Genomic DNA, 82719 nt, shown 5'->3' with positions numbered 1-82719 from the left:
CCGGCATGGGCATTCTTCAGGCTATAGCCTTACAGGATCAATCACCACCTCCCTAGGAGGTGGTTTAGGGGTGACAATAAAAAAACCCCGCTGCTGCGGGGTCTTTGTCTGGCAGAACTGAGTGTGTCAGCCCTGTCCTTTATTACGCTTAGAGACCGGCTTAGCTGACCCCGGACGACCCGCACCGGGACGCCCCTGGGCCGAACGACGACCACTGCCATTGCTGCTGACCTGGGTATGCCGTTTCACTGCACGACGGATCTGGTTCGCTTTGGTACGGCGACGATCCTTCTCCACGGCCAGCTTGGTTTCTGTCTCATCCGGCATCCCCACCAGCTGGCGAAGATAGTTAACAGAGGTCAGATCCATCTCAGTGTAACCACCGCGGGGTAATCCTTTCGGCAGAGGAATATCGCCGTAACGGACACGGATCAGACGGCTGACCTGCACGCCCACCGCTTCCCACAACCGACGGACTTCACGGTTACGCCCTTCGGTCAGGGTCACATTATACCACTGGTTAAGCCCTTCTCCGCCCCCGAACTTCAGGGTTTTGAAAGCCGCAGGACCATCTTCCAGTTGTACGCCCAGACTTAACTGACGAATTTTATCATCATCGATCTGACCGAAGACACGTACCGCGTATTCACGTTCCACTTCGCGGCTGGGATGCATCAGCCGGTTAGCCAGTTCACCGTCGGTAGTAAACAGCAGCAGACCGCAGGTGTTTACATCCAGACGACCGACCGCAATCCAGCGGGCCCCGTTCAGACGTGGCAGACGATCAAATACCGTCGGACGGCCTTCCGGATCATTACGGGTACAGAGTTCACCTTCAGGTTTGTAGTACGCCAGAACGCGGCAGACCTGAGCCGCGCTTTCAGCCACCCGCACCAGGTGACCGTCAATACGAATTTTAAGCGCTGCCGTTGTATCAACGCGGTCACCCAGAGTGGCGACTTTGCCGTCTACGCTGACGCGACCTGCAGAGATCACAGATTCGATTTCACGCCGGGAACCATGCCCGGCACGTGCTAAAACTTTTTGTAACTTTTCGCTCATTGAGCAGCCTCACTGTCGCCTTCCCAGGCCTCAGGGTTAGGGTATATTTAATATAAAAATCAAATACTTACGTAAAAAATCACTGCCATTATACAGGATGACGGCCCCAATGTAACGTTATTTATCGGGCCGTACCTGTGGCACGGGCGCGGATCTCCCCGCCCGTCACTTAACTGAACGGGGCCGGATCACCACTGCCGACACGCACCACTTCCGGTGCCGGGCCCGTCAGGTCAACCACGGTAGTCGGTTGCTGACCGATAGTGCCTCCGTTCAGGATGAGGTCCACCTGTTTACCGATGCTGTCCTGGATATCTTCCGGGTCGGACTCTGCAAACTCATTACCAGGTAACATCAGTGTGGTCGACATCATCGGTTCGTTCAGGGCTTCAAGCAGAGCCTGCGCCACCGGATGTGCCGTTACCCTCAGGCCGATGGTCTTGCGCTTTTCGTTCATCAGGCGGCGCGGCACTTCTTTGGTGGCTTTCAGTAAAAAGGTGTAACACCCGGGGGTGTTATTTTTGATCAACCGGAAGGCACTGTTATCAACCTGCGCATAGACCGATAACTCAGACAGGTCACGGCACATCAGGGTGAAATGGTGATTGCCGTCCAGCTGACGTAGCCGGCAGATGCGCTCCATCGCCGATTTATCTTCCAGCCGGCAGCCCAGGGCATAACCGGAATCGGTCGGATAGACGATCACACCGCCCTTGTTCAGATAGTCAACCGCCTGGCTTATCAGCCGGGGTTGCGGGTTTTCCGGATGGATATAAAAAAACTGACTCATACTTCACTCCCGGTACCGGCCTGGGCCGGTACGTTATTTTGAATGTGCGGAAAACGCAGCCAGAGGGCTTCAATACCGGCAGGTAACCAGAGGTTTCTGCCCAGCTCTATCCACGCACAGGGCTGATGAAAATCCGAGCCCTGGGAGGCGGCGAGTCCGTATTCCTGTGCATACAGGGCGAGTTGCTGGCGTTCGTTCGGCGGCTGCTGACATTGCGCCACCTCCATCGCATCACCGCCAGCCTCGGCAAAAAATTGCAGCAACCGTTTCAGCCACTTAGTGGATAACTGATAACGTCCGGGGTGGGCAACCACCGCCCTGCCGCCGGAAAGCTGAATGGCTTCAATGGCCTGTTCAATTGTACACCATTGTGCAGGGACGTATCCGGTTTTACCGCGCGCCAGATAACTTTTAAACACTTTGGCAATGGTATCGGCTTTATTGCACTCCACCAGATAGCGGGCAAAATGCCCACGGGTGATCTCACCGTCACCGGCAAGCCTGCGTGCGCCCTCCAGCGCCCCGGGAATGCCGGCCTTCTCCAGCCGTGCGGCAATCTCCTCTGCCCGCTGCTGGCGTTTTTGTCGCTGGCTGTCCAGCAACCCGCAGATGGCCGGATGGTCAATATCCATCCCCAGGCCAACGATATGAATCTCATGGTTCTGCCAGCGGGTCGAGATTTCAACCCCGGTGATCAGTTGCAGAGGTAAACCGTGACGGGCTATGGCCTCTTTCGCCGGCGCAATCCCCTCCGTGGTATCGTGGTCCGTGATCGCCAGAAGATTAACCCCCCGCTCATGGGCACGCAGAACCAGGGCCTCCGGCGTTAACAGGCCATCGGAAGCCGTGGTATGGCTATGCAGGTCATACAAATTAAACGCCGTTCTGTCTGTCAAATTTACTCCATGTGATCTGTTGTCCGGGCACTGAACGGGCATTTTAGCAATAACTGCAAAAGATGTATTGACAATCCGCCGATGAACTAGTTAACTAGTACGCAAGTTCAGATAAGGATACTTCTCATGTGTATGACTGCAATGCTTTCTCTCCGCTGGTGGCGTATGACTCTCCCATAACAGGGCGATGTTTTCGTGCACCCGGCAGTCGACACAGTGCAGATTTCAGGGCCCGCTAACCGCGGGCTTTTTTTTGGATAGAATTCAGAGAAACAACGATGGCTACAGCAAAACCCGATTTAAAACTGATTACCGGTGATGCCCCGTACCGTGATGACCCGGCAGCACTATTCAACCAGCTCTGCGGTGCACGTCCGGCAACTCTGTTGCTGGAATCTGCCGATGTAGACAGTAAAAATAATCTGCAAAGTCTGCTCATCACTGACAGCGCCTTACGCATTACCGCATTCGGTGATACCGTGACCGTACAGGCCCTGTCTGAAAACGGCGCCAGTCTGCTACCTTTACTGGATGCCGCCTTACCGCAAGATGTGGAGATCGGTGTCAGACCCGATGGCCGCGAACTGCGATTCCCGCCGATTGACCCGTTGCAGGACGAAGACTCGCGCCTGAAATCGGTTTCTGTCCTGGATGCTCTGCGCCTGATCCCGACCCTGGTAAACAGTGACCCGAAACAACGCGAAGCGGTGATGCTGGGTGGCTTATTTGCCTATGACCTGGTCGCCGGGTTCGAAACCCTGCCGCAACTGACCAATGAACAACGCTGTCCGGACTATTGTTTTTATCTGGCCGAAACCTTACTGGTCATTGATCACCAGTCGCGGACGTCACGGGTACAGGCCAGTGTGTTTACCCCGTCGGTCAGCGAATTTGAACGTCTGCAACAGCGCGTCCACCAGTTGCATCAGCAAATGTTACAGCCTGCAGTCACCCCGGTGGCACAAAAAGTGGAACGGATGACCCTGAGCTGTAATCAGAGCGACGAAGTCTATTGTGACGTTGTCACTAAACTTCAGCATGCTATCCGCATCGGCGAAATTTTCCAAGTGGTGCCGTCCCGCCGTTTTTCTCTGCCCTGCCCGTCACCGCTGGCCGCGTATGAGACCCTGAAAAACAGTAATCCCAGCCCGTACATGTTCTTTATGCAGGACAGGGAGTTTACGCTGTTCGGGGCTTCGCCGGAAAGCTCACTGAAATACTCCGCCACCACACGGCAGATTGAGATTTACCCGATCGCCGGAACCCGTCCGCGCGGACGGAATGCGGCCGGAGAGCTGGACGCCGACCTGGACAGCCGCATTGAACTTGAAATGCGCACCGACCATAAAGAACTGGCAGAGCATCTGATGCTGGTCGACCTGGCGCGTAATGATCTGGCGCGTATCTGCGTACCGGGCAGCCGGCATGTGGCCGACCTGACGAAAGTTGATCGCTATACGTTTGTGATGCATCTGGTCTCCCGCGTCATCGGTAAACTGCGTGAAGATCTCGATGTGCTGCATGCTTACCGCGCTGTGATGAACATGGGCACCCTGAGTGGCGCGCCGAAAGTCCGTGCGATGCAGCTGATTGCTGAGTCCGAAGGGACCCGCCGGGGTTCCTATGGCGGGGCCGTAGGTTACTTCACCGGCACCGGGGACTTTGATACCTGTATTGTGATCCGCTCAGCTTATGTTGAAGACGGTATCGCCACCGTTCAGGCCGGCGGCGGTGTGGTGCTCGACTCCATACCTCAGGCAGAAGCGGACGAAAGTCGTAATAAAGCACGTGCGGTGTTACGTGCCATCGCGACAGCCCATCACTGCAAGGAGATTTTCTGATGGCTGATATTTTACTGCTGGATAACTTTGATTCCTTTACCTATAACCTGGTCGACCAGCTGCGCACATTCGGCCACCGGGTGATGGTTTACCGCAACAACCTGCCGGTCGACACGCTGACAGAACGTCTGCGTAGCATGGAAAACCCGGTGCTGATGTTATCCCCGGGGCCCGGAGCCCCTGCGGAGGCCGGCAGTATGCCCGCCCTGCTGAAAGCAATGCGCGGCAAGGTTCCGATTATCGGTATCTGTCTGGGCCATCAGGCAATCGTCGAAAGCTATGGCGGCGAAGTGGGTCAGGCCGGGGAGATCCTGCACGGTAAAGCTTCCGCCATCAGCCATGACGGACAGCATATGTTCAGCGGCTTACCGAACCCGCTACCGGTGGCCCGTTACCACTCACTGGTCGGCAGCAACATCCCGGCAGGGGTGACGGTTAATGCCACCTTTAACGGCATGGTGATGGCAGTCCGTCACGATAAGGACAAGGTCTGCGGCTTCCAGTTCCACCCTGAGTCTATTCTGACCACACAGGGGGCAAAACTTCTGGAACAAACCCTGGTATGGGCGCTCAGCGATTAAGGACAAGGATATGCAACAGATTCTGGAACAACTGTATCAGGGCAACATCATCAGCCAGGCCGAGAGCGAGCAACTGTTCTCTGCCATCGTCACCGGCGAAATGGACCCGGTCTCTCTGGGGGCCGCCCTGGTCGCCATGAAAGTCCGCGGGGAAACGCCCCCGGAGATTGCCGGGGCCGCCACCGCCCTGCTGGCCAACGCCCGTGCGTTCCCGCGCCCTGATTACCCCTTTGCTGACATCGTGGGAACCGGCGGCGATGGCAGCAACAGTATTAATATTTCCACCGCCAGTGCGTTTGTGGCGGCGGCCTGTGGCCTGAAAGTCGCCAAGCACGGCAACCGCAGTGTCTCCAGCAAATCCGGGTCGTCTGATTTACTGGCTGCATTTGGTATCGATCTGGACATGAGTCCGGAAACCGCTCGTCAGGCGCTGGATGAAGATAATCTCTGCTTCCTGTTTGCCCCGCAGTATCACAGTGGCTTCCGCTACGCGATGCCGGTGCGTAAACAACTGCAGACGCGCACATTGTTCAATGTCCTCGGACCGTTAATCAACCCGGCCCGTCCGCCGCTGGCTCTGATCGGCGTATACAGCCCGCAGCTGCTGCAGCCGGTGGCTGAAACCCTGCGGATGCTGGGATATCATCGTGCAGCCGTGGTCCATGGCGGCGGAATGGATGAGATTGCCGTCCACAGTACGACTCAGGTCGCCGAACTGCGGGACGGGGAAATCACCCGCTATGAGGTCAGCCCGGCCGATTTTGGTCTGGATTTTCATTCGCAGGAATCTCTGGCCGGCGGAACGCCCGGAGAAAACCGTGACATTTTGCGTCAACTGCTGCAGGGTAAAGGGCAGACAGCGCATGAACATGCCATCGCTATCAATGTTGCCATGCTGATGAAACTGTTTGGTCATGAAGATTTACGCCACAATGCTGAACATGCCATGGCGACCCTGCGTAGCGGGCGGGCTTATGACTGTGTCACCGCATTGGCTGCAAGAGGATAATCATGAAGGGTACCGTTTTAGAAAAAATTGTTGCCGATAAGGCCATCTGGGTTGCCGAACGTAAGCAACAACAGCCGCTGGAAACATTCAGGGAGACACTGACACCTTCTTCCCGCAATTTTTATCAGGCTCTGCAGCGTGACAAAAGCGCGTTTATTCTGGAATGTAAAAAAGCGTCGCCGTCGAAGGGATTGATCCGTGAAGATTTTGACCCGGCCACCATCGCCGGCGTTTACCGTCAGTATGCGTCCGCGGTGTCCGTGCTGACCGACGAGAAATATTTCCAGGGCAGCTTTGATTTCCTGCCGATCGTCAGTCAGGCCATTACCCAGCCGGTATTGTGCAAAGACTTTATTATTGACCCTTATCAGATCTACCTGGCCCGTCACTATCAGGCGGATGCCATATTACTGATGTTATCGGTGCTGGACGACCAGCAGTACCGTGAGCTGGCCGATGTCGCGCACTCCCTGAATATGGGGATCCTGACCGAGGTCAGTAATCAGGAAGAGCTTGAACGCGCACGGGTACTGAAGCCCCGGGTGGCCGGGATCAATAACCGCGACCTGCGCGACCTGTCGATTGACCTGGATAAAACCCGTCAGCTGGCCCCGCAACTGCCTGAAGACGCTATCGTTATCAGTGAGTCCGGTATCTACGACTACGCCCAAATTCGTGAATTACGGCAGTATGCCGGGGGCTTCCTGATCGGGTCGTCACTGATGTCGGAAGATGACCTCGACATGGCGGTACGTCGCGTCCTGACCGGCGATAATAAGGTCTGTGGCCTGACACGGCCTGAAGATGTGCAAGCGGCCTATACTCAGGGCGCCGTTTACGGCGGATTGATTTTTGCGGACGGTTCACCGCGCCAGGTCACCGAAGCCCGGGCTGCAGAGCTGACCCGTGCTGCACCACTGAAATTCGTCGGCGTTTTCCGTGATGATACCCCGGAACAGATCGCCGGGATCGCCCGCCGTCTGGGGCTGAGTGCTGTACAGCTGCACGGTGACGAAGATGCAGACCTGATAGCCCGCCTGCGCCAGCAGCTGCCGGATGACGTAGCCATCTGGAAAGCGTTCAGCATCAGTGATCATTTACCGGCACGCGACCTGCCCTGTGTGGACCGTTATCTGTTTGATCAGGGTAAAGGTGGCAGCGGTCAGTGCTTCGACTGGTCCTTACTGAAAGGCCAGGATCTGCGCAATGTTATGCTGGCCGGCGGCATCTCCCCTGAGAACTGTGCCGCGGCCGCGGATACCGGTTGTGCCGGTCTGGATATGAATTCAGGCGTCGAACGTGCCCCCGGTATCAAAGATACGGATAAACTGGCAGACGTATTCCGGCAATTACGGGCTTACTAAATAAAGACTCGTCATTCTGACGACACAGGAAATTGAGTTATGACGTTACTGAACCCTTATTTTGGCGAATTTGGCGGAATGTATGTTCCGCAGATCCTGATGCCGGCGCTTAGCCAGCTTGAAGAAGCCTTTGTCAGCGCCCAGCGTGACCCGGAATTTCAGGCCGAATTCACCGGATTACTGAAGAATTATGCCGGTCGTCCGACCGCGCTGACGCTGTGTCGTAATCTGACCCGCGGCACACGTACCCGCCTTTACCTGAAACGCGAAGATCTGCTACACGGCGGCGCTCATAAAACTAACCAGGTCCTCGGTCAGGCGCTGCTGGCAAAACGGATGGGTAAAAACGAAATCATCGCCGAAACCGGCGCCGGACAGCATGGTGTCGCCTCGGCACTGGCCTGCGCCCTGCTGGGGATGAAATGCCGTATTTATATGGGGGCGAAAGACGTGGAACGTCAGTCTCCGAACGTTTTCCGTATGCGCCTGATGGGTGCTGAAGTGATCCCGGTTCATAGCGGGTCAGCCACGCTGAAAGATGCCTGTAATGAAGCATTACGTGACTGGTCAGGCAGCTACGAGACGGCTCACTATATGCTGGGTACCGCCGCCGGCCCGCACCCTTACCCGACCATTGTGCGCGAGTTTCAGCGGATGATCGGTGAAGAAACCCGTGTCCAGATCCAGGAGCAGGAAGGACGTCTGCCGGATGCGGTCATTGCCTGTGTCGGCGGCGGTTCTAACGCCATTGGCATGTTTGCCGATTTCATTGATGAAACGTCCGTCGGTCTGATTGGCGTCGAACCCGCCGGTCTTGGAATTGAATCCGGTCAGCATGGCGCCCCGCTGAAGTACGGGAAAACCGGAATTTATTTCGGGATGAAAGCCCCGATGATGCAGACCGACGACGGCCAGATAGAGGAGTCTTATTCTATTTCTGCCGGACTGGACTTTCCATCAGTCGGTCCGCAACACGCCTGGCTGAACAGTATTGGTCGCGCGGAGTATGTGTCTGTTACCGATGATGAAGCTATTGAGGCATTTAAGGAATTATCACGCCACGAAGGGATTATTCCGGCCCTGGAGTCTTCGCACGCACTCGCCCATGCCCTGAAAATGGCCAGAGAAAATCCGGAAAAAGAGCAATTACTGGTGGTGAATCTTTCCGGACGTGGCGACAAAGACATTTTTACTGTGCATGACATTCTGAAGCAGCGTGGAGAATTCTGATGGACCGTTATTCTGAACTTTTTAAGCGACTTTCCGCACAAGGCGAAGGGGCCTTTGTCCCCTTTGTCACTCTGGGTGACCCTTCCTTTGAGTCTTCTCTGGAAATTATCGATGCCCTGGTCGCGGGCGGAGCGGATGCTCTGGAACTGGGCTTTCCGTTTTCTGACCCGCTGGCGGACGGTCCGACTATCCAGGCCGCTAACCTGCGCGCACTCAGTGCCGGCATGAATACCGAAAAATGCTTTGCATTAATCACTCAGGTCCGCAGCAAATACCCGGATCTGCCCATCGGTTTGCTGATTTATGCCAATCTGGTGTTCCGTCCGGGCATCGATGCCTTTTATGCCCGCTGCCGCGAGGCCGGGGTGGATTCTGTGCTGGTTGCCGATGTGCCGGTCGAGGAATCACAGCCCTTCCGTCAGGCGGCTATGCGCCATGACATCGCACCGATCTTTATCTGCCCGCCAAACGCCAGTGATGATTTATTGCGTGAAATCGCTTCTCACGGGCGCGGCTATACCTACCTGCTTTCCCGCGCCGGGGTGACCGGGGCTGAGAACAGTGCATCGGTGCCTTTAGAGCATCTGATCGTAAAACTGAAAGAATACCATGCGGCCCCCCCTATCCAGGGGTTCGGTATTTCCAAAGCAGAACAGGTGCGTGAGGTGATTCAGGCTGGCGCCGCCGGCGCCATTGCCGGTTCCGCCGTGGTGAAAATTATTGAGGCCCACCAGCACGAGTCCTCCGTTATGCTGGAGAAACTCACCGGGTTTGCCAGCTCACTGAAAGCGGGGACCCGACAGAACGTGTCCTGACGTGTAAAAGGCACTCTTGTGCCTTATTACGTTTAAAATTGGTAGTTCCCGGGAATGCGGTTAAACTTACTCATACCGGAAAAACTCCGGCAGATCATCACCATGATACAGGGAGGCATTAAATGAAGTTTGCTAAAGTTTTAGCCAGTGCTGTTATGGCATCCGTGGTCGCATTATCACTCGCGGCCTGTGCGCCAACACCGACGAAAGAAGGTACCGGTGGCTATATTGATGACACAGTGATAACAACTAAAGTTAAAGCCAAACTGCTGGATACTAAAGAACTGAAATCAACTGAGATTAATGTTGAGACGTTCAAAGGCCGTGTACAGCTGAGCGGTTTTGTGTCCTCACCTCAGGTAGCCAGTCGTGCAGTCGATGTCGCACGCAGAATACCGGGTGTAACCTCCGTGGTTAATAATATGCAGATAAAGTAGCGTGTCCCCGCTGCTATAAAAAAAGGCCGTCTGACGGCCTTTTTTTCGTCTGTGTCCCGCCCGGGATCCTCAGAAAGTGTAACCTGCCCCCAGGAAGAAGACCCACGGGTTGATATTGGTATTGATACTTTGCTGCTCGCCTGCGGCTTTAAACCGGACTTTGGTGTCGATATTCATATACCACAGTGAGGCATTCAGCATCCAGTGCTGGTTCAGCTGATAATCCATACCGACCTGCCCTGCAACACCCCATGAATTTTTCAGGCTTAAATCCGTTAAACCGCTATCACGACCGGTATCGTTAAATTTGTTATTGAAGAAGGCGGTGTAGTTTACGCCGACACCCGCGTAAGGCTGGAATTTAGAACTGTTATCCAGGAAGTAATACTGCGCCATCAGCGTTGGCGGGAGCTGATGAACGGTGGCCAGCGTACCGGTAGGTCCCAGAGCGACTTTATGGCGGAAAGGCGTGGCTGCCAGTAACTCCACACCAATATGATCGGTCGCCATATAGGTCAATGTCAGTCCCAGCTGCGTATTATTACTGACATCGAAGCCACCCATGCCTAACACATTATCAGATCCACCGGTCGGACGTACTGTTGCACTGCCTGCCCGGATAAAGAAATCTCCGGCCTGATGTGCCGACGCCACGGCAGGTAACAGTGCAGCAATCAGTAAGCCAATTTTTCCCAGTTTCATAGCCACTCCTCTCATGAACGCGCTTTGCTTTTTTAGTTTTGAAAATATGAACAATGTCTGAATTGTCCTTTGTGGTTTCTATGTTTATCGTGATTCATGGAGAAAATCATTCGTTTCCGTCACAAAAAATCCCTGAAAAAACAAAGCCTTGATTTAGATCAATTTTTAAGGGAGTTCTTAATGACCTTTTTTGAAGAAAAATTGTCCGGGACCGGAAAACCCGCAACGTTTTCCGCAATACTGTGCGGGAGAATTTCAGGGGTTCTCCTGTAATGATTAGATCCGAAAGTTATGTAAGTCAGGGTGCCAGAAAGGAAGCTAAACATGTACAATCAGGCGGTTAATCCATTTGTTTCCAAAGGAGTGTTCATGTCTCTCACGGCCAGCTCGTTATACCGTGATACCGCAAATTTTTTGCGCCACCAGTCAAAAACAATCGTCCTGATTTCACTGGTCAGTGCCTTTGTTACTGTGATCCTGGGCACTGTTTTCGCTCCGGGCCCCGATGAATTGTCGGCACTGACTCAGAACAGTGACAGCACCGGGTCACTGATCAGTCTGCTGCAGGGGATGTCACCCGAACAACAAAAAATATTACTGCATAGCTCTGCCGTCAGCACACTCGCGGCGCTGATTGGCAATACGCTGTTACTGGGAGGAATGTTGATCCTGCTGCCAGCGGTGTCTGCAGGTAAACCCCTCAGTGCCCTGGCGGCCATTGGCGGATCGCTGGGCTTTCTTCCGGCATTGCTGATCCAGACGTTTCTGGTGACGCTGATAGTCCAGATCGGGTTTATGGTCCTGCTGGTGCCGGGGATCATTTTAACCATCCTTTTCGCCTTCTCCCCGGTGCTACTGAGTCAGAAACAGGCCGGTCTTATCGGCAGTATGAAACAGAGTGTCCCTTTAGCCTGGAAGAATTTTAAAGTACTGGCGCCGGCGGTGATCTGCTGGTTACTGGCAAAAGTTATCCTGATTATTCTGTTTTCTTCGATGACCAGTTTGCCTGTCGCCTTCTCTTCCTTAATTGTGACTACGTTAGGCAATTTATTATCAGCAGCACTGGTTATCTATCTCTATCGTGCGTATATGCTATTACGATAATGTCTGTTTCTCATTTCCGGCTTACCCGCTAAGCCGTATTACCGGACCTGCTATGAAACAATTACTCGACTTTCTGCCCCTTGTGGTCTTTTTTGTCTTTTATAAGCTCTATAATATTTTTGTTGCCTCCGGCGCGCTGATTGCAGCAACGGCCGTCGCGTTGGTTGTCAGCTGGCTGCTGTACCGCAAACTGGAAAAAATGACCATTATCACCTTTGTGCTGGTCACCGTCTTCGGGTCCCTGACGCTGATCTTCCATAACGATGATTTTATAAAATGGAAAGTGACGGTTATCTACACCCTGTTTGCAGCGGCACTGCTGTTCAGTCAGTGGTGGATGGAAACCCCGCTTATTCAGTCCATGCTGGGTAAAGAACTGGTGCTACCTTCTGCGGTTTGGCGCCGGTTAAATATTGCCTGGGCTCTGTTTTTCTTTATCTGTGGCCTGATTAATATTTATGTGGCTTTCTGGCTGCCTGAATCGCTGTGGGTGAATTTCAAGGTATTCGGCCTGACAGCACTGACATTACTGTTTACGCTGATTAGCGGGTTGTATATCTGGCGCCACCTGCCTCGTGAAGAAAAATAACCGGGCCTTGCAGGCCACAGGATAAAAGAGAAAAGTATGACCGATACACTTAGACAGCCACAGGGTGAAATGGTATTGCGTACCCTGGCCATGCCTTCAGATACCAATCCTAATGGTGATATTTTTGGTGGCTGGCTGATGTCACAGATGGATATGGGCGGAGCCATACTGGCGAAAGAAATCGCTAATGGCCGGGTAGTCACCGTACGCGTTGACGGAATGACCTTTATGAAACCCGTTGCTATCGGTGATGTGGTGAGTTGTCATGCCCATTGTATTCGCACCGGTAACAGCTCAATCACCATTAACGTCGAAGTCTGGGTAAAGAAAGTTTCTTCAGAGCCTATCGGTAAGAGTTACTGCACCACTGAGGCTGTCTTTATCTATGTCGCGGTCGATGAGAGCGGTAAATCGCGTCCTCTGAATGAAATGATTGCCAATAAGCAGTTTCCGTAGCGCGTTATCCCTTGTCTGACAGAAGCTGTGAAAAACGCCTGATAACTTCATCAGGCGTTTTTTTTGGCTCCCGGTGAGGACACCCCGTGATTTCCGCGGACCCGGTTATTGAACAGAAGAGCTGCCATCAAGCTTAAACAGAATGGTCATCTTCAGACCGGTGCCCGGATTGCCGCTCTTGTAGCGCCAGCGCATCATTGCCATCCTGACCTCACGGTCAAACATCATCTTCGGCTGGGAATCAATAATACGGGCGTTCACGACCCGTCCGTCATTATCGACATCGAACTGTACCTGTACACGGCCTTCGAGATGGAACGCCAGTGCGCGAGCCGGATACGCCGGCAGGGAAATATTCTGTGGCTGAGGCTTACCGTCAGAGATACTGTGCTGATTCGAATTCGATTTCTGCGGGGCCGTCTGTGCTTTGGTCTGTAACGCGTTATCCTGATTCTGTGCCGCAGACGGTGCCGGTTTGGTCTCTTTCACCGGCTCACGCACCGGTTTCACTTCATGGTGAGGTTTAACGACCGGCTTCTTCACTTCATGCGGTTTTCTGACCACCGGCTTAGGTTTCACCACCGGTTTGGGTTTTTCTACCGGCACAGGTTTATCGACCTGAGGCTCTGGCCGTGGCTGTGGCGCGGGCTGTGGCGGTTCCGGCACAGGCTGCGGCGGTGTCTCAGGCTGGGGTTCGGGCTGAGGCTGTGCTTTTGCGGCTTCAGGCTGGACTTCCGGGGCAACCATAGACACATCGATCACCGCCTGTGGCGGTGGCACATTGATAACCTGATGAAATGACGCAAATAAGAGTCCTGCAATCACCGCGCCATGGAGAGCGACAGAAACCAGCATAGACAGCGGTAAACGTTTAGGAAAATCTTCGGTCAAAGTACTCATAGCCATCGCGTCAGTTCTTGAAAGCCCCCATTCTAAATGCAAATAGCAATCAGTTTCAATAAGTAATAACCATCCTGCCCCTGCCATTTTATTTGCACTGACCGCAGAGTTAGCTTAACGTTAAGGCTACAAACTGTTGCCCTGAGAGATTATCAACGTGTTATATGTCATTTATGCAGAGGATACCCCCGATTCACTGGAAAAAAGACAGTCTGTCAGACCTGCGCATCTGGCACGACTGCAGTTACTGAGGGATGAGGGGAAACTGGTTATTGCCGGACCCATGCCGGCGGTCGACAGTAATGATCCCGGGGCTGCCGGATTTACCGGTTCAACGGTGATTGCTGAATTTACTTCACTGGAAGAAGCGGAATCCTGGGCCAATGATGACCCTTATGTTGCTGCGAATGTCTACCAGAAAGTCACCGTAAAACCCTTTAAGCAGGTGTTTTAATCAGCAGTTGATTCACTGAAGTGAATTATTAAAGTCAATGTGGGACAAAATTTAAAGCGTATACCGACAGGTGAACTCCTATTTTTTGCCCACTTTTGAACCGAATTTTCGTGTCTCTCTGTTCTTCCGCCAGCACTCTCCCTCATTTAAGACTCCCGGGTTTCCCTGCCCTCATTAAGTGACAATCTTAACGTCGACATCATCCACAAGGGTCAATACCCTTAAACGGAGAACTCAGGGGAAACCTTTGAAAGCGATATCTGAGTATGGATTCCGTCGTCGATAGCGGGTATTGGTATCTTGCTGCCCGGTATTCAATCTTCAGGGTAACCGTGAATGGTCCGCCAAAGACGTAATACGCACTTGTGGCTAAAACAGCAAACAGTATTCAGGCGCACTTCTTAAGGATCGTTGCACCTGTACCTTTCCCTCCCTATCGGGTCTTTAGGGGGCGTGTTATCGCGGGAGTGTTTAACGCGGTGGTCCGCAGAGATGCAGCGTATCACGCAGGAGAAATAGCGATGTCAGACGTTGGTATGGAATGTCATCATCACGCCCGGAAGATGCAGGCACTGATATCAGATTCACTGATACTGAATACCGCAAATCTGACCAACGGCCCATGGCCGGTTAACCCGGTATCCCCGGCCGTCAGGGTGCCAGAACGTCCCTGCCACCCGGGTAAAACTCAGAAGTAATGTTTATCCGTTGAAGCCGGATGAGTGAGGATAAACAGCAGGGAACTACGCTGCTTTTTGGCTAACTGATGGCGGATAGAAATAATGCGCGTATAGCGCCGTGACTGCGCTTCCAGCCAGCGTATCTTGCGGCGATTCTTCTGCCGGGCCATCCGCCACCGGGCTACTTCATTTCTGCTTCGCTTCATCGTCCCACCCTCTGCCACGTTATCACGGCATTATACGCCAATGGCCCGGCGATCCAATGACCGATTAGAAAAGGTTTCACAATAACGTAACTCAACGTAAACTCATTACACGAAAGCGTGAACCGGACTTCCACTTAATGACGACATTCTATTCCCTGCTCAACGGGTTAATATTATTTGGCTACTGGCTATTGATTGCAGGGGTTACCCTCCGGATCCTGATGAAGAGAAGAACCGTATCCTCTTCGATGGTCTGGTTGCTGATTATCTATATCCTGCCTCTGGTCGGCATTATCGCTTATCTGAGCTTCGGTGAACTCTATCTGGGTAAACGCCGTGCAGAACGCGCGAGAACGATGTGGCCCTCCACCGCCCGCTGGCTGGCGGAGTTAAGAAAGTCCTCACACATTTTCGCGACCCGGTCCAGTGATGTCGCCAGTGCGCTGTTTAAATTGTGCGAGCATCGCCACGGGATTGCCGGTGTCCGCGGTAATCAGCTTACGTTACTGACACACCCTGATGATGTGATGGCTTCGCTGGTCAAAGATATCCGCCAGGCCAGCCATAATATCGAGATGGTCTTTTATATCTGGCAGCCCGGCGGGCTGGCCGATGAAGTGGCCGAAGCCTTTATGGATGCTGCTCAGCGGGGTGTTCACTGTCGCCTGATGCTGGATTCCGCCGGTAGCCGCCAGTTTTTTAAAAGCCCGTGGCCAAAAAAACTACGCAAGGCCGGTATCGAGGTTGTCGAATCCTTACAGGTTAATCTGTTGAGGGTTTTCCTGCGACGCATGGATCTGCGGCAACACCGGAAAATCGTACTGATCGATAATTATATTGCTTATACCGGCAGTATGAACCTGGTGGACCCGCGCTTTTTCAAGCAGGATGCCGGTGTCGGCCAGTGGGTCGACCTGATGGCCCGCATGGAAGGCCCTGTGGCCATCACGCTGGGCATCGTTTACTCCTGTGACTGGGAGATAGAGACCGGTAAACGGATTTTACCTCCGCAACCGGACCAGGTCGTGATGCCGTTTGAACAAGCCAGCGGCCACATTATTCAGGTCATCGCTTCCGGACCGGGCTTTCCGGAAGATATGATCCACCAGGCGCTGCTCACTGCGATTTACTCGGCACGTGAACAACTGACCATGACCACACCCTACTTTGTCCCCAGTGATGACCTGCTGCACGCTATCTGCACCGCCGCCCTGCGTGGTGTGGATGTTCGCCTGATCGTTCCTCAAAAGAACGATTCCATGCTGGTCGACTGGGCTAGCCGCGCATTCTTTACTGAACTGCTGGAGGCTGGCGTAAAGATTTATCAATTCTCTGACGGTTTGCTGCATACCAAAAGTGTGCTCGTCGACGGCGAACTGAGTCTGGTCGGTACCGTCAACCTGGACATGCGCAGCCTGTGGCTGAATTTTGAAGTCACGCTGGTGGTGGATGATGGCGATTTTGGTAATGATGTCGACCTGGTACAGCAGGATTATATTGAGCGATCAACACGGCTGAGCGGTGCGGAATGGGCGAAACGCTCATACTGGCGGCGGATTCTGGAACGACTGTTTTACTTCTTTAGTCCTTTGCTGTAAAAAAGCCGCATAGACACTTTTGATAAGTACAGGCTAAATATGGATCTGAATAATCGTCTTACTGAAGATGAAACGCTGGAGCAGGCTTACGATATTTTTCTTGAGCTGGCCGGAGATAACCTGGAACCGGCAGATATCATTCTGTTTAACCTGCAGTTCGAAGAGCGTGGCAGCGCTGAATTACTGGACCCGGCTGAAGACTGGCAGGAACATGTCGATTTCGATCTGAATCCTGATTTTTTTGCTGAGGTGGTTATTGGCCTCGGTGAGACTGAAGCAGACCCTGTGACAGATATTTTTGCCCGTGTACTGCTCTGCCGTGAAAAAGATCATAAGCTGTGCCATATTCTGTGGCGTGAGTAATGATTCTCCGGGCTGCCAGCCAATAAGCCCGCTGTCACCGCCGCTCCGCCGGCGGTGTCACCCTCCCGGTGCTCAAAGACACTGCACAATACCCTCCTGTTTATAGCAGTAACACCCTCCCGTCTGTTCCGGCTCTTATCCTTAAAGATTCGTGACACCGCCGATTGAGATATAACCCGGACCGTTAACTACGTATGAAACGGGAGCGGATACGTTTATTTCATGCATCCAACGGATGCGTTCGCTTTCAGGGTGATCAAAAGTACTACGCTACACCATCCTGTTTATTGCCGTAACGCCCTCCCGTCTGCTCCGGCTATTATCCTTAAAGATTCGTGACGCCGCCGATTAAGATATAACCGGGCCGTTAACTACGTACGATACGGGAGCGGATACGTTGTATTTCCTGCCTCCAACGGATGCGTTCGCTTTCAGGGTGATCAAAAATACTGTGCTACACCCTCCTGTTTATTACCGTAACGCCCTCCCGTCTGTTCCGGCTATTATCCTTAAAGATTCGTGACGCCGCCGATTAAGTTATAACGCAGACCGTAAACTACGTACGATACGGGAGCGGATACGTTGTATTTCCTGCATCCAACGGATGCGTTCGCTTTCCCTGAGCCCCCCCGGAGGCACTGCGCTACTGCGCCCTGTTTACCAGTGATTTATTCAGGCTCTGCCTTTGCGGTTATTCTGCGGGTTCCGGACGGGCATGGAGGCTGACAGCCTCCGTCACCAGATTTCCGGCGCCGCAGCACCTTTATCCCGGGGAGCCATCGCTTAGCCCTCCCGAAAATGGCCGCTGGTATCGCCCTTTCGGCTGTCTGACCTGAGAAATGCCAGGGTACACGCTCAGGGAGGTCATGCCCGTCCTCCCGCCATCGCATGGCTTACGCAGAGGTGGGACATGAAATCGGCTGGCAGGGACTGATAACGGCCCACAAAGTCCGGGTCGCGTCAGACCCGCGGTACAGTATATGACAGGGTTTTATTCTTTCAGAATTTGGACGATTCTTCGGGGGGGCGTCGTGCCGGGGATGACAGAACCGACGGTCAGGAGTGGAGTCTTCGGGAGAAAAGAAGCCGGGTAACCCCGGCTTCCTGTGACGTGTGTCGATCACCCACCCGTCATATTAGCTCTCAGAGTGCTTCAGCTTTCAGACAGGCAACCGTATGGGTGGCATCGCCCTGTATCTGAGGCCGCTCATTCCGGCACCGGTCCTCCGCCAGCGGGCAGCGGGTACAGAAGACACAACCCCGGGGCGGATTAATCGGTGAAGGTAACTCACCCTCCAGTAACTGAATAGTTTTGTTCCTTTCCAGTTCCGGGTCCGGCAGCGGGACAGCTGACATCAGTGCCCGGGTATAGGGGTGTGCCGGTGTGGTATAGACTTTGTCATCATCACCCGTTTCAACCGCATGCCCGAGGTACATGACCATAACCTTATCGGAGATGTGTTTTACCACCGCCAGGTCATGGGCGATAAAGATTAACGCCAGCCCCATTTCCCGTTGCAGCTTTTTCAGCAGATTAACGACCTGCGCCTGGATAGACACATCCAGCGCCGACACCGGCTCATCACAGATAATCAGTTTAGGCTCCAGAATCAGCGCCCTGGCGATGCCGATCCTCTGGCACTGGCCGCCAGAGAACTCATGAGGATAGCGGTTAATCATATTCGGCAGCAGACCTACTTTCTGCATCATAGCCTGCACGCGTTCCCTGATTTCTGCGCCGGAAACCCGCGGACGCCGGCTGCGCAGCGGTTCTGCAATGATGTCACCGATGGTCATTCGCGGGTCAAGCGAGGCGAGCGGATCCTGGAAAATCATCTGGATATCCCCGCGGGCCTTTTGCCATTCTTCCGCATTCTGGCCGCTAAGTTCTTTGCCCATCCAGCAGATACTGCCTTCGGTGGCTTTCACCAGACCGATCACCGCCCGTGCCAGCGTCGATTTTCCGCAACCAGACTCCCCGACCACTCCGAGGGTTTCTCCCTGATGCAGCCGGAAACTGACACCGTCCACCGCTTTCAGTCTTTGCGGAGATTGCCAGAACCATTGCTTCTTTTGTCTGACATCAAACCAGACTTTTAACCCTTTGACTTCAAGCAGTAACGGGTTCCGGGATTCATTGGCCGTTATCATTGTACTTCCTCCACACTTCTGTGGCAGGCTCTGATCCTGCCTTCTGCACTCATGACGGCAGCCGGTGAGGTTTCACACACCGGCATCGCAAATTCACATCTCGGACGGAACGGACAGCCGGAAGGTAAATTCAGCAGGTTAGGTGGATTCCCCGGGATGGTGCGCAGTTCACTGTCCTCACGATCCAGCCGCGGCACCGCTTTCAACAGGCCACGGGTATAGGGGTGAGCAGGACGGGCAAACAGCTCATTGGCGGTGGCATACTCCATTGTGCGGCCACCGTACATCACCAGCACTTTGTCACAGCCCCCGGCGACCACACCCAGGTCATGGGTGATCAGAATGATTGAGGTCGAAAACTCCCGCTTAAGCTCATTCAGCAATGTCATGATTTGCGCCTGCACGGTGACATCCAGTGCCGTGGTCGGTTCATCGGCAATCAGCAAACGCGGCTGACACAACAATGCCATCGCAATCATAACCCGCTGACGCATGCCGCCGGAAAATTCATGGGGATACATCTTCATACGCTGTCGTGCAGCCGGTATTTTTACTGCATCCAGCATTTTTACACATTCTTCAAATGCTGTTTTATGACTCAGTCCTTTATGCAGCGTCAGCACTTCAATCAACTGCTCACCGACTTTCATATACGGATTAAGGGAAGTCATCGGGTCCTGGAAGATCATACCAATCTGCCCGGCACGCAACTGATTCAGCTGTTTCTCGGGCAGGTTCAGCAGCTCCTGGCCGCGAAATTGTGCTGACCCGGCGACTTTGCCGTTTCTGGCCAGTAAGCCCATCAGCGCGAACGCGGTCTGGGACTTACCCGAACCGGATTCGCCGACAATCCCCAGTGTTTCGCCTTCGTTCAGATCAAAGCTCAGGTTATTCACCGCGGTAACATCACCATCGTGGGTCGAGAAAGTGACCCGCAGATCTTTTACCGCCAGTAACGGCTGCGGCCGGATGTGTTCAACAGTCATTGCGGTGCTCCTTAGCGATCTTTCGGGTCGAGGGCATCACGCAGGCCATCGCCGATAAAGTTAAAACAAAACAGAGTGACCACCAGAAAGCTGGCCGGAAACAGTAATAACCACGGGGAGACTTCCATGGAGTTTGCCCCGTCACTTAACAGAGCGCCCCAGCTGCTCAGTGGCTCCTGGGTCCCCAGGCCAAGGAAACTCAGGAAGGATTCAAACAGGATCATTCCTGGCACCAGCAATGAGGCATACACCACGACGACCCCCAGCACATTCGGGATAATGTGTCTGATAACAATGCCGCTGGTGGAGACTCCGGCCACCCGTGCCGCTTCGATATACTCTTTGCCTTTCAGAGCCAGCGTTTGCCCGCGGACAATACGCGCCATATCCAGCCAGGACACCATCCCGATAGCGACGAAGATCAGCAGGATATTGCGGCCAAAGAAGGTCACCAGCAGAATGACGAAAAACATGAACGGAAAGGAATTGAGGATTTCCAGCAGACGCATCATGAAGGCATCGGTTTTACCACCGACGTAGCCGGCAATCGAGCCATACAGCGTCCCGACAATCACGGCGATCGCCGCTGACGCGATCCCCACCATCAGAGAGATACGCCCGCCAATCGCCACCCGCACCAGCAGATCGCGGCCTGACGAGTCAGTGCCGAACCAGTGGCCGGAACTTAAATCGGGCGCAGCAGACATCATATTCCAGTCGGTATCATCATAGGCAAATGGCGATAACAGCGGCGCGAAAGCCACGAACAGAACGATCAGCAGCAGCAGAAACAGGCTGACCAGTGCCGCACGGTTATGAATAAAACGGCGACCGGCATCCTGCCACAGGCTGCGTCCTTTAATCGGGCTCTCACCCAGTAAACTTTGCGTAAGCTCTTTATTTCTTTTAAATAAAATCATGGTTAACTCCCGCCATCAGTAGCGAATTTTCGGGTCGATAACGGCATACAGAATATCGACGATGGCGTTAAAAGCAATGGTCAGCACCCCGACCAGGATCGTCAGGCTGAGTACCAGTGAATAATCGCGGTTCAGTGCACCATTCACAAACAACTGCCCGATGCCCGGCAACCCGAAAATCGACTCAATCACCATCGATCCGGTAATGATGCCCACGAAGGCTGGCCCCATATAGGACACCACCGGCAGTAATGCCGGACGCAGGGCGTGACGGAAGACAATCCGGCGCATCGGCATGCCTTTGGCACGTGCCGTACGGATATAGTCAGAATGCATCACTTCAATCATTGAACTGCGCATGATGCGGGCAATACTGGAGATATACGCCAGCGACAGGGCCAGCATGGGCAATAACACGAACTGCCATTGTCCGCCATTCCATCCCCCGCCGGGCAGCCATTTCAGGGTAATAGCGAAGATCAGGACCAGTAGCGGCGCGACAACAAATGAAGGGATCACCACACCGGTCATCGCCACCCCCATCACAGCATAGTCCCAGAAGGTGTTTTGTCGCAGAGCAGCAATAATGCCGGCACCGATACCGCACACCATCGCAAAACAGAAGGCTGCCAGCCCCAGCGACGCAGATACCGGGAAGGCCTGGCCTATCAGATAGTTAACACTGAAATCTTTATATTTAAACGACGGTCCGAAGTCGCCGTGGGCCAGTTTGACCAGATAGTCAACATACTGTTCGCCAATAGGCTCATTCAGGTGATAACTGGCTTCGATATTCGCCATGACTTCCGGGGGGAGATTACGCTCTCCGGTGAAAGGGCTGCCCGGGGCCAGCCGCATCATAAAGAAGGAGATAGTAATTAATATAAACAGCGTCGGGATCGCCTCTGCGACCCGCCGCAAAATAAATTTTAACATGGCATTACCTTAATTCCATTGCTACCGACATTTCTGACCGGAAAACCGGCCTGTGCCACAGACACAGACCGGACCCGTAAAATAAATTAGTGCTTGATTATATATAAGTTTTTATCGTAAACATGGTCAAGCGGGTCTTTACCGGTGTAGCCACCGACATAGGTTTTCACCAGCCGGGTATTGGCATAATAGAATACCGGAACAATAGCGGAATCTTTATCCATGATCTGTTCAGCTTTTTGATAATCCGCCGCACGCTGTGCAGCATCGCCGGCATTGGCAGCATCTTTCAGCGCCTGATCGAAAGCGGTATCTGAATAGAACGCGGTGTTATTACTGTCACCGGTCTGCATCGTGTTCAGGAATGAACTTGGCTCGTTATAATCCGCACACCAGCCGGCACGCGCCATCTGATAGGTTCCCTGATGTCGGGAGTCCAGATAAGTCTTCCATTCCTGGTTTTCCAGTACCACATTCACACCCAGATTTTTCTTCCAGATGGACGCGGCAGCAATGGCCAGCTTTTTATGCAGATCAGACGTGTTATAGAGCAACGTAAAGGTCAGCGGGTGTCCCGGACCGTAACCGGCTTCCTGCAGTAATTTTTTGGCCTCGTCATTACGTTGCGCCTGGGTTTCGGTGAACCAGGCCGGTTTTGTCACATCGATTCCATTGGTGGCAGGATCGGTCAGGCTGTAGGCCGGGGTTTGTCCCTGAGCCAGGACTTTATTCACGATGATATCGCGATCCAGTCCGAGTTTGATGGCGGTACGGACGCGGGCATCATTGAATGGCGCAGACTTATTATTCAGCTCATAGAAATAGGTGCAGAGATAAGGGTCAACATGCAGGTCTTTCGGGTGATCCTGCTTCAGCTTACGGAATAATTCGATAGGCAGGTTGTTATAGCTGACATCACTGCCATCTGCTGAGTAGAAGCGATTGACGTCATTCACTTCAGAATCGATCGGCAGGAAAGTCACTTTATTGATCACCGTATGGGCATTATCCCAGTATTTCGGGTTACGCACGACGACGATTTTTTCGTTCACAATATGGGCCTGCAGGGTATAGGCACCGTTTCCGACCCAATGCTGCGGTAATGTCCACTGATCGCCATATTTTTCGACTACCGGCGGATAAACCGGAGAGAGTGCGGCATACGTCAGTAGCTGATCGAAAAAGGGAACCGATGTGGTCAGTGTCACTTGCAGTGTATGATCATCCAGCGCTTTTACACCCAACTGGTCCGGCGATTTTTTACCGGCAATGATGTCATCCACATTTTCCACATGCCCGTATTGCAGATAACTGGCATACGGCGAGGCTGTTTTTGGGTTGACCAGCCTGCGCCAGCTGTAGACGAAGTCCTGAGCGGTCACCGGAGCACCGTTCGACCAGAGGGCATTTTTACGTAAGTGGAAGGTCCAGACTTTACCGTCTTTATTTTCCCAGCTTTCTGCCACCCCGGGGATCACTTTGCCGTTGGTTCCGACAGTCGCCAGCCCTTCCAGCAAATCATAACTGACATTACTTTCCGGATTACCTTCAATTTTATGCGGATCCAGGGACTGTACTTCCCCGCCATTACCTTTTGTTAATTCCTGTTTCGCGGCCAGTGTGACCCCGGCCGGGACGTCCGCGGCCAGGGCCTGCTGAATAGCCATCTGGCTCATTGCAAGGACAATCCCTGCTGCGAGTAGTTTTTTACCAGGTAATTTGCTCATTTTCCGGCTCCGTTGTTTGCATTTGTTATTGTCTGACGGCCAGGCCCCCCTTACACAGGGAGTGTTTTACTGATTATTTCCTTACCGTCGTTACTGTGTCTGTCTTTTTTTTACTCGTGAATAAATCTGATGTATTGATAGCAGGATAATTTCACAGAGAAATGATTCACCTTCACACAATGAAACATAATCAACATTATGAAACATAATCACTACAAAGCGATAAAGTTCACAATAAAAAACTATTTAATGCATGAAGTATGCCAATAAATGTTATCCGTAATGAAAATTTCTAATCTGTCAGGAAACTGACCGACATTCTGACTTGTGTAAAAAACCAGGCGAACAATCTTTAATCAGAAACGCTGCTAATAACAGCAGGAGAATTATTACCGGCAGGAATGGCGAGGATGCGTCATGGTGCAACCTCACCAAAAGGGTGCCCCATTTTGGTGAGGTGTGAAATTGGCGCGAATTAAGTTAATGCAGGACAGATAAGCCGGGGAACAACGCACGAATACCGGTCACTATAAATTCGATACCCAATGCCATCAGTAACAGCCCCATAATTCGTGTGATCACGTTGATGCCTGTCTGACCCAGAACACGAGCCATCATCGGCGCTGCACGGAACAGTAACCAGCAGCTGGCGGCAAAAAGTGCAATCATCACCGAGAAGCAGAGAATATTGACCCAGGAGTCATAGCGCGTTCCCCAGACAATGGTCGAGCTGATGGCTCCGGGCCCGGCCATCAGAGGCAGGGCTAACGGAACGACCCCCAGATTCTCATGCGGTTCAGAGGTTTGTGCTTTCTCTTGTTTATTTTGCTTATCCTCACCGATTTTTCCGCTGATCATTGACATCGCAATGGTCACCACCAGAATACCGCCGGCGATACGGAACGAGTCGATCGAAATGCCGAACAGGGCCAGAATACTGTTGCCCAGTAACAATGAAATCCACAGGATGATGGCAACCGATAAGTTGGCCGTCATGTTGGTTTTATGGCGCTCGACGGTTCCCTGTGTACTGGTCAGGGTGATAAACACAGGAATGATGCCGACCGGATTCACCAACGCAAATAACCCGATGTAGAATTTGATATAAGTCGGCAGATCGGAAAGAAAAGAAGACAAAGTGTACCTCAGGCTGGGGGGCGAAGATCGATGCGTAAGTATAGACAGGTCGACACTGCAGGAAAAGCACTATTACAGGCGCCAGGCAACCCCTTCTGTTATTTTTTCTGTGACCTCAAACCGGAGTTACGCCTGCTCTGCCCTCCGTGATTTTATCCCCCTGAACCGCCCTCTTCCCGGCCATCGCGAATGTTCACGCTGAATGGTATCAGCCTGGCACTGACTTGATCTGTATCAGTATGCCTCCCTGCAGATGCCGATACTCTATCCCTGACCCGACAGTGCTGAAGTGAAACCTTTTTAGTAAACATTCGTATTACCCCTGAAGCACCCATAGCCCTCGCGTTTGTTTACTAAAAAGTTTAATTTTCCTTCAGGAGATAATCATGACTGTCACAAACGTTGCCGGGTTAAATGCACTGGTCGGGCGGGTTAAAAATGCCCAACGGATCTTTGCCGGATTCAGTCAGGAACAGGTTGACAAGATCTTCCGTGCCGCGGCACTCGCCGCCGCCGATGCCAGAATCCCCTTAGCAAAGATGGCCGTTGCTGAATCAGGGATGGGGATCATTGAAGACAAAGTGATCAAAAATCACTTTGCTTCCGAATATATTTATAACGCGTATAAAGACGAAAAAACCTGCGGTATCCTCGAGACCGATGATACGTTTGGAACCATCACCATCGCTGAACCTATCGGCATTATTTGCGGTATCGTCCCGACCACCAATCCTACCTCAACGGCTATCTTCAAAGCACTGATCAGTCTGAAGACCCGGAATGGTATCATTTTCTCCCCCCACCCGCGAGCCAGAAACGCGACCAATAAAGCCGCAGAGATTGTCTTACAGGCGGCCATTGCCGCGGGTGCTCCTCCGGACATTATTGGCTGGATCGATGAGCCCTCTGTCGAACTGTCGAACCAGTTGATGCATCACCCTGATATTAACCTTATCCTGGCGACCGGCGGGCCGGGTATGGTGAAAGCCGCGTACAGTTCAGGTAAGCCTGCCATTGGCGTCGGGGCGGGGAATACGCCTGTGGTCATCGATGAAACTGCGGATATAAAACGTGCCGTCGCTTCTATTCTGATGTCAAAAACCTTTGATAATGGCGTTATCTGCGCCTCTGAGCAGTCCGTAATTGTCGATACGCAGATTTATGACGCGGTTCGCCAGCGCTTTGCCTCGCATGGCGGTTACCTGCTGCAGGGCGAGGAACTGCAGGCCGTCCGTGGAGTGATTCTGAAGAACGGCGCGCTGAATGCCGCCATCGTGGGCCAGCCAGCACCGAAAATCGCCGAAATGGCGGGTATTATCGTGCCTGCCGATACCAAGATCCTGATCGGCGAAGTGACGGATATCGATGAAAGCGAACCTTTTGCACATGAAAAACTGTCTCCCACCCTCGCCATGTATCGGGCGACCGGTTTTGAAGATGCCCTGACCAAAGCAGAAAAACTGGTAGAGATGGGCGGTATTGGCCATACCTCCTGCCTGTATACGGACCAGGATAACCAGACAGAAAGAGTGAAACTGTTTGGCGAAAAGATGAAGACGGCGCGCATTCTTATCAATACCCCGGCGTCACAGGGCGGGATCGGTGACCTTTATAACTTCAAACTGGCGCCTTCCCTGACTTTGGGCTGTGGATCCTGGGGGGGCAACTCCATTTCTGAAAACGTCGGGCCGAAACACCTGATCAATAAAAAAACCGTCGCTAAACGGGCTGAAAATATGCTATGGCACAAACTTCCTAAATCCATTTATTTCCGTCGCGGCTCATTGCCGGTTGCTCTTGAAGAGATCGCCAGTGACGGGGCCAGGCGTGCTTTTATCGTGACGGATCGCTACCTGTTTAATCATGGTTATGCCGATCAGGTGACCCGGGTTTTAAAAGCGCACGGCGTGGAAACTGAGGTATTCTTTGAAGTGGAGGCGGACCCGACGCTCAGTATTGTGCGCCAGGGCGCTGCACAGATGCATAGTTTCAAACCCGATGTCATAATCGCGCTGGGCGGAGGCTCCCCGATGGATGCCGCCAAGATCATGTGGGTGATGTATGAACATCCGGAAACGCATTTCGAAGAGCTGGCGTTACGCTTTATGGATATCCGTAAACGTATCTATAAGTTCCCGAAAATGGGAGTAAAAGCCAGCCTGGTGGCGATTACCACTACTTCCGGTACCGGTTCAGAAGTGACGCCATTTGCGGTGGTGACCGATGATGCGACCGGATTAAAATATCCGCTGGCTGATTATGCGCTGACCCCGGATATGGCGATTGTGGATGCGAATCTGGTGATGGATATGCCGAAGTCACTGTGTGCCTTCGGCGGGCTGGATGCGGTCACACATGCGCTCGAAGCGTATGTGTCTGTGCTGGCGAACGAGTATTCTGACGGACAGGCATTACAGGCACTGAAACTGCTGAAAGAGAATCTGCCGGCCAGTTATCATGAAGGAGCAAAAAATCCTATTGCCCGTGAACGCGTGCACAATGCCGCCACCATTGCGGGTATTGCCTTTGCGAATGCCTTCTTAGGCGTATGTCACTCCATGGCGCATAAACTGGGATCAGAATTCCATATTCCACACGGCCTCGCCAATGCTCTGCTGATCACGAACGTCATCCGCTATAACGCCAATGATAACCCGACCAAGCAGACCGCCTTCAGCCAGTACGATCGTCCGCAGGCCCGCCGCCGCTATGCCGAAATTGCCGACCATCTGGGCTTAGGTCAGCCCGGTGATCGCACTGCCGGCAAGATCACGGCATTACTGCACTGGCTGGAAGAGATTAAAGCGGACCTGGGTATTCCGAAATCTATCCGCGATGCCGGTGTTCAGGAAGCTGACTTCCTTGCCCGTGTGGATAAGCTGGCCGAAGATGCCTTCGATGATCAGTGTACCGGGGCTAACCCGCGTTATCCGTTAATCAGTGAACTGAGGCAGTTAATGCTGGATAGCTATTACGGACGTGAATTCAGCGAAGTCCCCGACAATCATGACCAAAAAAACGAAGAGAAGCCGGTCACCGCTAAAAGCCGTAAAAAAGTGAAATAACCCTGCTCACAGGCTGCCGGTAAACCGGCAGCCTGGCACAGTACCGGGAAAGTCGTTATACCGGGGGTTGCCCGTTACCATAAATCGCATCCGTGCTGTTCTCATCAATCGCCTGCCAGTAATGTTTACGGCAGACCGAGATATACCGTTCATTCCCGCCAATAACCACCTGCTCCCCTTCTTTAAACGGCTTCCCCTGGCTGTCGAGGCGAAGTACCATGCTCGCCTTTCGGCCGCAGTGACAAATGGTCTTCAGCTCGACCAGTTTGTCTGCCCAGGCCAGCAGGTACTGACTGCCTTCGAACAGTTCTCCGCGAAAATCGGTACGTAACCCGTAGCACAGCACAGGAATATCCAGCGAATCCGTGACAATGGTGAGCTGCCTGACCTGATCCCGGGTCAGAAACTGGCTTTCATCCACCAGCACACAGTGGATTTTATCGCGCTCATGTATTTCTGCGACCTGCTCCGCAATATCTGTCCCCGGACGGTATAACAGCGCCTCTGCCGACAGCCCGATCCGTGAACTGACTTTGCCGTGACCAAACCGGTTATCGATTTCTGCGGTATAAATAACCGTCTTCATTCCCCGTTCATGATAGTTATAAGAGGATTGCAGCAACGATGTCGATTTTCCGGCGTTCATTGCTGAATAATAGAAGTAAAGCTGTGCCATCAGAAAGATCCCGATCAGGAAGGAATAATAGCGGTTATATTAACATAATCGTCAACTGAAAATGTGATGATGCATTTACCGGTAATTAAAAGACAGGTTTACATTACCTGCCTGAGGATAAATGACCCATCCGTCCTCCCCTTCGGTAAAACGTCTTTACGCTTTATTTATAAACGCCGGCATAGTATTCAGTTGCAGTAAATTTTACCGCAGACTATGATTATATCCTTACGCATAATAACCAATTAAATTGTGAGATCCGGACAATGAGCGATGCCATTAAATCGTTGAATAATATTCGTACACTGCGTGCGCAAGCCAGAGAATACAGCATCGAAACGCTGGAAGATATGCTGGAAAAATTTGAAGTTATTGTCAACGAACGCCGTGAAGAAGAATCACATGCTGTCGCTCACAATGCCGAGAAAATTCGTAAGCTGGAACAATACCGTGAAATGTTAATCGCTGACGGGATTGATCCGAGTGAATTGCTGCAATCTGTGGCAGAAGCCAAACCTGCTACCAGGACCCGTCGTGCCGCGCGCCCTGCCAGATACCAGTACACCGATGAGAAAGGTGAAGTCCGTACCTGGACCGGTCAGGGACGCACACCTGCCGTGATCAGAAAAGCGATGGAAGCCGGAAAAACACTGGAAGATTTTGCACTCTGAGTCTGAGCCATGTTTCATCAGGGTTATTTCCTGAACGGTAATAACCCTGTTAACGGGAGGATAAATATCCTCCCTTTTTTTATACCTTATAATAGTCTCTGTACCAGTCGACAAATTTCTTTACGCCGGTGATGACCGGGGTTTCCGGGGTAAAATTGATCAGATCATAGAGTTCCCGGGTATCGGCACTGGTATCCAATACATCCCCGGGTTGTAATGGCAGCATATTTTTTCTGGCGGTCATTCCCAGCGCCTGCTCGAGTGCGGAAATATAATCCATCAGCGGCACCGGTTGACTGTTACCGATATTATAAATACGGTACGGGGCTGAACTCATCGCCGCAGACCCGGACTCAACGTTCCAGTCGCTCTTCGGCGCCGGCACTTTATCCTGTAAGCGGAAAATAGCTTCCACTATATCATCGATATAGGTGAAATCACGCTGCATCTTACCGTAGTTATAAACGTCAATCGCCTCACCGGCCAGCATCGCGCGGGTAAACTTAAATAATGCCATATCAGGGCGGCCCCAGGGACCATAAACCGTGAAAAAGCGCAACCCGCTGACCGGCAACTGATACAGATGCGCGTAACTATGACTCATCAGCTCATTCGATTTTTTAGTCGCGGCATACAGAGAAACCGGATGGTCCACACTGTCCCCGGTGGAAAACGGCAATTTACGGTTCAGTCCGTAGACAGAACTCGAACTGGCGAATAGCAGATGGCCGACTTTTTGCTGGCGACAGCCTTCCAGAATATTCAGATGTCCGACAATATTGGCATCGACATATGCGTGGGGATTCTCTATCGAGTAACGGACACCGGCCTGAGCGGCCAGATGAATCACCCGGTCAAACCGGAAACGGTCAAATAATTGCTCCATTGCGGCACGGTCAGCGATATCGGTGTGCTGAAAAGTGAAATCAGGATAGGCTTCCAGCAACCGGACCCGATCCTTTTTTAACTGCACATCGTAATAGTCGTTCAGATTATCGATACCGACGACCCGGTAACCGGCCTTGAGTAATCTCAGACTCACATGAAACCCAATAAATCCTGCTGCACCGGTGACCAAATAATTCATATCATCCTCAACTCTTACCACTAATAAGGCCTCCCTTTTCAGGGGGACCGTTAATTCCTGTTCTTCAGACGGGCAAATGATACAGCTTTCCGTGGCGAAAGTTCACGGTTTGTTTTCATTCGCGCCCCGGACTGCCGTGAAAAAAACATTTCACGCCCTCCGGGTAAAAAAAAGGCCACACAACATGGTTGTATGGCCTGCAAAACGTATCAGCGCAAGCTTATCAGACGGTCTTTTTCAGCCAGGCTTTAAAGTCTTCACCTAACACCGGATGGCGAACACCGTATTCGACAAAGGCTTCCATATAACCAAGCTTGTTACCGCAATCATGGCTACGCCCTTTCAGGTGGTAGGCTTCCACGGTTTCTTTATCCATCAGCATGGCGATAGAATCGGTTAACTGAATCTCACCACCGGCGCCCGGAGGCGTTTTCGACAGCAGAGGCCAGATATCTGCCGACAGCACATAACGCCCGACAACGGCCAGGTTAGACGGTGCCTCTGGCGCTTTAGGTTTTTCGACCACACCGACCATAGGCGCACTGTCACCGGGTTGCAGTTCTGCACCCTTGCAGTCGACCACACCGTAGGCAGTTACATCTGCAACCGGTTCCACCATGATCTGGCTGCTGCCGGTTTCATCGAAGCGACGCAGCATCTCTGCCAGGTTATCCTGTTGCGGGTTAGATTCGTATTCATCAATGATGACGTCCGGCAGGATCACCGCGAATGGTTCATCGCCGACCAGCGGGTGTGCACACATCACTGCGTGGCCCAGTCCTTTAGCAACACCCTGACGCACCTGCATAATAGTTACGTGTGGCGGGCAGATGCTTTGAATTTCATCGAGCAGCTGACGTTTGACACGTTTCTCAAGCATGGCTTCCAGCTCGAAACTGGTGTCAAAGTGGTTCTCAATCGAGTTTTTCGATGAATGTGTGACCAGAATGATTTCATGGATTCCGGCAGCAATACATTCATTCACGACATACTGAATGAGTGGTTTATCAACCAGTGGCAGCATCTCTTTCGGGATAGCTTTGGTTGCCGGTAGCATTCGGGTTCCCAATCCGGCGACCGGAATTACCGCTTTTTTTACTTTTGATTTATAAGCAGACATCAAATTACCTCACTCGCGGGCCTGAACCCAATAGTTCTATAAATTTATACGTTAAGGAGTATAACAGCTTAAAGCAGCGATTTTACCGTTCTGGTAAAAATCCACTGAAATTAGGAATTATACCAACCGGGGATTTCCGCCCGAACATAAGTAACTTACAACATATTTATTACCTGGAACACTCATCATTATCTGAAAGCATAAGATTAATTCTACCGCCTGCGCCACTGATATTACATTCACAGGCGTTAAGATTAAAACTATGCTGACTGGCATGTATTTTACGGAACGTACCAGGAGGGATCCCTGTTTCCAGAACCTGATGCTGCCCGTTAAAAGAAAGCGTGCTATGCAGACCCGCCGGGATCAGCAATAAGTTATGAAGATGACGGTTGTAATAACCCACCAGTAGCGGGAACTGTCCCTGCATACCGGCATCCTCCAGTAACTGATTAATATCGTTAAGAATTGTGGTTATCTGTGGCAATGGCTGATGCTGATCGGCTATTTTTTTTCTTAGTAATTCGTTAAACAGCACCCGCAACAGTAATGCCGCCATCACTCCGTTATCACCCGCTCTGGTGACATCCAGTATATAGAAGCCGAGCTGATGATCAGAAAGCGCAGCGATATCAAATACCAGTCCGGGTTTTTCTGTCGGTGTCAGTTGGCGATAATTGACTCGCGTCTCTGCCAGCACTTGCCGGATAGGCGGTTGTAACTGCCTGAGCAACTGAACTGCTTTTTCCGGATGACGGATCAGACTGTCCCAGCCATCGAACAATAATTCATCTTCTTTGACTTTAGAGGCAAACATCGACGGATAAAGACACTCAAGAAGAATTTCACGTAACCGTGGAATATCATCCAGAGGTTTCAGAATCACATCCTGAACGCCCAGGCGCAACATGCCGGCAATTTCGGAGACATCTTCACTGGCTGTCATAACAATCACGGGCAGTGAACATCCCTGCGCGCGCAGCTGTTGCACGAATTTTTCCCCGCGCATTACCGGCATCTCAAGATCGCAGATGATCAGATCAACCGGATGCTGATCCAGCATTTCCAGTGCTGTCATACCGTTGATGGCTTGCAGAATATTTGCGCCCATATTCGCCAAAATACCACTTAACAGCGACGAAAATACAGGCTCATCATCAATCACCAGAATCAGCTTACCGGATAATGTATTACTCATTACAAATACCTGTTGTTAAACCTGACGGGTACCCTCTCCGCAGGCCAGGAACTTCATTTGCGGCCTGTAATACAGGCTTTCGCAGCGTCCCCCGCCCCCGGGAATAAGAATTTGACAATTAACTATAGTATAGTTCATTCCGAATCGTTCACTTTGTTACCTTCCGTCAGGTTGTAACATGATAATATCAACAGGCTGTAATAATCCGGAGATGATGTGTCCACCGAATACTGCCCCTGTGGCAACACAGAAACCTATGATGCCTGCTGTGGCCGTTATCTGAGCGGACAGCACCGCATCCCTGACGCTGAATCCCTGATGCGTTCGCGTTACACCGCTTATCAGCGCGGGAATTCCGGCTGGCTGCTTGCCACCTGGCATCCTTCGCAACGAAGCCCTGAGCTGACCGCCAGCCTGTCTTCCGGCTTGTCCGACACTGAATGGCTCGGGCTGAATGTTATCGCACATACTTATGAAAAAGATAGTAATGAAGCCTTCGTCACCTTTTATGCCCGATATCGCGATAAACAACAAACTTCTGCTATTTACGAACGTTCACGCTTTATCAGAGAAGAACAACACTGGTATTATATCGACGGCGTTCATCTGCAGGCTGGCAGAAACGATCCCTGCCCCTGCGGTTCGGGCAAAAAGTTTAAAAAATGTTGTGGCTTATGATAACTAAAACGCCCTTCATGACTGAAATCTGATTCGACAGGATACATTGCACAATGCAAGCCCAGACACTACAAAAAAAAGTTTTAAGAACCATTTGTCCCGATGCGAAAGGCCTTATCGCTAAAATTACCAATATTTGCTACAAGCACGAACTGAACATCGTTCAGAATAACGAATTTGTAGATCACCGTACCGGCCGCTTCTTTATGCGTACCGAACTTGAGGGGATCTTTAATGACACCACTCTGCTGGCCGATTTAGACAGTGCCTTACCTGCCGGTTCCGTCCGCGAACTGCAAGCTGCCGGTCGCCGCCGTGTCGTGATTATGGTGACAAAAGAAGCTCACTGCCTGGGCGACTTACTGATGAAAAGTGCCTTTGGCGGTCTGGACATGGAAATTGCGGCCGTTATCGGCAACCATGAAACCTTACGCTCACTGGTGGAACGTTTCGATATCCCCTTTGTACTGATAAGCCACGAAGGACATACCCGCGAAGAACACGATATGCTGATGGCTGATGAGATTGAACGCTATCAGCCGGATTATGTCGTGCTGGCGAAATACATGCGGGTACTGACCCCTGAATTCGTTAAGCGGTTTCCTAATAAAATTATTAATATCCACCACTCTTTCCTGCCAGCCTTTATCGGTGCACGGCCTTATCATCAGGCCTATGAGCGTGGTGTAAAGATTATCGGCGCGACGGCGCATTATGTTAATGATAATCTCGATGAAGGCCCGATCATTATGCAGGACGTGATCCATGTCGATCACACCTTCAGCGCTGACGATATGATGCGTGCGGGCAGAGATGTTGAGAAAAATGCCCTGAGCCGCGCACTGGACAAGGTGCTGGCGCAACGGGTCTTTGTCTACGGTAACCGGACGATCATTCTGTAATTTATTGGGTAAATAATACGCAACCCATTAATTTTCAGTGCAAAAAACAGGCAAACAGTCATAAATATCTGTTTTGCCTGTTTACACCACGATAGGTTTTGTTATTATGCATCCCGCTTCAGCAGTCAACGAAGCATCACAATCTGGTGGGATTCCCGAGCGGCCAAAGGGAGCAGACTGTAAATCTGCCGTCACAGACTTCGAAGGTTCGAATCCTTCTCCCACCACCATTTCCTGACCTGTATCCTCCTCTGTCATTTCCGGTTCACTCTTCCTGTTATCTGTATTGAAAACCCGCTTCGTTTTCTTATCCTTACCCGTTTGTCATACGCACTGCCTGATGATTAAAGCGATCCCTGGTCTGTATTCAGCCTGATCTTACCGGTTCCTTGTCGGGGTCATCCGTATTGTCTGTACTCTCCCTTTTATCTGCACTGCCCGCCATCAGGTTGTCCGCAGAGTCAGTGGTCCGCGGATTACCCGGCCGGAAGACTTCCCGGTGTTACTGGCAACCGACGTTTTACTGCCTTGCGTTCCGGCCGCCTCATCCCTGCCGTGACGGTGACATTTATTGAAAAAATCGCTACCATCGCGGATAAATTCTCTGACTGTGGTTAAAACATGAAATTTGTTTCTTTCAATATCAACGGACTCCGGGCACGTCCCCATCAGCTGGCCGCACTGGTTGAAACTCACCAGCCGGATATTATCGGGTTGCAGGAGACCAAAGTTCACGATGATATGTTCCCGCTGGAAGAAGTACAGAAACTCGGTTACCACGTCTTCTTCCATGGCCAGAAAGGCCACTATGGCGTCGCACTGATGACGAAAATGGAACCGGTCAGTGTGCAGCGTGGTTTTATTACCGATGAAGAGGATGCCCAGCGGCGGATAATAATGGCTGAGATCCCCTCGGCTATCGGTAATATTACGGTGATTAATGGCTATTTCCCGCAGGGGGAAAGCCGCGACCATCCGCTGAAGTTCCCTGCAAAAGAGAAATTTTACCGTGACCTGCAGGATCATCTGGAATCGCGCTTAGATCCGCAGCAGCCGGTACTGATCATGGGCGATATGAATATCAGCTGTACCGACAGTGATATCGGTATCGGTGATGACAACCGCAAACGCTGGCTGCGTACCGGTAAGTGTTCTTTCCTGCCGGAAGAGCGCGAGTGGATGGATAAACTGCTCGGATGGGGGCTGACCGATACCTGGCGGGCTGCCTGGCCTGACACTCATGACCGCTTCTCCTGGTTTGATTACCGTTCGAAGGGGTTCAATGATAACCGCGGTCTGCGCATCGATTTACTGCTGGCAAGTCAGCCTCTGGCCAGCCGGTGTCTGCAGACCGGTATCGATTATGATATCCGCAGTATGGAAAAACCGTCAGATCATGCCCCGGTCTGGGCGACCTTTGATCTCTGAGTTTCACTCACCGACGGAGACGTTCCCGCGGGCCTGATGGTCCGCGGGCTGCCGGATCAGCGGTAATGCCCCCGGCACACGGCGCTCCCGGCCGCATCGTAAACACTGGCCCCCGCTTTTCAGCCCCGCCATAATTGCCGGTGATTGTTCCGGCAGACTGGCTGGCCCGCCCGGCGGCCACTGTTCAGCTTTCAAAATTTACAATGAACACTCGCCAGGCATTATCACTGAGCGGGAGATTTTTCTGCCCTCCGGCGTAATGACGCTGTCCTTGAAGGCCTCATATAACTCGCCGGGCACTATCCACGTTACCCTTTTCAAAAGGTTTTCAGGTCTGAATACGGGCTAACCTCTGCGGCCAGCACGGTTACCGCACCCAGGATCATCAGAAATCCGAGGGTTACAGACAGCATAAGTCACTCCCGGCTGGCTTTATGTTTCCTGCCTTTACTACTGCCCTTGCTGGGGCGTTTTGCCTGTCCGCGGGGCAACTGCCTGAGGATCTGTACAGGGGGGGTACGCCGGGCTTCGCCGATCAGCTGATGCAGCGTTCCGACCAGAGGCTGCATAAAATCCTGATAGCGGAAGTTTTTCTCGCTGATACTGGTCAGCATCGACTCCCACTGTGCCGTCATATCAGGGCTGGCTGCCGGCTGTGGTAACGCGTGGATCAGGGCCTTACCCACGACTGTGGAATGAATATACCGGCCCTTCTTTTCCAGAAATCCCCGTTTAAACAGCAATTCGATGATCCCTGCACGCGTCGCCTCGGTTCCTAATCCATCGGTCTCTCTGAGCACTTTCTTTAAGGCTTTATCCTGGACAAAACGGGCGATCCCGGTCATTGCAGAAAGTAAGGTCGCATCGGTGAAGTGGCGCGGGGGCTGTGTTTTCTTTTCCACCACCTCGCCTTTTTCGCACAACAGCTCATCCCCTTTTTTGACTTCAGGCAGCGGCGTGCCATCATTTTCCTCATCACGCTCTTTGTTACCCAGCAATACCCGCCAGCCGGCGACCGCCAGGAAACGTGCTTTGGCGATAAACTTCCCACCCGCAATCTCCAGATCGATAACACATTTCCGGTAAACCGCGTCCGGGCAGAACTGCATCAGATACTGGCGAGCCACCAGCCCGTAAATATTCAGCTCATTCTCGGTCAGTTTTGTCCGGCTGCGTCTGGCGGTAGGAATAATGGCATGGTGAGCATCGACCTTTTTATTATCCCAGCAACGGTTACGCACATCGGTGTCCAGTTCCTGTGGCATTGCCTGATGAGGCAGATGTGTGCCGATCGCTTCCAGCACCGCATGACGTCCGGCGAAGTGTTCTTCCGGCAGATAACGACAGTCTGAACGGGGATAAGTGATCAGTTTATGGGTTTCGTAAAGCCGCTGGCAGACATCCAGTACGGTCTGGGCGCTGAGCCCGAACCGGCGGGCAGCTTCAATCTGTAAACCGGATAACGAGAACGGCAATGGTGCTATCTCAGACTCACGTTTATCCTGATAATGGCTGACCATCGCCGGCTGGCCGTTGATCCGCTGACAGACATGTTCTGCCAGTGAACGGTTAAGTAGCCGGCCCTCTTCATCCTGCCAGGACTCACACGCATCACTGGGCACCCACACTGCGGTAAACCGTTGTTCATCCCCGGCCAGAATATGAGCTTTCACTTCAAAGAAATCGCGGGCAATAAAGTTTTCAATCTCTTCGTCACGACGCACCACCAGTCCGAGTACCGGAGTCTGCACCCGGCCGACAGAGAGCACACCGTCGTAGCCGGCATTACGGCCAAACAGGGTATACGCCCGGGTCATATTGATACCGTACAACCAGTCGGCCCTTGCCCTGGCCAGCGCAGAAATACAGAGCGGCACGAAATCACGGTTATCCCGTAACCGTTCGATGGCACGGGCGACCGACTGTGGATTGAGATCATTGATCAGACAACGCTGAACCGACTTTCTTTTCTCATCGCTGAGTTTCAGATAATCCAGCACTTCGTCAACCAGTAACTGTCCTTCACGATCGGGGTCACCGGCATGAACGATATGGGTTGCCTTCTGCAACAATCCGTCGATGACGCTGAGCTGTTTTGCGACTTCAGGGCGAGGTTTCAGTTGCCATTTTTCAGGGACAATCGGCAGATCGGCCAGTGACCAGCGAGCAAAACGCGGGTCATAATTTTCCGGTTGTGCCTGTTCCAGCAGATGGCCGACACACCAGGTCACAATCTGGTCATCTCCGCAGGCAATAAAACCCTGCCCGCGACGATGGGGTTCAGGCAAAACTTCAGCAATCGCCCGGGCAAGGCTGGGTTTTTCGGCAATAAACAAACGCATTAACCGCGATCTTCCTTTTTTTCCGGCTCCGGGTTGGGGTGACCTCCGTGCCAGGGGTGAATACTTTCAGTCGCCGGAACCGGCGACCTGCCGGCTGCTCTGCCGGTCTTCTGCATACTGCGGCATAACGACAAACGCCCGGCACAAAGGTCCGGGGCACTATCATAGGGTAATCATGCCAGACTGGCTGACAAAGATCTGTCAGAAATGGCTGACAAAAGGTGCAGAATCAACGGCTGTTAATGGTGCCGCTTTCAGCCGGGGGGTTCCCAGATACAGGAAACCGACAATCTTGTCCTGTGGCCGGCACCCCAGGCCCTGACGAACCACCTCGTGTTCTGTCCAGGCACCACTGCGCCAGATCCCGTTAAAGCCCTGCGCCTGGGCCGCCATTTGCATGGCCATCACCGCGCATCCTGCAGAGACCACCTGTTCCCATTCCGGCACCTTAGGATGTTCTTCACAGCGTGCAATCACCGCGATAATCAGCGGAGCCCTGAAAGGTGCATTCTGCGCTTTTTCTGTGGCTTTTTCGTCTGCCCCGTCATGAGTTGCGGCCGAAACCAGCAGCTGGCTGAAACGTTCACGCCCTTCTCCTGCGATCATAACAAAGTGCCAGGGTTGCAGAGCACCATGATCAGGCGCACGCAAACCTGCCTGCAGAATATTTTCCAGCGTTTCACCTTCGGGTGCCGGTTCCACCAGCCGTGACGCAGAGCGTCGCTGTAATAATAAATCTAATGCGTTCATAACGTCCTCATATGCAGTCTGTCTCTGACAAGTCTGGCATAACAACGTGATTTGTAACAGTCTGCTGTGATTTCCTGCTGACTTTTAGAGCGGCGCTCTTTAGGATGAGGGCGGAATGATTCAGAGCGCAGGCCGCAGAATGGTCTGCAGACAATTATATGGAGAAATTATGCGCACTTTGTGGCGAATTACCGGCAGGTTATTTTCTGCCGTCTGGCGGATAATCAATTTTATCAGGGAGTTTATCCTGAACCTCTTCCTGCTGTTGCTGATCGTCGCGGGCGTCGGGATTTGGTCACAGGTCAGTGGCGGATCGGCGAATTCGGCAAAAACGCTGACCGGCGGTGCATTGAAGATTGACCTCGCCGGTATGGTCGTTGACCAGCCTTCGGCACAAAACCGTCTGAGTAAAATTGGCCGGGAGTTACTGGGCAGCCGCAGTGAAACACTGCAGCAGAACTCGGTCTTCGATATCGTGAATGCCATTCGTCAGGCGAAGAGTGACGATAAAATTACCGGTATCGTGCTGGATCTGCGCAATTTCGGCGGCGGTGACCAGCCAGCGCTGCAATATATCGGAAAAGCTTTACGGGAATTCCGTGATGCCGGTAAACCTGTGTACGCCTATGGCGATAATTTCAGTCAGGCACAATATTATCTGGCCAGTTTTGCCAATACGGTTTACCTCTCTCCTCAGGGAGCGGTCGACATTCATGGTATGGCCACTAATGCCCTCTACTACAAAACCCTGCTGGATACGCTGAAAGTGTCATCCCATGTTTTCCGTGTCGGCACCTATAAATCTGCAGTAGAACCTTTCCTGCGCGATAACATGTCAGCGGCCGCGAGAGATGCCGATACCCGCTGGATCACTCAGTTATGGAATAACTATCTGACCACCGTTTCGGCCAACCGTCAGTTAACGCCGCAGCAGGTCTTTCCTGGCGCGGACAATCTGATCACGGCCCTGAAAGCCGTAAACGGTAATACCGCTACTTATGCGCTGAATAGCCGACTGGTAGATGGACTGGAATCCCGGGCGGCAGTGGATCAGATCCTTATCCATAAATTTGGCTGGGATAGTCAGACCCATGACTACCGTAATGTCAGTATCTATGATTATCCGCTAAAAGAGTCGCAGACCAGTGCCCCGGCAAATATCGCGGTCATTGTCGCCAACGGCGCGATTGTGGACGGTGAGTCCGGTGCAGGTAACGTTGGGAGTGATACGCTGGTTTCACAAATCCGTACGGCGCGTCTGGATAAAAATATTAAGGCCATCATCCTGCGGGTCAACAGCCCGGGCGGCAGTGTGACCGCTTCTGAAGCTATCCGTGAAGAACTGATGGCCGCAAAACAAGCCGGCAAACCTGTGGTTGTCTCTATGGGCGGTGTGGCCGCCTCCGGCGGCTACTGGATCTCGACCCCGGCCAGCTATATTATCGCCAGCCCTTCGACCCTGACCGGATCGATTGGTATCTTCGGGGTGATTAATACCATAGAGAATTCGCTGAGTACCCTGGGCGTCCACACCGATGGGGTTTCGACTTCCCCGCTGGCGGATGTTGCTATGACCAAAGCATTGCCGGACCAGGTGCAGCAAATGATGCAAATCAGCATCGAAAATGGATATCATAACTTCCTCAGCCTGGTAGCAGACTCCCGTCATAAAACCACGGAGCAGATCGATCAGATTGCTCAGGGCCATGTCTGGACCGGCAGTGATGCAAAAGAAAACGGACTGGTTGATGAACTCGGTGACTTTGATGATGCAACACAGAAAGCTGCGGTGCTGGCACATATCACCACGCCTCGTCTGGACTGGTATCAGGAGCAACCGACCTTCTTTGATCAGGTACTGGATCAGATGAGTTCTTCGGTCAGCGCGTCACTGCCTGCCAGTATTAAGGCTTTCCTGCCCGCACCGCTGGCGGAAGTGATGACCGATTTACAAAATCAGCCTGGTCTGACCGGCCAGGCGGCCGATCCGCAAAACCGATATGCGTATTGTCTTAACTGCGGCGTAATGAACTGACCGGCTGGCAGCCTGAACCGGGTTCAGGCTGCTTTCCCCGGAAATTGCTATATACTGCCGCCATCTTCCGGCTTTTTTACGACTTTTGAAAAGAATACTTCATGCAGAGAAAAAATATTTATGTTGCCTACACGGGCGGGACCATTGGTATGCAGCGTTCTGCCCAGGGGTATATACCGGTGTCCGGGCATCTGCAACAGCAATTACTGGCAATGCCGGAGTTCCATCGTCCGGAAATGCCCTCCTTCTCGATTCATGAATATCAGCCGCTGATGGACTCGTCAGACATGACGCCACAGGACTGGCAGGTTATAGCCGATGATATCCACAAAAACTATGCACTGTATGATGGTTTTGTGATCCTGCACGGTACCGATACCATGGCGTTTACCGCCTCGGCGCTGTCGTTTATGCTGGAAAACCTGGGGAAACCGGTCATTGTGACAGGGTCACAGATACCCCTGGCCGAAATGCGTTCAGACGGACAGCAGAATCTGCTGAATGCATTGTATGTCGCCGCAAATTACCCGGTGAATGAAGTCACGTTATTTTTTAATAACACGCTCTTTCGGGGTAACCGGACCACAAAGGCCCATGCCGATGGCTTCGATGCTTTTGCCTCCCCGAACCTCACCCCGCTGCTGGAAGCGGGTATCCATATCCGCCGGTTACATACGCCGGCGGCACCGCAGGCTCAGGGGCCGTTTACCGTCCACCCGATCACGCCACAGCCGGTGGGGGTCGTTACGCTGTATCCCGGAATATCGGCCGACGTTGTGCGTAACTTCCTGCGTCAGCCGGTGAAAGCGCTAATCCTTCGTTCGTATGGTGTCGGCAACGCTCCGCAGAATACCGAGTTTCTGACCGAACTCAGGCAGGCTTCAGAGCGCGGCATTGTGGTCGTCAATCTGACGCAATGCATTTCGGGGAAAGTGAATATGGGGGGGTATGCCACCGGCAATGCGCTGGAAAATGCCGGAGTGATCAGTGGCTATGATCTCACCGTAGAAGCGGCGCTGACCAAGCTGCATTATCTGCTTTCTGCCGGCTATGATCCGCAACAGATCCGCGCGCTTATGCAGCAAAACCTCCGTGGCGAGCTGACCGCGGATTAACGTCCCGTACCGGCTTGTGTGGGGTCCGGACAAGCCGGTAACAGGGCAACTACAGGGTCAGTTTGGTCACCGCACCGTCGATGCCAAATTCTTCCTTCAGTGCCTGCTTACTCTTCAGCACCATCTCCCCGCCTTTGGCAATCGTCATATGCCCGGGGTTATCGTTATATCTGGCCTGCCATAACATTACCAACTGAAGCGTGTGTTCACGCTGTGCCGGGGTCAGCGCCACACCATCCGGCCACTTACCGGTTTCACTGGCCAGAACCAGGCGTTCATACAACTCCGGGGTCATGCCAGCCAGTAGATTTTCAAGATCCTTCATCAGTTACCCCGGTGTATTGTTGCCTTGCGGATCGGTAAAACTTAACGAGGCAGAGTTGACACAGTAACGCTCGCCCGTGGGTTGCGGACCGTCCGGGAACACATGGCCGAGGTGCGAATCACAATGCGCACAACGAATTTCTGTCCGGTGCATACCGTGTGAGAAATCCTCAATATAGTGGATAGCCTCCGGGGAGACAGGCTGGTAAAAACTCGGCCATCCGCAACCGGCATCGAACTTTGTCTCTGAATAAAACAGCGGCACATGACAGACCAGACAGTGGTAAATCCCTTCGTCAGTATTATGCAATAAAGCACCGCTGAACGGCGGTTCCGTCCCGCGATCCCGGGTGACATAGCGTTGTATTTCTGTCAGGTCACGTGCCGGGGTATTCCCGTTTTTTTCCGTTGTCATGAAGAAGCCATATTATTGATCCAATGAATGGGGGTATTATAACAAATAAGCAACAACAGGGACGGGTAAATTGTGCGTTGAACACAGGATCACCGGTAGGTTTGAAATTGTGATCTGCATCCCAATTTATTATGAAAAGGTTCCGCACACTATTTACCAGGTGAGTCCCCGTTATGGTTAATAGTGCTTATGCTTTAACGGGTAAAAACTGCGGCTGAGGATTGATCTGCCACAATAATTGACACGATTAAGCTTGACGCCTGAAGCGGTTTTTGTAATTTTACAGCCAACCTTTTATTCAATAACCAATAGCTGGTGGAATATATGACTATCAAAGTAGGTATCAACGGTTTTGGCCGTATCGGTCGCATTGTTTTTCGTGCTGCGCAACAGCGTTCAGACATCGAGATCGTTGCAATTAACGACCTGCTCGACGCCGAATACATGGCTTACATGCTGAAGTATGACTCCACCCATGGTCGTTTCGACGGGACCGTAGAAGTTAAAGACGGTGCACTGATCGTTAACGGTAAAAAAATCCGTGTAACCAGCGAAAAAGACCCGGCCAACCTGAAATGGGACGAAGTGGGCGTGGATGTGGTGGCTGAAGCGACCGGTATCTTCCTGACCGACGAAACTGCACGTAAACACATCACCGCAGGCGCGAAGAAAGTTGTCCTGACCGGTCCTTCCAAAGACGACACCCCGATGTTTGTTCGTGGTGCCAACTTCGATAAATATCAGGGCCAGGATATCGTCTCTAACGCTTCCTGTACCACTAACTGCCTGGCCCCTCTGGCTAAAGTTATCAATGATAACTTCGGTATCGTTGAAGGCCTGATGACCACGGTTCACGCGACCACTGCAACGCAGAAAACCGTTGACGGCCCGTCTCATAAAGACTGGCGCGGCGGTCGTGGTGCTTCCCAGAACATCATCCCTTCATCTACCGGTGCGGCTAAAGCCGTCGGTAAAGTCCTGCCGGAACTGAACGGTAAACTGACCGGTATGGCTTTCCGTGTCCCTACCCCGAACGTTTCTGTCGTTGACCTGACCGTTCGTCTGGAAAAAGCCGCCACTTATGAGCAGATCAAAACTGCCATCAAAACGGCTTCTGAAGGCACAATGAAAGGTGTTCTGGGTTATACCGAAGACGACGTGGTTTCTACCGATTTCAACGGTGAAGTCTGTACTTCATTCTTCGATGCGAAAGCAGGTATTGCTCTGAATGATAACTTCGTGAAACTGGTTTCCTGGTATGACAACGAAACCGGCTACTCTCACAAAGTGCTTGACCTGATTGCACTGGTTGCGGCCAAATAAAATCAACGGAAAGTCCGTGATTAACAGGGGCGACTTCGGTCGCCCCTTCTTTTTGTGGGTTGATCCCTCTGAGGAGAGCAAATGCAGGAATCACTCTATAAACTGCCGGTTAACCGTCAGATCACCCCCTATATTTCTCTGCGTCAGAAAGGTCAGTTGCCGCTGATAGTGGTTAATCATCCGGCGGTACATGCGGTGGTTGCATTGCAGGGGGCCCATCTTATTTCATGGCAACCTTCCGGTGAAAAGCCGGTGATCTGGTTAAGCGATGAAACGGCATTCACGGAAGGTAAAGCCATTCGCGGCGGCGTACCGGTCTGCTGGCCCTGGTTCGGCCCGGCCGGTCAGCCGGCTCATGGTTTTGCCCGTAACCTCCCCTGGACACTGCTGGCTCATGATGAAAATGAGCAGGGAGTCAGTCTGACATTTGAGCTGAAGCACTCGCCACAAACTCATAAATACTGGCCACACGATTTTTCACTGATTGCCCGCTTCCGCCTGGGAAAACAGTGTGAAATTGAACTGGAAGCTCACGGTGAATTTACGTCGACTGCAGCATTGCATAGCTATTTCCGGGTGGCCGATATTGCCGGCGTCTCTGTCAGTGGCCTGGGCAGACCGTATATTGATAAAGTCGCCGGCGGGACGACGGCAGAGCAGCTTACGCCGCAAACTTATCCTGATCAGGTAGACCGTATATTCACTGCCGCCGATGACTGCAATGTCATTGAGGATACCGCCGGTAAACGCCGGCTGGAGATTTACCACCATCATAAAAGTGACGTTGTCACATGGAATCCGGGCCCTGCACTTTCCTGCAGTATGGGAGATATGGCCAATGACGGATATAAAACTATGGTCTGCGTGGAAACGGCGCGTATTTCTCAGCCGCTGGTCAGCAAACACGATGCTCCGGGCCGTATGGGAGTGATGTTTAAGGTGGTCAGAAACGCCTGATGCGTCAGAGGATCCTCTGACGCCCTTCGCTGTAGTATTGCGGGGCATCACCTGCCCCGCTCAGGACCGCATGTCAGCCCCTGCTACCTTCACAGCATCAGTTTCAGAACGTGTAACTCAGCCCCGTCCAGACCATTGCCTGACCGGACTTCGCTACCATCGGACTGTCTTTCACCTCGCTGCCGAACCACTGATAACGTCCGCCTACCCCTAACTGCCAGCGGGAGGTCAGCGGATAACTGGCGCTGACTTCCACGTACGGAAGCCAGCTGTCCCCCGCATCGTAGGAGGATATGCCGCTGCGCCGTGATTCCGCCGATGACACTCCGTAATAATAATTCGTCTGCTTGCTGCTGTTCCAGCTGACCCCGACCCCCGGGTTGAGCGAGATCCCGTCCAGCATCAGCGGGTAATGCCAGTTGGTATTCCAGACAAAACCGTTACTCTGGTCCAGTACATCGCCCACCAGCGAGGTTTTCAGAACTCCCCAGTCAGCAATGTGTTGCCATTGTCCACCGGCCATCAGGGTCAGATGACGTTTATCCAGTTGCTTCATGGCAGACGACGAGGTGCGCTTCGGGTCATACTCCTGCCCCGAACTGGTGATGATCAATGAGAATTGGTCCTGCTGATCTTTCCACAGAAAATAGCCGCCCTGCAGTCCGGAAACAAAAAAATTCGCATCTTCGTAATTGATTAACGGGAAGGGATAATACCGTTCCTTACCGCCCTGATACGGCGATTGAACGTACAACGCCCCCGCGCCGAGGGTCAGAGGTGAACCTGCCGCCAGAACGCCGGAGGTGAAACAGGCAGTCGCCAGGGTAACGGCTGTCAGATATGATGTTTTCAAACCAGAGGATCCTTAATTTAATGTCTGCTATCCGATATCAGCGGTCATATTCACCGCCGGCAAGAGGGAGAGAATAAACGTAAATTCCCCCTCATGGCCCGCGTTTCGTGCCCTCACACGCTGCAGTCCCCCGCTGATAAATGACAGGATAGTACAGTTTGTTATTGATATATCGCTAAATAGTGCAAAAAACCGTGTGTGAACTGAAAATTTCTGACTACAGTTAAATAATACGACTCTGTACAAAATTTGTAATGACACACGGTCAGGACATTATTTCTTAAACATCTCCTCCTGGCATAAGGGCTGCTTTATCAGCCTGTGAGTCGTCTTTTCCCGGAGCAAATCCTGTCATCATTCTGCTCCTTTACCTGTGCTAAAAACAAAAGGACGGGCATCGCTATGAATATATTCGATCATTATCGCCAGCGTTATGAAGCGGCCAAAGACGAAGAGTTCACACTGCAGGAATTTCTGGCCATCTGTAAAAAGGATCGCAGTGCCTACGCCAATGCCGCAGAACGACTGCTGACCGCCATCGGACACCCCGTCATGGTGGATACCGCTCAGGACCCAAGGCTTTCCCGTATTTTTTCGAACCGGGTGGTCCCCCGCTATCCGGCTTTCGAAGAGTTCTACGGGATGGAGGAAGCTATCGAACAGATAGTCTCTTATCTGAAACATGCCGCTCAGGGGCTGGAAGAAAAGAAACAAATTCTTTATCTGCTCGGGCCGGTCGGCGGCGGGAAATCCTCACTCGCTGAGCGGCTGAAAGCGCTGGTTCAGCGGGTTCCCATCTATGTTCTGACCGCTAACGGAGAACACAGCCCGGTGAACGATCACCCGCTATGTCTGTTTAATCCTGTTGAGGATGCGGGGATTCTGGCGGAGGAATACGGTATCCCGCGTCGTTACCTGGGCACCATAATGTCCCCGTGGGCGGCCAAACGTCTGCAGGAGTTTGGCGGTGATATCTCCAGGTTTAAAGTCGTTAAGGTCTGGCCCTCCATCCTCGGGCAACTGGCGATTGCAAAAACGGAGCCGGGGGATGAAAACAACCAGGATATTTCAGCCCTGGTCGGGAAAGTGGATATTCGCAAACTGGAGCACTTCGCCCAGAACGACCCGGACGCCTATAGCTATTCGGGGGCATTATCCCGTGCGAACCAGGGGGTGATGGAGTTTGTCGAAATGTTCAAAGCCCCGATCAAGGTTCTGCATCCGTTGTTAACGGCGACCCAGGAAGGTAACTATAACGGCACCGAAGGTATTTCAGCATTACCGTTTAACGGTATTATCCTTGCCCACTCCAATGAATCTGAATGGGTGCAGTTCAGAAATAATAAAAGCAACGAAGCCTTTCTCGACCGTGTTTACATCGTAAAAGTCCCTTATTGCCTGCGGGTGTCTGAAGAGATTAAGATCTACAAAAAACTGCTGAATAACAGTGAGCTGACAGAGGCCTCCTGCGCGCCGGGTACCCTTGAAACACTGGCCCGTTTTATTATCCTGTCGCGGCTGAAGTCGCCGGAAAACTCGAGTATTTTCTCTAAAATGCGGGTCTATGACGGAGAGAGCCTGAAAGATACCGATCCTAAGGCCAAATCATGGCAGGAATATCATGATTACGCCGGTGTCGATGAAGGGATGAACGGCTTATCCACCCGCTTCGCGTTCAAAATACTCTCACGGGTCTTTAACTTCGACCATACTGAGCTGGCCGCGAACCCGGTACATCTGTTCTATGTGCTTGAACAGCAGATAGAGCGGGAGCAATTTCCGCAGGAAGTGGCCGATAAATATCTGGAGTTTCTGAAAGGCTATCTGACCCCTAAATATGCAGAATTTATCGGTAAAGAAATACAGACCGCCTATCTCGAATCCTACTCTGAGTACGGACAGAACATTTTTGACCGTTATGTGACTTATGCTGATTTCTGGATCCAGGATCAGGAATACCGCGACCCGGATACCGGCCAGTTGTTCGATCGCGAATCCCTGAACGCAGAACTGGAGAAAATCGAGAAACCGGCCGGGATCAGTAATCCGAAAGACTTCCGCAATGAAATAGTAAACTTCGTGCTGCGTGCCAGGGCTCAGAACAGCGGCCATAACCCGAACTGGACCAGCTATGAAAAATTGCGTACCGTCATTGAGAAGAAAATGTTCTCCAATACCGAAGAACTGTTACCGGTCATCTCGTTTAATACTAAAACTTCGACCGATGAACAGAAGAAACACGATGACTTTGTGGATCGTATGATGGAGAAAGGCTACACCCGTAAACAGGTACGTCTGCTCTGCGAATGGTACCTCAGGGTACGTAAGTCTTCCTGAGAACGTCTCCGGGCGGCAGAGATCTGCCGCCCTCCCGTTTAACTGTGTTGTCCGGGAGTCAGTTATGTCCTATTTTATCGATCGGCGACTGAACGGTAAAAATAAAAGTGCGGTGAATCGTCAGCGCTTTTTACGTCGTTATAAATCGCAAATTAAAAAATCTATTGCTGATGCAATCAATAAACGCTCAGTCACCGATACCGGCAGCGGCGAGTCTGTTTCCATTCCTGTCGATGACATCCGCGAGCCTTCGTTTCACCAGGGCGGCGGTGGAGAACGAACCCGGGTTCATCCCGGCAATGATCAGTTTATTACCCACGATCGTATCGAACGTAACCCGGGGGGTGGCGGCTCTGGCTCCGGTCAGGGTGAGGCCAGTCAGCAGGGAGAAGGTGAAGACAGTTTCAGCTTTTCTATTTCAAAAGATGAATACCTTGACCTGCTGTTTGACGATCTGGCCCTGCCCAATCTGCAGAAAAATAACCAGAACCGCTTAACCGAATATAAAGTGCATCGTGCAGGTTATAGTGCTAACGGTGTGCCTTCTAATATCAGCGTCGTGCGTTCATTACAGAACTCGCTGGCGCGGCGAACAGCGATGACGGCGGGTAAGCGGCGGCTACTGGCAGAATGTGAACTGGCGCTTGCGGAGCTTCGTTGTCAGGAACCGGCACAGCTGCTGGAAGAGGAACGGCTGGAACGTGAAATCGCCGAACTGAAAGCCAGTATCGCCCGCGTTCCTTTTATTGATACCTTTGATTTGCGTTATAAAAATTTCGAAAAACGGGCTGAACCCTCCAGTCAGGCGGTGATGTTCTGCCTGATGGATGTGTCAGGCTCGATGGATCAGCCGACGAAAGATATGGCGAAACGGTTTTATATTCTGTTGTATTTATTTCTCAGCCGCAGCTATAAAAACGTTGAGGTGGTTTATATTCGCCACCACACGCAGGCAAAAGAAGTCGATGAGCATGAGTTTTTCTATTCACAGGAAACCGGAGGAACCATTGTCTCCAGTGCGCTGAAACTGATGAATGAGGTGATCAGGGAACGCTATGATCCGCAGCAGTGGAATATTTATGCCGCGCAGGCCTCCGACGGAGACAACTGGGCGGATGACTCCCCCCTCTGCCATGAATTGCTGGCCGCTGAACTGCTGCCGGTGGTCCGGTATTACAGTTATATTGAAATCACCCGCCGGGCCCATCAGACATTATGGCGTGAGTATGAGCAGTTACAGCATCGTTTTGAAAATTTTGCTATCCAGCAAATCCGCGAACCGGAAGATATTTACCCTGTGTTTCGTGAATTATTCCAACGTCAGACGGCCGGAAACTGAACCTGCTTCCCGGACCGGCCCTTTCTGGCCGGGAAGTTCTGCCCTCCCGTTTTACTGAACCGCTCACCGGACTCTGTACTTTTTCCTTTTTGCGGGGGTTATCTCTCTGCCGATAGCCTTAGACGATGCGTCCGGAGAGGATATTCGTTTATAATAGTGCGGCAGTTTTAGCGTTTCGCTGACACTGTGCATAACGCCTGTAAAAATCCCCTATCCTGCAGGCCTGCGGTTATCCATTTCCGGGAGCGTATGATGAAAATTGGCTATTTATTTCCGGTCGCGATTATTATTGCCGGTGTAGGTTTACTCATCTGGTTCGTGGCCAGCGGCGCATGGATGCCGGGACACTAAACATTGAAAGAAATACGACGGTTTATTACGCAGGCGCTATCGTTCACCGTTTATAACCGGCGTACGGGTGCGATCGATACGTCCATAAAGGCGCCGGGCTTGCCTGGTCAACCGCGACGGGTACAGATGACCCGATGATGATTTCCGGCCCGATTCAGGGATCCTGCAGAATATTATTTCTGCCACATTATTTATCTTCAGGGAGCAGTTACATTGGATTCCGGCATGATTTACAGTCTCTTCGTTATTGGCTCAGTGCTGGTAGCGTCCAGTATTATACTCAGTGCCTTCTCATCAAAACTGGGTATTCCTATTCTGGTGATCTTTCTTGCGCTGGGCATGCTGGCCGGGGAAGACGGCATCGGTGGCATTGCCTTTGATAACTATCCGGCTGCTTATCTGATCTCTAACCTGGCGCTGGCGGTTATCCTGCTGGACGGGGGCATGCGCACCCGCGTCGGTTCGCTGAAAGTGGCGCTCTGGCCTTCCCTGTCGCTGGCTACCATCGGTGTTTTGATCACCGCCGGACTGACCGGAATGATGGCCGCCTGGTTATTTCATCTCGACCTGATGCAGGGCTTCCTGATTGGCGCGATTATCGGTTCAACCGATGCCGCTGCCGTTTTTTCACTGTTAGGGGGAAAAGGGTTAAACGAACGTGTCAGCTCCACACTGGAAATCGAATCCGGCAGTAATGACCCGATGGCCGTGTTTCTGACCATTACGCTGATTGATATGATCCAGAAGGGACAAACCGGCCTGAACATGATGTTTCTGGTGCATCTGGTGCAGGAGTTCGGACTGGGCATTGTACTGGGCATCGGGGGTGGTTTCGCCATCCAGCAGTTAATTAACCGCATCACCTTACCGCCGGGCCTCTACCCGTTACTGGCCGTGAGTGGCGGGATCCTCGTCTTTGCCCTGACCACACTGATGGAAGGCAGCGGTATTCTGGCGGTGTATCTTTGCGGCTGCTGGCTGGGTAATACGCCGGTGCGCAACCGTAACGGTATCCTGCAGACTTTTGACGGAATGGCCTGGTTAAGCCAGATCGGGATGTTTATTGTTCTGGGGCTGTTAGTGGTGCCAACCGATTTATGGGAAATTGCACTCCCCGCCATGCTGCTTTCGCTGTGGCTTATTTTTATCGCACGGCCGTTGTCGGTATTTGCCGGTCTGTTACCGTTTAAGAACTTTACCCTGAGAGAACGTTTCTTTATCAGTTGGGTCGGCTTACGGGGAGCGGTACCCATCATCCTTGCCGTCTTCCCGATGATGGCCGGCCTGGATAACGCCAAGCTTTACTTTGATATCGCTTTCTTTGTGGTACTGGTGTCCCTGATGCTACAGGGAACCTCTCTGACCAAAGCGGCAAAGCTGGGTAAAGTGGTAGTCCCGCCCACCGCCGAGCCTATTCAACGTATCGGACTGGATATCCATCCGGATACCCAATGGGAAGAATTTGTCTATCAGCTCGGTGCGGACAAATGGTGCGTCGGTGCGGCACTGAGAGAGCTGGAAATGCCGGCAGATACCCGTATTGCAGCCCTGTTCCGCGGTAATGTGCTGATGCATCCGTCCGGGTCAACCCGTTTACAGGAAGATGACATCCTCTGTGTTATCGGGCGGGAAAAAGATTTGCCGGCGTTAGGTAAAATGTTCAGCCAGAGCCCGCCATCTGCACTGGAACAACGCTTTTTCGGCGATTTTATTCTGGATGCCGGCACCGACCTTTATGATATCGCACAGGTCTACGGGCTGGAACTGGATCCCGATGTTCAGGCTCATCAGCCGCTGTCCCGACTGATCGTTCAGCAACTGGGAGGCACACCGGTCATCGGTGACCAGCTCGAATGGATGAATGTCACCTGGACGGTTGCCGAAAAAGAAGGCAATGACATCCTGAAAGTCGGCGTAAGAATGAGCGGAGAACCTCTCTGAGCAGTGTCTGAAGGCGCCGATCCATTGCAATAATGCGGGGTCTGCGCCTGCCGTTAATGCTGTACGTTCCTGGTCCGCCGGAAAATTATTATTTAGCACTATTCGTTACCGCTGAAACAGGGTAATCTTGTCCGCTTTTTTCAGGTCACCTGTATATTTATGAATAAATACACTCTGTTACTGCTGAGTCTGGTCCTGCTAGCCCCGTTGGGTATTGACCTGTATCTGCCGACACTGCCACAGGTTGCTACCGGGCTGCATACCCCGGTGAGTAATATCCAGTCCACCATTCCTCTGTTCTTACTGGTGATGGGATTGGGTCAGTTAATCACCGGCCCCCTGGTCGATAACTTCGGCCGCAAACCCGTCGCTATGGCCGGATTAGGCCTTTACGCCGCCGGCAGCCTGACGGCAGCCCTCGCCGACCACTGGCCGGTGTTCCTGGCTGCACGGATAATCCAGGGCTGTGCTGTCTGCTGTACCGCGGTAGTCTCATTCAGTGGGGTCCGTGATCGTCTTAGCGGTGACGAAGCCGCGAAAACCTTTGGTTTTCTCAATGGCGCGCTGAATATCGTCCCCGCACTGGCCCCTTTACTGGGAGGAACTCTGGCTGAGTTCTGGGGATGGCGAGCGCCATTCAGTTTCCTTTGCCTGTATGCGGTGGTGGTTGGGGTGATCATTCTGCTGTTCCTGCCGGAAACACGTCCGAAAGAGACACTGAAAGTTCCCTTTTTCCCGCTAAAGCAGTATACGTCAATTCTTGCTGACCTGCGTTTTGTCTGTTTTGCGCTGGCAAATGCCGGAGCACTGGGGATGGTGCTGACCTATGTATCACTGGCCCCGCAGGTTTTGATGGAACAGGCGGGTCTGTCGTCTTTTGCTTTTGCGCTGGCCTTCGGTGCCAATGGCCTGTGGATCATGCTGGTCAGCAGTATCGTCAGTTATGTGATCCGTAAGGCCGGCCGCCCCTTCTGTCTGTTCTTCGGCGGACTATGCATGCTGATAGCGGCCGGTCTGCTGAGCAGTGAAGCCGTCCTGTTCAGTACGGCCATTCAGCACCACTGGCTGAGCTATATGTTGCCGGTCGCCCTGGCGGTCGCGGGCCTGGCGTTTATTATCGGCCCGGCCACCAGCTATGCGCTGGAGCCGTACCAGCAGCAGGCGGGGATGGCATCGGCATTACAGGGGTTCTTCCAGATGGCAGGGGGGGCCGGGGGCAGTCTGTGTATGCTTGCGCTGCCTCTGACCCCACAACACGCGCTTTCTTTTATGATGCTGATCGGCGCTGCACTGGCCTTTATCGCCTGGCGCTGCAGTCACTCCGTAAAAGGCACCCTGACCGAACTATAAGGGACGGAGGCCTCTGTTGATGTCCGGGCACACCACCGTCGCCCGGCCATTTTTTTGTGTTACCCCGCCTGACCGGACTCCTGCCGGCACGTTGCTGCCGGTAAAACCCCCGGCCTTGTTTACCGAAGGCTTGCTTCAGTGAAACACGGTCATTGCAGACTACCGCCTCTCTTTATCCCTTCAGCCCTGTTTTCCCTTTCAGAGTCACTGACCAGCACTTCGGACAGAATTAACCGAAGCGGACGGACCGCGGGAGCCGTCAGAACACTCTGTGCGGCACGCCGCCTGCGACCTCCAGCTTCGCGGGGGAAAGAAAGCTGCAGAGATGAAAGAAATACCTCACGCGGGTGAATGAAACTCTACTGACCGGCGACATCCTGGCGCAGGGAAACCAGGCAGGCAGTAGCAGACGTTCAGGACTCCACAGCCGTACCCGGCAGACGACACACTTCCCCCTGGCGATACAGGGTTGAACGTTGCTACGCTCTGTCTGCGGTTCCTGAACGCAGCCATAAAGCACGCATAGCCCGAACTTCTGCCGGTTATCACTGCAGACCGGAACACCCTCATAGACGCGCCAGCCCGTAAAAGACGAGGCTCAGGCCATCGCTGTGAGAGACAGTCAGCGATAGCAACCGCCTGCTGTTACTGTAATCAGAGATATATCAGTCACGCGCCAGCCCGTAAAAAACGAGACTCCGGCCATCGCTGTGAGGGATAGTCTGCGATAGCGACCGCCTGCTGTTACTCCAGTCAGGGATATATCAGGCACGCGCCAGCCCGTAAAAACGAGGCTCAGGCCATTGCTATGAGGGACAGACAGCGATAGCGACTGACGACTGTTTCTGCGGAGGGGGTGTAGGGTGAGCGTCTTTAACCACAAGAGAATTAAGAGAAACCTGTGCTGCGGGAGCGAAACGGTGACAGCCTCCCGGATAAAGGGAGGCTGTTGGCCGGTTAAAGGATGCGAAATGGCACCCGGGGGGCGACTGCGCACATCAGTTCATACCCTACAGTATCGGAAGCCGCGGCCACATCATCGATATGCACCTGCTCTCCCCACAGTTCGACCTTCGAGCCAATATGAGCCTCAGGACAGGGAGTGAGATCCACCATAATCATGTCCATAGAGACACGGCCCACGGTGCGGGTCAGAATACCGTCGACGGCTACCGGGGTCCCGGAGGGTGCATGACGCGGGTAGCCATCGGCATAACCACAGGCCACCACGCCAATCCGTTGCGCACTTCCGGCATGGTAACGGTAACCGTACCCCACGCCTTCCCCTTGCTGTAACTGCTGGATACCGATGATCTCGCTGTGCAACTGCATGACCGGTTGCAATCCGGTATCGGCGATATCCTGCCAGCGACCCGAAGGCGATGCGCCGTAGAGAATAATGCCAGGCCGGACCCATTGATGATGGGTATGCGGGTGCCACAATGTCGCCGCCGAGTTGGCGAAACAGCGTGGCAGTGCCATCCCCTCTGCTGCAGCATCGAGCAGAGCCACCGGCTCTGTCACGCCGTCCGGCTCTTCACCGCGGGCGAAGTGCGTCATCAGGGTCATTTCGCCGACATTAGGCAGCGCTGCCAGCCGCCGCCAGACATCTTTCAGTTGTTCCGGACGAAAGCCCAGACGATTCATCCCGCTGTTAATTTTGACATAGATGTTCAGCGGCGCGGATAGCCGGGCATTCGCCAGAGCCTCAATCTGCCACTCACTGTGTACGCTGGTGGTCAGACGATAGCGGTCCAGCAAGACCAGGTCCTCAGCTTTAAAAAAGCCTTCCAGTAACAACACCGGTTTCTGCCAGCCCTGCTCACGCAGCAGGATGGCTTCTTCATAGTTCAGCAGCGCGAAACCGTCGGCAGAACTCAGGGCCTGATAACATCGGGAAATACCGTGCCCGTAAGCATTGGCTTTAACCACTGTCCAGATGTTGGCGTCCGGCGCTTTTTTTCTGATAATCGCTAAATTCTGTTCTAACGCCTGTTGATTTACCGTGGCGATAATCGGTCGGGACATCTTACTCTCCTGAAACTCAACTGACGGCTCTGATACCAGACAAGGATGACCGGCCATCAAAACCCGGCAAGTAGCGCATCACCGACAAGTCATCCACCGCAATATCCGGGGTATTACCGGAAATAATATCGGCAATCAGCTTTCCGGAACCACAAGCCATCGTCCATCCCAGTGTACCGTGCCCGGTGTTCAGGTACAGATTCGTCAGCGGTGTCCGGCCAACGATCGGAGTACCATCCGGAGTCATCGGGCGCAAACCGGTCCAGAATGTTGCCTGTTCAACAAATCCGCCTTCAGGATAGAGATCCCTGACCACCATCTCCAGTGTTTCTCTGCGAGCCGGTAACAGTTTGGTGTTAAAACCAACAATCTCAGCCATCCCCCCGACCCGGATACGGTTATCAAAGCGTGTCACTGCGACTTTATAGGTTTCGTCCAGGATGGTGGATTCCGGTGCGCCGTCCGCGTTCTTCACCGGAATCGTCAGAGAGTACCCTTTCAGCGGATAGACAGGGACTGAAACGATGTCTTTCAGCAACGCGGTAGAATAGGAGCCACACGCTACAATATAACGATCAGCGGTAAGGATTTCCGCACCGCATTTCACCCCGCTGATGCTATTGCCGTCGCGCAGCAGCTGGTCGATCGTCACGTTATAGCGGAATGTCACACCGGCCTGTTCAGCCATGGCTGCCAGCCGGCGGGTGAATAACTGACAATCTCCGGTTTCATCATTCGGTAACTGTAACCCGCCGGTCAGTTTATGCTGCGTGGCTGCCAGCGCAGGTTCAATGCAATGCAGCTCACCGGACTGCAGCAACCGGTAAGGAACACCTGCCTCCTCCAGGACTTTGATATCCTTAGAGGCACTCTCAAACTGCTGTTCGGTACGAAATAACTGCAGGGTTCCGCCCTGACGGCCTTCATAACGGATACCGGTGGTCGCCCGCAGATCTTTCAGGCAATCCCTGCTGTATTCTGCAATCCGCACCATACGGCTTTTGTTTTGCTGGTAATGTGGCAGGGTGCAGTTCTTCAGCATCTGCAACATCCATTGCAGCTGGAAGGTGGTCCCGTCCGGGCGAATCGACAACGGGGAATGCTTCTGGAACATCCATTTGACCGCCTTCAGGGGGATCCCTGGCGCTGCCCAGGGCGAAGCGTATCCGGGAGAGATCTGCCCGGCATTGCCGGCACTGGTCTCTTCTGCCGGTCCGCTACTACGATCGATGACCGTGACTTCATGACCTGCCTGCGCCAGATACCAGGCGCTCGTCACCCCGACGACACCACTTCCAAGAATCAAAACCTTCATACCACCCCCGCAGCATAATAAACCTGATAAAGACCTTTGGTGCAGTGTTATCAACTAACACTACCCCTATGACCCGATTCAGGCTATTTCACCTTTTTTTTACTTCTCTGGTAACTAAAATCAGCACTAAAGTGAATATTCAGTAGTTAAATCGGTTTAATATTAAAAATTAGTAGTTAATTATGCGGATATGCGCTTTACGAAAGGTTGTCAGAATTTTTAAATGTTGCCATAAATTTACCTTATATACAGGATATTATCCTGTTTTAATGACCAAAATTCAGCTTTCAGACGCAAAAATAGTCCGTAAGCGGATTCAGCCTTTTTTTGTCGCCATTTTTCTCCTGCCATCGTTACTGCCCCGCTAAACTATCGACTATCCTTAAAAGGTACCTGACAGGTACGCAACCGTTTCTTTCATCAGGATGATGGTGCCGGTTCGCCGGAAGATAATTCGCTGCAGAAAGACGAGGTGCGCTATGACAACCTTTTTTGACCGACCAGTCCTGCGGCCAGAGCGCCTGAGTGATGGCCCGGACTGGACGTTTGATTTGCTCGAACAATACCTGTCTGAAATTGACAGAGTCGCTAAGCATTACCGCCTGGAGACCTATCCTCATCAGATAGAAGTCATTACTTCAGAACAGATGATGGATGCCTACTCCAGTATCGGTATGCCGATCAATTACACCCATTGGTCCTTCGGCAAAAAATTTATTGAAACCGAGCAACTCTACAAACACGGACAGCAGGGGCTGGCCTACGAAATCGTCATCAATTCCAATCCCTGTATCGCGTATCTGATGGAAGAAAACACCATGACCATGCAGGCCCTGGTGATGGCCCACGCCTGCTACGGACATAACTCTTTCTTTAAAAATAACTACCTGTTTCGTAGCTGGACGGATGCCGGATCGATCGTCGACTATCTGCTGTTCGCCAGAAATTACATCGCAGACTGTGAAGAAAAATACGGTATCGATACGGTGGAGCGCTTACTGGACTCCTGCCATGCCCTGATGAACTATGGCGTCGACCGCTATAAGCGCCCCCAGAAGATATCTCTGCAGGAAGAGAAGGTGCGCCAGCAGAGCCGGGAAGCCTACCTGCAGAGTCAGATAAATACCCTGTGGCGTACCTTACCGCGCAAAGAAAAAGAGACGGCAGAAGCCTCTGTCCCCCGTTATCCGACAGAACCTCAGGAAAACCTGCTCTATTTCATGGAAAAAAATGCCCCGTTGCTCGAGCCCTGGCAGCGCGAGATTTTACGCATCGTCCGTAAAATCAGTCAGTATTTCTATCCGCAGAAACAGACCCAGGTCATGAACGAAGGCTGGGCAACGTTCTGGCACTATACCCTGCTGAATCATCTGTATGACGAAGGTAAAGTCACTGACCGGTTTATGCTGGAATTTTTGCATAACCATACCAATGTGATCGCGCAACCGCCCTACAACAGTTCGTGGTATAGCGGAATTAATCCTTATGCGCTTGGATTTGCCATGTTTCAGGATATCAGGCGCATCTGTGAACAGCCGACGGAGGAAGATAAGCGCTGGTTCCCGGATATCGCCGGTAAAGACTGGCTGGAAACACTGCATTTCGCCATGCGGGAATTTAAAGATGAAAGTTTTATCAGCCAGTTTCTGTCGCCGAAACTGATTCGGGATTTCAGGTTATTTGCGGTGGCCGATGACTATCGAAAGAACTATCTGGAAATTTCCGCCATCCACGACGACGAAGGGTATCAGACCATCCGTCAGCAATTGTCAGCACAATATAATCTGAGTCAGCTGGAACCCAATATTCAGGTATGGAATGTGGATTTGCGGGGTGACCGGTCATTAACACTGCGCTATGTACCACAAAAAAAAGTCTCTCTGGCGGAAAGCAGGACAGAAGTCATGAAGCATATCCACCGGTTATGGGGATTTGATGTCCTGCTGGAACAGGAAAATGAAGACGGTAGTGTGGAATTACTTGAACGCTGCCCTGCCCGTGCCCCTCATCAGTAATATCAGCGCCGGGAGGACCGGCGCAACGCATTCACGGAGACTCTGCGGTACTCTTCTGCAGGGAGGACTGCAGCGCGTGCCAGATTTCCGCGCTGCGCCGGCCGTAATCGCGGATCGTCTCCGCCACCTCTGATTTATTCACCCCGGCCAGGCTCAGTTCATAAAGCTTATGATAAAAACCGTAGGCCTGCTGTCGCGCTTCATCCAGCGAGAAATACTGACGCCCTGCCCGGGTGAACAGCCCTTTCAGGCCGTTAATGATCAGACCATAGATAGGATTGCCGGAGGCAAAAGCAAGCCCCTGGAACAGCTTATAGTCGATGTCGGTATACTCTGCGCTGTCAGCCGCTGCATTCAGGGCTTCGCTCAGCACCTGTTGTGCCTGCTGCGGGTTTTGGGTAAATGCCCGGCTGATAAAAATACTCGCCATACTGGTGCGCACCGCAAAAAGATTATCGATCATTTGCGGAACACTTTCATGGTCAAGGTGTGCCAGCGTCTCAAGCAGATTAAGACCGGACGTTTCCCAGAAATTATTCACCCGCGTCGGTTTCCCGTGGCGGATAGTCAGCCAGCCATCCCGGGATAAGCGTTGCAGAACTTCACGGAGCGTTGTTCGGGTCACACCGATAAGTTCCGACAATTCGCGTTCGGCAGGCAAATAAGTTCCTGGCGGAAAACGACTGTTCCAGATGCTTTCGATAATATATTCTTCAGCAAATCCTGCAGGAGTCTGCGCCTTAATCACCATAACGTTTCTTTCTCTTCACCTGACGTGCTTTTGACGAAAAAAATATCATAGCAAAAGCCTGTCCGGCGACATAGCATCCGGATAACTAAAACGGGATCAGCATCATCAATTCACAGGGGGTCTGATCATTGCGGAGTCGTTTGTCAGAAAAAGTGGTCGTCCTCTGACAACTTCTGTTGATACTATCCTCACAGAAAGATGGCATATCTGAAGTTTTGGTTTACACTTCCGGACATCCGGATTAAATAAGGAAAACAGTATGTTAGTAATGTTAAATCGCTGTTCCAGAGGCCGCGGCGCCTGGCTTCTGCTGGCCCTGACAGCGCTGGCGCTTGAACTCACCGCGCTCTGGTTCCAGCATGTCATGGGTCTGAAGCCCTGCGTGATGTGTATTTATGAGCGCTGTGCATTATTAGGCGTACTGCTGGCAGGCATTGTGGGTGCTATCGCCCCGGCAACTCCGCTACGCTTTGCCGGGATCATTATCTGGCTGGTGGGTGCGACTGAAGGACTCAGGTTATCATGGGAACATACCATGCTGCAGATCCATCCCCCGCTGTTCGCGACCTGTGACTTCAAAGCCCGTTTTCCTTCATGGCTGCCACTGGATCAGTGGGTGCCGGGAATGTTTGTCGCAAACGGTAACTGCCTGGATCGTAGCTGGACGCTTTTCAACCTCAGCATGCCTGAGTGGCTGGTCGGTGTATTTGCCGCCTATCTGCTGGTCGCGGTTGTGGTGTTAATTGCCCAGATAAGCCTGTTCAGAAGGAAATAAGCCGGGCGGGACGTCCCGGCCAGGGTGCAGTCATGTTAGCAACCCCTGTCGGGACGTTCGATGATATGATCTTCCCAGTTCTGCACTTCACTTTCCCGCACGGCAATATATCTGACCGAAATACGATTCGCATGCATCTCTTTTGCAGACCCGGTACGCAACGGATGCCAGGCGGGTAAGGGTTTCCCTTCAGCCAGTAACCGGTACCCGCACGTCCGTGGGAGCCATGAAAAGGTCGGCAGATTTTCACGCGTCAGCTTGATGCAATCGGGTTCATATTCGAAACGATTTTCATAGTGCCGGCAACGACAGCTTTTGATGTTCAGTAAATTACAGGCCACGTTAGTGAAGTAAATTTCATCCGTATCGGCGTCCTGTAATTTATTCAGACAACACTGTCCGCAGCCATCACAGACGGATTCCCACTGCTCATCGGTCATGTCTTCAAGGCGCCTGGTTTCCCAGAATGGGGCGTTTGTCATCATTAGCAATTTCTCTTTATCCGTTTCAGGCGCCCGTTATAAAGAGTCATCGCCCGATATGCAAGCCCTACGCGACCCGCGTCGTTATCGCATGACCGGCGAATGAGACTGTCAGCGCATCGCCGGCAGTCAGTGGTCCGACGCCCTCCGGAGTCCCGGTGAGAATAATATCACCGGGCCGCAGGGTGAAAAAACGTGACATATAGGCGATCAACGGCACTATCTTGTGGATCATGTCGCGGGTATTCCCTGACTGACGGACTTCTCCGTTGATCTCCAGCTGCAGCGCGGTGTTTTGCGGATCACTCGCAAATTCCGCGGCAGGGACGAACCCGGAAACGGGGCAGGAATTATCAAAGCCTTTTGACTTTTCCCACGGCTGCCCTTTCTTCTTCAGACCTGCCTGCACCGAGCGCAGGGTCAAATCCAGCGCAACACCGTAACCGGCAATCGCCGGTAAGATCTGTTCTTCGTCAGCCTGTTGTAAAGTGCTGCCTATCAGCACGGCCAGCTCGGTTTCATGATGGATCTCGCCAAAACCGGTAAGCAGATGTAGCGGCTGCCGTAAATCACAGAGTGCAGTTTCCGGTTTAATAAAGACAACCGGCTCTTCCGGGGTAATACTGCCCATTTCACTGATATGCTTCGCGTAGTTACTGCCAACACAAACGACTTTGCCTGCCGGAAGATCCAGTAACTCTCCCTGCCAGTTCCGATGCTGATACATGCCGAGCCCTCGTTACAAAAAGTGAACAATTAGCGGACTATAATTATCAGGAAAACATAGAAAAGAAAATAGTTCTCAACCGGCTAAGCCAATCTTTGCCGGAGAAACCGGTAACAAACTCTTATCCCGGATTACCGTTAATGAAAATCTGCTGCCCGGTGAGAGATAAAAAGACGGGGTAACGATGGGGTTCATACAGAAAATGTGAAACGGGATGCAAGGCACACCCCGAAAATAATACTGGTTATAATTACAGAGTAATCTTAATAATTAATTTTTCGCAGAAGCCAGATGTGTTTTAAGTAAGTTTTCAACCGGCGGCGGCACCTGTAAATAATAGCCTTTTTCCTGCAACTCCTGCTTCACTTTATGGATATCTGCACTGCCTAATTTTTCCCGCCCGGCCAGGGATAGCACCATTGCCAGCACTGGCTTGCCAAAACCTTTCAGGAGTTCCTCAGGGACACGGGAGAAGTCATCTTTTTTTTCAATATACAGATAGGTCTGATCCCGTAATGAACTTCTGTAGATGGCACATAACATATTTTTCTCCGAATTAATCTCTGTGGTGACTTGCCCTAATAATAGTGTAACTATAACATGACAAGAGTCATTCGAATATTGAACCTTCTGGGCCAATGGCGGATATTTAAACGCCTGTTCAGAAATGAAACTGTAAAAACAGGACTGGTCAGGACAGATGTCGCAAACGCCAATTGAACTTAAAGGAAGCAGTTTTACTTTATCTGTTGTACATCTTCACCACACACAGCCCGAAGTGATCCGTCAGGCGATTCAGGAAAAAATTGATCAGGCTCCGGCATTTCTTAAAAATGCCCCGGTCGTTCTGAATATTTCCTCGTTAACCGCCGACGTTAACTGGCCGCAAATCCAGTCTGCGATCACCTCGACGGGCTTGCGTATTATGGGTGTCAGCGGTTGTAAAGATGAACAGCTAAAGCAACTGATTCAGGCTGCAGGTCTGCCGGTATTGACCGAGGGAAAAGATGTACGCAAGGCCCGTGAGAGCGAACCGGCACCTGCCCGCGCAGAACCCCCGGTGGTAGCCCCTCCTGCGGTGAGTGAGGGAGAGAAATTTACCCGTACGCGGATTATTAACACTCCGGTACGCTCGGGCCAGCAAATTTATGCTAAAAATGCCGATTTGATCGTCACCAGCAGTGTCAGTGCCGGTGCAGAACTTGTAGCAGATGGTAATATTCATATCTACGGAATGATGCGGGGCCGCGCCCTGGCGGGAGCCAGTGGTGATCAGAGCGCCGAAATTTTTTGTACCCATTTAGCGGCAGAACTGGTGTCCATTGCCGGTGAATACTGGATCATGGACCAGATACCGTCAGAATATTCCGGACAGGCCGCACGCTTGTCGTTAACTGACGGTGTACTGTCGATTAAAACACTTAATTAGACCCCTTTTCTATTGTTAAGGAAATCATCATATATGGCACGCATTATTGTAGTTACATCGGGCAAAGGGGGCGTTGGCAAGACCACGTCAAGCGCGGCCATCGCTACCGGTTTAGCGCAGAAAGGGAAAAAAACCGTCGTTATCGATTTCGATATCGGTCTGCGTAATCTGGACCTGATCATGGGATGCGAACGCCGGGTTGTCTATGACTTTGTTAATGTTATCCAGGGTGATGCCACGCTGAACCAGGCATTAATCAAAGATAAACGTACCGAAAATCTGTTTATCCTGCCCGCCTCCCAGACTCGCGATAAAGATGCCCTCACCTATGAAGGTGTCGAGAAAGTACTGAACGAACTCTCTGACCTTGATTTCGACTTTGTGGTGTGTGATTCGCCTGCCGGTATCGAAACCGGAGCGCTGATGGCTCTCTATTTCGCCGATGAAGCTATCATCACTACCAACCCTGAAGTCTCTTCTGTCCGTGACTCTGACCGTATCCTCGGGATTATCGCCTCTAAGTCACGCCGTGCAGAAAAAGGTGAAACACCTATCAAAGAACATCTGCTGCTGACCCGTTACAACCCGGGCCGTGTCAGCCGTGGCGATATGTTAAGCATGGAAGACGTACTGGAAATTCTGCGTATCCCGCTGGTAGGGGTGATCCCTGAAGACCAGTCAGTGCTGCGTGCTTCAAACCAGGGGGAACCTGTGATTCTGGATACGATTTCAGATGCAGGTAAAGCCTATGCTGACACCGTCGATCGCTTACTCGGCGAAGAACGTCCCTTCCGCTTTATTGAAGAAGAGAAGAAGGGTTTCCTAAAACGCCTGTTCGGGGGATAAGACATGGCATTACTTGATTTCTTTTTATCCCGGAAAAAACATACTGCAAATATTGCTAAAGAACGCCTGCAGATCATCGTCGCGGAACGGCGTCGTGGAGACAGTGAACCCCATTACCTTCCGCAATTGAAACGCGATATTCTGGAAGTGATTTGTAAGTATGTGAAGATTGATCCGGAGATGGTTACCGTTCAGTTGGACCAGAAAGGGGATGATATCTCGATTCTTGAGCTTAACGTGACATTACCGGAAGCCGAAGAAGCCGCGAAATGAGTCTCTGCAACCGATAGTGAATGCCGCGCTGACCTGCGGCATTCACCGGTTTATTATTTACCGTCGATAATGGCGGTAATTTCCTGTCCCATCAGTTTACCCCGCCAGCCTTTCAGCAACTCCGGCGTACGACTCACAGGTTTAATTTTCCAGTGTTCACTCAGTACCTGGTTTATCTGCCGGCGCGAGGCCAGCAGTTCCTGGCTGAAACCGGTGCGGTCACTGACCGATTTAATGCAGGCTTTCAGATCCTTAAACAGGACTTTATAGCCAGGGCATTCGATCAGATTTTTCAACGGTAACGGATAGCTCTCTTCCGGGGCTTCTTTGGCCGCGGCGACCAGACGAAGCAGCGTTTCACCATGGAAACGTATTTCAGGGCCAGCGAGCCCCATCTGTTGTAACTCTCCCAGTGAACCCGGCAGATAACGGGCGACTTTCCAAAGGTTTTCCTCTTTGACGACGAAATTAACCGCCATATCTTTACGCCGTGCATAATTCAGTCGCCATTCTGCCAGCTTCTGCAGCGCCGCCAGTTGTAACGGCCGCAACTGCCAGGCCTGACTGATATCAATCCATGCCTGATCCGCAGGCAGAATATCTCTGCGTCTGTCGCACAGCATCGTGCATTCACTGAGCGCATCCGCCAGGACCTGTTTTTCTTCGGCCTGCTGATGCAGTTTCTGCGCGATCGGCAACAGATACCAGACATCTGCCGCCGCATAATCGCACTGGCGTTCACTGAGAGGCCTGGCCAGCCAGTCAGTACGTGATTCACTTTTATCCAGCGTCACGCCCTCGAACTCTGACACCATCGCTGCAAACCCCAGTGACATCGGGAAGCCCAGGAACGCCGCCAGGATCTGGGTATCGACCATAGGTTCAGGCAAAACGCCGAAACGGTTCAGGAAGACTTCCAGATCTTCTCCGCCGGCATGCAGATATTTCACCACCTGAACATCACTCAGTAAGGCTTTAAAGGGCGTCCAGTCGCTGATATCCAGGGGGTCAATCAGCGTCAGGACATCGCCGTCAAACAACTGGATCAATCCCAGTTGCGGGTAATAGGTCCGGGTCCGGACAAACTCGGTATCCAGGGCAACGGCAGTTTTCTGTCTGGCAGCGTCACAAACCTCTGCCAGTTGCTGGCTGGTATGAATTAATTGATAGTTCAAAGCAACATTCTCTCTTACTGTGGAAATGCATCACAGCGATAATGAAAAAACGCCAGACTGATCCGGCGTTGATATAAAATAGTCCGGGATCCACCGAAGGGGGTATTGGCGGGGCCTGTGCCTGACCGGCGGAACTGTGCCGGCCAGCCGAAGAGTCCGGCATCCGGGGTCAACATTCTTCGGCGTCTGTATACCCTGTCAGATTATTACAGTCAGGGTCAAGTAACACTTTGCACGTCTGCCCATTATCTGTTGTGCAGCACCCGGTCTTATCAATTTTTAGCCATCCCGGGGGAGAAATATCACGCATTAGCTGGACCCGGCGAAGCTCCCCATAAAAAAACCGGTCTTCGGTACTTAGGCGCGCAAATTCTGTGATATTTACAGTTCGATCGGGCAGGCGCTAAGCTCTTTTCGTCCCTCATCGGGACCCCTTTTGATTTCCTGTTAAACCTTTGCAGTGGCCAGACCGCAAGGTGTTTTAACAAATCAATAGGTTTTTTTATCCGCGACCCAGCGCTGAAAGCTTTACGCCCCCCGGCCTGTCCGGGGGATTTCCAAAGACAGAAGACCGTGGCCGGCAGGCCACGGTCTTTATCACCGAATCACTTATTCCGTCAGATAAGACTGAACCGTGGCCGGCCCCGGGTTATAAAATCCCCACCAGGGGTTCGCGACCCAGTAACCATGACGATACCGTCCGGGGCCAGGGCCATAAACAAACCACGGATCCATCGGTTGCGGCGGAGTCATCACCTGTCTGACCAGATGCCAGCGCTGATAACCTGTGACATCAATGACCAGGAATTTATAGGAGGCATTACCGACTTTACCTTCATCGGTACCGCGGATATTCCCCAGAACCGTCAGATACTGGTTATTCAGGTTCACCGGGTCGACAAAGGCAGGTACGTCCGCGTAAATCCGGCCGATGGATGCCGCCCCCAGTACCGGCCGGGCAGTATCATCCAGGGGTTGTACGGCCAGCTCTATGCGTGTCAGGCCATTGGTATTGTTCACGCTGACCACTTTACCGCCGAACCGTGACTCCTGACCGACATAGAGCTGAGGCGCATTCATCACCTGTACCAGATTCTGCTGAGGCAGCGCTGAATGACCGCGGATGCTCTGCGGCACCGTAGCACATCCTGACAACAGTAATACCGAGGCCAGCATCATTGCCGGGCAATGTTTAATCAGTTTCATCATGATTATCTCCTGAATGTTAGCCGTTGCCGCACATCATCCGAATACCTCTGCTACCGGCATTATCTGCCGGGCAATTTTTTCCATGTCACTTCATTACGCAGATACACCGGTTCAATGTCTGCTGCCTGTGACACTTCCCCCCGCTGAAGGAGCACGGTGGCCAGGGGCAGCATATCTTCTGCCGCCGGTAATTCACTGGCACCGTCTGTCAGTTGCAGGGTATGCCCCTGCTGTAATTCCGGATAGGCCTGCCACCCTGTACCTGCCATTGCCCAGCGGCCTGAAAGTGACTGCATGCGCAGAATGGCCTGAGCCGGGCTTAACACGGCTTCGCTATCGCCGCCCTGCCACTCACCGGAGGCATCACGCTGATACTCTGCCCAATAGACCTCACCCATGCGGGCATCGATAGCGGCCAGCACTCTGTCCGCCTGACAGCGTCTGAAGGCTCCCTGTGCCAGAGTGGCCAGGGTAGAGACGCCGACCATCGGCAGGCCGGCACCGAGCGCCAGCCCCTGAGCAATACCAATGCCAATACGGACACCGGTAAAACTGCCTGGCCCCCGACAGAACACCAGGGCATCCAGAGCATTCAATGCCAGATCCTGTCCTGCCAGTAATTCCGCCACCAGCGGCAGGATCTTCCGGGTGTGGTCACGGGGAGCGATCTCAAACCGTGCATCCTGCTGCTGTTGATTCAGGATGGCTGCCGAACAGGCTTCTGTCGCAGTATCCAGGGCTAAAAGTTTCAGTGTTGAGATATCTTGCATAATTTTTCGTTATTAATAAGTGTGAACAACCGGCGAGGATCGCTAAGGCATTTCTCCTGTCCGCCCTCTTCCGGTAAGACTATTCTACACCGCTGAGGTGCAGGGATACATTGCTGTAACATCAGGGAATGCCAATGATTCGCAACAAAATAAGACAGGCTTAAGTTTCACCGCTCTCCTCCGTCACCTGCGCAGCCCCGGCCGTAATAAAGGCTTCCGCCCGGGCGAGATCCCGGGTGCGGGGTGTGTCGGGCAGGCTATTAAGGAAAAGCTCACCGTAAGGTCTCGACACCAGTCTTGCATCACAAATGACCAGCACTCCGCGATCCGTCACATCACGGATCAATCGTCCGGCCCCCTGCTTCAGCGTAATGACCGCATCCGGCAGTTGTACTTCATCAAAAGGATCCAGCCCCCGGTGACGTGCATCTTCCATCCTCGCCTTCAGTAATGGGTCTTCCGGTGAGGTAAAGGGGAGCTTATCGATAATGACCAGAGACAACGCATCACCACGGACATCCACCCCTTCCCAGAAACTGCTGGTCGCCACCAGCAAGGCATTGCCTGCCTCAATGAACTGCTGCAGGATCCTGCCTTTACTGGTTTCTCCTTGCAACAATACCGGCAGGGTCAGTAACTCCCTGAATTCTGCCGCCAGTTCCCGCATCATCTGATAGGAGGTACATAAAAAGAAGCAGCGCCCCTGGTTAGCCTCAATTAACGGCGCAAGCATGGCGGCCAGTTGTTTCGCCGCACCGGGCCGCTGGTTTTCGGGCAGATTTCGTGGCACACACAGCAGTGCCTGCTGACGATAATCGAAAGGACTGCTGAGGATCAGTTGCCTGGCACCGCTTACCCCAAGCCGGTCGGCGAAGTGGTCCATTTTACCGTTAACCGACAGGGTAGCAGAGGTAAAAATCCAGGCGGCTTTACGGGCATCCATCACCTCACGGAAGCGTTCAGCGACCGAGAGCGGTGTCAGTGCCAGCGTAAAATGACGGGCATTACATTCATACCAGTAACTGAACCCTGCCTCACTGGTCTGACTGATGCGTTTAAGCCGCGTCCGGTATTGCGCCGCCCGTTCAAAAGCAGCATCGAGTAAGGCTGAACGGCCAAGGCTGAGTTTGATGACGTCGTAGCATAGCTCCAGCGCATCATCCAGCAAGACCAGCATGCGTGAGACATCGGGACGCTGTAACACCTCCCGCAGATTACCGCGATAGCCAGGATCCCCCAGCATCAGGCGAAAGTCCTGACTGGCCTGTACCAGCCGGTCGGCGGCTTTCTGTAACTGCTGTACATCCCGCACCTCGGTACGGTACGCAATGGTGATATCGCGCGACAGATCCTGCAACTGGCGTCCGGAAATTTGCTGCCCGAAATACTGGCTGGCAATATCAGGAAGCTGGTGTGCCTCATCAAATATCATCACATCGGCCTCGGGGATCAGCTCGGCAAAGCCGCTCTCTTTGACCACCAGATCAGCAAGGAAGAGATGATGGTTAACCACCACCACATCTGCATCCATCGCCCGCTGACGCGCTTTGACCACGAAGCAGTCACTGTAGCGCGGACAGTCGCTGCCCAGGCAGTTATCATTGGTACTGGTCACCAGCGGCCATAAGCTGCTGTCCTCTGCCACACTGCCGCAACTGCTGATATCCCCGTCGATAGTCAGGGACGACCAGCCGCGGACACTGGCTAAATCACTTAATGCCTGTACCGGCAGGTCGCCGCCGGAGAGGTTTTGCTGATCCATCCTTTCCAGACACAGGTAATTCGACCGTCCTTTCAGAAGCGCGGTTTTACCTTTATAGGACAGGGCATTGACGATGGTCGGAAGATCCCGGGTATAAAGCTGGTCCTGTAATGCACGGGAACCGGTAGAGACGATCACTTTTTTACCGGAGCGCAGGGCCGGAACCAGATAAGCGAAAGTCTTGCCAGTACCGGTACCGGCCTCCGCGACCAGCTCCTTCCCTTCGGTAATTGCGGCAGTGACAGCCTGAGCCATTTCCCGCTGGGCCTCGCGGGGCCGGAAACCCGGAATGGCATCGGTCAGGACCCCTCCCGGGGAAAAATCTTCAGTCACATCGCCTCTCTCGTCATTCGGTTGCACCCCGCAATTATGTCAGTAATCCCGCCTGCTCACCACCAGGGATGACATATTCCTCCTGATATGGCAGGCTGACGGACATTGTTACTAAGGAGTTGTCAATGACCATTACACGAATCGATCCCGAACACCGTATGTCCGAAGCCGTAATTCACGACCAGACGGTGTATTACACCAGTGTCCCGGAAGATCTTGACGGCGATGCGCTGGCACAGACCGCCGATGCGCTGGCCGTTATCGATAAGATACTGACCCGCGTCGGTAGCGATAAAAGCAAAATCCTCGACGCCACTATTTTCCTGACCGATAAGGCCGATTTTGATGCCATGAACCAGGCCTGGGATGCCTGGGTCTCTCCGGGTAATGCCCCGGTCCGCTGCACCGTACTGGCCGGCCTGATGCATCCGAAATACAAAGTAGAAATTAAGGTGATCGCCGCGTTATAACCGGCACTATTCCTGTTCGTCTTCTTCGTCTTCATCTTCAAAACGCGCCAGGCTGATCCCGCCCTGGTGCGTTTCACGAATTTCTGCAGCAACCTGTGCGATAGCCTCACCACTGGACATGCCATCGGCAATCAGTTGATGAATGCGTTCGACGGCCTGTTGTTGCTGTTCAACCGAAAGTGCCGGTAATCCTTTAAACATAATAACCTCTGTCAGACAACGGCCCGGTGCAGGATGCACCAGATAACGGATGTCAGTGATAAAAAAATATGTCAGGCTATAGTCAGTTTAGTTTCTGACAACGCCCTGACACTTATGACCCTGAAAACAATTTCCCTGCCATACACTCCGGATGCGCTCACCGGCTGGTTTTCGCGTGTTGCTGAATTGCCGTGGGCTATGCTGTTAAGCTCTTCCGCGGCCGATCATCACGACAATCGCTTTGATATTTTCAGCGCTGACCCGCGACTGACACTGACCACCCGTGGCACTGAAACCACGATTGAAGACGCTGAGGGCCGCCGGCTATCCGGCCGGGATCCGCTGACGCTGGTACAGGAAGCCCTCGAACTGTTACCGGCTATCGACACCCCCGATGCGGATCTTCCTTTTACCGGCGGGGCGCTGGGTCTGTTTGGCTATGATCTGGGACGACGCTTTGAACACCTTCCCCGACGGGCGATCAACGATCTGCAGACACCCGATATGGCGGTCGGCATTTATGACTGGGCGATGATAGCAGATCACCATCTGAAACGCCTTACTCTGCTCAGTCTGGGCGATGTCAGTCACCGTCTGCACTGGCTTAATGAACGCCCCTCGTCCGCCCGGCCTGCGTTCCGTTTACTGAGCGAGTGGGAAAGTAATTTATCGGCTCCGGACTATGCCCGATGTTTCGGCCGGGTAAAAGAGTATATCCATGCCGGTGACTGTTACCAGATAAATCTGGCACAACGGTTCAGTGCTGCTTATGAAGGCAGTGAGTGGCAAGCCTGGGAACATCTGAGTCATGAAAACCGTGCACCTTTCAGCGCCTTTATTCGTCTTGAGTCGAGCTGTCTGCTGAGTCTCTCCCCGGAACGCTTTCTTAAGGTCTCGGGGAGTGAGATAGAAACCCGGCCGATTAAAGGAACGCGCCCCCGGATGAGTGATCCGCACGAAGATGCCCGGCAGGCCGCAGAACTCGCTATCGCAGAGAAAGATCGGGCAGAAAACCTGATGATTGTCGACCTGCTGCGTAACGATATCGGCCGTATTGCCACACCAGGCAGCGTCACCGTGCCTGAACTGTTCGTCGTAGAACCTTTCCCGGCGGTGCATCATCTGGTCAGCACGGTTCGCGGAACCCTGCCGGCCGGGCTGCACCCGACAGATCTGCTACGGGCCTGCTTTCCGGGCGGTTCGATTACCGGAGCACCGAAAATCCGGGCCATGGAAATCATCGATGAACTTGAACCGCATCGGCGCAATGCCTGGTGTGGCAGCATCGGTTATCTCAGCCGCTGCGGTACGATGGACACCAGTATCACTATCCGGACACTGACCGCCGAAGGCGGAAAGCTTTACTGTACGGCAGGCGGAGGTATCGTGGCCGACAGTGTGCTGGAACAGGAGTATCAGGAAACCTTCCATAAAGTACAACGGATCCTGCCGGCACTGCAGCGTTTATCCGCAACGGCCGGCAATGAATAGCGCGGAGTTCCGTCAGCGGTTCCTGTCGCTGTTACCTCCGGAAAGTCCACCGCCCTCCCCGGGGGGCCGTGAGGCGGCCGTCCTGGTGCCGGTGGTCACCTATCCTGAACCGCGCCTGTTGCTGACCAAACGAGCCACACATTTGCGACATCATCCCGGACAGGTCGCCTTCCCCGGCGGTAAACGGGATCCGGCTGACCGTTCACTGATGCAGACCGCCCTGCGGGAAACCGGTGAAGAACTGGGGCTGTCCCCCTCTCAGATCGAGATTATCGGCACCCTCCCCGCCGTCAGCAGTCAGACCGGCTTCCATGTGACCCCGTTTGTGGCGTTATTAAGTCCCGGCACCCCGCTGACACCCGAACCGGGGGAAGTGGCACTGAGCTTTGAAGTACCGTTAGCCGCCCTGCTTTCGCCTGCGAACTTTTTCCGGCTGGAGGTGCTGCGTAACGGACATCCCCATAGGGTGTGGGTGGTGGATTACCAAAAGCATTTTATCTGGGGCATGACTGCAGGTATTATTCGCAGCCTCGGAAAACAGATAACCGGTGAATAACCGTTTTCAGCGATAATCCCTGTCTTTATCTCCCTTTTCCGCCGATAATTATTCCGGGTGCCACACCCGGAACACATTTTACTGTGCTGATGTGCGGGTCTGCCTGCAAAGCGATCGCGATCAGCCGGATATCGCCAGTTTGACCAGAGTACGGGAGTTTTTGTGATAAGTGTCTTCGACATGTTTAAAGTAGGTATCGGTCCTTCCAGTTCTCATACGGTAGGGCCTATGAAGGCGGGCAAAGAATTTGCTGATGCGCTGATTGCCGAAGATAAACTTACCCTGACGACCCGCATTTCAGTGGATGTCTATGGTTCACTCTCCCTCACCGGACACGGACACCATACGGACATTGCCATCATCATGGGGCTGTCCGGGGCGGCCCCGGATACCGTGGATATAGATGCCATTCCGGCGTTTGTGGCCGATGTCGGCCAGCGACAACGCCTGCCGATCGCCGGCGGTACACATGAGGTGGATTTCCCGCGGGAAGGCGGCATGACCTTCCGCAGCGATAATCTGCCGCTGCATGAAAACGGGCTGACCCTGACCGCCTGGCAGGACGACATGTGCCTGATGAAGAAGACCTACTATTCCGTGGGCGGCGGTTTTATCATTGAAGAAGCGCAGTTCGGACAACCGGTTCTCGATGAGGTTGAAGTGCCCTATCCGTTCAACACCGCCCGTGAATTACTCGAAAGCTGCCATCGCACCGGTCAGTCCGTTTCCGGTCTGGTCCTGAAAAATGAGCTGGCGCTGCATAGCCGCAGCGAGATTGAAGACTATTTTTCTACCGTCTGGCAGACGATGCAGGCCTGTATCGACCGCGGCTTAAATACCGAAGGTGTATTGCCGGGGCCGTTGCGTGTTCCGCGCCGTGCCGCCTCTCTGCGACGCCTGCTGGTTTCCGGCAGTCAGCATTCCAGTGACCCGATGAACGTGATCGACTGGGTGAATATGTTCGCCCTGGCGGTGAATGAAGAGAATGCGGCCGGTGGCCGGGTGGTGACCGCTCCGACCAACGGGGCGTGCGGGATAATCCCGGCGGTGCTCTCTTACTACCATCAGTTTGTCTCGCCGGTCAGTCAGGAAGTGGCCTTGCGCTATTTTCTTGCCTCCGGGGCTATCGGGATCCTGTATAAAATGAATGCCTCTATTTCCGGCGCCGAAGTCGGTTGCCAGGGCGAAGTTGGTGTGGCTTGCTCGATGGCGGCAGCCGGTCTGGCGGAGTTGTCAGGGGCCAGTCCGGAGCAGGTCTGTATCGCAGCTGAGATAGGTATGGAACATAACCTCGGACTGACCTGTGATCCGGTGGCAGGCCAGGTTCAGGTTCCCTGTATTGAACGTAATGCTATCGCTTCGGTGAAGGCCATCAATGCCGCACGTATGGCACTGCGCCGTACCAGTGCCCCGCGGGTTTCGCTCGATAAGGTGATCGAAACGATGTATGAGACCGGAAAAGATATGAATGCAAAATATCGTGAAACTTCCCGTGGCGGGCTGGCGATAAAGGTGCAGTGTGATTAACGACGCAGCATAAGCCGCAACAGACGATGAAAGGCCCCGGGAGTATACCCGGGGCCTTTTTTCAGGCCGCCACCTCGTCCGGGTCGACCGGACGAGTGCGGGTGACACGAACCAGATCAATCCGGTAGTCCGTGGCTTCTGCGATAGTAAAGCTGAGGTCATCGAGGGTGATCACCTCTCCGACCTGCGGGATCTGCCCCTTCAGGTCGATAAGCCGTCCCGCCAGAGAGGCATGGTCTTCCCCCTGGACCACCAGGCAATGAACATCCAGCAACTGTTCCAGCGAGTGCAGGTCCGTCCCGCCTTTCACCAGCCATCCGTCACCGTCGGGAATAATATCCGGCGTTTCGTCTTCGTCCGGGAACTCACCGGCAATCGCTTCCAGCACATCCAGCGGCGTGATCAGTCCCTGAACCACCCCAAATTCGTTGCTGACAATCACACAGCTTCCGCGGGCTCTGCGCAGCACACCGAGCAGATTTATCGGGTCCAGCGTTTCCGGCACAATGATAGCCGGCGTCGCTGCCGCAAACTGAGCCACATCGACCCCATGATCCAGCGCTACCAGCAGTTCTTTCGCCCAGACCACACCAATAATTTCATCCAGCTCTCCCCGGCCGACCGGGAACAGGCTGTGCGGGGTATCCAGTAGCTGCTGACGAATGTCATCGATCGGACTTTCCGCATTAACCCAGGAGATTTCGCCGCGTGGCGTCATCAGGCTACGGATCGAACGCGAGGCAAGGGTCAGTACGCCGGTGATCATATAGCGTTCTTCATCCTTAAATGCTTCGGTCCCGGCGGGTCTGACTTCCGGACGGGCATCCTCATCTGTCGGGTGCTGGCCCCGGTTCCCCCCCATCAGACGCAGGATCACCTCTGCAGTACGTTCCCGCATCGGTCTGCGCGCCTGATGACGGATAAAATTACGCCGTGATATCTGGTTAAAGAACTCAATGATTATCGAGAAGCCGATGGCCGCGTAGAGGTAGCCTTTCGGAATATGGAAACCAAAACCTTCCGCCACCAGGCTAAGACCAATCATCAGCAGGAAGCTGAGGCACAGTACGACCACCGTCGGATGCGCATTGACGAATCGAGTCAGAGGCCGTGAGGCCAGCAGCATGATGCCCATGGCGATGACCACTGCCGTCATCATTATCCACAGATGACTCACCATCCCCACGGCGGTGATCACCGCATCCAGTGAGAATACCGCATCCAGTACCACTATCTGAATAACGACGACCCAGAAACTGGCATAGCTCTTGTTACCGTCATGGGTTTCCGGCCGGTTCTCCAGCCTTTCATGCAATTCTGTGGTGGCCTTGAACAGCAGGAAGATCCCGCCGGCCAGCATGATTAAATCGCGTCCTGAGAATCCGAAACCGCCCACATGGAATAAGGGCTTTGTCAGCGTGACCAGCCATGACATCAGTGACAGCAAAGCCAGTCGCATCACCAGCGCCAGACTCAGGCCGATGATCCGGGCCTTGTCGCGCTGCTTCGGTGGCAGTTTATCGGCAAGGATCGCGATAAAGACCAGGTTATCGATGCCGAGAACAATCTCCAGCACGATTAAGGTCAGCAGCCCTGCCCAGACAGAAGGATCGAGAAAAATTTCCATTAGTGGCTCCTCAGGGACATTAATGTCCTGACCACAGCAGGTCGCCGGCAAACAACCGGTGTTAGCGGAAACTGAACGGGAATTTGTGAGAAAAGAGAACCGGAGGTGTTGCAGTGCAACCCTGAGATGAACATTGAACGACGTCGGTGACGATCCATAACCCGGGCTAAGCCCATTACTCCTGAATAATAAACAGGGTGTTAATGTATCAGTTACAGCAACGCCGTCAAAAATAATTTTTACATTTACAAATTTACTGACATTTATATACGATTTTCAGCGTTTACGTTGCCATAACCGCAGACGGAAATCCGCCTCGCAGGCAAAGTCTTCAGAGGCAGCCAAAGTTTCACGCACCGTTTCTGTCGCCCGCCAGGCAAAAGGGGTCATTTGTAACAGGTCCAGCGAGGCTTGCGGTTGCAGAGACATCGGATAACTGAGCCGTTGCTCCTGCACACAGTCAAAGGCGTCCAGCGGATGTTCATTTTCCTCATGCAATTTAACGTCCTGATAGATGAGGGCTTTGAGTTGCATCAGATGACGCGATGCCGGAGTCACCGTCAGCAGATAGCCGCCGGGAGTCAGGGTTCTGGCGAGTTCTTCGTCTTTGCAGGGTGCATAAATGCGTAATACCGCGGAAAGACTGTTATCGGCGAAAGGCAGACGATAACTGGAGGCGACACAAAAACGAATCGCTTTATAGCGTTTAGCGGCCGATTTTATGGCAATTTTTGCCACATCCAGGCCATAGATTTCCGCGCCGGGGCGGGATTCGAATGCCGCAGCCATACCAGCGGTATAATAGCCCTCGCCACACCCGATATCGAGGATCCTGACGTCGGGGCCGGGCAAATGTTCTGTCAGCATCGCCGTGACGGCATCACGCAGCGGCTGATAATAGCCGGCATCCAGAAAATTACGCCGCGCCTGCATCATCTCCGGACTGTCACCAGGAATTTTGGAACCTTTATGTTGCACAGGGAGAAGATTCACATACCCTTCCCGGGCCTGGTCAAACTGATGATTACCGGCGCATCGCCATCCACCCTGCTGCTTTTCAAGCAACTGCTGGCACAACGGACATATAAACACTGCTGTTACCCCACTCATAAAATCAGCGGGCAGTGTACCTGTTCATTGCCGGACTCAAAAGAAAAAACCCCGCTCATTGAGCAGGGTTTCGCAATTCATCCTGTCAGGGGTGACCCTGAAAGAGTGTCGCTTATCAGATTGCAGTAACGTTTACTGCAGCAGGACCTTTCTGACCGTCCTGGATTTCGAACTCAACGTTCTGGCCTTCAGCCAGAGTTTTGAAGCCGTTACCCTGGATTGCAGAGAAGTGTACGAACACGTCTTTGCTGCCGTCAGCAGGAGTAATGAAACCAAAACCTTTAGACTCGTTGAACCACTTAACCTGACCTTTAATCTTTGCCATTTTGCAAATTCCTTAAAATGTTTATTTTGCCCGAAGGCGATATTACAGAAAAACGCGGGACTCACTGAATGAGGCACTAATATTAGGTTCGGCAAAGGAAGCAGTTCTAACGATAACGTCTTTACTCATAACTTCTTTACTGATAATGCCATACATATACAGAATCGTACCTCGATTAATCTATCAATTGTTATCACATATCCTTTAATTAATGGCAAGCCATTTTTAATCCTGAGAGGGAACAATGACGATAATTATTGATATGAGGCACAATTTAGTCTTCCGGAGGTTGCCGCGCTCCCCTGTCAACCGGCGACTTAGCGTCATTCTGTCGCCGGAAACCTCAGTGGATAATACCCTGACGATACTATTTCAGTGATTTTAACAGTGTAATATTATAAATATATAACCGCATCGCATAATCGCGGTAAAGTGATAGTAATCACTGACATACATTTTTTCTATTGATCCGCAGATTATTCACTGCAAAAATTAACAAAAATAATACCTCTGCAAAACTGTCAGCACGGTTATATTCTTTTTTTATGAAGTAATCATAAATAAAACTTAGTATCACTGACCTGTGAGCGATATTGATTCATTGCCGGACGCCCTTCCCCGGGGAAGCAAACTGCCTTGCAGTCTGTCATTCATCAGCCGGGGTATATTGGCATTCTGTTCATCTATGCGGCGTTTCGCTGAGCCTTGTTCACGCGCCGGCTGAATAACCGGTCATTCCGGCGGCCCTTAAGACACAATAATCCGCCGTATCGCGTGGAAAAAATGAGCGAAATGGCAGACTCCCGGCGGTCCGTTTCGCGGATATTTGATAATAATCCGTTGCTCGCCACGAATATCGGCTGCTGCTTCCCCTCGTCAGGACAAACCGCCTCCGTCAGCCTGCTGGCTGCCCGTTTCTCCCTATCACTGAAGCCGGTCAGGCCTGGCCCGGACGATAATTCCCTGATGGAGCGAGCCCCCGGGGTATTCATGGCAGGAGTGATAGCTGGCAGACCCCGTGTCGTAGCCAGTGCAGACCCGCCCTGCCGCTTTTCACGGGGAAGTTGATGCCTGCAAAAGCGCGAAAGCTTGTCGGCTGCGTCGCCGGCCCCAACGGCAGAGGAATGTAAATGAATGATAGTCGCTTTACTGCACAACATGTTACAGGTGTACATAGCGAGGGTACGTACGGGCCTGTGATTGCCGGATTAATGAGAACTGAGTGGTGGCAGGTGGGCCCGAACCGTGGAGATGGACAGAGCGACAGGAAATAAAGAGTGAGCCGGACAGAGGGCTCAGGCTCCACAGGCTCCACAGGCTCCACAGGCTCCACAGGCTCCACAGGCTCCACAGGCTATTTTCCGGCAAGGCCTTCGCCGGGCAAAGCGTTTTCAGGCAGAACATCGTACATCCGCAGTCTCTGCCCGCCCCGCTCAGACAAGGGAGCGACAATGACGGCAGGCGACTGACGCAAATCACCGCCGGTAACGTTGATTACCTGCCCGGGGAAAGAGAACGCCAGAAATAACCGGCAATGTCTGTTCCGGTTATCCCCTTCCCGCTTCCGGTGGCCCCTGGTCTGTTGCGATCAAGGGGTCGCCATTGATATTGATTTCGGCTGATTAACGTTCCGGTACAAATTGCAGGTATTCATTGCCTTCCGGCTCAGCCACCACGGGCGGTTCCCCGGCAACATCCGGTACCACAGGCATATGATATTCAACCAGCCGCTTTAACAGCGCATTCTGCTTTTTTTGTTCCCTGAGCAGTGCCTCGAGCAATTGTATCTTGTCATTGGCTCGAACGCTGGCACGGTTAACAAAGAACCAGATAATCAGCGCAAAAATAACCGCTAACGCGATTAATGCCGGCAGAACAAACGGCCCCGGTCCCGACGTAAAATCATTCATACATTTGCCTCAAAACACCCTGTGTTACTTCATGAGAAACTGAGCCGACATTCTACTCTGCAATAAAAAAATGATCATCCGATGTTATGCACAATTGCAGGAGGGTCTGAAACACTTTCAGTGTTCTCTGATCCCTTTCAGGGAGGGCTTCGCCCATGCTAAAGGTGAGTCAGCAAAGAGTGGATACGGTTCAATCTTTCGGGGATGGAAATGAAATGCTCATACGCAGTCTGCTAATTCTGGCCCTTCTGTGGCTGATCATGTTGTTCTCCGGTTACGGGGTGCTGACCGGGAGCCATAAAATTGCTTTCGGGTTAGGTCTCAGCTGTCAGTACCTGACGGCAAAGGGCATGACGGTATCGCGTTATCTGCACTCGGAGGGAGGGTTCACTGGCAAAGCGGAGTGTCCGCTGTTCAGGAAAAATGAGGATGCTCCCCTGTCCGGCGGCGGTTCCCTGAACATCAACTGACCGCCGGCGAACCGGCGGACGAGGGTTACTTCAGATAATCACCACGGCGCAGTGCTTCGATACGCTTGTCCAGTGGCGGGTGAGACATAAATAACTCACTCAGCGACTTCCCTTTCCCGTTAATGCAAAATGCCATCATATTACCAGGCTCCTGTGGCTCATAGCTGGTTTTCAGACGCTGAAGTGCAGCAATCATTTTTTCACGCCCGACCAGTTTTGCAGAGCCGGCATCAGCATGAAACTCACGATACCGCGAGAACCACATGGTGATCAGACTCGCCAGCATACCAAACACGAGTTCCAGGACCGTCGCCACCGCAAAATAGACCAGCGGATTGCCATTACCGTTCTCTTCAGAATCCCGGTCAGAGGACATAAAACCGGAAGCCAGCTGAGCAATGATACGGGAAATAAAGATAACAAAGGTATTCACAATCCCCTGAATCAGCGTCATGGTCACCATATCACCGTTTGCGATATGACTGATTTCATGGGCCAGCACGGCTTCGGCTTCATCGCGGTTCATATTTTGTAAAAGACCGGTCGAGACCGCCACCAGAGAGGCATCCCGGCGTGCACCGGTAGCAAACGCATTAATGTCGGGTGCATGATAAACCGCGACCTGCGGCATGGCGATGCCGGCGGTGCGCGCCTGCTGTGCCACCGTATTCATTAACCAGTTTTCGGTTTCATTGCGCGGTTGTTCAATAACTTCACCGCCGACAGAACGTAATGCCATCCATTTAGACATCAGCAGCGAAATAAACGAACCGCCAAACCCAAACAGGCCCGCCATGATCATTAGCCCCTGTACACTGGCGGAGCGGATGCCCGTCAGGCTCAGTATGAGTCCGAACACCAGCATGACGGCCAGGTTCGTTAGCAAAAATAGCGCGATACGCATCATAAACGTTTATTGTCCTCATTATTTACGCAGGTTATCTGCCCCATATCCTATGTGCATTAGCGGGCATTTCAAGCGGCGATTGAGTGTAGCTCCCTGAAAAGACATAACTTTACATTTTGACAGACATATTACGGCAATACTCCCGTCGTTCCTGACAATACACAGGTGAAGTCGTCGTTATTTTTATCTTTGCCAGACGGTTTACGGGCGTCTTACCTGCCCTTCCGTAAAACGTTATCCGTGATAGCCTGCCACTTCTGAGAGGCTTTACCCTGGGCAGACGTTACTGCCCGAAGCAGCCCTGATTAACCGTCACCCACGGCCACGGGAGCACTTAATATCACGGCAGGTATTTCGTTACCGCACGTGTCACTCCGGAAAAGCGTTACTGACTGCCAGTAGTCCTTCATAACAATCACTGATAACACAGGGAGCCCCTTGTTAAGGTCACCGCAGGATTTTTCGTTGACCGGTAAATCCCCTAACAGGCGTTAATGCCCGGGAACACCCCTTATTAATCGTTACCCACGCCCGGCCACGGGAGCACTTAACATCACGGCAGGTATTTCGTTACCGGACGTTTAATCAGGGCCGGGGACGGCGCTGATTACCTTCCCTGCTCCCCGCTTATCATGTCCCCGGGGCTAAACCGGTCATACTGAGGGCTGTCAGCAGACGAATATTAACTTCCCTGTGGTTTCGTTCCGGAAACTAAAGGCGGCATTAACAGGGTCACAATAGCCGGAGGATGATGGAATACGGGAGCCGGCGTTGGGGAAATCGGGTCAGGCGGGTAGTGATGTTACCGGTACAGCGATAACAGAAATAAGTGAGGCGGATCCGACGATAACAGGACCAGAAATGCAGCCGTCGCTGTGCGACGGCCGATGATGTCACGACTAAAAGCAACGGACCTGTTTCCTGTGACTTAACCGGTATCATCAGCCTGCTGATCCGCCAGTGAGTGCAAAAAACTATCGCCGGACTGTCCCTGGTTCCTGCCCTTTCTTCCCGGAACCGAACGGGCTCTGAGAATATAAAAAAAACACCGGATAACCGGTGTTTTTTCAGGCTGACTGCGCTTACTTGCTCGCTTTGGTCGCAGGTGATGCGTCTTCAAGCTGCGCAAGATCGTTGGCAATATCCACCGTCTCATCCAGGTAAGGATCAGGTTCTTTGTAGTCTTTTGGCAACTGATCAAGACTCGCCAGCGGTTTCTTACCTTCTGCCTGCAGACGGGCATTAATGCGGTCCAGACGCAATGCATCATCTTCTTTGTTTTCTTTATCACGCTCAGCATAATTCAGAGAAACAATATCAATTTTGTCCTTCATACTATCGAACCGCTTAATATCCTGCAGGATATACTGGAATTCGCGATCTTTAGCGATGCGGGCATTATGATCGGCCAGCAGAGCCGGCAGATAAGGCTTCAGGTCACCGTATTTCTGGTATTTAGCCGCCGGGATGCTATCCCATGGCAAGGCATTATCTTCATACTTTTCACCGGTTTTCACCGTTTCAACACCGGTCGGCATCAGCAGATCCGGGGTAACCCCTTTCAGCTGGGTACTGCCACCGTTGATACGGTAGAATTTCTGGATGGTGTACTGGACAGAGCCCAGGGCAGGCCATTCAGGGCGCAGCATCTGGTCATAGATACGGTTCAGTGAACGGTATTGCTGGACGGTCCCTTTACCGAAGGTCGGCTCACCGACAATCAGCGCACGGCCATAATCCTGCATTGCGGCTGCAAAAATTTCAGATGCCGAAGCACTGAAACGGTCGACCAGAACCACCAGCGGGCCTTTATAGTAGACAATGCCATCGGTATCACTGTCCTGACGGATCTTACCGGTATTATCACGCACCTGGACGACAGGTCCTGACGGGATAAATAACCCGGAAAGTGACACCGCTTCTGTCAGTGCCCCGCCACCATTGGTGCGCAGGTCGATAACAATGCTGTCAACATGCTGTTTTTCCAGTTTCTGCAACTGGACCTTCACATCATCGGTCAGGCCGACATAGAATCCGGGAATATCCAGCACACCGACTTTATGCGTGCCCACGTTGTGCACAGACATCTGCACGGCACGATCTTCCAGACGGATCTTTTCGCGCGTCAGGGTGATGATGCGGGTTTTAGTCCCCTTACCGGCCGGTAGAATCTCCAGGCGAACGCGGCTGCCTTTAGGTCCCTTGATTTTCTCAACCACATCATCAAGGCGCCAACCGATAATATCCTCCATCGGTTTACCTGGCTCACCGACAGCAACAATACGGTCACCGACCGACAGCAGTTTACTCCGTGCCGCAGGACCGCCGGCAACCATCGAGTTGATCATGACGGAATCATCATCGTCAGACTGCAGAACCGCACCGATACCTTCCAGAGAAAGGCTCATTTCGGTGTTAAATTGTTCGGTGTTGCGTGGCGACAGATAGTTAGTATGTGGATCTATCTGATGCGCGAAAGCATTCATCGCCATCTGGAACACATCTTCACTGTTGGTTTGTGTCAGACGACGAATGGCAAATGTATAACGCCGGGTCAGCGTTTCCCGGATTTCCGCCTCGGTCTTACCGGCCAGCTTAAGATTCAGCTCGTCAAATTTGACGCGGGCATCCCACAGACTGTTCAGTTCAGCCTCTGAGACCGGCCACGGTGCCTTGCTGCGGTCCAGGTTGATGCTGTCATGCCCGGTAAAGTCCATCGGGCGCTTCAGGACTTCCAGTGCATACTCATAACGTTCAAAGCGACGTTTCTGCGAAAGATTGAACAGATCGTAGAAAATATCCAGTTTACCGGTTTTAAGCTCATCCCCGACCGTTCCTGCTTTGTCAGAAAATTTAGCAATATCGGACGCCAGTAGCACGTTATGGTTGTAGTCCAGCATGTTCAGATAGCGATCAAAGATTTTTTCTGAAAAAGCACTGTTCAGGTCGATCTGCCGGTAGTGGGATTGCGTGAAACGCGTAGTCACACGTTCACTGACCGTCACATGCTGAGGTTCCTCATGCAATACCGGGATCTGATCTTC

The 82719-nt window shown here is 52.6% G+C and carries 75 protein-coding genes, 1 tRNA gene and 1 pseudogene (1 of these 77 only partly in view); 37 read left to right on the top strand and 40 right to left on the bottom strand.

Features of this window, described 5'->3' with window-relative positions:
* Window positions 1-126 precede the first annotated feature (126 nt).
* From rluB to JK223_RS02495, 3 genes are all read right to left on the bottom strand, one after another.
* Window positions 127-1062, bottom strand: coding sequence for a 23S rRNA pseudouridine(2605) synthase RluB (rluB, locus tag JK223_RS02505; RefSeq protein WP_212712622.1), 936 nt, complete (start codon window positions 1060-1062; stop codon window positions 127-129).
* Window positions 1063-1231: 169 nt separating this feature from the next.
* Window positions 1232-1852: an L-threonylcarbamoyladenylate synthase gene (locus JK223_RS02500; RefSeq protein ID WP_212712621.1), complete on the bottom strand. Its 621-nt coding sequence runs from the start codon at window positions 1850-1852 to the stop codon at window positions 1232-1234.
* On the bottom strand, window positions 1849-2790 hold the full coding sequence (locus JK223_RS02495) for a PHP domain-containing protein (RefSeq protein ID WP_212712620.1): 942 nt from the start codon (window positions 2788-2790) through the stop codon (window positions 1849-1851). Before JK223_RS02495 ends, JK223_RS02500 begins: the two co-directional genes overlap by 4 nt.
* A gap of 236 nt (window positions 2791-3026) precedes the next feature.
* Here JK223_RS02495 and JK223_RS02490 point away from each other — a divergent pair, with 236 nt between their 5' ends.
* From JK223_RS02490 to JK223_RS02460, 6 genes and pseudogenes are all read left to right on the top strand, one after another.
* Complete coding sequence (locus JK223_RS02490) at window positions 3027-4589, top strand: anthranilate synthase component 1 (protein WP_212712619.1); 1563 nt, start codon at window positions 3027-3029, stop codon at window positions 4587-4589.
* Window positions 4589-6179 (top strand): annotated as a pseudogene (gene trpD, locus JK223_RS16845) (bifunctional anthranilate synthase glutamate amidotransferase component TrpG/anthranilate phosphoribosyltransferase TrpD). Before JK223_RS02490 ends, trpD begins: the two are co-directional and overlap by 1 nt.
* Before the next feature lie 2 nt (window positions 6180-6181).
* Entirely contained in the window at window positions 6182-7543 is a 1362-nt protein-coding gene (gene trpCF / locus JK223_RS02475; protein WP_212712616.1) for a bifunctional indole-3-glycerol-phosphate synthase TrpC/phosphoribosylanthranilate isomerase TrpF, read from the top strand.
* 39 nt (window positions 7544-7582) lie between these two features.
* Entirely contained in the window at window positions 7583-8773 is a 1191-nt protein-coding gene (gene trpB / locus JK223_RS02470) for a tryptophan synthase subunit beta (RefSeq protein WP_212712615.1), read from the top strand.
* Window positions 8773-9588: a tryptophan synthase subunit alpha gene (gene trpA, locus JK223_RS02465; RefSeq protein ID WP_212712614.1), complete on the top strand. Its 816-nt coding sequence runs from the start codon at window positions 8773-8775 to the stop codon at window positions 9586-9588. The genes trpB and trpA overlap by 1 nt, the downstream gene beginning before the upstream one ends.
* 122 nt (window positions 9589-9710) lie before the next feature.
* Complete coding sequence (locus JK223_RS02460) at window positions 9711-10025, top strand: BON domain-containing protein (protein ID WP_212712613.1); 315 nt, start codon at window positions 9711-9713, stop codon at window positions 10023-10025.
* 69 nt (window positions 10026-10094) lie between these two features.
* Here the strand turns inward: JK223_RS02460 and ompW are convergent, their stop codons facing one another.
* Window positions 10095-10727, bottom strand: coding sequence for an outer membrane protein OmpW (ompW, locus tag JK223_RS02455; RefSeq protein WP_212712612.1), 633 nt, complete (start codon window positions 10725-10727; stop codon window positions 10095-10097).
* A 369-nt stretch (window positions 10728-11096) separates the two neighbouring features.
* On the opposite strand from ompW, the gene JK223_RS02450 reads away from it, so the two are divergent.
* From JK223_RS02450 to yciA, 3 genes are read left to right on the top strand one after another with little or no spacing between them, the layout of a single operon-like run.
* A complete protein-coding gene (locus JK223_RS02450) occupies window positions 11097-11831 on the top strand; it encodes a YciC family protein (RefSeq protein ID WP_212712611.1) in 735 nt (244 codons plus the stop codon).
* A 52-nt stretch (window positions 11832-11883) separates the two neighbouring features.
* Window positions 11884-12420, top strand: a complete 537-nt coding sequence (locus JK223_RS02445) for a septation protein A (RefSeq protein WP_212712610.1) — start codon at window positions 11884-11886, stop codon at window positions 12418-12420.
* Window positions 12421-12456: 36 nt separating this feature from the next.
* Window positions 12457-12876, top strand: coding sequence for an acyl-CoA thioester hydrolase YciA (gene yciA / locus JK223_RS02440; RefSeq protein ID WP_212712609.1), 420 nt, complete (start codon window positions 12457-12459; stop codon window positions 12874-12876).
* A gap of 105 nt (window positions 12877-12981) precedes the next feature.
* On the opposite strand, the gene JK223_RS02435 is transcribed toward yciA, so the two are convergent.
* A complete protein-coding gene (locus tag JK223_RS02435) occupies window positions 12982-13782 on the bottom strand; it encodes a TonB family protein (protein ID WP_371813023.1) in 801 nt (266 codons plus the stop codon).
* 151 nt (window positions 13783-13933) lie between these two features.
* Here JK223_RS02435 and JK223_RS02430 point away from each other — a divergent pair, with 151 nt between their 5' ends.
* On the top strand, window positions 13934-14230 hold the full coding sequence (locus JK223_RS02430) for a YciI family protein (protein WP_212712608.1): 297 nt from the start codon (window positions 13934-13936) through the stop codon (window positions 14228-14230).
* A 688-nt stretch (window positions 14231-14918) separates the two neighbouring features.
* Here JK223_RS02430 and JK223_RS02425 read toward each other — a convergent pair.
* Window positions 14919-15116 (bottom strand): YciY family protein, encoded by a 198-nt coding sequence (locus JK223_RS02425; protein WP_212712607.1) that lies wholly within the window; start codon window positions 15114-15116, stop codon window positions 14919-14921.
* A gap of 137 nt (window positions 15117-15253) precedes the next feature.
* On the opposite strand from JK223_RS02425, the gene cls reads away from it, so the two are divergent.
* Together cls and JK223_RS02415 are read left to right on the top strand one after the other, a co-directional pair.
* Entirely contained in the window at window positions 15254-16714 is a 1461-nt protein-coding gene (gene cls, locus JK223_RS02420) for a cardiolipin synthase (RefSeq protein ID WP_212712606.1), read from the top strand.
* A 39-nt stretch (window positions 16715-16753) separates the two neighbouring features.
* Window positions 16754-17077, top strand: a complete 324-nt coding sequence (locus JK223_RS02415) for an HI1450 family dsDNA-mimic protein (RefSeq protein WP_029990344.1) — start codon at window positions 16754-16756, stop codon at window positions 17075-17077.
* A 1143-nt stretch (window positions 17078-18220) separates the two neighbouring features.
* Here the strand turns inward: JK223_RS02415 and oppF are convergent.
* The 6 genes from oppF to JK223_RS02385 all read right to left on the bottom strand — a co-directional run bounded on the left by oppF (window position 18221) and on the right by JK223_RS02385 (window position 24934).
* A complete protein-coding gene (oppF, locus tag JK223_RS02410) occupies window positions 18221-19228 on the bottom strand; it encodes a murein tripeptide/oligopeptide ABC transporter ATP binding protein OppF (protein WP_212712605.1) in 1008 nt (335 codons plus the stop codon).
* Window positions 19225-20214 carry an oligopeptide ABC transporter ATP-binding protein OppD gene (gene oppD, locus JK223_RS02405; RefSeq protein ID WP_212712604.1) on the bottom strand — a complete coding sequence of 330 codons (990 nt, stop codon included), beginning with the start codon at window positions 20212-20214 and terminating at the stop codon, window positions 19225-19227. Before oppD ends, oppF begins: the two co-directional genes overlap by 4 nt.
* A gap of 11 nt (window positions 20215-20225) precedes the next feature.
* A complete protein-coding gene (gene oppC / locus JK223_RS02400) occupies window positions 20226-21134 on the bottom strand; it encodes an oligopeptide ABC transporter permease OppC (RefSeq protein WP_212712603.1) in 909 nt (302 codons plus the stop codon).
* Between the two features lie 15 nt (window positions 21135-21149).
* Entirely contained in the window at window positions 21150-22070 is a 921-nt protein-coding gene (oppB, locus tag JK223_RS02395) for an oligopeptide ABC transporter permease OppB (protein ID WP_212712602.1), read from the bottom strand.
* 86 nt (window positions 22071-22156) lie between these two features.
* A complete protein-coding gene (locus tag JK223_RS02390) occupies window positions 22157-23797 on the bottom strand; it encodes an ABC transporter substrate-binding protein (RefSeq protein ID WP_212712601.1) in 1641 nt (546 codons plus the stop codon).
* 480 nt (window positions 23798-24277) lie between these two features.
* Window positions 24278-24934: a YchE family NAAT transporter gene (locus JK223_RS02385; RefSeq protein ID WP_212712600.1), complete on the bottom strand. Its 657-nt coding sequence runs from the start codon at window positions 24932-24934 to the stop codon at window positions 24278-24280.
* 386 nt (window positions 24935-25320) lie between these two features.
* On the opposite strand from JK223_RS02385, the gene adhE reads away from it, so the two are divergent.
* Window positions 25321-27999, top strand: coding sequence for a bifunctional acetaldehyde-CoA/alcohol dehydrogenase (gene adhE / locus JK223_RS02380; protein ID WP_212712599.1), 2679 nt, complete (start codon window positions 25321-25323; stop codon window positions 27997-27999).
* A 55-nt stretch (window positions 28000-28054) separates the two neighbouring features.
* Here the strand turns inward: adhE and JK223_RS02375 are convergent, their stop codons facing one another.
* Window positions 28055-28675: a thymidine kinase gene (locus JK223_RS02375; protein WP_212712598.1), complete on the bottom strand. Its 621-nt coding sequence runs from the start codon at window positions 28673-28675 to the stop codon at window positions 28055-28057.
* A 266-nt stretch (window positions 28676-28941) separates the two neighbouring features.
* Here JK223_RS02375 and hns point away from each other — a divergent pair, with 266 nt between their 5' ends.
* Window positions 28942-29346, top strand: coding sequence for a histone-like nucleoid-structuring protein H-NS (gene hns / locus JK223_RS02370; RefSeq protein ID WP_212712597.1), 405 nt, complete (start codon window positions 28942-28944; stop codon window positions 29344-29346).
* Window positions 29347-29425: 79 nt separating this feature from the next.
* On the opposite strand, the gene JK223_RS02365 is transcribed toward hns, so the two are convergent.
* From JK223_RS02365 to rssB, 3 genes are all read right to left on the bottom strand, one after another.
* Window positions 29426-30433 (bottom strand): NAD-dependent epimerase, encoded by a 1008-nt coding sequence (locus tag JK223_RS02365; RefSeq protein ID WP_212712596.1) that lies wholly within the window; start codon window positions 30431-30433, stop codon window positions 29426-29428.
* 223 nt (window positions 30434-30656) lie between these two features.
* Window positions 30657-31553: a UTP--glucose-1-phosphate uridylyltransferase GalU gene (gene galU, locus JK223_RS02360; RefSeq protein ID WP_212712595.1), complete on the bottom strand. Its 897-nt coding sequence runs from the start codon at window positions 31551-31553 to the stop codon at window positions 30657-30659.
* Between the two features lie 169 nt (window positions 31554-31722).
* Window positions 31723-32751, bottom strand: coding sequence for a two-component system response regulator RssB (gene rssB, locus JK223_RS02355; protein WP_212712594.1), 1029 nt, complete (start codon window positions 32749-32751; stop codon window positions 31723-31725).
* Window positions 32752-32967: 216 nt separating this feature from the next.
* Here rssB and JK223_RS02350 point away from each other — a divergent pair, with 216 nt between their 5' ends.
* From JK223_RS02350 to xthA, 4 genes are all read left to right on the top strand, one after another.
* Window positions 32968-33429 carry a YchJ family protein gene (locus JK223_RS02350; protein WP_212712593.1) on the top strand — a complete coding sequence of 154 codons (462 nt, stop codon included), beginning with the start codon at window positions 32968-32970 and terminating at the stop codon, window positions 33427-33429.
* Between the two features lie 53 nt (window positions 33430-33482).
* Complete coding sequence (gene purU / locus JK223_RS02345) at window positions 33483-34331, top strand: formyltetrahydrofolate deformylase (RefSeq protein WP_212712592.1); 849 nt, start codon at window positions 33483-33485, stop codon at window positions 34329-34331.
* Between the two features lie 145 nt (window positions 34332-34476).
* Window positions 34477-34561, top strand: a tRNA-Tyr gene (locus JK223_RS02340).
* 391 nt (window positions 34562-34952) lie between these two features.
* Window positions 34953-35759 (top strand): exodeoxyribonuclease III, encoded by an 807-nt coding sequence (gene xthA / locus JK223_RS02335; RefSeq protein ID WP_212712591.1) that lies wholly within the window; start codon window positions 34953-34955, stop codon window positions 35757-35759.
* Window positions 35760-36175: 416 nt separating this feature from the next.
* Here the strand turns inward: xthA and JK223_RS02330 are convergent, their stop codons facing one another.
* Together JK223_RS02330 and JK223_RS02325 are read right to left on the bottom strand one after the other, a co-directional pair.
* Window positions 36176-38101: a DNA topoisomerase III gene (locus JK223_RS02330; RefSeq protein WP_212712590.1), complete on the bottom strand. Its 1926-nt coding sequence runs from the start codon at window positions 38099-38101 to the stop codon at window positions 36176-36178.
* Between the two features lie 201 nt (window positions 38102-38302).
* On the bottom strand, window positions 38303-38851 hold the full coding sequence (locus JK223_RS02325) for an NAD(P)H nitroreductase (protein ID WP_212712589.1): 549 nt from the start codon (window positions 38849-38851) through the stop codon (window positions 38303-38305).
* A gap of 169 nt (window positions 38852-39020) precedes the next feature.
* On the opposite strand from JK223_RS02325, the gene sppA reads away from it, so the two are divergent.
* Together sppA and ansA are read left to right on the top strand one after the other, a co-directional pair.
* On the top strand, window positions 39021-40886 hold the full coding sequence (sppA, locus tag JK223_RS02320; protein WP_212712588.1) for a signal peptide peptidase SppA: 1866 nt from the start codon (window positions 39021-39023) through the stop codon (window positions 40884-40886).
* A 101-nt stretch (window positions 40887-40987) separates the two neighbouring features.
* The gene (gene ansA, locus JK223_RS02315) at window positions 40988-42001 is read left to right on the top strand and encodes an asparaginase (protein WP_212712587.1); all 1014 of its coding nucleotides are present in this window, start codon (window positions 40988-40990) and stop codon (window positions 41999-42001) included.
* Window positions 42002-42050: 49 nt separating this feature from the next.
* On the opposite strand, the gene JK223_RS02310 is transcribed toward ansA, so the two are convergent.
* Complete coding sequence (locus JK223_RS02310; RefSeq protein WP_212712648.1) at window positions 42051-42329, bottom strand: YeaC family protein; 279 nt, start codon at window positions 42327-42329, stop codon at window positions 42051-42053.
* On the bottom strand, window positions 42330-42740 hold the full coding sequence (gene msrB, locus JK223_RS02305; RefSeq protein ID WP_212712586.1) for a peptide-methionine (R)-S-oxide reductase MsrB: 411 nt from the start codon (window positions 42738-42740) through the stop codon (window positions 42330-42332).
* 324 nt (window positions 42741-43064) lie between these two features.
* Here msrB and gapA point away from each other — a divergent pair, with 324 nt between their 5' ends.
* Both gapA and JK223_RS02295 read left to right on the top strand, forming a co-directional pair.
* A complete protein-coding gene (gene gapA / locus JK223_RS02300; protein WP_212712585.1) occupies window positions 43065-44063 on the top strand; it encodes a glyceraldehyde-3-phosphate dehydrogenase in 999 nt (332 codons plus the stop codon).
* A gap of 81 nt (window positions 44064-44144) precedes the next feature.
* A complete protein-coding gene (locus JK223_RS02295) occupies window positions 44145-45020 on the top strand; it encodes a D-hexose-6-phosphate mutarotase (protein ID WP_212712584.1) in 876 nt (291 codons plus the stop codon).
* Between the two features lie 103 nt (window positions 45021-45123).
* Here the strand turns inward: JK223_RS02295 and JK223_RS02290 are convergent, their stop codons facing one another.
* Window positions 45124-45873 carry a MipA/OmpV family protein gene (locus tag JK223_RS02290; protein WP_249213405.1) on the bottom strand — a complete coding sequence of 250 codons (750 nt, stop codon included), beginning with the start codon at window positions 45871-45873 and terminating at the stop codon, window positions 45124-45126.
* 402 nt (window positions 45874-46275) lie between these two features.
* Here JK223_RS02290 and JK223_RS02285 point away from each other — a divergent pair, with 402 nt between their 5' ends.
* From JK223_RS02285 to JK223_RS02265, 5 genes are all read left to right on the top strand, one after another.
* On the top strand, window positions 46276-48210 hold the full coding sequence (locus JK223_RS02285) for a PrkA family serine protein kinase (protein ID WP_212712583.1): 1935 nt from the start codon (window positions 46276-46278) through the stop codon (window positions 48208-48210).
* A gap of 64 nt (window positions 48211-48274) precedes the next feature.
* The gene (locus tag JK223_RS02280; protein WP_212712582.1) at window positions 48275-49549 is read left to right on the top strand and encodes a YeaH/YhbH family protein; all 1275 of its coding nucleotides are present in this window, start codon (window positions 48275-48277) and stop codon (window positions 49547-49549) included.
* 252 nt (window positions 49550-49801) lie between these two features.
* Window positions 49802-49900, top strand: a complete 99-nt coding sequence (locus JK223_RS02275) for a YoaK family small membrane protein (RefSeq protein ID WP_212712646.1) — start codon at window positions 49802-49804, stop codon at window positions 49898-49900.
* Window positions 49901-50125: 225 nt separating this feature from the next.
* A complete protein-coding gene (locus JK223_RS02270) occupies window positions 50126-51841 on the top strand; it encodes a potassium/proton antiporter (RefSeq protein ID WP_371813019.1) in 1716 nt (571 codons plus the stop codon).
* Between the two features lie 159 nt (window positions 51842-52000).
* Window positions 52001-53191: a multidrug effflux MFS transporter gene (locus JK223_RS02265; protein WP_212712580.1), complete on the top strand. Its 1191-nt coding sequence runs from the start codon at window positions 52001-52003 to the stop codon at window positions 53189-53191.
* 957 nt (window positions 53192-54148) lie between these two features.
* Here JK223_RS02265 and dadX read toward each other — a convergent pair.
* Window positions 54149-55219 carry a catabolic alanine racemase DadX gene (dadX, locus tag JK223_RS02260; RefSeq protein ID WP_212712579.1) on the bottom strand — a complete coding sequence of 357 codons (1071 nt, stop codon included), beginning with the start codon at window positions 55217-55219 and terminating at the stop codon, window positions 54149-54151.
* Between the two features lie 16 nt (window positions 55220-55235).
* Complete coding sequence (locus JK223_RS02255) at window positions 55236-56534, bottom strand: D-amino acid dehydrogenase (protein ID WP_212712578.1); 1299 nt, start codon at window positions 56532-56534, stop codon at window positions 55236-55238.
* A gap of 479 nt (window positions 56535-57013) precedes the next feature.
* On the opposite strand from JK223_RS02255, the gene JK223_RS02250 reads away from it, so the two are divergent.
* A complete protein-coding gene (locus tag JK223_RS02250; RefSeq protein ID WP_212712577.1) occupies window positions 57014-58549 on the top strand; it encodes a SpoVR family protein in 1536 nt (511 codons plus the stop codon).
* Window positions 58550-58580: 31 nt separating this feature from the next.
* Here the strand turns inward: JK223_RS02250 and fadR are convergent, their stop codons facing one another.
* Window positions 58581-59300, bottom strand: coding sequence for a fatty acid metabolism transcriptional regulator FadR (gene fadR / locus JK223_RS02245; RefSeq protein ID WP_212712576.1), 720 nt, complete (start codon window positions 59298-59300; stop codon window positions 58581-58583).
* A 259-nt stretch (window positions 59301-59559) separates the two neighbouring features.
* Between fadR and dsbB the strand changes: the two genes are divergently transcribed.
* Window positions 59560-60075, top strand: coding sequence for a disulfide bond formation protein DsbB (gene dsbB, locus JK223_RS02240; protein ID WP_212712575.1), 516 nt, complete (start codon window positions 59560-59562; stop codon window positions 60073-60075).
* A 35-nt stretch (window positions 60076-60110) separates the two neighbouring features.
* Here dsbB and JK223_RS02235 read toward each other — a convergent pair whose 3' ends face one another.
* From JK223_RS02235 to JK223_RS02225, 3 genes are all read right to left on the bottom strand, one after another.
* Complete coding sequence (locus JK223_RS02235; protein WP_212712645.1) at window positions 60111-60557, bottom strand: YcgN family cysteine cluster protein; 447 nt, start codon at window positions 60555-60557, stop codon at window positions 60111-60113.
* A gap of 67 nt (window positions 60558-60624) precedes the next feature.
* Window positions 60625-61284: a fumarylacetoacetate hydrolase family protein gene (locus JK223_RS02230; RefSeq protein ID WP_212712574.1), complete on the bottom strand. Its 660-nt coding sequence runs from the start codon at window positions 61282-61284 to the stop codon at window positions 60625-60627.
* Between the two features lie 270 nt (window positions 61285-61554).
* Window positions 61555-61827, bottom strand: coding sequence for a YcgL domain-containing protein (locus tag JK223_RS02225; protein ID WP_212712573.1), 273 nt, complete (start codon window positions 61825-61827; stop codon window positions 61555-61557).
* A 157-nt stretch (window positions 61828-61984) separates the two neighbouring features.
* Here JK223_RS02225 and minC point away from each other — a divergent pair, with 157 nt between their 5' ends.
* Genes minC through minE form a run of 3 tightly spaced genes read left to right on the top strand, consistent with a single transcriptional unit; the run spans window position 61985 to window position 63832 of the window.
* Entirely contained in the window at window positions 61985-62713 is a 729-nt protein-coding gene (gene minC / locus JK223_RS02220; protein WP_212712572.1) for a septum site-determining protein MinC, read from the top strand.
* 33 nt (window positions 62714-62746) lie between these two features.
* Complete coding sequence (gene minD / locus JK223_RS02215) at window positions 62747-63559, top strand: septum site-determining protein MinD (RefSeq protein ID WP_025903025.1); 813 nt, start codon at window positions 62747-62749, stop codon at window positions 63557-63559.
* A 3-nt stretch (window positions 63560-63562) separates the two neighbouring features.
* The gene (gene minE, locus JK223_RS02210) at window positions 63563-63832 is read left to right on the top strand and encodes a cell division topological specificity factor MinE (protein WP_212712571.1); all 270 of its coding nucleotides are present in this window, start codon (window positions 63563-63565) and stop codon (window positions 63830-63832) included.
* Between the two features lie 53 nt (window positions 63833-63885).
* Here the strand turns inward: minE and rnd are convergent, their stop codons facing one another.
* The 4 genes from rnd to JK223_RS02185 all read right to left on the bottom strand — a co-directional run bounded on the left by rnd (window position 63886) and on the right by JK223_RS02185 (window position 69081).
* Window positions 63886-65007, bottom strand: coding sequence for a ribonuclease D (gene rnd, locus JK223_RS02205; RefSeq protein WP_212712570.1), 1122 nt, complete (start codon window positions 65005-65007; stop codon window positions 63886-63888).
* Between the two features lie 609 nt (window positions 65008-65616).
* Window positions 65617-66216, bottom strand: coding sequence for a Slp family lipoprotein (locus JK223_RS02195; protein WP_371813018.1), 600 nt, complete (start codon window positions 66214-66216; stop codon window positions 65617-65619).
* Window positions 66217-66275: 59 nt separating this feature from the next.
* Window positions 66276-66986: a tRNA (adenosine(37)-N6)-threonylcarbamoyltransferase complex dimerization subunit type 1 TsaB gene (tsaB, locus tag JK223_RS02190; RefSeq protein WP_212712569.1), complete on the bottom strand. Its 711-nt coding sequence runs from the start codon at window positions 66984-66986 to the stop codon at window positions 66276-66278.
* A gap of 160 nt (window positions 66987-67146) precedes the next feature.
* Entirely contained in the window at window positions 67147-69081 is a 1935-nt protein-coding gene (locus JK223_RS02185; protein ID WP_212712568.1) for an ATP-dependent DNA helicase, read from the bottom strand.
* 125 nt (window positions 69082-69206) lie between these two features.
* Here JK223_RS02185 and JK223_RS02180 point away from each other — a divergent pair, with 125 nt between their 5' ends.
* Window positions 69207-69551 carry a RidA family protein gene (locus JK223_RS02180; protein WP_212712567.1) on the top strand — a complete coding sequence of 115 codons (345 nt, stop codon included), beginning with the start codon at window positions 69207-69209 and terminating at the stop codon, window positions 69549-69551.
* 6 nt (window positions 69552-69557) lie between these two features.
* Here JK223_RS02180 and JK223_RS02175 read toward each other — a convergent pair whose 3' ends face one another.
* Complete coding sequence (locus tag JK223_RS02175; protein ID WP_212712566.1) at window positions 69558-69752, bottom strand: YoaH family protein; 195 nt, start codon at window positions 69750-69752, stop codon at window positions 69558-69560.
* A 114-nt stretch (window positions 69753-69866) separates the two neighbouring features.
* Here JK223_RS02175 and pabB point away from each other — a divergent pair, with 114 nt between their 5' ends.
* The 3 genes from pabB to JK223_RS02160 all read left to right on the top strand — a co-directional run bounded on the left by pabB (window position 69867) and on the right by JK223_RS02160 (window position 73326).
* The gene (gene pabB, locus JK223_RS02170; protein ID WP_212712565.1) at window positions 69867-71243 is read left to right on the top strand and encodes an aminodeoxychorismate synthase component 1; all 1377 of its coding nucleotides are present in this window, start codon (window positions 69867-69869) and stop codon (window positions 71241-71243) included.
* Window positions 71236-71799, top strand: coding sequence for a CoA pyrophosphatase (locus JK223_RS02165; RefSeq protein WP_212712564.1), 564 nt, complete (start codon window positions 71236-71238; stop codon window positions 71797-71799). The genes pabB and JK223_RS02165 overlap by 8 nt, the downstream gene beginning before the upstream one ends.
* Window positions 71800-71961: 162 nt before the next feature.
* Window positions 71962-73326 carry an L-serine ammonia-lyase gene (locus JK223_RS02160; RefSeq protein WP_212712563.1) on the top strand — a complete coding sequence of 455 codons (1365 nt, stop codon included), beginning with the start codon at window positions 71962-71964 and terminating at the stop codon, window positions 73324-73326.
* 61 nt (window positions 73327-73387) lie between these two features.
* Here the strand turns inward: JK223_RS02160 and JK223_RS02155 are convergent, their stop codons facing one another.
* The 6 genes from JK223_RS02155 to JK223_RS02130 all read right to left on the bottom strand — a co-directional run bounded on the left by JK223_RS02155 (window position 73388) and on the right by JK223_RS02130 (window position 78298).
* Window positions 73388-74953: a TerC family protein gene (locus JK223_RS02155; protein ID WP_212712562.1), complete on the bottom strand. Its 1566-nt coding sequence runs from the start codon at window positions 74951-74953 to the stop codon at window positions 73388-73390.
* A gap of 276 nt (window positions 74954-75229) precedes the next feature.
* Window positions 75230-76045, bottom strand: a complete 816-nt coding sequence (gene rlmA / locus JK223_RS02150) for a 23S rRNA (guanine(745)-N(1))-methyltransferase (protein ID WP_371813017.1) — start codon at window positions 76043-76045, stop codon at window positions 75230-75232.
* A 133-nt stretch (window positions 76046-76178) separates the two neighbouring features.
* On the bottom strand, window positions 76179-76388 hold the full coding sequence (cspE, locus tag JK223_RS02145; RefSeq protein ID WP_001062678.1) for a transcription antiterminator/RNA stability regulator CspE: 210 nt from the start codon (window positions 76386-76388) through the stop codon (window positions 76179-76181).
* 42 nt (window positions 76389-76430) lie between these two features.
* Complete coding sequence (locus JK223_RS02140) at window positions 76431-76517, bottom strand: hypothetical protein (protein WP_235501133.1); 87 nt, start codon at window positions 76515-76517, stop codon at window positions 76431-76433.
* Between the two features lie 1032 nt (window positions 76518-77549).
* The gene (locus tag JK223_RS02135) at window positions 77550-77792 is read right to left on the bottom strand and encodes a hypothetical protein (protein ID WP_212712560.1); all 243 of its coding nucleotides are present in this window, start codon (window positions 77790-77792) and stop codon (window positions 77550-77552) included.
* Between the two features lie 218 nt (window positions 77793-78010).
* Window positions 78011-78298, bottom strand: coding sequence for a YebO family protein (locus JK223_RS02130; RefSeq protein ID WP_212712559.1), 288 nt, complete (start codon window positions 78296-78298; stop codon window positions 78011-78013).
* A gap of 215 nt (window positions 78299-78513) precedes the next feature.
* On the opposite strand from JK223_RS02130, the gene JK223_RS02125 reads away from it, so the two are divergent.
* Window positions 78514-78768, top strand: a complete 255-nt coding sequence (locus tag JK223_RS02125) for a YobH family protein (RefSeq protein WP_249213404.1) — start codon at window positions 78514-78516, stop codon at window positions 78766-78768.
* A 25-nt stretch (window positions 78769-78793) separates the two neighbouring features.
* Here the strand turns inward: JK223_RS02125 and htpX are convergent, their stop codons facing one another.
* Both htpX and prc read right to left on the bottom strand, forming a co-directional pair.
* Window positions 78794-79675: a protease HtpX gene (gene htpX / locus JK223_RS02120; protein ID WP_212712557.1), complete on the bottom strand. Its 882-nt coding sequence runs from the start codon at window positions 79673-79675 to the stop codon at window positions 78794-78796.
* Window positions 79676-80757: 1082 nt separating this feature from the next.
* Window positions 80758-82719 carry the 3' portion of a carboxy terminal-processing peptidase gene (prc, locus tag JK223_RS02115; RefSeq protein WP_212712556.1) on the bottom strand. Its footprint extends 78 nt past the window's final position, so only the last 1962 of its 2040 coding nucleotides appear in the window; its start codon lies off the right edge, out of view — the gene reads right to left on this strand; it ends in the stop codon at window positions 80758-80760.

This window comes from Tatumella sp. JGM118 (assembly GCF_018257515.1).
In the GTDB taxonomy this organism is placed as follows: Bacteria; Pseudomonadota; Gammaproteobacteria; order Enterobacterales; family Enterobacteriaceae; genus Tatumella; species Tatumella terrea.
The sequence above is the reverse complement of the archived record's forward strand: the minus strand, read 5'-3'. Positions and strand labels throughout refer to the sequence as shown.

Coding starts and splice junctions, on each gene's coding strand:
- JK223_RS02250 (WP_212712577.1), top strand. CDS start 57,014: ATGACAACCTTTTTTGACCGACCAGTCCTGCGGCCAGAGCGCCTGAGT.
- JK223_RS02285 (WP_212712583.1), top strand. CDS start 46,276: ATGAATATATTCGATCATTATCGCCAGCGTTATGAAGCGGCCAAAGAC.
- tsaB (WP_212712569.1), bottom strand. CDS start 66,986: ATGCAAGATATCTCAACACTGAAACTTTTAGCCCTGGATACTGCGACA.
- JK223_RS02390 (WP_212712601.1), bottom strand. CDS start 23,797: ATGAGCAAATTACCTGGTAAAAAACTACTCGCAGCAGGGATTGTCCTT.
- JK223_RS02450 (WP_212712611.1), top strand. CDS start 11,097: ATGTCTCTCACGGCCAGCTCGTTATACCGTGATACCGCAAATTTTTTG.
- trpB (WP_212712615.1), top strand. CDS start 7,583: ATGACGTTACTGAACCCTTATTTTGGCGAATTTGGCGGAATGTATGTT.
- fadR (WP_212712576.1), bottom strand. CDS start 59,300: ATGGTGATTAAGGCGCAGACTCCTGCAGGATTTGCTGAAGAATATATT.
- htpX (WP_212712557.1), bottom strand. CDS start 79,675: ATGATGCGTATCGCGCTATTTTTGCTAACGAACCTGGCCGTCATGCTG.
- JK223_RS02165 (WP_212712564.1), top strand. CDS start 71,236: ATGAATAGCGCGGAGTTCCGTCAGCGGTTCCTGTCGCTGTTACCTCCG.
- JK223_RS02330 (WP_212712590.1), bottom strand. CDS start 38,101: ATGCGTTTGTTTATTGCCGAAAAACCCAGCCTTGCCCGGGCGATTGCT.
- trpCF (WP_212712616.1), top strand. CDS start 6,182: ATGAAGGGTACCGTTTTAGAAAAAATTGTTGCCGATAAGGCCATCTGG.
- yciA (WP_212712609.1), top strand. CDS start 12,457: ATGACCGATACACTTAGACAGCCACAGGGTGAAATGGTATTGCGTACC.
- minC (WP_212712572.1), top strand. CDS start 61,985: ATGTCGCAAACGCCAATTGAACTTAAAGGAAGCAGTTTTACTTTATCT.
- rluB (WP_212712622.1), bottom strand. CDS start 1,062: ATGAGCGAAAAGTTACAAAAAGTTTTAGCACGTGCCGGGCATGGTTCC.
- galU (WP_212712595.1), bottom strand. CDS start 31,553: ATGTCTGCTTATAAATCAAAAGTAAAAAAAGCGGTAATTCCGGTCGCC.
- JK223_RS02415 (WP_029990344.1), top strand. CDS start 16,754: ATGGATCTGAATAATCGTCTTACTGAAGATGAAACGCTGGAGCAGGCT.
- JK223_RS02130 (WP_212712559.1), bottom strand. CDS start 78,298: ATGAATGATTTTACGTCGGGACCGGGGCCGTTTGTTCTGCCGGCATTA.
- JK223_RS02195 (WP_371813018.1), bottom strand. CDS start 66,216: ATGATGAAACTGATTAAACATTGCCCGGCAATGATGCTGGCCTCGGTA.
- minE (WP_212712571.1), top strand. CDS start 63,563: ATGGCATTACTTGATTTCTTTTTATCCCGGAAAAAACATACTGCAAAT.
- cspE (WP_001062678.1), bottom strand. CDS start 76,388: ATGGCAAAGATTAAAGGTCAGGTTAAGTGGTTCAACGAGTCTAAAGGT.
- JK223_RS02325 (WP_212712589.1), bottom strand. CDS start 38,851: ATGAACGCATTAGATTTATTATTACAGCGACGCTCTGCGTCACGGCTG.
- ompW (WP_212712612.1), bottom strand. CDS start 10,727: ATGAAACTGGGAAAAATTGGCTTACTGATTGCTGCACTGTTACCTGCC.
- trpA (WP_212712614.1), top strand. CDS start 8,773: ATGGACCGTTATTCTGAACTTTTTAAGCGACTTTCCGCACAAGGCGAA.
- JK223_RS02265 (WP_212712580.1), top strand. CDS start 52,001: ATGAATAAATACACTCTGTTACTGCTGAGTCTGGTCCTGCTAGCCCCG.
- JK223_RS02295 (WP_212712584.1), top strand. CDS start 44,145: ATGCAGGAATCACTCTATAAACTGCCGGTTAACCGTCAGATCACCCCC.
- JK223_RS02225 (WP_212712573.1), bottom strand. CDS start 61,827: ATGTTATGTGCCATCTACAGAAGTTCATTACGGGATCAGACCTATCTG.
- JK223_RS02375 (WP_212712598.1), bottom strand. CDS start 28,675: ATGGCACAGCTTTACTTCTATTATTCAGCAATGAACGCCGGAAAATCG.
- JK223_RS02425 (WP_212712607.1), bottom strand. CDS start 15,116: ATGAAGCGAAGCAGAAATGAAGTAGCCCGGTGGCGGATGGCCCGGCAG.
- adhE (WP_212712599.1), top strand. CDS start 25,321: ATGACTGTCACAAACGTTGCCGGGTTAAATGCACTGGTCGGGCGGGTT.
- JK223_RS02140 (WP_235501133.1), bottom strand. CDS start 76,517: ATGAGTAAAGACGTTATCGTTAGAACTGCTTCCTTTGCCGAACCTAAT.
- JK223_RS02255 (WP_212712578.1), bottom strand. CDS start 56,534: ATGAAGGTTTTGATTCTTGGAAGTGGTGTCGTCGGGGTGACGAGCGCC.
- xthA (WP_212712591.1), top strand. CDS start 34,953: ATGAAATTTGTTTCTTTCAATATCAACGGACTCCGGGCACGTCCCCAT.
- JK223_RS02460 (WP_212712613.1), top strand. CDS start 9,711: ATGAAGTTTGCTAAAGTTTTAGCCAGTGCTGTTATGGCATCCGTGGTC.
- oppB (WP_212712602.1), bottom strand. CDS start 22,070: ATGTTAAAATTTATTTTGCGGCGGGTCGCAGAGGCGATCCCGACGCTG.
- dsbB (WP_212712575.1), top strand. CDS start 59,560: ATGTTAGTAATGTTAAATCGCTGTTCCAGAGGCCGCGGCGCCTGGCTT.
- JK223_RS02280 (WP_212712582.1), top strand. CDS start 48,275: ATGTCCTATTTTATCGATCGGCGACTGAACGGTAAAAATAAAAGTGCG.
- JK223_RS02445 (WP_212712610.1), top strand. CDS start 11,884: ATGAAACAATTACTCGACTTTCTGCCCCTTGTGGTCTTTTTTGTCTTT.
- ansA (WP_212712587.1), top strand. CDS start 40,988: ATGCAGAGAAAAAATATTTATGTTGCCTACACGGGCGGGACCATTGGT.
- JK223_RS02125 (WP_249213404.1), top strand. CDS start 78,514: ATGCTCATACGCAGTCTGCTAATTCTGGCCCTTCTGTGGCTGATCATG.
- JK223_RS02490 (WP_212712619.1), top strand. CDS start 3,027: ATGGCTACAGCAAAACCCGATTTAAAACTGATTACCGGTGATGCCCCG.
- sppA (WP_212712588.1), top strand. CDS start 39,021: ATGCGCACTTTGTGGCGAATTACCGGCAGGTTATTTTCTGCCGTCTGG.
- msrB (WP_212712586.1), bottom strand. CDS start 42,740: ATGACAACGGAAAAAAACGGGAATACCCCGGCACGTGACCTGACAGAA.
- JK223_RS02435 (WP_371813023.1), bottom strand. CDS start 13,782: ATGGCTATGAGTACTTTGACCGAAGATTTTCCTAAACGTTTACCGCTG.
- purU (WP_212712592.1), top strand. CDS start 33,483: ATGCAAGCCCAGACACTACAAAAAAAAGTTTTAAGAACCATTTGTCCC.
- JK223_RS02135 (WP_212712560.1), bottom strand. CDS start 77,792: ATGTTCTGCCTGAAAACGCTTTGCCCGGCGAAGGCCTTGCCGGAAAAT.
- JK223_RS02230 (WP_212712574.1), bottom strand. CDS start 61,284: ATGTATCAGCATCGGAACTGGCAGGGAGAGTTACTGGATCTTCCGGCA.
- dadX (WP_212712579.1), bottom strand. CDS start 55,219: ATGTCCCGACCGATTATCGCCACGGTAAATCAACAGGCGTTAGAACAG.
- JK223_RS02500 (WP_212712621.1), bottom strand. CDS start 1,852: ATGAGTCAGTTTTTTTATATCCATCCGGAAAACCCGCAACCCCGGCTG.
- pabB (WP_212712565.1), top strand. CDS start 69,867: ATGACCCTGAAAACAATTTCCCTGCCATACACTCCGGATGCGCTCACC.
- cls (WP_212712606.1), top strand. CDS start 15,254: ATGACGACATTCTATTCCCTGCTCAACGGGTTAATATTATTTGGCTAC.
- oppC (WP_212712603.1), bottom strand. CDS start 21,134: ATGATTTTATTTAAAAGAAATAAAGAGCTTACGCAAAGTTTACTGGGT.
- JK223_RS02365 (WP_212712596.1), bottom strand. CDS start 30,433: ATGAATTATTTGGTCACCGGTGCAGCAGGATTTATTGGGTTTCATGTG.
- JK223_RS02180 (WP_212712567.1), top strand. CDS start 69,207: ATGACCATTACACGAATCGATCCCGAACACCGTATGTCCGAAGCCGTA.
- JK223_RS02270 (WP_371813019.1), top strand. CDS start 50,126: ATGATTTACAGTCTCTTCGTTATTGGCTCAGTGCTGGTAGCGTCCAGT.
- rssB (WP_212712594.1), bottom strand. CDS start 32,751: ATGAGTAATACATTATCCGGTAAGCTGATTCTGGTGATTGATGATGAG.
- gapA (WP_212712585.1), top strand. CDS start 43,065: ATGACTATCAAAGTAGGTATCAACGGTTTTGGCCGTATCGGTCGCATT.
- hns (WP_212712597.1), top strand. CDS start 28,942: ATGAGCGATGCCATTAAATCGTTGAATAATATTCGTACACTGCGTGCG.
- JK223_RS02275 (WP_212712646.1), top strand. CDS start 49,802: ATGAAAATTGGCTATTTATTTCCGGTCGCGATTATTATTGCCGGTGTA.
- JK223_RS02175 (WP_212712566.1), bottom strand. CDS start 69,752: ATGTTTAAAGGATTACCGGCACTTTCGGTTGAACAGCAACAACAGGCC.
- JK223_RS02495 (WP_212712620.1), bottom strand. CDS start 2,790: ATGCCCGTTCAGTGCCCGGACAACAGATCACATGGAGTAAATTTGACA.
- JK223_RS02155 (WP_212712562.1), bottom strand. CDS start 74,953: ATGGAAATTTTTCTCGATCCTTCTGTCTGGGCAGGGCTGCTGACCTTA.
- JK223_RS02235 (WP_212712645.1), bottom strand. CDS start 60,557: ATGACAAACGCCCCATTCTGGGAAACCAGGCGCCTTGAAGACATGACC.
- oppD (WP_212712604.1), bottom strand. CDS start 20,214: ATGACTGTTGAACACATCCGGCCGCAGCCGTTACTGGCGGTAAAAGAT.
- oppF (WP_212712605.1), bottom strand. CDS start 19,228: ATGATAACGGCCAATGAATCCCGGAACCCGTTACTGCTTGAAGTCAAA.
- minD (WP_025903025.1), top strand. CDS start 62,747: ATGGCACGCATTATTGTAGTTACATCGGGCAAAGGGGGCGTTGGCAAG.